The following is a 111,291-nucleotide window of genomic DNA, read 5'->3' on the forward strand; positions in this document are numbered from 1 at the left end:
CGATCTACCCCCGTGGGAGCGGGCGGTCTCCCGCCCCCGCGGCACCGGAACCGGACGGCGGTGAACACCCCACGGCAGGCGCCGCACCCGCCCCGGAGGACCGGACGGTGGCCCCCGAGGAATCCGCCGCGCCCCAGCCGTGGGCCCCTGCCTCCGGTAGCGGCCCGGCAGAGCAGGCCCCGGTGCCCGCCCCCGAGGACACCGAGGTGACGGCGCGACAACCGGTGCTGCGGGACGCGGAGGCGGCACCCGCAGCGCCCACGGAGCCCGCACCCGACGATCCGCCCACGGTCGCGGGGGAGGTCCTGCACCGCCCGGCGGCGGAGCCCACGGCGGTGCCGGACGAGGGCGATGTCACCGAACGTTTCCCTCCCGTGGCCGAAGGACCCGTCGCGGAACCCGCCGCCACTGCCGAGACCTCGGAGGACACCACCCTGCTGGAGTACCCGGTCGGGGTGCAGGCACCCGCCTCCGGGGAGGAGAGCGCCGAAGCGGGGGATCCCTACGATCTGGCCCACCGCGAGCCGACGGCGCCGGAGGACCCCTTCGCGGAGGCCGACGACTTCGACGACGGTGCCGAGGACCCGGTGGACCCCGACGCGGAGGGGGCCACCTCCGGCCGCCCCGGCGAGGACTCCGGGCGGGAGCTCCGCGAGCTTCCGGCCGGTCTCGACGAGGACTTGGAGGACGAGCCGGACGAGGAGGTCGGTGCGGGCCGCTCCCGGGCGCTGGAGTGGACCGTGCTGCTGGGCCAGGTCGCCGGCGGCGTCGTCGCCGGAGGACTGGTCTGGATCGGTTTCCGCTGGCTGTGGCAGGAGTTCCCGCTTCCTGCCCTGGCCGCCGCCCTGGCGTTCACCGGGGTGCTCGTGCTGGTGGCCCGCAAGCTCCTGCGCAGCGACGACCTGCAGACCGTCCTGCTGTCGGTGCTGGTCGGGCTGGCGTGCACCGTGTCTCCGGTCGCTTTGTTGCTGGTGGGATACTGAGCGCGTTCGACGGATGCCGTCGCCTCCACCGCGCGGAGGGGTTCCGTGACGTGTTCGGGGTCGTTGCCGGACACGTTCCGGCTCCGAGGTGTCGGCGGAGACGGCCGGACAGTCCTCCCCTCGTGTCAGTGGTCGAGTTTTGGCGGACATGACTCGCGAAACACCTGTGCCAGCCAGCCCCGAACCCCACCGCCCCACGGTGCCGGTGGGATTGTCCAGCGCGTCCGTGTGGCCCCAGCCCGTCAGCGCGGCTTTCGAACTGGCGGCGGACCTGGGCTACGACGGGGTGGAGGTGATGGTCTGGGCCGACGCGACCAGCCAGGACGTCTCGGCGTTGCGGCGACTCTCCGAACAGCACGGTGTTCCGGTGCTGGCCGTGCACGCCCCGTGCCTGCTCATCACCCAACGGGTGTGGTCGGCGGAGCCGGAGGAACGGCTGCGCAGGGCCGTGGTGGCCGCCAGTGAGCTGGGCGCCTCCACCGTGGTGGTGCACCCTCCCTTCCGGTGGCAGCGCAGGTACGCGGAGAACTTCGGGGAGCTGGTGGAGTCTCTGGAGGAGGCCAGCGGTATCCGCGTCGCCGTGGAGAACATGTTCCCCGTGCGCCCCCCGAACAGCTGGGACCGACTGCGGAGGAACCGGGCGACGGGACTGTCGGCCTTCCGGCCCTCCCCCGATCCCACCGAGGTGGGGTTCCGGCACTACACGCTGGACGTCTCCCACGCGGCGGCGGCCCAGACCGACCCGCTGGAACTGATGGCGCGCATGGGCCGGGGCCTGGCCCACGTGCACCTCACCGACGGCACCGGTGCCCCCCGCGACGAGCACCTGCTGCCGGGGCGCGGTACCCAGCCCTGTGCCGAGGTCTGTTCCGCCCTGGGGACCGGCGGCTACACGGGTGCGGTGGTGGTGGAGGTCAACACCAGGAAGGCGCGGACGGTGGACCAGCGGGCCGCCCTGTTGTCCGAGGCGTTGTTGTTCGCCCGGTTGCACCTGGAGCCGCTGCGGGCGTGAGCCGGGCCGCTTCCCACGGGTTTTCCCACGTGGTGGACGGGACCGTGGGTTCGGCCGCTGCCGCCGTCTGGCACCCTGAGCCCATGTCGACGATCGCCGTACTCGGGGCAGGAAAGATCGGGGAGTCGCTGCTGTCCGGCCTGCTCGACGCAGGGCACGCACCGGAGAAGCTGGTGTTCACCGAGCGGTACCAGCAGCGGGTGGACGAGCTGACCGAGCGCTACGGTGTCCACGGTGTGGACGTGCCCACCGCCGTCGAGCGGGCCGACGTGCTGGTGGTCTCGGTGAAACCGCAGGACATCGAACCGCTGCTCGACGAGATCGCTCCGCTGGTCACCCCCGAGAAGCTGGTGGTGACCCTGTGCGCGGGACTGCCGACGGGACTGTTCGAGCGGCGCTTCGCCGCGGGCACCCCCGTGGTGCGGGTGATGCCGAACACGCCGATGCTGGTCGGGGAGGCGATGAGCGCGATCTCCGGCGGCACGCACGCCACCGAGGCGCAGCTGGACACCGTGGAGCAGCTGCTCGGCAGCGTGGGCCGGGTGGTGCGTGTCCCGGAGAGCCAGCAGGACGCGGTGACCGCCCTGTCCGGTTCCGGTCCCGCCTACTTCTTCTACCTGGTCGAGGCGATGGTCGACGCGGGCATCCTGCTGGGGCTGCCCCGTTCCGTGGCCGCCGAGCTGGTCGTGCAGTCGGCCGTGGGCTCGGCCGCCATGCTCCGGGAGGGCGAAGGACACCCCGTGATCATGCGCGAGGGGGTCACCTCCCCGGCGGGGACGACGATCTCGGGCATCCGCGAACTGGAAAAGCACGGGGTGCGGGCCGCGATGATCGACGCGATCGAGGCGGCGCACTCCCGGTCGGTGGAGCTGGGTGCCACACACCGCCGGACCGACGAGTAGACGGCCGGTGCCCTCACCCGGTCCGGGGTGATCCACGGCGGAAACCTCCCCCGCGCCCGTTTCGGGGCGGGCTCCCGGCGTGTGCGGGGTAGGATCGTCCGTGATCCTTCGGTGGCGGGCCGTTGGCCGCGCGGCAGCGGTGCCGCCGCAGGCCGGGTCGTGGTGTCCGGGTGGTCGTAGGCGTCCGGGAGGCCGAGGATGCCCGAGGTCGTGCTCGTCACTGGGGTGAGCGATTTCGTCGGCGCGCACCTGGCCGGAAGGCTGGCCGCCGAGCCCGGGGTGCGGCGGGTCGTCGGTGTGGACACGGTGGCGCCTTCCCGGGAGCTGGCGCGCCGCATGGGCGGTGCCGAGTTCGTGCGGGCCGACATCCGCCATCCGCTGATCTCCCGGGTGCTGGCCGACAGCGGGGCGGACACCGTGGTCCACGCGGGAAGCGCCCCGGAGGGGACCACCCTCGCCCGGTCCTCGGCCACGGAGACGAGGGTGCTCGGCACGATGCGGCTGCTGGCCTCCTGCCAGAACTCCGCGCGGGTGCGCAAGCTGGTGCTGAGGTCCACCACCGCCGTGTACGGGTCGGATCCCCGCGACCCGGCGGTGTTCACCGAGGACACCGCCCCCAGGGACCCACCCTCCTCCGGTGCGGCCGGGAACGCGGTCGACGTGGAGGGCCACGTGCGCGGTTTCGCGCGGCGACGGCCCGATGTGGACGTCACGGTGCTGCGTTTCGCCGACCTGGTGGGACCCCGCATCGACTCCGCGTTGACGAGGTACTTCGCCGCCCCGGTGGTTCCCACCGTGCTGGGCTGGGACGCGTGTCTGCAACTGCTGCACCCGGAGGACGCGCTCGCCGTGTTGCGGCGGGCGGTGCTGGAGGACCACCCGGGGGTGTTCAACGTGGGGGCCTCCGGGGTGCTCACGCTCGGGCAGGCGGTCCGCCGGGCGGGACGTCTCGGGGTGCCGGTTCCCGGTGCCCTGGCGTCGTCCCTGGCGGGGATGCTGGCGGGCGGCGGGGAGCGGGTGCGACCACCGGATCTCGGTCGGGTGGCCGACACCACGAGGCTGCGGCGGTGTTTCGGCTTCACTCCCCGGTGGACGACACGGCAGGCTTTCGACGACTTCGTGCACGGCCGGGGACTGCGCCCGCTGGTGGCGCCGGAGTGGATCGAGGCGGCGGAACGGGAAGTGGACCGGGCGATGGCCCGGATCGGCTGAGGAGGCCCGGTGGCGGATGCGAGAGTGATTCCGTTGTATCCGGACGAGGACGGAACGTCCTCCGCGTGGGGGCGTTGCCCTCGGGACGAGGACACCGGGACTGGAGAGACCGGATCGGACGGAGCGGACGACGCGGAGGGGAACCCGGCGGGGTGGCAGCTCGCGCTGGCCGATGCGGTGGCCTTCGCGCGGCGCCGGTTGCTGGGCGAGTACACCGTGGACGAGTTCGGTTTCGACCGGGAACTCACCGACCGGGTTTTCCTGCCCGCGCTGCGGGCGGTCTACGACAACTGGTTCCGCGTGGAGGCCACGGGCCTGGACAACGTGCCCGGGGACTCGGCGGCGCTGGTGGTGGCCAACCATTCGGGGACGTTGCCCTGGGACGCCCTGATGACCACCGTGGCGCTGCACGAGCAGCACCCGGCGGGGCGGCACCTGCGGATGCTCGGGGCCGACGTGGTCTTCGCGACCCCGTTCGTGGGCACCCTGGCGCGGCGCAGCGGCCAGACGCTGGCCTGCAACGAGGACGCGCAGCGCCTGCTGCGCTCCGGCGAGCTGGTCGGCGTGTGGCCGGAGGGGTTCAAGGGCATCGGCAAACCGTTCCGGGACCGCTACAAACTACAGCGCTTCGGGCGGGGAGGCTTCGTCTCGGCGGCGATGCGCTGCGGAGTGCCGATCGTGCCCTGCTCCATCGTGGGGGCCGAGGAGATCTACCCGAAGATCGGGGACGTTCCGCCCCTGGCCAGATTGTTGGGGCTGCCGTACTTCCCGGTGACGCCGTTCTTCCCGCTGCTGGGGCCGTTGGGGGCGGTGCCGCTGCCGACCAAGTGGTACATCGAGTTCGGAGAGCCGATCGAGACCGCCGGCCACGGGGCCGAGGCCGCCGAGGACCCGATGGTGGTCTTCGACCTCAGCGACCGGGTGCGCGAGACCATCCAGGAGACGATCTACCGGCTGCTGGCCCAGCGGGGCAGCGTCTTCTTCGGCTGATCCGCCCGGGCGCGGTACTCAGATCCGGGCCTTCCCTCCGGGTGGTTCGGCCGTCCAGGGTTACGGACGGCCGAACCGGAGGAGGCGTCAGTCCGAGCCGTACTGGCTGATGCGGTCGGCACCGATGTGCCAGCGCATCGCGTCACGGTTCTGGGGTCCGTACACGCGGTCCCCGCGATCCCCGTTCTCCGCTGTACGTTCACACGGCGTCGCGGGTGGTGGGCCGTGGATGTCGTCCGCGGCGATGGAATGCCCCTCGCGGACACGCGGCGAGCGCCGTACCGCGGTCACGGGCGTGTGTAGCCGTAGATGTTGGCCGAATACGGATCCACGTTGTACTTGCGGCTGACGGCGTTGGAAACGTTGCCGCCGATGAGGTTCAGCGTGCCGTCCGCGTTGACCGATTCGACGAGGTCCACGTGGACACTGCTCGAAACGCTCGAGGGGCCGGAGCCCCAGAACACCGCGTCACCCGGTTTGATGTCGGAGAAGCCCCGCGAGGCGGGCACGGAGTGCCCGTTGCTTCGTCCCCACATGTACCAGTCACCGGTGAACCAGTAGCTGGGCACGTCGACCCCTGCCTGCTGCCACACCCAGGTGCCGAACTTCGCGCACCAGGGTTCGCACATGCCGCCGTACTTCTGGCAGTTCGAGCCGTTGATCTCCTGGTAGCCGTGCTCACCGGCAGCGATCGCGACGATCTTCTCCCGAGTGGAGCCGTCGGCCGGAGGGGCCGGGTCTCCCGAGGGGTAGTCACACATCGTCCGGGAGATGCCCATCTCGCTCATGGTGTTCGGACCGGCCATGCCGTCCACGGCCAGCCCGTGGTCGCGCTGGTAGTCCTCGACCGCCGCGCGAGTGTTCGGGCCGTAGGCACCGTCGGCGGGTGTGCCCGTGGCCCGCTGGATCTTCTTGACCTGCTGGCTCATGTGGTCACCGGTCACCGGCCCCGCGATCGCGTCGGTGGAGATACAGGCGTCCCGCTGGAAATCCATGGTGGCCGAACGTGTCTGCGGCCCGACGATGCCGTCGATCCCGCTCCACGGCAGGTAGCCCATTCCCGCCAGGTTCCACTGCACCTGTTTGGTGTATGTGGACGGATAAGGCAGGCCCTCGACGTCGTCGGAACAGCCCTTCCGCCGTTCGATGCCCATCGAGCCCATGGTCTGCGGTCCGGCTATGCCGTCGTAGGTGAGGTTGTGATCACGCTGGTAGAATTTCACGGCCTGAACTGTCCACAGCCCGTAGACGCCGTCGGCGACGGTGCCGGCAGCACGCTGGACCTCCTTGACCTTGTCCGTCAGGGCCGTGTTCGTGTTGGGGCCGGCGATGCCGTCCACCGTCAGGCACTGCGCTGACTGGAACTTGGTGATGGCTCCGGAGGTCTGGGGGCCGTCGATACCGTCGACGCCCTCCCACGGCAGGTACCCGAGCCCCGCGAGGTCCATCTGGATCTCGCGCACTGAGAGGTCCGGGGCCGCCGCCGACTGGCCGGGGGCCGCGACCGCACCTGTAGCGGCCAGCAGCAGTGCCAGCAACCCGAACAGCAGGTTACGCGCACCCGCTTTCGGTAAACGTGACTTGTGCATGGATTCCTTTCCCGGGAAATCGAATCGCCGGACGTGTTCGCGAGGACCGCCGTGCGCCTTCGGACTCCGGCGGCGGATCGATCCGCGACCCGGGCGTTCCGTACGCCCCCAGTGAGGACACGTGCCGGAACGTGGCCATGATCCGGCGAACCTGTCGAGCCGACATCATTCCGGTAGTCCATCCCCATCGCAAGAGTTGTTGGGACAAGAGGGGAAGTTCCGGACACGTTACGAGGAACGCCGCTATCTGGAGAGGACACACCGTTCGTGCTCGATCATGAGCGCGGCAACCGTCGAACGGCTCGTTACACCGCGTCGATCCGGCGGACGCGCCATTGCCACGAGAGAACCGAAACATGGCACGGCAGGACGCTGCTGCCGTACCAGGCGATCCCGCCCTTCTGGCCGGGGGTCGTCGAAGCCGACCAGGAGCGCGACGGGGAGTTTGGGGGTGACCTGTCAGGCCCGGTCGCGGCGCCGGTAGGCCAGCCCGGCCGCCAGCGCCCCGGCCAGAGCCCCCGCCCCGAGCACCGAGTGGGCGCCGATACGGGCCGCCTTGCGGCCGGTGCGGAAGTCGCGGACGTCCCAGCCGCGCACCCGGGCGATCTCGCGCAGCCGCTGGTCCGGGTTGACCGCGACGGCCCTGCCCACCACCGAGAGCATGGGCACGTCGTTGGAGGAGTCCGAGTAGGCGGTGCAGCGCCGCAGGTCCAGTCCCTCGCTGGCGGCCAGTGCCCGCACCGCGTGCGCCTTGGCGCGCCCGTGCAGCATCTCGCCCACCAGTCTGCCGGTGTAGACGCCCTCGGAGTGCTCGGCCACCGTGCCCAGCGCCCCGGTCAGCCCCAGCCGCTGCGCCATGATCTGGGCCAGCTCCACCGGTGTCGCGGTGACCAGCCACACCCGCTGTCCCGCATCCAGGTGCATCTGGGCCAGGGCGCGGGTGCCCGCCCAGATCCGGTCGGCCATGAGCTCGTCGTAGATCTCCTCGCTCAGCCCCACCAGGTCGGCCACGTCCCGCCCGGCCACGAACGACAGCGCCTGCTCCCGGCTGGAACGCAGGTCCTCCACGTTCTCGTTGCCCCCGATGCGGAACTTCACCTGCTGCCAGGCGAACCCCGCCAGGTCCGAGGGCCTGAAGAACTTCCGGGCCGCCAGTCCCCGGGCGAAGTGGAACAGCGAGGCCCCCATCATCATGGTGTTGTCCACGTCGAAGAACGCCGCCGCCGTCAGGTCGTGCGGGGCTGTGGCGCTCGCGTCGTCCGGGGTGGCGGTCACCGCGGCCTCCGCGGAGGCCCGACCGGCCAGTTTGGCGCTGTCCAGGGAGTCCTCCCGGCCGCGTCGACCGGTTTCGGACGCGTTGACGTGCTGGTCACCGTTGTCGGTTCGCTCCGCTGAGCCTGGCCATGTAGGCACCGCCGCGCCTCCCGGTGTCCTCCGGAGTCGTCCTGTGTCGCTGTGGCCCGCGGGCGGCTGTTGGGGGGTCTCGGTGCCCGCCGCCGGCCTTCCTAGCTTAGAGGCATTGTCCGCCTCCGGTATTGACCCAGTCGGGGGCGGCGTTATTCCAGGGCCGTCCCGGCGGTGTGCCGGGTGCTCCGGGCGGGTGTGCGGAACCACTCGGCGCGGTCCCGTGGGAGCCGGGTGGTGGAGTGTGGCGGGGTGCCCCGTCGCCGGGGTGGGTGATCGGCGGCCCGTTCCGTCGGCCCGGCGGAATCGCCGGTCTCAGCGGGGATCGTCGGGCAGCAGCTGGGCGAGCCTGCGGACCGCCCGGTGTTGCAGCGCCTTGACGGCGCCCTCGTTGCGGTGCATGCGTTCGGCGGTTTCCGTCACGGAAAGCCCCTGGAGGAAGCGCAGCCTGATGCACTCGCGCTGGTCCGGGTTGAGGCGGCGGACGCAGTCCAGCAGTTCCGCGTGGGCCGCCTCGGCCAGCACCTGCTGTTCGGGACCGTTGTGCTGGGGCCCGTCGCGGTGGGACTCCACCGGGTCGGCCAGCGGGATCTCCAGCCTGTTCCGGCTGGACTTGATGTGGTCGAGCAGCAGGTTCTTCGCGATGGTGATGAACCAGGCGGCCACGTCGCGCCCCTGGTAGCTCACCGAGGCGATGCGCCGCAGCGCCCTGGCGAAGGTCTCGCTGGTGATGTCCTCGGCCAGACAGTGGTCGCTGACCCGGAGCAGCACGTAGCGGTACACCAGGTGTGCGTACTGGTCGTAGAGCTTGCCGAACGCCTGGCTGTCCCCGTTCTGCGCCTGGTGGACGTGGTTCCAGTTCTCCGGGGTCTGCTCGGGGACGCCGCTTTCCTGCCCGGGTTCGGTCGGTTCCCTGGGGGCCGTGTTGAGTTGCCGGGAACCGGTTCCGGACGAGCTGGTGGGGGACTGCCGGTTCCCCTCGGGCAGGGCGGGCGGGCGTCGCAGGGTCGGTTGGTGAAGCACCGTGGCCTGAAGCATGTCCGCTCCCTGGATTCGGCGGTGTTTCGGCGGTGTGCTGTGCGAGCCCCGTCGGGGATCGGTTTTCAGGATCGGCAGCATACGTGGTGCTACTGTCCGGTAGGTAGTGGTTGCGGGACTCGAATTGATACGGATTTCCGACCTCCGCGCGCTTCGGAGGCCGCGGACTGCTCCGTACCGGTGATCCCCGTCACCGGACGGGTGTCCGCGAAACGGGGGCGACCTCGGTGCGTGCCCGCCGGGGTCGCGGGAGGACAATCACCGGTGGACCGTGGAGACGTCCGTCGAAACGAGGTGATCGGGTTTGTCCGGCGAGCACGAGGTGACACTGCTGGTCCGGCGGGACTGCCCCGCCTGCGACACCGCGGAGACCGAGATCTCCGAGGTGTGCGCGGAGCTGGGGGTGCCCTGGCGGACCTCCGACGTCGACGGTGACCCCGAGCTGCGCGCCGAGTTCGGGGACCGCGTGCCGGTGATCCTCGTCGACGGGGTCGAACACGGTTTCTGGAAGGTGGAACCGCAGCGCCTGCGTGCCGCGCTCCGCGCGTGACCACCCTGCGGGACGGGGCGGACACGTGTCGGTGTCGGCCGAGGGTGATCTGCCCGACTTTTTCGTGGCGCGGCGGTCCCCGTGTTTCGCGCCGCGCCTTCCGAGGAGGGGGTGCGCGGCCCGCATACCACTCGTTTTGGCACGTCGGGGGGCTTTCGGGGATGATGCTTCGCGTGACTGTGGGTCTCGTTACGGCGGGCCCGGTCAACTTTGTGCATGTGTTCACAAATAGCTACGGTGGGCGGTGTCGTGTTGCCGGACTCGTTCCGCGGATTTCCCGCACGCGATCTTTGGTGGCGTAGGCACACGTCCCCGGATGTCACGACTTCGTGGTCGGTGTTGTTCCGAACCGGCCGCCGCGTTCGGAAACGGGGCGGCAGCCGGATCGCGTCCCCACCGGTCACCGACGAACGCACCAGCAGGCAGGGCGAGGGAGAGCCAGCGTGACGGCGCACGGAGAGGGCGTGCGAGACGACGGTCCGCGTGACGCGGACGAGACCGCGGCACAACCGCGGCCGGCGGAGGGGATCACCGTGCCCGAACCCCAGGACCGGGCCAGGTCGATTCCGGAGGCGGCCGTGGCCAGGCTGGCGGTGTACCTGCGTGTGCTGTCCGGCCTGGCCGAACAGGAAGTGCACACCGTCTCCAGCGAGGAACTGGCCTCGGCCGCGGGGGTCAACTCGGCGAAACTGCGCAAGGACCTGTCCTACATCGGCTCCTACGGAACCCGGGGAGTCGGCTACGAGGTCGCGGTGCTCATCGGCCAGATCGAGCGGACCCTGGGGCTGACCCAGCAGCACCGGGTGGCCGTGATCGGCATCGGGAACCTCGGGCACGCGCTGGCCAACTACGGCGGGTTCCCGAACCGGGGTTTCCCCGTGGCGGCGTTGTTCGACCTCGACCCGGACCTCATGGGTGTGCCGGTCGGCGGTATCCCGGTCGACCACGTCGACGACATCCCCCGCGTGTGCGCCGAACGCGACATCACCATCGGCGCGATCGCCACACCGGCCAAGGGCGCCCAGGACGTCTGTGACCGACTGGTGCAGGCCGGTGTGCGCTGCGTTCTCAACTTCGCCCCCGTGGTTCTGCAGGTTCCCGAGGAGGTCGAGGTGCGCAAGGTCGACCTCGCGGTGGAGATGCAGATCCTGTCCTTCCACGTAGCCCGCCGAAGCCAGGAGCCCCAGGAGTCCGGCGACCCCGGGGACGGTGTCGACGGGACACCGCAATCGAAAACTCGTGACGTGAACGCCGGGGCCGACCCGGTGGACGGGATGGTGGTTCGGTCGTGAATCTGCTCACCGTCGGGCTGTCACACCAGAGCTCCCCGGTGCGGATGCTCGAACGTGTGGCGGTCGGTGCCGAGGACGTCGACAAGCTGCTGCACGAGCTGCTGGGCAAGGAACACGTCTGCGAGGTGTTGCTGCTGGCCACGTGCAACCGGGTCGAGGTCTACGCCGTCGCGGAAACCTTCCACGGCGGTCTCGACGACGTGACCTCGGTGTTGGCGCGGCACTCCGGTTCGGAGTTCGCCGAGCTGGCCGACCACCTCTACGTGCACTACGCCGGTGCCGCCGTGGAGCACCTGTTCTCGGTGGCCGCCGGGCTGGACTCCATGGTCGTCGGGGAGGCCCAGATCCTCGGGCAGCTCCGGCAGGCCTACCACGACGCCGACCGGGCGGGCACCGTGGGCAAGACCCTCCACGAGCTGGCCCAGCAGGCGCTGCGCGTGGGCAAGCGGGTGCACTCCGAGACGGAGATCGACGCCGCCGGGGCCTCGGTGGTCTCCGAGGCGCTGGCCGACGCGGAACGGGCCCACGGCACCCTGTCCGGGCGCTCCGCGCTGATCGTCGGCGCCGGATCCATGGGCGGTCTCGCCGCCGCCCAGCTCCGCAGGCTCGGGGTCCGCGAGGTGGTGATCGCCAACCGCACCCCCGAGAACGGGGCGCGGCTGGCCGAGTCGCTGCGCTCGGAGGGGCTGTCCGCCGACACGGTCGCCCTGGACGCGCTGGACAGGGCCGTGCGCGAGGCGGACGTGGTGGTCACCTGCACCGGGGCGGTCGGAACCGTGGTGGACACGGAGACCGTCTCGGCGGCGCTGTCCGAACGGGCACCCGGAAGACCGCTGGTGGTCTGCGATCTCGGCCTTCCCCGGGACACCGCCCCGGGGGTCGACGAGCTGGCCGGGGTCACGGTGGTGGATCTGCAGTCCCTGCAGCGTAGACTGGCCGAGGAGAACGGTGGCGGTGCCGAGCGGGACGCGACCGCGATCGTCGCGGAGGAGGTCCGCTCCTACCTGGCGGCCCAGCGTTCGGCCGAGGTGACCCCCACGGTCACCGCGCTGCGCAAACGAGCTGCCGAGGTCGTGGACTCCGAGCTGCTTCGCCTGGACTCCCGGCTGCCCGAACTCGACACGGACGTTCGCGAGGAGCTGTCCCGCACGGTTCGCCGTGTGGTGGACAAGTTGCTGCACACTCCGACCGTCCGGGTCAAGCAACTGGCTGCGGCGCCGGGCGGGGCCGGCTACGCCGACGCGCTGCGCGAGCTGTTCGAACTCGACCCGCAGACCGCCGCCGTGATCGGAACCCCGCAGGTCGTGGAGGACGGGGAACGTGGCAGCCGGGGTGTGAGCACCTCCGTCTCACACGCCCAGGGGACCCAGAGCCCGGCCGTCCCGCACGATCGCTCCGAACAGGACGGTGAGGACCGTTGACCGAGACCCTCCGCATCGGCACCCGGGGAAGTGCGCTCGCGATGGCGCAGAGCTCGACGGTGGCCGAACGACTGGAGCGCGCGGGACACACCACCGAGCTGGTGCGGGTCTCCACCCCGGGTGACCAGTCGCAGGCCCCGATCAGCGAGATCGGGGTCGGCGTGTTCACCTCCGCGCTGCGGGAGGCCTTGGCCGCCGGTGAGGTCGATGTCGCCGTGCACTCCTACAAGGACCTGCCCACCGCGTCCGACCCGAGGTTGGCGCTGGCCGCGGTCCCTCCCCGTGAGGACCCGCGGGACGCGCTGGTCGCCAGGGACGGTCTGACGTTGGGTGAACTGCCTCCGGGCTCCGTGGTGGGGACCGGTTCGCCGCGCCGCGCCAGCCAGCTCGAAGCTCTCGGACTGGGGCTGGAGGTGCGCGGTATTCGTGGCAACGTGGACACCCGAATGCGTAAGGTGACCGACGGTGAGCTGGACGCCGTCGTGCTCGCCCGCGCGGGCCTGGCCAGGGTGGGCCGGCTCGGGGTGATCACTGAATCGCTCGATCCACTGCAGATGCTGCCCGCACCCGCCCAGGGCGCGCTGGCAGTGGAGTGCCGCGTCGAGGACGTGGACACCGAGCATTTGCTGCAGTCCGTGTTGGACGATGAGGCCAGCCGCGTCGCGGTGGCCGCCGAGCGCGCCATGCTCGCAGCGCTCGAAGCCGGCTGTAGTGCGCCCGTCGGGGCACTGGCCGGAGTGGTGGAGGACCTCGACGAGGACGGCCGTGCCGTGAGCCGGCTGTCCATGCGCGGGGTGGCGGCAGCCGAGGACAACGCGTTGCTGCGTGCCTCCGCCACTGGTGAGACGACCGCCGCTGAGCAGCTGGGCAGGGACGTGGCCGCCCAGCTGCTCGAGGCCGGAGCCGCGATGCTCAGCGGCCCCGGCAGTAGTTGATGGGGAGTGCCCTGATGACCCGAGCACGTAATACCCCCGGACGAGTGGCTTTCGTGGGCTCCGGTCCCGGTGATTCGGGCCTGCTCACCGTCCGGGCCAGACATTTGCTGACGCACGCGTCCCTCGTGGTGACCGACCCGGACGTTCCCGCCGACGTGTCCGCGCTGGCGGACGAGGCCGCCGAGGTGCGGCCTGCGGTCGGGGAACCGGCCGACGTGGCCGGCAACCTGGCCGAGGAGGCGCGGACCGGACGTCCGGTGGTCCGGCTGGTCTCCGGGGACCCGCTCACCGCGGACGCGGTGGTGCGCGAGGTCCAGGAAGTGTCCAAGACCGACGTCTCCTTCGAGGTGGTTCCCGGCGTGCCCGCCGGCACGGCGGTGCCCGCCTACGCGGGGGTCGCCCTCGGCTCCGCGCACGCCGAGGTGGACGTTCGCAGCGAGGTCGACTGGCAGGCCCTGGCCACCACCAACGGTCCCCTGGTGCTGCACGCCTCGGGGAGCCACCTGGCCGAGGCGGCCTCCGCCCTGGTCGAGCACGGGATGAGCCCGCAGACCCCGGTGGCGGTGACCGCCTCGGGAACGACCGTCTCGGAACGCACGATCGACACCACGCTGGCCTCGGTGGCCGGTGACGCGGGCGAGCTCCAGGGCCCGCTGGTGGTCACGGTCGGTGACGTCGCGGGCAACCGCAGCCCGTTGTCCTGGTGGGAGACCAGGGCCCTGTACGGGTGGAAGGTGCTCGTGCCGCGCACCAAGGACCAGGCGGGAGCCATGAGCGACCGGCTGTGGTCGCACGGCGCCGTCTCGCACGAGGTGCCCACGATCTCGGTGGAGCCGCCGCGCAGCCCGGCCCAGATGGAACGCGCGGTCAAGGGGCTGGTCGACGGCCGCTACCAGTGGGTGGTGTTCACCTCGGCCAACGCGGTCCGCGCGGTGTGGGAGAAGTTCCACGAGTTCGGCCTGGACGCCCGGGCCTTCTCCGGCGTCAAGATCGCCTGCGTCGGCGAGGCCACCGCGGACAAGGTGCGGTCCTTCGGCATCAACCCCGAGCTGCTGCCCTCCGGGGACCAGTCCAGCGAGGGGCTGTTGCAGGACTTCCCGCCGCACGACGAGGTCCTCGACCCGGTGGCCCGGGTGCTGTTGCCGCGCGCCGACATCGCCACCGAGACGCTCTCGGCCGGGCTGACCGAGCGCGGCTGGGAGGTGGACGACGTCACCGCCTACCGCACGGTCCGGGCGGCCCCGCCGCCCGCCGAGACCCGCGAGATGATCAAGACCGGTGGCTTCGACGCTGTGTGCTTCACCTCCTCGTCCACCGTCCGGAACCTGGTCGGCATCGCGGGCAAGCCCCACGCCAGGACCCTGGTGGCCTGCATCGGCCCGAAAACGGCCGAGACGGCCAAGGAGTTCGGCCTGCGGGTGGACGTCCGGCCGGAGGTGGCCCAGGTTCCCGCGCTGGTGGACTCGCTCGCCGAACACGCGGCCCGGCTGCGGGCCGAGGGTGCGCTTCCCCCGCCGAAGAAGGCCAAACGGACCCGGCGCTCCTGAACGGGGTGCCCCGGCGGTGCCGCCCGTCCGTGTGACGGTGGCGGCACCGCCGTGACCGGCGGGGAGTACGGTGAGCCACCGGTGCCCTCCGATCGTCGTCCACGTCGTCCGTGCGAGGTGTTCCAGACTTGTATCCCGCGGATCGTCCCCGCAGGCTGCGCCGCAACGCGGCGCTGCGCCGGCTCGTGTCCGAGACCGAGGTCCGGCCCCGGCACCTGGTGCTGCCGATGTTCGTGCGTGAGGGCGCGAGCGAACCGGTGGACATCCCCTCCATGCCGGGAGTGCCGCACCACACCAGGGACTCGCTGCGCAGAGCCGCCGTCGAGGCGGTCTCGGCCGGTGTGGGCGGGCTGATGCTGTTCGGGGTGCCCGCCGAGCGCGACGCCACCGGCTCGGCGGCGGCCGATCCGGACGGGGTGCTCAACGTGGCCCTGCGCGACGTGGCCGCCGAGGTCGGCGACGACACCGTGATCATGGCCGACACCTGCCTGGACGAGTTCACCGACCACGGCCACTGCGGGGTGCTGGACGAGTCGGGCAACGTGGACAACGACCGCACGCTGCGCCTGTACGGGGAGATGGCGCTGGCCCAGGCCGAGTCCGGGGCGCACGTGCTAGGCCCCAGCGGGATGATGGACGGCCAGATCGGGGCCATCCGGGAGGCGCTGGACGCCGCCGGTTTCCACGAGACCTCGCTGCTGGCCTACTCGGCGAAGTACGCCTCCGCGTTCTACGGGCCCTTCCGGGACGCGGTGGACTCCCAGCTGTCCGGGGACCGCAAGACCTACCAGCAGGACCCGGGCAACGCGCGGGAGGCCGGACGGGAGGTGGCCCTGGACCTGGCCGAGGGCGCCGACATGGTGATGGTCAAACCGGCCCTGTCCTACCTGGACCTGGTGCGGCGGACCGCCGAGACCTCCTCGGTGCCGGTGGCCGCCTACCAGGTCTCCGGCGAGTACTCCATGATCGAGGCCGCCGTCGAGCGCGGCTGGCTGGACCGCCAACGCACCGTGCTGGAGACGTTGACCTCGGTGCGGCGCGCCGGAGCGGACATCGTGCTCACCTACTGGGCGACCCAGGCGGCCCGCTGGTTGCGTGACGAGCCGACGGGGGATGCCGAGTGACCGCACCGTGGACCCGGAACGACGCCCCGGCCTCCCCGAGCAACCCGCTCCCGCGCTCGGTGTGGCTGGCCCGCTGGCTGTGGCTGGCCGCCACGGCGGTCGGGTTCGTGCGCTCGGTGATCCAGCTGTCCGACCGCAGGACGTTGACCGAGCAGGTGCGACAGCTGGAACCCGAGCTGGCCCAGCACGAGGTGGACGCCGCCGTCAACGGCGGGATCATGTTCTCCCTGCTGGTGTCGATCGCCGTGGCCGTGCTGTACGTGTTCCTGGCCACGCGCACGGCCCAGGGGCGCAACTGGGCCCGGGTGATCATACTGGTGCTCTGCGGGCTGCTCGTGTTCAGCACCGCGATGACCCTGCTCACCACGGCGGTGGGGATGCCCGAGGACTACGTGCGGATGTTCCCGGGCCTGACACCCGACCCGTTGAGCGTGATCCTCGGTGTCGTGATCGCGGCGTTGGACGTGGCCGTGTTCGTGCTGTTGCTGCGCCCGGAGTCCGGCCGGTTCTTCGCCGCCGCGCGCAAGTCGCGGTGACCTTCGCCCGGAGCGTGTGCGGTCGACGGCCCGGCCGCCGGTGTACTGTGCGCGGAGACACATAACGGTTGGTGAATATCGGTGGACACCACCGGAGGGGGTTTCTACCGTTTGCCCGTGACTTCCCCACAGAATCCATGGCAACAGGAGCCGTCCCAACAACCCGACCCCTACCAGCAGGGGTACTCGCAGCAGGGTGGCCAACCCAACCCCTACGCGGCACCGCCGGTGGACACCGGTACGACGCTCGCCGCGCACCGCCCGCTCACGGTCAACATCGCCTTCTGGATCGCGGTGCTCGCCCCGATCGTGGTGACGCTGCTCATGGGCGCGTCCATGCTCTCCATATCGGAGTTCATCGGCCAGACCGTCGGCGCCACCATCACCGAACAGGACATCCCCGAGAACATGACCCGGGATGAGTTCCGCAGCGCCATGATGGCGGGCGTGATGCTCGTGTTCGGGTTCCTCCTCTTCCTCTTCGCGGTGCTGACCACGCTGTGGATCGTGTTCGGCTTCAAGATGCGGGCCGGGCGCAACTGGGCGCGGATCACCCTCACCGTGTTCGCCGCCGTGTGGCTGGTGTTCATGCTCCCGAACCTGTTCGGCAACGGCATGACCTCGGTGGACACCACCCAGACCGTGAACGGGCAGACCGTCCGCATGGACGAGGTTCCCACCGTGCTGACCGCGCTGAACATCAGCATCGGAGCGGTCAGTGTCGTCTCGACGATCGCCTTCCTGGTGCTGGTGTGGCTGCGGCCGTCCAACTGGTTCTTCTCGGCCGCCAAGCGCGCCTGACCCCGCCCGGCTCGCCCCGCGCCGGCCGGAACGGCGGGATACCTTCGGTCCATGGCCACACCGCGATCGCCGCTGTCCGGGACGCCGCCCGCGCTGCGTGCCGGGCTCGGACTCTGGGGAGCGGTCGGGGTCTTCCTGCTGGTCCGCGCGCTGCTCTCCTGGCTGGACTTCGGGACCCTGCGCGACCGCGTGACGCAGGTCCGCGACCTCCCGGCGGGGCGAGCCGCGGCGATGGTGCGCGATCTGCTGCTGGTCAACACGGCGTTGGCCGTGGTGCTGGCCGCCGGGTACCTGGTGCTGGCCTGGTTGGTGCTGCGGCGGCGGTCCTGGGCCCGGATCGCGCTCACCGTGCTCGCGGCCGTGCACGTGCTGTCCGTGCTGGCCTTCGGCGCGTGGACGGCCTCCAACCTGATCGTGTTCGTGCTGGTGGTGCTGGCCTGGGCCTGCTTCTGGAGACGTTCGACCTCGGAGTGGCTGTCCGGTGAGCGCGGCTGAACGGATCCGCTACTCCGAGGTCGGCTCCGGCTGGTGGCCGCTCACCTGGGGCCCGCTCTTCGCCGCGTGCGGGCTGGTGGTCGAACTCGTCACCGCCGGGCCGGCGCACCCGCTCCAGTGGCTCGTGCCGGCGGCGCTGTCGGTGCCGCCGACCCTGGTGTGGGTGCGGGCCCGCCGGCGCTACCGCTCGGTGCTGGTGACCTCGCGGCGGCTGGTGGTCGGCGGCGAGTGCCTGCCGGTGGCACGGATCGAGTCCGTGCCGGAGTCCGACGGCACCGACACCGGCCGGGTACTGGGCGGCCGGATCACCGTTCCCCGGGGCACCACGCCGGTGCCGCTGCTGCTGCGCCCGGACGAGGACGCCGAGGGCGGCGAGCGTCGGGTGTTGGCCTGGGCGGCGGACCCGGAGGCGCTGCGCGCGGCCCTGGCCCCCGACCGGGGCGGGCGAGCGCAACCGGAGAGCTCCCCGGAGGAGACGCGTGGCGACCTGGCGTGAACCCCGCCCACCACGAGCCCCCGGCAGCGGTGCAACCGGGAAAACCCCGTGAGCCCCGGTGGCCGGGACTGCCAGGATGAGAGCGTGAGCCATCCCGACGACGACACCGCCGGTTCCCCCGACAGCCCGGGCCCGGCGGACCTGCTCACCCGCCCGGTCACCGCGGATCTGCTGCGCGGGGCCGTGGAAGTGGAGCACACCGAACACGGGCTGCTGCCGCACCGGTTGCCCGCCCGGGGCCGCGCCCAGTGCCCCGACGAGCAGCTGCTGACGATCGAGTCCCAGCCCTCCGGGGTGCGGCTGGTGTTCCGCACCGCGGCCACGCTCGTCGAACTGGACGTGCTGGCCACCAAGAAGACCTACCGGGGAGTTCCGACCCCGCCGCCGGACGGGGTTCACGAACTGCTCGTGGACGGTCGGCTCGTCGGGCGGGCCGGGGTGAGCGAGGGCAACGTCCTGACCGTGGACATGAGCACCGGGGAGACCGAAACCCGCCCCGGCCCGGTCGGGACCGTGCGGTTCCCCGGTCTGCCGGAGGGGACGAAGGACGTGGAGATCTGGCTGCCGCACAACGAGACCACCGAACTCCGCGCCCTGCGCACCGACGCCCCTGTCGAGTCCGTCCCGCCCGGAGACCGGCCGGTGTGGCTGCACCACGGCAGTTCGATCAGCCACGGCTCCAACGCGACGAACCCCACCGCCACCTGGCCCGCCCTGGCCGCCTCGCTCGGCGGGGTGGAGCTGGTCAATCTGGGACTGGGCGGCAACGCGCTGCTCGACCCGTTCACCGCGCGCACCCTGCGGGACACCCCAGCCGGGATGATCAGCCTCAAGCTCGGCATCAACCTGGTCAACACCGACCTGATGCGGCTGCGCGCCCTCACCCCGGCTGTGCACGGTTTCCTCGATACGATCCGGGAGGGCCACCTCCGCACCCCGTTGCTGGTGATCTCCCCGCTGCACTGCCCCATCCACGAGGACACCCCCGGGCCCACCGCCCCGGACGCCGAGGCCGTCCGCGCCGGGACCATGCGGTTCCGCGCCACCGGGGACCCCGGCGAACGGGCACAGGGGAAGCTGACCCTGGAGGTCATCCGCCGGGAGCTGGAGCGGGTGGTGCGGCAGCGGGCCGGTGAGGACCCGAACCTGCACTATCTCGACGGGCGTGAGCTCTACGGCGCGCACGACGCCGTCGAACATCCCCTGCCCGACGGGCTGCACCCGGACACCGCCACGCACCGCCTCATCGGCCAACGCTTCGCCGAGCTGGCCTTCGCCGAGGGCGGCGTGTTCGCCGCCGGGCACGGCTGATCCCGCCGACGTGCGATCCTGAGCGGGTGCGGGATTCCGAGAACGAACCGGAGTCGGTCGGGACGGGTTCGGCCGAGCTGCACCAGCCCTGGCGGCTGGGGGTGTGCGGGGCCGAACTGGTGCTCGCCGCCCTGCTGGTGGTCGGGGCGCTGCTGGCCTGGGACCGCTCCGTGGTGACGATCGAGGTGCCGGGTGCCTCCGGCGGTACCGTGGTCTCCAGGATGCTGGGCAGCTGGGTCACCCTCGCGGTGGCCGCCGTCACGGCGGCGGGTCTGCTGGTGCTGGACGGCTCCCGGCAGCTGGTGCTCGGCACCCGGCCGAGACGGCGTCGTGCTCGCGCGGGCTCCCGGGGTTAGCTTCTTCACGGAAACCGCCCGCGTTCGCCGAAACCGGCGGCGGACCGCCCGGTTCCCGCCGGGGAGGCCCGGTTCCGGAGTTCCGCCGGGTGGCAGACTGGACCCGTGAGTGCCGATACTTCCGCGACCGCGACGTCGTCCGTGCCCGACCCCGCCCCGCGCTCCCGCGAGCTGTTCGACCGTGCGGAGGCAGTGACCCCCGGCGGGGTCAACTCGCCGGTCCGCGCCTTCCACTCGGTCGGCGGCACCCCGCGTTTCATGGTGCGCGGGCAGGGGGCCTACCTGTGGGACGCCGACGGCAACCGTTTCGTGGACCTGGTGTCCTCCTGGGGGCCGATGATCAACGGCCACGCCCACCCCGACGTGGTGGAGGCCGTGCGCGCCGCCGCCACGGAGGGGCTGTCCTTCGGCACCCCCGCGACCGGCGAGATCGACCTCGCCCAGGAGATCATCGACCGGGTGGAGCCCGTCGAGCACGTGCGCCTGGTCAACTCGGGCACCGAGGCCACGATGACCTCGATCAGGCTGGCCCGCGCCTTCACCGGGCGCAGCAAGGTGGTCAAGTTCTCCGGCTGCTACCACGGCCACGTCGACTCGCTGCTGGCCGGAGCGGGCTCGGGGGTGGCGACCCTCGGGCTGCCGAGCACACCCGGGGTGACCGAGTCCCAGGCCGGCGACACCATCGTGGTCGACTACAACGACCTGGAGGCCGTGCGGCGGGTGTTCGACGAGCACGGCTCGGACATCGCCTGCGTCATCACCGAGGCCGCCGCGGGCAACATGGGGGCCGTGGCCCCGGCGGAGGGTTTCAACGCCGCGCTGCGCGAGATCACCCGCTCCGCCGGAGCGCTGCTGATCATGGACGAGGTCATGACCGGGTTCCGGGTCTCCCGCTCCGGCTGGTACGGCATCGACGGGGTGGCCGGAGACCTCTACACCTTCGGCAAGGTCATGTCCGGCGGTCTTCCCGCCGCCGCCTTCGGCGGACGGGCCGACGTGATGGACCTGCTGGCCCCGCGTGGGCCCGTCTACCAGGCGGGAACCCTGGCCGGTAACCCGGTGGCCGTGGCGGCCGGGCTGGCCAACCTGCGGGCCGCCGACGACGGGGTCTACGCCGCGCTGGACCGGAACGCCACCAGGCTCGGCGAGCTGCTGGGCGAGGCACTGGACGCGCAGGGAGTGCCCCACCGGGTCTCCTTCGCCGGCAACATGCTCAGCGTCTTCTTCACCGAGGAACCGGTGTGGGACTTCGCGGGAGCCAGGTCCCAGCAGACCTGGCGGTTCCCCCCGTTCTTCCACGAGCTGCTGAGCCGGGGGGTCTACCCGCCGCCGAGCGCCTTCGAGTGCTTCTTCGTCAACGCCGCCATGGACGAGGAGGCCTTCGAGGCCATCGCCGAGGCCCTGCCGCACGCGGCGCGGGCCGCCGCGGCGGCGCGGCCGGAGGAGAGCAAGTGAGCGGCAGAACCACCGTCGTGCACTTCGTGCGGCACGGCGAGGTGCACAACCCGGAGGGCATCCTCTACGGGCGGTTGCCCGGCTACCGCCTGTCCGAGGAGGGGCGGCGCCAGGCGAAGCTGGTCGCGGGGTTCCTGGCCGACCACGACGTTCGGGTGGTGCACGCCTCACCGATGCAGCGCGCCGCGGAGACCGCCGCTCCGGTGGCCGAGCGGCACGGTCTCGACGTGACCACCGAGGAACGGCTCATCGAGGCGGAGAACCGTTTCGAGGGGTGCCGGGTCTCGGTGGGCGACGGCGCGTTGCGTTCGCCCCGGCACTGGCCCAAGTTGTGGAACCCGCTCCGTCCGTCCTGGGGAGAGCCCTACCTGCGCATCGCGCACCGTATGCTGGCCACGGCACACCGCGCCCGGCAGGCCGCCGGTTCGGGGGAGGCCGTGTGCGTCTCGCACCAGCTTCCCATCTGGACGCTGCGCCGGTTCGTCGAGGGCAAACCCCTCTGGCACGATCCGCGTAAACGCCAGTGCTCCCTGGCCTCGGTGACCAGTCTGGTGTTCCGGGACGAGGAGTTCGAACGGGTGCTCTACGCCGAACCCGCGGGGGAGACGGACGCGAAAGCGAGCGGAGCATGAGGGTGAACCGTTGGTGGGGCCGCTTCGGTGGGCGCGGGATGGCGGTGGCCGCCGTGGCCCTGCTCGGGCTGCTGTCCGGGTGTACGGGCGGCGACGGCGACACGGTCTCCGACGACGGGCAGTTCAGCTTCGTCTCCCCGGGAGGCCGCACCAGGCTGTTCTACTCCCCGGACGAGCGCGGCGCGGTCACGGGACTCGAAGGCGAGTCCCTGAGCGACCAGGACCGGAAGCTGCGGCTGTCCGACTACGAGGGCGAGGTCGTGGTCCTCAACGTGTGGGGCTCGTGGTGCCCCCCGTGCCGGGCCGAGGCCGACGACCTGCAGGCGGTGCAGGACACCCTCGGTGACCAGGGCGTGCAGGTGCTGGGCATCAACGTGCGGGACAACCGTGCCGCTGCCGGGGACTTCGTGCACAACTTCGGGATCACCTACCCGTCGATCTTCGACCCGTCCGGGCGGGCGATGCTGGCCCTGGACGGTTTCCCCCGCAGCACCGTCCCGGCCACCGTGGTGCTGGACCGCCAGCACCGGGTGGCGGCGATCTACCTGACCGAGGTCACCGAGAAGGGCCTGTTGCCCAAGGTGCGCGACATCGCCACCGAAGGGCGGCAGACCGGGTCCGGCGACTCCGGCAGCTCCGAGGGCACCGACGGCTCCGAGGGCTCCGAGGGCTCCGAGGGCTCCGACGGGCAGGGCTGAGCACCTCGCCCGACCGCTCGCCGCGTCCCCGGCCTCGGGCGGGGAAACCGCCGGTGTCCGCCCGGTGAACGTGGACTGTGGTGCCGCTCACCAGGGGTGCTGTCCCGGCCGGGGAACGGCTTGCCTACCCTCGGCGGCGTGGATCCGCACGCGCTAGCAGAGTCCGGGCCGTTACTTCTGGCGGCCGGGTTCGCCGCGCTGGCCGGTTTGATCAGTTTCGCCTCCCCCTGCGTGGTGCCGCTGGTGCCGGGTTACCTGGCCTACCTCGCCGGTGTGGTCGGGGCCGAGACCCCGGCGGTCGAGGTCGCCGAGACCGACAGGGCCAGGAGGGGGCGCTGGCGCGTGGCCGGGGCGGCGGCACTGTTCATCCTCGGGTTCACCGTCGTGTTCCTGCTGGCCAGTCTGCTCGTGCTCGGGCTGTCCCAGACGCTGGCGGTCAACGAGCCGCTGCTGCGCCGCGTCGGCGGGGTCGTCACGGTGATCCTGGGACTGGTCTTCATCGGTGCCGTCCCCGCCCTGCAACGAGACGTGCGGATCCGTCGTGTTCCACGTGCCGGGCTCTGGGGTGCTCCCCTGCTCGGGGCCGTGTTCGGTCTCGGGTGGACCCCCTGCATCAGCCCCACCCTCGGGGGCGTGATGTCGCTGGCCTACACCACCGAGGCGGTGAACGGCGACGTGCTGCGGGGGGCGTTGCTGGTGCTGGTCTACTGCCTCGGCCTCGGGGTCCCGTTCGTGGTCGTCGCCCTCGGCGCGCGATGGGCGGTCCGCAGCACCGGATGGTTGCGCAGACACGGTCGGCTCATCCAGGTGACCGGCGGGGCGCTGCTCATCCTGGTCGGACTGTTGCTGGTCACCGGGCTCTGGGGTGACGTGATCGCCGACCTGCGCGCCCCGATCAACGGATTCGAGTTGCCGATCTGATGAGCACTTCGTTCCTCCGGCGCACCCTGGGATTCCTGCGCAACACCTGGCGCGGGCTGACCTCCATGCGCACCGCCCTGGTCCTGCTCTTCCTGCTCGCGCTGGCCGCGCTGCCCGGGGCGCTGTTGCCGCAGTGGTCGTTGAACGAGAGCGACGTCCGCGACTTCGCCGACGAGTACCCGAGACTGGCCGGGTTCCTGGACGACATCGGCGCGTTCAACGTCTTCAGCTCGGTGTGGTTCTCGGCGATCTACGTCCTGCTGTTCGTCTCGCTGATCGGGTGCCTGCTGCCGCGCAGCACGCAGTACCTGCGCCAGCTGCGGGCCCGCCCGGTGCGCACCCCCCGCAACCTCTCCCGCCTGCCGCACCACGCCGAGGGGACCGTCCCGCTGCCCCCGGACGAGATGCTCGCGGTGACCAGGAGGAAACTGCGGCGCTGGCGGACCGAGGAACGCACCGAGGAGGACGGGGCGCGCACGGTCAGCGCCGAACGCGGCTACCTGCGCGAGGCCGGCAACCTGGTGTTCCACTTCGCGCTGGTGGGGCTGCTGGTCACGGTCGCCGGTGGGCAGCTCACCCGCTACGAGGGCCAGGTGGTGGTGCAGGCCGACGGGTCCGGTTTCTGCAACTCGGGGACCTACAACTACGACTCCTTCCGGGCCGGGCCCACCGTGGACGGGACCAACCTCGGCGAGTTCTGCCTGCGCGTGGACGACTTCGACGTGGACTACCTGCACAGCGGCCAGGCGGTGGACTACCACGCCGACGTGCGGTACCAGTCCGGCGAGGACCTGGACGACGACACCTGGCGGAAGCACTCCCTGAAGGTGAACAACCCGCTGCGCACCGCCGGGGACCGGGTCTACCTGACCGGCAACGGCTACACCCCCGTGTTCACCGTCACCTTCCCGGACGGGCAGCAGCGCACCAAACGGACCCAGTGGAAGCCGGTGGAGCCCACCACGATGCTGTCCCAGGGCGCCACCAAGTTCGACCGTCCCGACATGCCCGACGAACAGCGCAGGCACCGCAACCAGCTGGCGGTCACCGGGCTGTTCGCGCCCACCCCCAAGATGGACGGCAAGGTGCTGAGCTCGCGTTTCCCCGCGCTGAACGATCCGATGGTGGCGGTGGACGTGCTCAAGGGCAAGCTCGGCTACGCCACCGGGGAGAGCCAGTCGATCTTCTCGGTCAACCAGGAACTGATCGACTCCGGCGACCTGAACCGGGTGGCCCGGGAGAACCTGTCCGTGGGCGAGTCGATCAGCCTGGACGACGGGACCACGGTCAGGTTCGACGGTGTGCAGCGCTGGGTGAACCTACAGGTCTCACACAACCCGTTCCAGCCCTACGTGCTGGTGTTCGCCGTGGCCGTGATCATCGGTCTCGGCGCCTCGCTGAGCATCAAGCGACGCAGGATCTGGGTGCGGATCACCCCCGGCGGGAGCGCGGGCTCCGGGGAGGCCGCGAACATGAGCGCGGTCGAGATCGGCGGACTGGCCCGCACCGACCAGGCCGGATACGGCGAGGAGTTCACCAGGCTCTCCGGGGAGCTACTCGCGGGTGGAACCGGTTCCACCTCCTCGGCGGCGGGGGAGGAAAACTCCCGCGGAAGGAGTAGTTGATGCAGGTCAACCAGACACTGTCCACACTGAGCGACATGGCGTTCGCGACCTCGGTGGTCGTCTACGTCCTCGCCATGATGCTCTACTTCGCCGAGTTCGCCTCGGCGCGGGCGCGACACTCCGAACAGGAGCGCGTCGCCGAGCCCGCCGCGGCACCCGCCGCCTCCCCGCCGGTGTCCGGGACCGCCACGGACGGTTCCGTGGTGGGGCGGTTGGAGCCGGAGCCGCGCAAACCCTGGTCCGAACGCTTCGGCGGCATGGCCGTGGCCGTGACGGTCCTTGCCGTCCTGGTGCACGCCTTCTCCCTGGTGACGCGGGGCTTCGCCGTGGGGCGGGTCCCGTGGGGCAACATGTACGAGTTCGGCTCGGCCATCTGCCTGGCCGCGGTGGTGTCGTGGCTGGTGGTGCTCTACCGGCAGTCCCGACCGCAGCGCAGCACGGCCCCCGCGAGCAAGCTGCGCGGGCTGGGCGGTTTCGTGCTGCTGCCGACCACGCTGCTGCTGTTCCTGTCCGGAACCGCGCTGTACGCGCAGGCCTCCCCGCTGCAGCCCGCGTTGCAGTCCTACTGGCTCTGGATCCACGTCTCGGCGGCCATCGTCTCCACCGGCGTGTTCATGCTGGCCGGGGTGGCCAGCATCATGTTCCTGGTCCGCCTGCGGTACGAGAACAACCCGCTGAAGGCGGAGGGCATCGGCAGCAGGCTGCCCACGAGCCAGGCGCTGGACCGGATCGCCTACCGGGCGACCGTGCTGATCATGCCGGTGTGGACCTTCGCGATCACGGCCGGGGCAATCTGGGCCGAGGCGGCCTGGGGACGTTTCTGGGGCTGGGACCCGAAGGAGACCTGCTCCTTCATCGCCTGGATCGTCTACGCGGCCTACCTGCACGCGCGGGCCACCTCGGGGTGGCGCGGCACGCGCGCAGCCTGGATCAACGTCTTCGGACTGGCGGTGATGATCTTCAACCTGTTCTTCATCAACATCGTCATTTCCGGGCTGCACTCCTACGCGGGGCTGTGAGGCGTCGCCGCTGTCGGGGTTGTTCGCGTCGACGGCGGCACAGTCCGTAAGATCGCGGTTGCCGTACCCGGTCCGCCGCCTCGAATCGTTTCCGCCCGCAGCCGTGTGACCGGACCGTCGGCGGGAACGCCACCCGGGCGGCGGATGCGCCCCACCTCGCGTGGACCGGCCGGGGTGGCTCTCGATTCGTTCTTGGAGGAGGCCAACGGTGACCGGAGGACAGGACGAGCCGGGAGTCCGGCACGATCCGCAGCGGGACCCCATCGGCGCGACACCGGAACCGAACACCGAGTCGACCGAGGCCGCCGAGCACGCGGCACCGGACTACGGCACCGCGCAGGCCCAGGGATGGCCCGGTTCGGCGCGGCCGGTCCCGCCGGAGCAGTCCGCGCCCACCCCGACGGGGGAGGCGGCTCCGTGGGGAGGTCACCCCGGAACCTGGCCTCCGCAGGCGAACCCGCAGTCGGGCCCGTACCCGGTGGCCTCCCCGCCGCAGGGCAACCCGGTGGTCTCGGGTCCGCAGCAGGTTCCGCCCGGCGCCTCCGGTCCCTACGGGGTGGGGGGAAACCCGTCGGGACCGTACCCGGCCCCCGCCGGCCAGCAGCCCTACCCGGCCCCGGGGTACCCGCCTCCGCCGCAGCCCCACCCGGGTCAGCAGCCCGTCCCGCCGCAGCAGGACCCCACCGGACAGGACCTCTCCTCCGCCCAGCTGCTGCGCCAGTCCAAACGACCCCCGCAGTCCGGCTGGCGGCGCGTGCTGTACCTGGCCAGCGGCAAGACCATCAACCCGGGGGAGAGCCCGGCCGACGTGCACCGGCGTGAGCTGATCGGACGGATCAACCAGCCCCTGCAGGGCTGCTACAAGATCGCGATGCTGAGCCTGAAGGGCGGGGTGGGCAAGACCACCACCACGGCCACGCTCGGATCCACGTTCGCCTCGCTGCGCGGGGACCGGATCATCGCGGTGGACGCGAACCCGGACCGGGGGACGCTGGGGCAGAAGATCCCGGTGGAGACCACGGCCACCGTGCGCCACCTGCTGCGGGACGTCCAGCGCATCCGCAAGTACAGCGACGTGCGTTCCTACACCTCCCAGGGCCCGAGCAGGTTGGAGGTGCTGGCCAGCGAGCAGGACCCGGCTGTTTCGGAGGCGTTCAGCGAGTCCGACTACCGGACCACTGTGGACCTGCTGGAGCACTTCTACAACGTGGTGCTCACCGACTGCGGCACCGGCCTGATGCACTCGGCGATGAAGGGCGTGCTCGACGTGGCCGACTCGCTGGTGATCGTCTCACCGAGCTCCGTCGACGGCGCGCGCAGCGCTTCGGCCACACTGGACTGGTTGGACGCGCACGGCTACGGCGAGCTGGTGGCCCGCTCGGTCGCCGTGATCAACTCGGTGCGGCCCGGTTCGGGCAAGGTGGACGTGGACAAACTGGCGGCTCACTTCGGCGCCCGGTGCCGCTCGGTGTCGCGGATTCCGTTCGACTCCCACCTCGAAGAGGGCGCGGAGGTGGACCTGGACCAGCTCGCCGCGCCGACCAGGCTCGCCCTGCTGGAGCTGGCGGCCACCGTGGCCGATGACTTCCCCTACGCGGCGGGCAGGCAGCACCAGGGCTGAGCGGGTGCCGACCGTACCCGGCCCCTCGGTGTCAGGTGTTGTTCCTCGGCGTGCGGCACCGCTGTTCAGCGGTTGTCCTCGCCGGGTTTGCGCTGTTGTTCGGAGATCCTGCGGAGGAACTCGGGGTCGTCGTCGGGAGCCGGACGCTCGGGGCGTTCGGAGCTCCCGCCGAGGGTGTCCGGGCCGAAGCCCTTCCACAGAAGCACGAGCAGCGTCACCGCGCCGATCGCGGCCAGGAAGTAGAGCGTCATGGCCACCTCCGTTCTCTCCCGCTTTCAGGCTAGCCGATTCCGCCCGAAACAGGTATACGTCTGACCGTGTCACACCGGGCGTCGAGTGCGTGCTCGACGGCGTGGTGGTCGCGGCCCGACCCCGCCTTCGCGGGCGGTTCCACGGGACGCGGGGCGCCCGTGGGGCCCGTCCGTAAAGGCGGTTTGGTCCGTTTTGTGCCGGAACTCACGGTACCCGCCACGGTGGACCCGTTTCGAGCGTGGCGGTCGCGGTGGCCGCCGCGACGGTGCGGTCACGCCGAGCCGGATTCCCGGCCGCGCGTCACCGTCCGCGGGTGAGGTCGTCGGAGACGTTCACCTCGCTGGTGAGTTCGGCGAGCATGCTGCGGACCTCGGACTCGCGGAACCTCCGGTGACCACCGGGGGTGCGAATCGACCCGATCCGACCGGCGGTGGCCCACCGGGTCACGGTCTTCGGGTCGACCCGGAACATGGCGGCGACCTCTCCCGGGGTGAGCAGCTGCTCCTGACCGTTCTGCGGCATGTGCTGGGTCGACGCTGTCACTGAGGACCTCCACGGTCGAACTCTCGGTATCCGGGCATTCCGGTCGCATCCTGGCACTGATCGCCCCGGGTACTCGAACCGTTGGCTCCAGGTAAAGGGAAAGTAAGGGACGAAAGGTGCGGTTCGGACGTTGCGGAGGTCGCGGGGGGAACACGCCGTGTCGGAAGGGCCGACGAGGGCCCCTTCCGCGACGGTGCGTCCTCCGCCCGGGTGCGGGATGTCACTCCCGCGCGTGGCGGAGGTGTGGGCTGTGCCGAGCGGGCGTTCCCGCGTTCAACCGCGTCCTCTACCCTGGCTGAAGTGCAGCAACAGCAACAGGACGGCCCCGGCCCCGAGTCGGCCGGGTCGAGTTCCGGGGCGGAACGGCCCACCCCCGGCCTGGCCTGGGACATCGCCGCCTACACCGTGGCCCGCTTCGGCCTGCTCGCCGTGCTGGCGGGGGTGCTCGTGTTCTTCCGCGTCCCGCTGCTCGTGGCGCTGGCCGTGGCCGTGGTGGTGGCCATGCCGCTGTCCCTGGTGGTCTTCTCCGGGCTGCGCCGCCGGGTCGCCGAGGGGCTGGCCGAACGCGCGCGGATACGCCAGCAGCGCAAGCAGCGACTGCGGGCCCAGCTGCGCGGCACGGCCGACCCGTCCCCGGAGGATCCCGAGGACGGGGACCTCGATCCGGCGGAGCTGGACCAGCGGGAGCAGGACCACGGCCGGTGAGGCGGCGTGACCCCGCGTCCCGGGGAGGTCTCCTCGGCGGGGGCGCGTGGCGGCGGGCACGGGCTCAGGCATGCTGAGGGTCGTGTCTGGTGAGTCGAGTTCTCGGGTCCGGCGGGTTCGCACGAGGGCCGGGTGTGTGTCGCTGTGCGTCGGAACCCTGCTGCTGGCGGGGTGCGGCGGCGGTGGGGACACCCCCACGGAGGAAACCGGGACGTCGAGCGCGTCCTCCTCGGTGGAACCGAGTCCGTCCAGCACGCGGGAGGTTCCGGAGGAGGAGCGCAGGCGGCTGGGGAGGTTGTCCGCGGACGAGCTGTGCGAGCTGGTCGAGCGCGCCGAGCCGGAGGGGCTGGACTTCCCGGTGCGGGAGGGCAGTCCCGAGCGGCTGAGCTCGGACGCCCGGGTGCGTGGGTGTCGCTTCTCGGACGAGGAAGGGGAGCGTTCCCTGCTGGTCGCCTCCCAGCCGGAGGGGCTGCACGACGTCGGCCGCAGCGAGGTGACCGAGCTGCCGGTGGAGTCCTCCTCCAGCAGGCACGTCGACGACTGCGCCGTGTACTCGGCGGTGACCGGGGCGACCCTGCAGGTCACCGTGGTCGATCCCGAGGCGGGGTCCGGGCGGTGCGACACGGCGGTGGAGATCTCCCGCGAGGTGCTGCGCCCGCTGGCCTACTAGGCCGCCCTGCTGGACCGCTGGTGCCCGGGCGCGTGTGCCGATTTTGCCTAAAACTGGCCCGCCAGGGGCCGAGCCCGTCCGTGGACGTGGCCCGGTTTTACCTAAAACCGGGCCAGCGGGGTCCATCCCCGCGCCTGCGGGGCGTACACGTACTGACCTGCGGATTCGCGGTCGCGTTATTCACTTGTGATCACCCGTGGGAAGCAGAAGCATCCTAGTCGGCCCCCACCGACCGCCACAACAACCGCCCTGTGGGCACCGCCGGACCGGAAGGCACCACGGAAGAACCTCCGACACCGAGGTCTCGCTCGCTTCCGGACTTCGTCCACTGTCCTCCCAACCGCGTCGAAGTCGGCCGCCTCGGCGGCGCCGCCGCGCGTGACACCAAGAACCGCGAGCTCGTGGACAACGACAGTGTCCTCGGCCCGCCCGGAGCCTTTTCTGCCGTCTCCGGGGAACTGTCGATTTTAGGCAAAATTGCCCCGGGTTCGGGCGGTCCTGGTCCGGAGCCCCTCGGGGCGCCACACCGGCCGGAGATCACGAAACGGAAACGTTTCGCGCTGAACCGCCCTCAGGGCTTGAGACGCCTTGCTAGGGAAGTCCCGCGAACACCGTGGACTGCTACGAACGGGGGAACGATGTCCGGGTCCGTGCGCGTCACACCCACCGACCTACAGGGATACGGGGAACTGCTGGACCGCAACGCCGAGTACTTCGACAGGATCGAGAGCTTCTCCCACGAGACCGCCTCGGACACCAGCGGTTTCACCGGAGTCATGGCGGCTCTGATACCCGCCGTGGAAGGAGTGACCGCGCTGTACGCCGAAACCCTGAAGCTGGCCCGCTCCCGGCTCAAACAGGTGCGCGAGGAACTGGACAGGACCGCCGAGGAGTACACCGAACGGGAACGGCAGATCGAACGACTGCTCACCAGGATCGAGTCCGAACTCGACACCATGCGGGTGTGACGGATCGGCGAGGAGGGGGAGAACGAGATGGCTTTCGAGGACGCCGACGATCCGCTGGGCAAGCTCGACGTCGAGATCAAGGACGCCCCGGGTGGGCTCAAAGCGGCCATCGAGGGGGCGAGCTGGCAGGTCCAGGGGGTCAACTGGATCTACGAGCAGGTCACCGGTCAGAACCTGGTGGAGTCGCTGATATCGCCGATCACCGGCGACTTCGCCAAGATCAGCCAGAACGCCGAGGCCTGGAACGCGATCGGCGAGTCCCTGCGCTCGATCAGAAGAAACATCAACCACGGCTCCACCGATCTCCAGCAGAGCTGGGAGGGGGAGGCCGCCGCGGCCTTCGAGGCCATGATGGTCGGCACCTGGACCGTGGCCCTGGAGGCCGACGCGGCACTGGCCGACCTGGTGGCCATGGCCTTCACCAAGGCCGCCGACGCCTCGCAGAAACTCTGCTCCAAGATCCTCGAACTGCTGACCAAACTGGTCAACAGGCTCATCCAGGCGGCCTGCACCGCCTGGATCCCGGTCGGGGGCTGGGCGAACGCGGTGCGCATCGTCATCCAGTGCATCGACCTCGTGTTCATGATCCTGGACATGATCGAGTCGTTCCGGCAGATGTACGAGGGCGTGGTCCAGGTCGTCGAGGGAGTCAAGTCCACCGGGACCTCGCTGGCGAGCATCAAGGAGATCGTCAGCGGCGGCGGCCCGCGCGGCACCGGGGACGCGGTCAACGCGCTGCTGGACGAGACGAGCGAACTCCGCAGCTCCGTGTCCGGGGTGACCGACGGGGTCACCCAGGTGCGGGACGGGGCCACCCAGGTGCGCGAGGGAGGCAGCCAGGCCCGCCAGGACGCCGCGCAGGTGCGTTCCGAGGCGGCCCGGACCTACTCCGAGATACGCGGCAACGGCGGCGATCCCCCGGCGGAGGCGACGCAGGAGACCGGTTCCTCCCCGGAGAACGGCACCTCCGGGTACCGGACCGCGATGTCGGGCAACCTGTGACACTCACCCTGTCAGGGGAGATCCCCGGATCCGTGTGAGGCAGGGTCATCCGAGAGGAAGGCATGAACGAGGACTGGAAGAGCCAGCAGATCCGGGAGGCGGAGGCGGCCCTGGAACGGGCGTTGGCCAACGTCGAACAGGTGCTCGCCCGCGCGGACGAGATGAACCGGGAGCTTCCCGAGGCCCGGCTGTCGCAGGAGCAGATCGAGCGGATCGAGCAGCAGGTCCGCAGGGGAGAGGCCCCGGAGGCGGTCGTCGAGCTGCAACGACGGATCGACGAGGGGGAACTGAGCTGGCAGGACGTGCTGGAGGGGCGCGCGCTGCACGACGAGACGGTGCAGGCCGCCTTCGCCGCCGGGGTGCCCACCATGCGTCAGGCCAAGGACATGATCGACGAGGGCCACGAGATCGACGAGATCATCGCCCACGACCCGAACCGCCCCCCGACGGAGTGAGTCGCCCCGGACTCACCGCGGGGTCGGTGAGAGAGGACGGACGTGTTACGGAAACTGGTGATCGGCCTCGGGCTCGGCTGGATCGTGCTCGTGCTCGCGGTCTACTCCACGTTCTACCTGATCGGTGCGTTCGGCTACACCAAGCTGTACATGGAGGAGGTCACCCCGGAGAGGGTGACCGAGCAGTACCGGTGGGACGGTGACGAGCGGATCGCGATCGGCGAGGCCGGTCTGCGGAAGGGCATGGGCAGGAGAGCGCTGTGCTTCGCCGTGCCGGACCAGGGGGAGGAACGGCAGCTCCAAGCTCCCTCCAAGCGGGACCGTCTGCCGCGCTACTACGAGCCCTGGTTCACGGGGAAGGCAACCGTGACCTGCAATGACCAGGTGACCATCCGCAGCGGGACCCCGTTGTGGATGTACGACCTGACGCGCTCGCGGCTGGGGATGCTCGGTTTCGCCGTGGTGGCCGCGTTGCCGCTGGCGACCGTGATCGTCGTGACGGCCTTCAGGTCGGGCGCGGTGAAGCTGCACCGGCGCTGACCCCTGCGGGGCGCGGCGGAGATGCCGAACCGCTCCGCCGCGTCCCGGATCAGGCCACGGCGAAACCCACCGCCGTGGCCACGGCCCACACCAGCATGGCCAGCCCGGTGTCCCGCAGCACGGGCAGCAGTCTCAGGCCGGTGCCGCCGCCGAGCACCGTCCGCAGCGGCGCTATCAGCAGCGGCAGGGCCAGGAAACCCAGCAGCGCGGGTGTGATCCGCAGTGCGGTGAGCGTGCTGATCAGGAACGGCACGAGCACCAGCAGCACGTACAGCGTCCTGGTGTCGCGGTCGCCCAGCAGCACGGCCAGGGTCCGCTTGCCGCTGGCGGCGTCGGTGGGGATGTCGCGCAGGTTGTTGGCCACCAGCACCGCGCTGGAGAACGAGCCCATGGCCACGGCGGCCCCCACACCCGAGCCGTTGACGGTGTCGGCCTGCACGTACATCGTGCCCAGCACGGCGGCGGGGCCGAAGAAGCAGAAGACGGCCAGCTCCCCGAAGCCGGCGTAACCGTAGGGGTGCTTGCCTCCGGTGTAGAACCAGGCACCGGCGATGCTGGCCGCGCCGAGCAGCAGCAGCCACCAGTGCCCGCTCAGGTACAGCACGGCCAGTCCGGCTACGGCGGCGAGGGCGAAGCACCCCAGGGCGGCGGCCAGCACACTGCGCGGGCGGGCCGCCCCGGAGCCGACGAGCCGTTGGGGGCCGGTTCGTTCCTCGTCGGTGCCGCGGACGCCGTCGGAGTAGTCGTTGGCGAAGTTGACCCCCGTGATCAGCAGCAGCGCGACCAGCAGGGACAGCACCGCCAGCGGGAGGTCGAAGCCGGAGGTGCCGAGTGCGGCGCCGGTGCCCGCCGTCACGGGGGCGATCGCGTTCGGCCAGGTGCGGAGACGGGCACCTTCCACCCATTCAGCGACTGAGGCCATGGGGCTCATCCTCGCTCATGGGGGGCTCCGGTCCGGTGGGCAGCCCCCGCAGCTCGGCGGGGGAGCCGGTGAACAGCTCCAGCAGTCTCCTGCGGTCGGGCTTGCCCGGACCGCGCAGCGGCAGTTCGTCCACCACCCCGAAGCGCTTGGGCACGCAGGTACCGCCGAGTCGGGTGCGCACCAGCTCGCGGAGCCGGGACTCGGTGGGGGGTGGCGTCTCGGTGACCAGGGCCGCGGTCACCGCCTGCCCCCACTCCGCGTCCGGAACGCCCAGCACGCAGGCCTCCCGCACACCGGGGTGGGTGGTCAGCGCGCGCTCGACCGCCACCGGGGCCACGTTCACCCCGCCGGTGACGATCACGTCGTCGGTGCGGCCCAGCACGTCGAGCCTGCCGTCGCGCCACTGCCCCAGGTCGCCGGTGTGGAACCAGCCGTCGCGGAAGGCCTCCGTGTCGGGCTCCGCCCGGTAGCCCCGGGCCAGGGTGGGGCCGGAGAGGCTGATGCCTCCCGGTTCGGGCGGTTCGACGTGCACCCGCACCCCGGGCAGGGGAGCGCCGTCGTAGACGCAGCCTCCGGCGGTTTCGCTCATCCCGTAGGTGGTGACCACCGCCACCCCGTGGGCCCGGGCGCGTTCCAGCAGGTCCGGGGCGGTGGCAGCCCCGCCGACCAGCACCGCGTCGAAGGCCCGCAGTGCCCGCGTCCCGCGCGGGTCGGCCTCGGGGGCCAGCAGCCTGCCGAGCTGGGTGGGCACCAGCGCCGTGTAGTGCCTGCCCGGGGTGGCCAGCACCTCCTCGGCCGCCGCGGCGAACGCGGTGGCGTGGAACCCCTCGGAGGTGTCCACCGCCCGGACGGGCAGCTCGGCGAGCAGGGAGCGCACCAGCACCTGGACACCGGCTATGTGGTGGGCGGGCATGGCCAGCAGCCAGTTGCCGGGCCCGCCGAGGTGGTGGTGGGTGGACCGTGCCGAGGCCCGCAGCGCCGAGGCCGACAGCAGCACCCCCTTGGGGGTGCCGGTGGATCCCGAGGTGGGCATCACGAGGGCCGTGGGGTCCTCGGGGGAGTCCTCACCGGTTCCCAGCGGTTCTCCCGCGCCCAGCGCCCGCGCCGTCTCGGAGGAGGCCGTCCGCCCGGCCGGAAGCGGCAGCAGGGGAGGTCCGGTGCCGTCCAGGGCGCGCCGCAGGTCCGGCAGGATCTCCGGGGCGCGGGCACCCGAGGGAACCGGCAGGGGGCGGAGCCGTCGTGCACTGGTCATGGCCGCCATTGTCCGCCCGCCGTCCGCCCGGTCGGTCCGTGCCCGGGCGGCGTGTGGGCTCCGTCGCTGGCCGGGTGTCCGGCGCGGGGCGGAGACAGTTCCCCGGGTCACTCGGCGTGGCGGTGGGCGGTCCGGCCCTGCGCGGCTGGGCTAGGGTGCCCGGTGAGGTGCTCTTTCGCCGCGAAGCTGGAGTGGTCGTGTGAATCCCTCGACGGCGCAGGCCGAGGTGTTGGTCGACGAGCTGGTGCGCAACGGGGTGCACCACGTGGTGCTGTCCCCCGGTTCCCGGAACGCGGCGCTGGCCTTCGCGGTGCGGCGCGCGGCCGAGGCCGGGCGGGTCGAGCTGCACGTGCGGATCGACGAGCGCAGCGCCGGTTTCCTCGCCCTGGGCCTGGCCTCGGCGGGAGGCGCTCCGGTGGCGGTGGTGTGCACCTCGGGCACGGCGGCGGCGAACCTGCATCCGGCGGTGGCCGAGGCCCGCCACGCGGGGGTCGCGCTGGTGGTGTTGACCGCCGACCGCCCCCCGGAGCTGCGCGCGGCAGGGGCCAACCAGTCGATCGACCAGCACCGGCTCTACGGCTCGGCGGTGCGGTGGTTCGACGAGCTGGCTGTCGCCGACGACAGGCCGGGCAACAACGCCTACTGGCGCGGCCAGGTGTGCCGGGCGGTGCACGCCGCCGCCGGGCCGGGTCGTTGCGCCGCACCGGTGCAGCTCAACGTGCCGTTCCGGGAGCCGCTGGTTCCGCAGGACGACACCGGCTGGTGCGAGTCCCTGGACGGTCGCCCCGGGGGCGGACCGTGGACCTCCTTCGGTCGCGCCTCGGCCACGGGCACCGTCGTCGAGGCGCGTTCCCCGCGCGGGCTGGTGCTGCTGGCCGATCACGACATGGCGGGCTTCGCAGCCCGGTGGGCCGCCGAACTCGGTTGGCCGCTGCTGTCCGAGACCGGGGGCGTGGGGGTGGAGAACGCGCTGTCCACCGGGATGTGGCTGTTGGACGTGCCGTGGTTGCCGCGCGGGCACCGCCCGGAGCAGGTGGTGTGCGTGGGGCGTCCGACGGTGTTCCGGCAGGTGCAGCGCCTGTTGGCCGACCAGGGGGTGGAGGTGCTGCTGGTGCACCCCGACCCGGAGCACTGGCCCTCCCCCGCCCACGACGTCGCGGTGGTGGCCGAACGGGTGGACACCACCGGGGTCGCCGTCGATCCGGAGTGGCTGGAGTCCTGGAGGGCCGCCGACCACAAGGCGCGCACGGAACTGGCCGCCGCCCTGGAACGGGAGGAGGTCGCCAGTGGGCCGGTGGTGGCCGGGAGGTTGCTGGAGGAACTTCCGTCGGGGGCCTCGCTGGTGCTGGGCTCGTCGAACCCGGCGCGGGACGTGGCGCTGTCCGGGGTGGACCGCCCCGACCTGCGGGTGCACCGCAACCGGGGGGTGGCCGGTATCGACGGGCTGGTCTCCACCGCGCTCGGGGTGGCGTTGGAGCACGGCGGGCCGAGCTACGCGCTGCTGGGGGACCTGACCTTCCTGCACGACTCCAACGGGCTGCTGCTGGGCCCGCACGAGCGGCGTCCGGACCTGACGCTGGTGGTCCACAACGACGACGGCGGCGGGATCTTCTCGCTGCTGGAGCAGGGCAGACCCGAGTACGGGGACACGTTCGAGCGGGTTTTCGGCACCCCGCACGGCACGGACCTGGCGGCGTTGTGCGCCGCGCACGGCGTTCCGCACGAGCGGGTGAGCACCCGGGAGGAGCTGTCCGCGGCCGTGGCCCCCGCCCCCGGGCTGCGCGTGGTGGAGGTGCGCGCGCCGCGTGCGGGGCTGCGCGGGGTGCACGAGCGGCTGTTCCGGGCGGTGGCGGACGCCCTGGAGGGATGACTCCCCCGACGGTTTTTTCGTGCTTTTCGGACACTCGGGGTGTTTTCGGGCCGTTTTCCCTGTTTTCCGCCTCGGTGCGGCAAATTCCTCGACGGTGTCGTGGTGGCCCGACGGGGGTGTGTCCCCGTAGGGTGCTGCTGGTTCGGAGTTGATCGCGCTCGGTGCGCACGAGGACACCGAACGCGTCCGGACCGAGCCGTGTTCGAGGAGGTAACCACGTGTTGCGGAGACGAGGTCTGCGCACCGCCGTCGCCACCTGTGGGGTCATGGCGGTGCTGGCGACCCCGGCGCTGGCGGGAAGCGGTAGCCCCGGGGAACCCGGGGTCGGTGACCCGTACTTCCCGGAGGCGGGTAACGGCGGTTACGACGTCTCGCACTACGACGTCAGGCTGCGTTACCAGCCGAAGAACGACCTGCTGCGGGGAACCACCACCATCGTCGCCGAGCCGACCAAGGATCTCAGCGCGTTCAACCTGGACTTCGCGCTGGAGGTCGACTCGGTGCGGGTCAACGGGCTCCCCGCGAAGGTCAGCCGTTCCGGTGCCACCGAGCTGACGGTCGAGCCGAAGAGGACCCTGCGTCGGGGCAGCCTGGCCACGTTCGTGGTCAAGTACGCGGACAAGCCCTCCGAGGTGCAGGTGGACGGGAGCACTCCCTGGAAACGCACCTCCACCGGGGCCGTGGCCGTGGGGCAGCCGCAGATCGCCGAGTGGTGGTTCCCCAGCAACGACCATCCCAGCGACAAGGCCACCTTCGACATCTCCGTGGCGGTGCCCAACGGCACCGAGGTGCTGTCCAACGGGGAGATGACCGGCCGCTCCCAGCGGGGCGGCTGGACGCGGTGGAACTGGCGGATGCCCACGCCCAGTGCCACCTACCTGGCCTTCCTGGCCATCGGGCAGTACGGGATCTCCGGCAAGACCGGTGCCTTCGACCAGCCGATGATCACGGCCTACGCGGACGGGTTGGGCGAGCTGGCCGACCCGGCCAGGGCCAGCGTGGAGCGCACCCCCGAGGTGCTGGACTTCCTGTCCGGGCTGTTCGGCGAGTACCCGTTCGAGTCCCAGGGGGGTGTGGTGCCCGCCGAGGGGCTCGGGTTCGCGTTGGAGACCCAGACCCGGCCGGTCTACAGCCCTGGTTTCTTCCGGATCGGGTCGAACACCTCGGTGGTCACCCACGAGCTGGCGCACCAGTGGTTCGGGGACTCGGTGGCGGTGCGGGACTGGCCGCAGATCTGGCTCAACGAGGGCTTCGCCAGCTACGCCGAGTGGCTGTGGGCCGAGCACCAGGGCAACGGCACCGCCCAGCAGCTGTTCGACCACTACTACTCGCTCTACCCGGCCGACAGCGAGTTCTGGCAGGTGAAACCGGGTGATCCCGGCAGGGAGAACCTGTTCCACGGGGCCGTCTACGACCGGGGAGCGATGACGCTGCACGCCCTGCGCAACCGCATCGGCGACCGGGACATGCTGCGCACGGTGCGCGCCTGGTACGAGCAGAACCGCGACGGCAACGCCACGGTGGAGGAGTTCATCGCCCTGACCGAACGGATCTCCGGTCAGCAGTTGGACGGCTTCTTCGACGAGTGGCTGTTCAGCGCGGGCAAGCCGCAGGTGGGCGAACGGGCCGGGGTGCCGCGCACGGCGGCCGCTCCGGCCGCCGAACCGAAGGCGGTCGAGCAGCTCGACCACACCCACGAGCTGCTGGCCCGCCGGCACGGTCACGGCTGAGTCGCTCGCTTCGGCCCGCTGGCGGACGGTCGTCGCCGGCAGGTGTGGACGCCCGGCCGGGTGTTTTCCGGCCGGGCGTCCACCATGAGGGAGAGTTCGGTTCTTTCGGGGTTCGACACGGACGGGGTGATGTCGTGGAGGTCGCGGTACTCGACATGGCGGGGACCACGGTCGCCGAGAACGGCGTGGTCGAGAGGTCCTTCCGCGCGGCGCTGGAACGGGTCGGGGCACCGGTTCCCGCCGACCTCGAACAGCGGTTCCGGCGGCTGCGCGGCGGGTCCAAAAGGGACATGTTCGCCGCACTCCTCGACGGGGACCGTGAGACGGCGGCCCGGGCGCACGCGGAGTTCGAGAAGGCCCTGGCCGAACACGTGTCATCCGGGACGGTGACGGCACTGCCGCACGCGACGGAGACCATGCGGCGGCTGCGGGCGCTCGGTCTCGGAGTCGCGCTCGTCACCGGTTTCGGGGCCGACACGCGCGACCTGCTGCTCGAGTCGCTGGGCTGGACGGACGTGGTGGACCTCGTGCTCTGCTCCTCGGACGTGCGGCGTGCCCGTCCGTGCCCGGATCTGGTGCTGACGGCGGCGTTGGAACTGTCGGCGACGGCGATGAGCCGGGTCGCGGTGGTGGGGGACACGGTCAACGACCTGCTGGCGGGCACCAACGCCGGGGCGGGCATGGTCGTGGGCGTGCTGTCCGGCGCGCACGGTGTGGCCGAACTGGGCAGAGCCCCGCACACGCACCTGCTGCCCACGATCGGCGAGCTGCCCGAGGTGATCGACGGCGGCGCGTGAGACCTCGCACCTTCGCGTGAACTTCGGTGCGTGTGGCTGTGTGGCGGGAAGTTCGTGCCTAGGCTCGGCGGTGTCGAACCGTGCGTGCGCGAGGTGCCGGAGTTGTCACATGGGACTGCTGCTGCGTGACGATTCCCCCGCCCGTCTGACCACGGCCGGAGCGTGGGTGCTGCGGGACCTGGCCGGAGGGGAGGCTCCCGAGCGGGTGGTGAGCAGAGTGGTGACCGCCTACCGGGTCGCCCCGGAGGCCGCGCGGCGGGACGTGGCCGCGGTGGCCGAACGGCTGCGTTCGGCCAGACTCGGCGCGGAGAGCTGATCTTGCCAGGCCCACGACGCTCGGGAACGGCCACGGTGTGGTTCGGTTTGCCCCTCAGCTCACGGGTGGCGTGTTCGTCGTCGGTGTCGATCACTCGCCGGGCTGCCGGACTGACCGCTGTTCTACGGTCTCGAAACCCCGAACGACGTGGTCGTGTTCACCGAGGACGGACGAGAGCGATGTACGGCGCAGCGGACGGAGTAACCCGGGAGCTCGTGTGGCGCAGGTCCAGCCGGAGTCATCCCAACAACGACTGCGTCGAGGTGGGGGTGGGTGTCGACGTGGTGCTGGTGCGGGACTCCAAGAACCGTGCGGCTGGGGTGTTGACGTTCACCCCGCGGCAGTGGCGCCGTTTCCGGGCGGGCCTCGGTACGTCCGACTGAGGCCTCACCGGTTCCACCGGGGCCGTGCCCGGCCGGTGCGCTCACCGCATCCCTTCCAAGGCCTCGCGCACCGGAAGCAGTTTCGCCGCGGCCTCGGCCACCTCGGTGTCCGGGTCCGAGTCGGCCACCACCCCGCAGCCCGCGAACAGCCGGGCCCGTGAGCCCCCGCCGTCGTCCTCGCCGAGCCGCGCGCAGCGCAGGGCTATGCCGAACTCCCCGTTGCCGTCGGCGTCCTGCCAGCCCACGGGACCGCTGTAGCGCCCCCGGTCCATCTCCTCCAGCTCGTCGATCAGCTCGATGGCCCGCCCCGTGGGGGAACCGCCCACCGCCGCCGTGGGGTGCACCGCCCTGCTCAGCCGCAGCAGCCCGGCCTGCCCGTTCTCCGCCAGCGTCGGATCGAGCCTGCCCGCCACGTCCGAGGCTAGGTGCAGCACGTTGCGCAGCCGCAGCACCTCGGGTGTGGTGGGCACCTCCAGTTCCTTGCAGAACGGTTCCAGCTCCCGGGCCAGGGAGCGCACCGCGTGGGTGTGCTCGCCCCGGTTCTTGGCCGAGTCCACCAGTTCGGTGACCAGCTGCCGCTGGGTGCTTCCCGGCCTCGGCCAGGCGGTCCCGGCGAGCACCCGCGAGTTCACCTCGTCACCGGCGCGGCGCAGCAGCAGCTCCGGGGTGGCACCCACCAGCCCGTCCACGGCGAAGGTCCAGCAGTCCGGGTAGCGCAGGGACAGGTTGTCCAGCAGATACCTGGTGCGCAGCGGTTCCGGCGTGGTGGCGAGCAGGTCGTGCGCCAGCACCACCTTGTCCACCTCCGCGCCGTCCCGCATGCGCCGCACCGCCTCGGCCACGGCCCGCCGGTAGCGCGTGGCGGGGAAGTCGCCGTCCTCGTAGCGCACCTCACCCGGGGCGGTGGGGGAGGGAGCCGGGCGCAGGTCGGGCCGCCCGTCCCCGACGGTGGTGATCCAGCGCACGCCGCCGCGCCGGCCCACGATCACCTCGGGAACCACCAGGGTGGAGTCGCCCGGATGGTCGGAGAAGGCGATGCTGGTGAAGGCCACCGGTCCGGTCCCCGGAAGCCCCACCTCGTCGTCGACCTCCATGTTCGCGACCAACCGTCGCCACCGCTCGTCCGCCTCCAGGAACCGGTCCGCCCCGCCGGTCTCGATGCGGGCGGCCTCGCCCCAGCCGACGAGACCGGACCCGTTCCGGATCCAACAGACCGGGTCCGCCTCCGGATCGAACCCCTCGGGCACCGACGCCAGCAGACCCGGGCTTCCCTCCTCCGGAGGAATCCGTCGTGTGCGGACAGTAATAGTGCGCTGGAAATGCTCCACACAGCGAGGGTAGGTCTCCGTGCCGGGTGGCGGAGCACACCCGCCCGCTTCCGCCCGTTCGCCCGTGTCCGCCGCGTGACTGGCCTATAATCACCGGCCGTGGCTGCCGAAACGCGCACGCGGGAGAACACCGCAGCCGGGACCGCCCCCTCTCCGGGCCGGAGGGCGATCCCGGGGATGCGGCGATTCAGACAGCTCGCCCCTCGCCTGGTGCTCGCCCTGGGAGGACTGCTCACCGCGATCGCGCTGGGGATCCTGCTGGCCTGCCACATCGACGACCGCACCATCGAACAGTCCCGGGGCACCGCCGTCGCCGAGGTGACGGAGAAGACGTTCTTCCGCACCGTGGTGCGGTTCAACACCGACAGCGGACGGGTCTACGTCCCCTCCGGAGGGGTGCTCTACCCCGAGGACCTCAAGGAAGGACAGCTGGTCCGGGTCGAGTTCGACCGGGACAACCCCGAACTGGTGCGCGTCGCCGACCGGAACGTGCGGGTGGCGCTGCTGCCCGTCGGCAGCGCCACGGCCGTCGTCTGGGCGGTGCTGCTTCCCCTGTACTGGGGGCTGCGCAGGAACGCCCCGCAGCCGGCGAACACGAAACCCGAGAGGGAACACCGCTCCCCGGAGGAGTGAGCCACCTCTCCGGCCCGCCCCGGAGACGTCGAACGGGTGGCCGGGTTCGGCGGGACTGGGCGCCGAGCGGGCGCGGTGCGACACTGGGGAAAAGTCCTCTCCCCGTCCGGGAGGAACCCTGACACCCCGCCACCGGCGGGGACGGCGTGACTCCGGTGTGGCCTCCCGCTCGTTCGGGCGGATTCCGGCCACACCGCCCTCGTCCGGTCCCTTTCCGTCGACGAGCGCCCACAGCGGCGCGGAATCGAGGCGGTCATGCACTCTTCTCCGGGTTTCGACAGTGGGAGTGGCGAAGCGCTCGCCGGACACGCCGGTGGCACCGCACGCCCCGAGGTGGGGTGGTCGGTGCGTCCGGCGGGCGCCGACCCCCTGGCCGGGGTGGATCACCGCGTCCCCGGGGACGTCTCCCCCGCTGACCTCTCGACGTACTGCCTGATGCTCGGCGACGACGCCCTGGTGCTCTCCCGCAGGCTGGCCCAGTGGTCCTGCCACGGGCCCGACCTGGAGGAGGATCACACGCTGGTGGGCATCCTGCTGGAGCTGCTGGGCAGCGCCCGCCAGCTGCTCGGCCGGGCGGGAGCCGTGGAGGGGGAGGGACGCGACGAGAACGCCCTGGCCCGCACCCGGGGCGTGGAGCAGTTCCGCAACGTACGGCTCGTCGAACTCGACTGCGGCCCCGGCGCCGGGGGCGACTTCGCGGCCTCCGTGGCGCGGCTGATGCTGTGCGCGGCGTGGCGCACCGCCCTGCTGCGGAGACTGACCGAGAGCCGCGACCCAGTGCTCTCCGCGCTGGCCGCGATCGCCTGGCCCGAGGCCAGGGGACACCGCGACCACGCCGTGCAGTGGGTCATTCGGCTGGGCGATGGTACCTCCGTCAGTAGGGACAGGATGCGTGCCGGGCTGGCACGCGTGTGGCCCATGACGGGGGAACTGTTCGCGGTCCACCCGGTGGAACGACGGCTGGCCGAGGCGGGCTACGCCGTCGACCCAGCCGGACTGCGCGGCGAGGTGTCCGCGCTCGTCGACGAGGTGCTGTCCGTGGCCCGGCTGGACCCGCCCGACGCGGGCGTCTTCCACTCCGGCGAACCGTTGGGGCGTTCCGGCGCGCACACGGCCGCCCTGGAGTTCCTGCTGGCCGAGTTGCGTCACGGTGCCGAGGAGGCCGCCTTTCTGGAGCTGCGCTGACGGGCCCACCCGGTCCGGGCTCCGGGGCGGGACGCGTTCGTCGAGGCGGAGAAACCGCCGGGTTTTGAGTACTTTCCCCCAAGCGGAAGGCCCGCGCAGGGGGCATAGTCGTGAGATGGCGTAATGCGCGCCGCGCACACGGCCGGGGGGAGTCGAGTGAAGGGCACCGCGGAGAATGAGCGGATTCGTGACGCATCTGATCGTGGCGCTGTTGGCCGGAACGCTCGGGGCCCTGCTCGGGATGCTGCTGCGTCCCACCCCGGCACCCGTGGCCGTGCCGGGTGGTGGTGAGCCGCCGCGCACGGTCTCGCGGCAGCACGTGGAACCCGACGCGGGCTCCCGGGACGGTGCCGGTGAGCGGGACACCTGGCGGTGTGAACTCGCCCGGTGCGAGCAGGCCGTCTCCCGTTCCGCCCGTGCGGTGGACACGGTCTCCTCCTGCCCGCTGCGCCAGGGGCTGCGCCACGTGGTCCACCGGATGGAGGCCGAACTGCCCACGGTGCGGACCCTGGTGGAGTTGGGGCACGAGCTGGACGGGCAGCGCCGTCACGACGCCACGCTGCTGCGGGTGCGCCGCCAGGTGCACGCCGCCGCCGAGGAGTTCACCGGCTTCGCCGATCGGTTGACCGCGACGGTCTCCGAGATCGCGGCCGAACCGGACCCGGACCGGGCGCGGGAGCGGATCGAGGCGCTGCGCGCGTGCTTCCCCCTGCTCCCCCCGATGTCGACGATTCTGGACGGGCGCGAGGCTGCCTCCGAGGAGGCCACCGGCGAGGGGCAACTGCTGCCGGGAAGCCCCTGAGGGCGGAGCCGGGCGCAGCACGCCGTTCGGTGCCGTGTCCGTCACCGCACGGCGGCGGCCCTGCCCCACCAGGCGAACGCGGTGGCCTCCATCCCCGGGGCGGCCACCAGCAGACCGTCGTGCGGCAGCGCGGCCGGCAGACCGTGCCGGTCGAGGACCGTGGCCCCGGCCTCCACCGCCAATGCCAGGGCTCCCGCCACGTCCCACTCCCCGTAGGTGGGCAGCACGGCAGCGGCGGCCTGGCCGAGCGCCACCTGGGTGATGGCCAGCGCCGGTGAGCCCAGCACGCGTACCCCGAACCGGTCGGCCGCCGCGTTGGTGATGAAACGGTCCATTCCCTCCCAGGGGCCGTGCCTGGTGAACTCGGTGCAGACGAGGGCGGACTCCGGAGGACCCTCGCTCTCCAGCCGCACCGGTGTGCCGTTGACGCGCATCCCCCGGCCCCGGGCAGCCGCGTAGATGCGCTCCCGGTACGGATCGGCCACCACCCCGACCACGGGCCCGTGGTCGTCCAGCATGGCCAGGCTGTAGGCGCACCAGGGAACGCCCGCCGTGTAGTTGGCCGTCCCGTCCACCGGGTCGACGACCCAGCGCAGTCCGGTTCCGGCGTGGCCCGTGCCGGACAGGTCGAACTCCTCGCCGAACACCGGCACGCCCGGGAAGCGGTCGGCCAGCACGCGGCGCGTGTGCCGCTCCAGGGTTCGCCCGGTGTCGGTCACCCAGTCGAACGGCGGGTCGGCGGTCCTCCGGTCGGGGGCGCCCTTGCCGGCGGTGGCCGTGATGACATCGGCCGCCTCGTTGGCCAGCCGCCCCGCCGTCTCCAGCGCGTGCGAGACCAGTGCCGGTTCCGCGTGCCCGGACTCTCGGGAGAACGTGATGTCCATCCCGATCCATACTCGACTCACTGAGTGACGAGCGGACTACGTTCGGGTGGACGGCCGGATATTTTCCGGTCACGATCCCGGCTTCGCCCTCCTCCACCCGGGTGCGCGGGCGGGGCCGGGTGGGGGCAACGTAGGCTGCGGGTGTGTCTCGTGCCGATCTGGACAGGGATCCCCGCGCGGTCGCCGCGATGTTCGACGACGTGGCCCGTCGCTACGACCTGACCAACACGGTGCTCTCGCTGGGGCTGGACCGGCACTGGCGGGAGGCGACCAGACGGGCCCTGGCCCCCGTCGAGGGGGAGCGGATCCTGGACCTGGCCGCGGGCACGGGGGTTTCCACGGCCGAGTTCGCCCGTTCGGGGGCCACGTGCGTGGCGGCGGACTTCTCGCTCGGGATGCTGTCGGCGGGCCGGAGCAGGAGGCTTCCGATGGTCGCCGCCGACGCCCTGCGGCTGCCCTTCCCCGACGGGACGTTCGACGGGGTGGCCATGTTGTTCGGGCTGCGCAACCTGGCCGACACGCGGGCGGGCCTGCGGGAGATGGCCCGGGTGGTCCGTCCCGGCGGCCGACTGGTGATCTGCGAGTTCTCCACCCCGCCCCGGCAGCCGCTGCGCGCCCTCTACCGCAATCTCGCGTTGCGCGCGGTGCCGCCGGTGGCGCGGACGGTGGCCAGCAGTCCGGAGGCCTACGTCTATCTGGCCGAGTCGATCCTCGCCTGGCCGGAGCAGCGCCGCCTGGCCGGGATGATCGCCGAGTCCGGGTGGTCCCGGGTGGCCTGGCGCGACCTCACCGGCGGCATCGTGGCCCTGCACCGGGCGGTCAAGCCGCACTGAACCTCCCCGCCCGCCTCGGCGGGAGCTCCTTCCGGTGGAAACACGCACCGTGATCTCGTGGGACGACGCGGAACCGTCGAACGTGTCAGGCGTTTCGTCCTAGACTCGTTAGTGAACTCGTTCACAAGTACGCCGGTTCGGTGAAGGCCGTCCCACGACCGGTGATCGCCGTGGCGCGGGACCGGTCGCCGACCGGTGCGTTCCTTCGACCTCAGGGAGTTTCATGGACACCACCTCCAGCCACCAGCGCCCCGCCGAGGACGCGGAGGTGATCGTCGTCGGGGCGGGTCCCGCCGGGGCCACCGCGGCGACCTACCTCGCCCGCGCCGGAGTGGACGTGCTCGTTCTGGAGAAGAGCACCTTCCCCCGGGAGAAGGTCTGCGGGGACGGCATCACCCCCAGGGGGGTGAAGGAGCTCGTCGACCTGGGGGTCGACACCGGTCGGGACGCGGGATGGCTGCACAACCGCGGCCTGCGGGTGGTCGGCGGCGGGGTGAGCCTGGAACTGGACTGGCCCGACCTGGCCGACTACCCGCCCTACGGCCTGGTGCGCCCCCGCCACGACTTCGACGACCTGCTCGTCCGACACGCCCAGCGCGCCGGAGCCCGGCTGCGGGAGCACACCTCGGTGACCGAGGCGCTGACCGACGAACGCACCGGACGGATCACCGGGGTGCGCGCCAAGTCGGGCCCGGAACGGACCGAGGTGACCTACCGGGCGCCGCTGGTGGTCTCCTGCGACGGGGTCTCCGGGCGGTTGGCCCTGTCGATGGGATTGGAGCGCAGCGCCGACCGCCCCATGGGGGTGGCCGTACGCCGCTACTACGCGAGCCCGCGCAGCACCGACGACTACCTGGAGTCCCACCTGGAACTGTGGGACCACTCCGACCCGGCGGAACCGAAGCTGCTGCCGGGCTACGGCTGGATCTTCGGCATGGGGGACGGCACGGCCAACGTGGGACTCGGTGTGCTGTCCACCTCGAAGGCCTACGGCAGGACCGACTACCGCGCGTTACTGCGTACCTGGTTGGAGGGAACCCCCGACGAATGGGGGCTGCGCGAGGACAACGCCACGGGCAGGATCGGCGGGGCCGCGCTGCCCATGGGGTTCAACCGCAAGCCGCACTACGGTTCCGGCCTGTTGCTGGTGGGCGACTCCGGCGGAATGGTGAACCCCTTCAACGGGGAGGGCATCGCCTACGCGATGGAGTCGGCACGGCTGGCCGCCGAGTGCGTGGTCCGCGCCCGGGCCCGAACCGAGGGGCAGTCCCGGGAGCGGGCGCTGCGGCGCTACCCGGAGGCGGTCGCCGAGTCCCTCGGGGGCTACTTCCGCATGGGCACCGTGTTCAGCAGGATCATCGCCCACCCGACGGTGATGCGCACCGCCACCAGGTACGGCCTGCCCCGGGTGACGCTGATGCGCTTCGTGCTCAAGCTGCTGGCGAACCTCTACGACCGCAGGGGAGGCGACGCCATGGACCGTGTGATAAGTGCCACTACTCGGCTCACGCCTAGCGCCTGAGGGGGCGCGTCTGATCAGATTCCAGCGACCGTGTGCGGTAATTCATAAAGTTAGGTTCACCTCAATACAGGGTGGATTCGGGCGACCGCATACAGTCCCGGATGCGGCCGCCGAATCGGCTCGGGAGGCCGCGGGAACCGGAGTAAGGAGGCAGGCACAGTGCTGGATCCCTACATCCCGCTGGTGCTGATGTTCGCGCTGGCGTTCGGCTTCGCCGTGTTCTCCGTCGCGGTCGCGTCGCTGATCGGGCCGCGCCGGTACAACCGCGCCAAGCTCGACGCCTACGAGTGCGGCATCGAACCCTCGCCGCAGCCGGTCGGCGGTGGCGGTCGTATGCCGGTCGCCTACTACCTGACGGCGATGATGTTCATCCTGTTCGACATCGAGATGGTCTTCCTGTTCCCGTACGCGGTCTCCGCCGACGCGCTCGGGCTCTACGGCGTGGTCGCGGTGATCCTGTTCATCGTCACCTTCGGTTTCGCCGACCTCTACGTGTGGCGGCGTGGTGGCTTCGATTGGGACTGACCATGACGCCGCGCTGGGACAACGCCCGGATCACTGCCTCGCCGGTCGGGGCTGCTCGTGGAAGGGAGTGCCGAGATGGGGCTTGAGGAGAGCCTGCCGAACGGCATCCTGCTGGCCAATGTGGAGAAGCTGGTCAACTGGACCCGCAAGACCTCGATGTGGCCCGCGACGTTCGGTCTGGCCTGCTGCGCGATCGAGATGATGACGGTCGGCGGATCGCGGTACGACATCGCGCGGTTCGGGATGGAGCGGTTCTCGGCGACCCCGCGCCAGGCCGATCTGATGATCGTGGCCGGTCGGGTCACCAACAAGATGGCGCCGGTGCTGCGCCAGATCTACGACCAGATGCCCGAGCCGCGCTGGGTGCTGGCCATGGGCGTGTGCGCCTCCACCGGCGGGATGTTCAACAACTACGCGGTGGTGCAGGGCGTGGACCACGTGGTGCCGGTGGACATGTACCTGCCGGGCTGCCCGCCCCGCCCGGAGATGCTGCTCGACGCGATCCTCAAGCTGCACGCCAAGGTCATGGACGAGCCGATCAACGCCAAGCGCGCGGAGCTGCAGGCCGAGCGGGGCGAACGCACCGAGCTGACGGCCTCCTCCGAGAAGTACGCGCCGAAACGGGCGGGCAAACGCAGGATGGCCCAGCGCCAGCAGCAGGCCCAGCGCCGCGAGATGGGCGCGGAGGGCGAACTCGGGGCCGCCGGTGTGGAGAGCCTGCCCCCGGGAGGCTCCGGTGGTTCCGGGCGGCGCGACGAGATATCGACTGGCAGGTGATTGTCGATGAGCGGTGAAGAGGCCTCGGGCGGCCTTCCCGAGACGGCGGCCGAGCACACCGGTCCCGACACCGAGGAACGCGAGGTGGTCGCGGGCCGCCCCCGCAAGGGCATGTTCGGTGTCACCGGCACCGGGGACACCTCCGGCTACGGTGGCCTGCGGCTGCCCGCCTACGTGCCGCCCGCGGCCGAGCGACCCTTCGGAGGCTGGTTCGACGAGGTCGCCGACGGGCTGTTCGAGGGGATGCACAACAGGGGTGTTCCCCCGGAGGCGGTGCTGCGGATCACCGTGGACCGCGACGAGATCACCTTCTACGTGGACCCCGAACACCTGGTGGAGATCTGCCGCATCTTCCGCGACGAGCAGCGGCTGCGCTTCGAGTTCTGCAGCAGCGTCTCCGGTGTGGACTACGGGCCCGAGGTTCCGCGTCGCCTGCACTCGGTCTACCACCTCACCTCCATGACCTACCGCAGGAGGATCCGGGTGGAGGTGGCCGTCGACGCGGAGGACCCCCGGGTTCCGTCCGTGGTGGAGGTCTACCCCACGGCCGACTTCCAGGAACGCGAGGCCTGGGACATGTTCGGGATCGTCTACGAGGGACACCCCGGGCTCACCCGCATCCTCATGCCGGACGACTGGCACGGACATCCGCAGCGCAAGGACTACCCGCTCGGCGGCATCCCGGTGGAGTACCAGGGCGCCGAGGTGCCCCCGCCCGACCAGCGCAGGTCCTACACGTGAGCGGTTGTGAATCCGTCGGACGCGCCCGCCGCGGCGGTCGGGCAGCGCCCTTCGAGGAGGACTCATGAGCATCGACGCCGACCAGGCCGCCGGTTCCCGTTCCGGTGGTGACCCGTTCTCGGCGGAGGCACGGGAGACCACCGAGGGAAGGGTCTACACGGTCACCGGAGGGGACTGGGACGACTTCCTCGACGACGCCGACCGGGAGGAACGCGTCGTCATCAACCTGGGACCGCAGCACCCCTCGACCCACGGCGTGCTCCGACTGGTGCTGGAACTGGAGGGCGAGCGGGTCACCAAGGCCCGTTCGGTGATCGGCTACCTGCACACCGGGATCGAGAAGAACACCGAGTACCGCACCTGGACCCAGGGCGTCACCTTCGTCACGCGGATGGACTACCTGGCTCCGCTCTACAACGAGGCCGCCTACTGCATGGGGGTGGAGAAGCTGCTGGGGATCTCCGCGCCGAAGCGGGCGGAGACGATCCGGGTGCTGCTGATGGAGCTCAACCGCATCTCCTCGCACCTGGTGTTCCTGGCCACCGGGGCCATGGAGCTCGGTTCCACCACCGGGATGACCTACGGCTTCCGCGACCGCGAGGAGGTGCTGCACCTGCTGGAGTTCCTCACCGGGCTGCGGATGAACCACGCCTTCATCCGGCCCGGCGGGGTGGCCCAGGACCTGCCGGAGAACCACCGGGAGAAGATCCTGGAGTTCTGCAAGGTCATGGACAGCAGGCTGACCGACTACGACAAGCTGTTCTCCGGGCAGCCGATCTGGAAGCAGCGCCTGCAGGGGGTGGGCTACCTCCCGCTGGACGCCTGCCTGGCCCTGGGAACCAGCGGGCCGATCCTGCGTTCGGCCGGTCTGGGCTGGGACCTGCGCAAGATCCAGCCGTACTGCGGCTACGAGGAGTACGACTTCGAGGTCCCCACCAGCACCGACGCCGACTGCTTCGCCCGGTTCCTGCTGCGGGTCGAGGAGATCCGGCAGTCGCTGCGCATCGTCCGCCAGTGCGTGGACAAGTTGGAGTCCGGTCCGGTCATGGTGGAGGACCCCAAGATCGCCTGGCCCGCGCAGCTGACCGTCGGCCCGGACGGCATGGGCAACTCGCTGGAGCACGTGCGCAAGATCATGGGTCAGTCGATGGAGTCGCTGATCCACCACTTCAAGCTGGTCACCGAGGGCTTCGACGTGCCCCCGGGCCAGGTCTACGTGCCGGTGGAGGCGCCCCGGGGCGAACTGGGCTACCACATGGTCTCCGACGGAGGAACCCGACCCATGCGGGTCCACGTGCGGGACCCCAGCTTCGTGAACCTGCAGGCCTTTCCCGCGATGGCCGAAGGCGGTCTGGTCGCGGACGTGATCGCCGTTGTCGCCTCGATCGATCCGGTGATGGGTGGGGTGGATCGTTAAATGACCGAGCAGTTCGACTACACCAGAACCGAGCACGTGCTCGACCCGAGCGGACCGACCCCCGCCGAACAGGCCGGATCCGACGCGGACGTCTTCGACGAGCGGGTGCGGGCCGAGGCCGGGGCCATCGTCGAGCGCTACCCGGACTCGCGTTCGGCGCTGCTGCCGATGCTGCACCTGGTGCAGTCGGTGCAGGGGTGCGTCACCACGGAGGGGATGCGTTTCTGCGCCGAGCAGCTGGCGCTGTCCACCGCCGAGGTGAACGCGGTGGTCACCTTCTACACCATGTACAAACGCGAGCCCTGCGGGAAGTACCTGGTCAGCGTGTGCACGAACACGCTGTGCGCGGCCATGGGCGGGGACGAGACCTACCGGGCCCTGTCCGAGGAGCTCGGGGTCGGCCACGAGGAGACGGCGGGCACGCCGGGCAGCGAGGGCTCGGTGACCCTCGAACACGCGGAGTGCCTGGCCGCCTGCGACTTCGCCCCGGTGATGCAGGTCAACTACGAGTACTTCGACCACCAGACCGCCGAGCGGGCGCTGGAGACGGTGCGCGCGCTGCGCCGGGGGGAACCTCCCCACCCCACGCGGGGGGCGCCGCTGACCGACTTCAAGGACACCGAGCGTCAACTCGCCGGGTTCTTCGACGGACCCGGGGCGCGGGAGGCGGCCACCGCCTCCGCGTCCGCCCCGGAGACGGTGCGCGGTGCGGAACTGGCCCGGCAGGAGGGCTGGACCGCGCCGCCCATGCCCGACGAGGTCGACCTTCCGCCGGTCCCGGACACGAAGTGAGGCGGGCGATGAGTGAAGCGAACACCCACGGAACGACGGCCGGCGCGGGTTCCGCCCCGCTCACCCCGGTGCTGACCAGGCGCTGGCTGTCCCCCGAGTCCTGGTCGCTGCGCACCTACGAGCAGCTGGAGGGCTACACGGCCCTGCGCACCGCCCTGGCCGCCCATCCCGACCAGATCACCGAGCTGGTCAAGTCGGCGGGGCTGCGCGGACGCGGCGGGGCCGGCTTCCCCTCCGGCGTCAAGTGGGGCTTCATGCCCAAGGACCGCTCCCGGCCCCACTACCTGGTCATCAACGCCGACGAGGGAGAACCGGGCACCTGCAAGGACGTCCCGCTGATGATGGCCGACCCGCACTCGCTGATCGAGGGCTGCGTGATCGCCGCCTACGCGATGCGGGCCAACCACTGCATGATCTACGTGCGCGGCGAGGCGCTGCACTGCATCCGCAGGTTGCACCACGCGGTGCGGGAGGCCTACGAGGCGGGCTACCTCGGCCGCAACATCCTCGACTCCGGCTTCGACCTGGACGTGGTGGTGCACGCCGGGGCGGGAGCCTACATCTGCGGCGAGGAGACCGCGCTGCTGGACTCGCTGGAGGGCAAACGCGGCCAGCCCCGGCTCAAACCGCCCTTCCCCGCCCAGGCCGGGTTGTACTCCTGCCCCACCACGGTCAACAACGTCGAGACGATCGCCTCGGTGCCCTACATCGTCAACGGCGGCGCCGAGTGGTTCCGCTCCATGGGCCGTGAGAAGTCCCCGGGCCCCAAGATCTTCTCGCTGTCCGGGCACGTCGAACGCCCGGGGCAGTACGAGGCCCCGCTGGGGACGACGCTGCGGGAGCTGCTCGACCTCGCCGGGGGCATGAAGGACGGCATCCCGCTGAAGTTCTGGACTCCCGGGGGCTCCTCGACGCCGCTGTTCACCGCCGACCACCTCGACGTGCCGCTGGACTTCGAGGGGGCCACCGAGGCCGGGTCGATGTTGGGGACCACGGCCCTGATGATCTTCAACGAGACGGTCTCGGTGCCGTGGGCGGTGATGAAGTGGACCCAGTTCTACGAGCACGAGTCCTGCGGCAAGTGCACCCCGTGCCGGGAGGGCTGCTTCTGGATGGCCCAGGTGCTGGAACGGATGGTGGCCGGGCGCGGCACCGAGGAGGACATCGACACGCTGCTCGACGTCTGCGACAACGTGCTGGGTCGTTCGTTCTGCGCCCTCGGTGACGGCGCGGTCAGCCCCATCACCAGCGGCATCAAGTACTTCCGCGAGGAGTTCCTCGCCCTGTGCGAGAGCAACCGCGGTCAGGACAACACACAGGATCGTGAATCCGCACTGGCAGGAGTGGCCCGATGACGGTGGCATCCGCGTCCGGAAACGACACCGCAGAACCCCGGCCGGTGCCCGAGGGGCACGTCCGGCTGACCATCGACGGGATCGAGGTGGACGCCCCCGAGGGGGAGCTGGTGATCCGCACGGCGGAACGGCTGGGCATCGTGATCCCGCGTTTCTGCGACCATCCGCTGCTGGACCCCGCCGGGGCGTGCCGGCAGTGCCTGGTGGAGGTCGAGGTCAACGGCAAACCCATGCCCAAACCGGCGGCCTCCTGCACCCTGGCCGTCTCCGACGGGATGGTGGTCCGTACCCAGCGGACCTCGCGGGTGGCGGACAAGGCCCAGCAGGGCGTGATGGAGCTGCTGCTGATCAACCACCCGCTGGACTGCCCGATCTGCGACAAGGGCGGGGAGTGCCCGCTGCAGAACCAGGCCCTCAAGCACGGGCGCGCCGACTCGCGGTTCGTGGACCAGAAGCGCACCTTCGCCAAGCCCGTGTCCATCTCCTCGCAGATCCTGCTGGACCGGGAGCGCTGCGTGCTGTGCCAGCGCTGCACCCGGTTCTCCAAGCAGATAGCCGGTGACCCGTTCATCGAACTGCTCGAACGGGGGGCGCTGCAACAGATCGGTACCGGGGAGGAGCAGCCCTTCCAGTCCTACTTCTCCGGCAACACCATCCAGATCTGCCCGGTGGGGGCGTTGACCAGCGCCGCCTACCGTTTCCGCTCCCGCCCGTTCGACCTGGTCTCCACCCCCGGCGTGTGCGAGCACTGCTCCTCGGGGTGCTCCCAGCGCACCGACTGGCGGCGCGGGAAGGTCATGCGCCGGCTCGCCGGGGAGGACCCCGAGGTCAACGAGGAGTGGAACTGCGACAAGGGACGTTTCGCGTTCCGCTACGCCACCGCCGCCGACCGGTTCACCACGCCGATGGTGCGGGACTCCGAGTCGGGGCGGCTGCGCAGGAGCTCCTGGACCGAGGCGCTGCGGATGGCCGCCGAGGGGCTGCTCGACGCCCGCGACTCGGGCGGTGTGGGGGTGCTGCCCGGTGGCAGGCTCACCCGGGAGGACGCCTACGCCTACGGCAAGTTCGCCCGTATGGCGCTGCGCACCAACGACGTCGACCACCGCGCCCGCCCGCACTCCCCCGAGGAACTGGACTTCCTCGGCGCGGCCGTCGTCGGCACCGGTCCGGAGCGCGGGGCGGTCACCTACGCCGACCTGGAGGCCGCCCCCACGGTGCTGTGCGTGGCCTTCGAACCGGAGGAGGAGTCGCCCATCGTCTTCCTGCGGCTGCGCAAGGCGGCCCGCAACGGGGGGACGAGGGTGTTCCACCTCGGACAGTGGGACTCGCCCGGTGTGGAGAAGACCATCGACGTCATGGGGGCCGGGGGCCCCGTCCACAGCGGAGAGCTGCTGCGCTGCCTGCCCGGTGAGGAGGCCGTGGCGCTGTCCGAGCTTCCCGAGGAGGTGGAGCGCGGGCTGAGCGAACCGGGAGCGGTGCTGGTGGTCGGCGAGCGCGGCGCCCGCATCCCGGGGCTGTACTCGGCCGCGATGCGCGCCGCCGAACGCACCGGCGCGCGGCTGGCCTGGATTCCCCGGCGCGCCGGGGAGCGCGGGGCCGTGGAGGCGGGAACCCTGCCGACGCTGCTGCCCAACGGCCGCCCGGTCACGGACCCGGTGGTCCGCGCGGACCTGGAACGGCAGTGGGGAGCCGAGGAGGGCACCATCCCGGGGCGGCCGGGACGGGACCTCGACGGGATCCTCGCCGCCGCCGAGTCGGGGGAACTGTCCGGCCTGCTGGTCGGTGGGGTGGACCCGGAGGACCTGCCCGACCCGGCCCGGGCCGACCGTGCCCTGCGGGCGGTCGACTTCCTGGTGAGCCTCGAACTGCGCCCCAGCGGGGTGACCGAGCACGCCGACGTGGTGCTGCCCGTGGCGCCCACGGTCGAGAAGTCCGGCACCTTCCTCAACTGGGAGGGGAGGCCCAGACAGTTCGAGATCACCATCGAGGGAACCGGCGCGGTGCCGGACTGCCGGGTGTTGGACACGCTGGCCGTGGAGATGGACGTGGACCTGTTCACCCAGACCCCGGCCGCGGTGGCCGGTGAGATCGAACGGCTCGGCCCGAACCCGGGAGTACGTCCCCAGCCGCCGGATGTTCCAGCGCAGCCCCCGCAGCGCCCCGGTCCGGGGCGGGCGCTGCTGGCCACCTGGAGACACCTGCTGGACAACGGGAGTCTGCAGGACGAGGAGCCGCACCTGGCCGGAACGGCCCGTCCCCCCGTCGCCCGGCTCTCCGCCGAAACCGCGCGTCAGCTGGGGGTGAGCGCTCCCCAGCCGGTGGTGATCACCACCGACGGGGGAGGGGAGCTCACCCTCGACTCCGAGGTGGTGGACATGCCCGACGGGGTCGTCTGGGTGCCGGGCAACTCGGGGGAGTCCCGGATCAACCGGAAGCTCGGGGTCGGACACGGCGCGGTGGTGGACATCGCCGCCAGCTCCGCGCCCCCGCGCGGCGGCGTGACCGATCCGGAGGACGCCGCCGGAGCGGAGGTCCCGGCCGGTACGAGTGAGCGGGAGCTCCCGCTGGCGGCCGTGCACGAGCAGTACCGCACCAACGGGCACGCCGGCCACGGCGGCCCCAACGGCAACGGCCGGGCCGACAACAACGGCGGATCCCGCCAGGCCGACGGGGGAGGCGCGTAACCATGAACGAGACGGCACGCCTGATCGCCGACGACCCCATCTGGCTGATCCTGCTCAAAGTGGTGGGAACCTTCGCGTTCCTGGTGGTGATGACCCTGCTGACCATCTGGGCGGAACGCCGGGTCATCGGCAGGATGCAGCAGCGCCCCGGCCCGAACCGGGCGGGACCCTTCGGCATACTCCAGTCCCTGGCGGACGGGCTCAAGCTCGCCTTCAAGGAGGACATCCGCCCGGTGCTGGCCGACAAGTGGATCTACATCCTCGCCCCGGTGGTCTCGGCGACCCCCGCGCTGGTGGCCTTCTCTGTGATCCCGGTCGGCGGGGAGGTGACCATCCTCGGCGAGCGCACCGCCCTGCAGCTGGTCGAGCTGCCGGTGAGCCTGCTGGTGGTGCTGGCCAGCGCCTCGGTCGGGGTCTACGGCATCGTGCTGGCGGGCTGGTCCTCCGGCTCCCCCTACCCGCTGCTGGGAGGGCTGCGCTCGGCCGCGCAGGTGATCTCCTACGAGATCGCGATGGGGCTGTCGTTCATCGCGGTCATCCTCTACGCGGGCACGCTGTCCACATCGGGCATCGTGGCGGCCCAGGAGAACGGGTGGTTCTTCGCGCTGCTGCCGTTCAGCTTCGTGGTCTACGCGATCGCGATGGTCGGCGAGACCAACCGCGCCCCCTTCGACCTTCCCGAGGCGGAGTCCGAGCTGGTCGGAGGGTTCCACACCGAGTACTCCTCGTTGAAGTTCGCGCTGTTCTTCCTCGCCGAGTACATCAACATGGTCACGGTCTCGGCGCTGGCGACCACGTTGTTCCTCGGCGGCTGGCACGCGCCGTGGCCGCTCTACCTGGTCGGGGACGGGGTGCTCAACACCGGGTGGTGGCCGGTGCTGTGGTTCCTGCTCAAGACGATGGCGTTCCTGTTCGTCTTCGTCTGGCTGCGCGGCACCCTGCCGCGGCTGCGCTACGACCAGTTCATGAACCTCGGGTGGAAGGTGCTGGTCCCGCTGAGCCTGGTGTGGATCTGCGCCGTCACCGCCATCCGGGGGGTGCGCAACGCCGACCTGGTCGGTTCCCGGGAATTCCTGTTCATCGGCGGGGGAGTGGTGGTGGCCCTGCTGCTGCTCGCCTTCCTGGTACCGGACCGGAAACCGCAACCGGCCGAGCACGACGAGGACGAGGTGCCGCTGACCGGCGGCGGGTACCCGGTGCCGCCCGTGGACCTGCGGGTTCCCGAGAGCCCACGCGGGACCACCGTCTCGGCCACCTCGGGCGGGCGTGCGCGGCTGCCCGAGTCCGGCCAGGAGTCCACCGGATCGACGAAGGAGGATCCCGATGGGAGTGACTGATCCGCTGAAGGGCTTCGGGGTCACGCTGTCCAAGATGTTCAAGACGGTGCTCACCGAGGAGTACCCCGAGGTCAAGAAGATCCCCGCGCCGCGTTTCCACGGCAAGCACCAGCTCAACAGGCACCCGGACGGGCTGGAGAAGTGCGTGGGCTGCGAGCTCTGCGCGTGGGCCTGCCCCGCCGACGCCATCTTCGTCGAGGGCGGGACCAACACCGAGGAGGAGCGGTACTCCCCGGGGGAGCGCTACGGGTTCGACTACCAGATCAACTACCTCAGGTGCATCGGCTGCGGACTCTGCATCGAGGCCTGCCCGACGAGGGCGCTGACGATGACCAACGAGTACGAGACCGCCGACGACGACCGGCGGAACCTGATCTACACCAAGGAGGACCTGCTCGCCCCGCTGCTGCCGGGCATGGAGCAGCCGCCGCACGGGATGCGGCTCGGTGAGGACGAGCAGGACTACTACGTGAACGGTCCGGAGCTCGCCCGTCGTCAGGGGGTCCCCGAGAACACGACGGTGGAGACCGGCGACGAGGAGGCCGTGCGGTGATGATCCTGACGGCAGCCGGCACGGTGCTCGCGCAGACGCCGCTGGCCCAGCAGGGCGTCGTCGGCACCGGCGAGACCGTGGTCTTCTGGATTCTCGGGCCGCTGGCCCTGCTCGGCGCGCTCGGCATGGTGTTCGCGCGCAGCGCCGTGCACTCGGCGCTGTGGCTGGTGCTGACGATGCTGAGCCTCGGGGTGCTCTACATGGCCCAGAACGCGCAGTTCCTCGGGTTCACCCAGATCATCGTCTACACCGGCGCGATCATGATGCTGTTCCTGTTCGTGCTGATGCTGGTCGGCAGGGACGCCTCCGACTCGGTGGTGGAGGTGCTGCGCGGCCAGCGGCTGGTCGCGGGAGTGCTCGGGGTGGCGCTGGCGGTGCTGCTCACCGCCGGGCTGGCCCGGTCGCTGGAGGGGGTGGTTCCGGCCGCCCCGCTGGACCCGTGGGCCCCGGGTGGGGGAGCCGCGGGCGGACTCGGCCAGGTGATCTTCACCGACTACCTGTTCCCGTTCGAGCTCACCTCGGCGCTGCTGATCACCGCCTCGCTCGGGGCGATGGTGCTGGCCTACGGCGGCAAGGGGCGGAAACCCCGCATGAGTCAGCGGGAGACGGTGCGGGCGCGGTTCCGCGGCGAGTACGCCCGTCCCTCCCCGCTGCCGGGCCCCGGTGTGTACGCCACGGCGAACTCGGTGGCCACCCCCGCGTTGCTGCCGGACGGTTCGGTGGCCGAGGACTCGCTGTCGGAGATCCTGGACAACACTCCGGTGGAGCGGCTGCGGCCCGACCGCGAGGCGGTCTCCGGCGAGGTCGAGTCCCCCGATCCGCACGCGCTGACCGGGCACTCCCCCCAGCGGAGCGGCTCCGAGGAGTCCTCCGAGCAGCGGGAACGGGGCGGGGAGCACTCCTCCGGGGAGAATCCCGGTTCCGCGCGGGGCGGTGACGGTGACGACCACGGCGGCAACGGTTCCGTGCCCACCGTGGACGGTGACGTCCCCGAGAACCCCGGCGCCGACTCACCCGAGGAGGTCAGGCAGTGACCCCCACCCACTACCTGCTGCTTTCGGCACTGCTGTTCACCATCGGCACGGTCGGGGTGCTGATACGGCGCAACGCGATCGTGCTGTTCATGTGCGTGGAGCTGATGCTCAACGCGGTCAACCTCTCCCTGGTGACCTTCGCCCGCGTCGAGGGCACGATCGACGGACAGGTCATGGCCTTCTTCGTGATGGTCGTCGCCGCCGCGGAAGTGGTGGTCGGGCTGGCGATCATCATGTCCATCTTCCGCACACGCCGATCCGCGTCCGTCGACGACGCCAACCTGCTGAAGTACTAGCCCACACCGAACGGACGCACAGCGCATGAACCCACGGAACGGATGGGGAGACAGCGTGACGACTTCCATGCTGGCCGCTCCGGAGCCGGTGCAGACGGCCCAGGGGGCGATTCAGAACAACGCGTGGCTGATCATCGCGGTCCCGTTGCTCGGTGCGGCGGTGCTGCTGCTGGCGGGCAGACGCGCCAACGGGTGGGGGCACCTGCTGGGCTGCGCCACGGTGATCGCCTCCTTCGGGTACTCCCTGGCCCTGTTCGCCTCGGTGACCGAAGGGGGACCGCCGGCGCGGTCGCTGCACCTGTTCTCCTGGATCCCGGTCAACGCCCTGCAGGTCGACTTCGGACTGCGGATCGACCCGCTGTCGCTGGTGTTCGTGCTGCTGATCACCGGTGTCGGCGCGCTGATCCACATCTACTCGATCGGCTACATGGCCCACGACCAGCAGGGTCGCACCGGCAGCGCGAACACCGAACGCCGCCGGTTCTTCGGCTACCTGAACCTGTTCGTCGCGGCGATGCTGGTCCTGGTGCTCGGCAACAGCTTCGTGACCCTGTACCTCGGCTGGGAGGGCGTGGGTCTCGCCTCCTACCTGCTGATCGGTTTCTGGCAGCAGCGCCCCTCGGCGGCGGGAGCCGCCACCAAGGCCTTCGTCATGAACAGGGTCGGCGACGTGGGACTGGCGTTGGCGATCTTCCTGATGTTCGCCCACCTCGGCACCACGCAGTACGCCGAGGTCTTCGCCCGCGCCGGTGAACTGCCCTCGGGGGCGCTGCTGGCAGTGACCCTGTTGCTGCTGCTCGGAGCCTGCGGCAAGTCCGGTCAGGTGCCGTTGCAGGCCTGGCTGCCCGACGCCATGGAGGGCCCCACCCCGGTGTCGGCCCTGATCCACGCCGCGACGATGGTCACAGCCGGGGTGTACCTGATCGCCAGGGCCAATCCGCTCTACAGCCTCACCGGCACGGGGCAGCTGGTCGTCGCGCTGGTCGGGGCGGTCACCCTGCTGGTCGGCTGCGTGATCGGCTGTGCCTACGACGACATCAAGAAGGTGCTCGCCTACTCCACGGTCAGCCAGATCGGCTACATGATGCTGGCGGTGGGGCTCGGTCCCGCCGGGTACGCGCTGGGGATCATGCACCTGCTCACCCACGGCTTCTTCAAGGCCGGGCTGTTCCTCGGCGCCGGGTCGGTCATGCACGGCATGAACGACGAGGTGAACATGCGCCGGTTCGGCGGGCTGTACCGCTACATGCCGATCACCTTCGCCACCTTCGGCCTGGGCTACCTGGCGCTGATCGGTTTCCCCTTCCTGTCCGGGTACTACTCCAAGGAGGCCATCATCGTGGCCGCCTTCGGCGAACCCGGCTGGCGCGGCTGGGCGTTCGGCGGGGCCGCGGTGCTCGGTGCCGGGCTGACCGCCTTCTACATGACCCGACTGATGCTGATGACCTTCTTCGGCGAGCGCCGCTGGGAGAACCGCACCACGGCGGACGGTCGGAGTTTCCACCCGCACGAGTCGCCGCCGGTCATGACCGGCCCCATGATCGTGCTCGCCGTCGGTTCGGTGGCGGCCGGTTTCGTGTTCACCAGCGGGGACCGGCTGGTGCGGCTGCTGGAACCCACCCTCGGGGAACTGCACGAGGGGCACGCGGCGCTGCCGCACTCGGTGATACCGGTGCTGACCCTGGGACTCTCCGCGCTGGGCGTGCTGCTGGCCTGGCTGGTGGTGGGGCGTCGCCCCGTGCCGGAGGCCCGGCCCCAGCGGGTCTCGCCGCTGGTCCGCGCCGCCCGCGCCGACCTGTACGGCAACGCGCTGAACCGGGCGGTGGCGGTGCGTCCGACCGTGGGGCTGGCGAACGGACTGTCCCGTTTCGACCGGGCCGGTGTGGACGGTGCGGTCAACGGCCTGGCCCTGACGCTCGGCGCGACCTCGCGGGTGCTGCGCAGGTGGCAGACGGGCTTCGTCCGCTCCTACGCGATGTCCATGTTGCTCGGCGGTGTCCTGCTGGTCGCCGCACTGATGTCGGTGGGGACCCTGTGACGGTGGCCCGCCGGTCGAACTCTCGCGAAACTGCCGGAGAAGAGGGGACGCGATGAACCTGCTCCTCGCGCTGATCCTGCTGCCGCTGCTCGGCGCGGTCGTCGTCGCGCTGGCACGGGGCAACGAACCCGCGGCCAAGTGGACCGCGTTGGGGTTCGCGCTGCTCGAACTCGTGCTCGCCGCCGCGGCGTGGGGGGTCTACGAACCGGGTGCCGCGCGCCTGCAACTGTCCGGTTCGGTGGACTGGATCCCGCGTTACGGGGTGAGCCTCTCGTTCGGACTGGACGGGATCGCGCTCGTCATGGTCGCGGTGATCGCGCTGCTCATGCCCCTGGTGCTGGGCTTCAGCTGGAACGAGCGACTGCCCGCCGGACGCAGCCGCGGTGGCTTCTTCGCGCTGCTGCTGCTGCAACAGGCCCTGACGGTGGCGGTGTTCGCGGCCACCGACCTGTTCCTGTTCTACGTGCTGTTCGAGCTCATGCTGATCCCGATGTACTTCCTCATCGGGGGCTACGGGGGTGAACGGCGCCGCTACGCCGCGGTGAAGTTCTTCCTGTACTCCTTCCTCGGCGGGCTGATCATGCTGGCCTCCGCGATCGGTGCCTACACCTACGCGGCCAGCACGACCGGGGTCGGCACCTTCGACTGGGCGACGCTGCGCGGCGTGCTCTCCGAGGCCCCCCTGGAGGTCCAGGTGTGGGTGTTCGTCGGGTTCTTCGTCGCGTTCGCGGTCAAGGCCCCGCTGGTTCCGCTGCACACTTGGCTGCCCGACGCGGCGCAGCAGGCGCCGGTGGGGGTGCTGGTGCTGGTGGTCGGCGTGCTCGACAAGGTGGGGACCTTCGGTTTCCTGCGCTACAGCCTGCCGCTGACCCCCGAGGCCTCCCGGATGCTGGCCCCGCTGGTGCTGACCCTGGGCGTGGTCGGGGTGCTCTACGGCTCGTTGCAGGCGCTGGGCCAGACCGACCTGAAGCGGCTGCTGGCCTACGTCTCCATCGCGCACTTCGGCTTCATCGCCCTGGGGATCTTCGCGTTCACCTCGCAGGCGCAGGTGGGGGCGGCCTCGTACATGGTCAACCACAGCATCGCCACCGGAATGCTGGTGCTGGTGGTCGGAATGATCATCGCCCGGGGCGGTTCCACCAGTATCGCCGACTACGGCGGCATGGCACGGATCACCCCGCTGCTCGGCGGGATGCTGCTGGTGGCGGGTCTGAGCACGCTCTCGCTTCCGGGCACGAACTCGTTCGTCAGCGAGTTCCTCGTGCTGCTCGGCTCCTTCACCACCAGGCCGGTGTACACGGTGCTGGCCACGGTGGGGCTGGTGCTGGCGGCGGCCTACGTGCTGCGGCTCTACCAGCGGGTGATGCAGGGCCCGCCCTCCGGGACGGCCGTGCTGGACACACTCGGTGGGCCCGGTGCCGCCACCGATCCGGAGGCGGCCGTGGGCGGCGGGAGCCGGACGACACCGCGCGACCTCGACGGCAGGGAGATCGGGGTGCTGGCCCCGCTGGTGGTGCTGGTGCTGGTCCTCGGCCTCTACCCGGCGCCGATGCTGGACGTGATCACACCGTCGGTGGAGGCAACCATGAGCGAGGTCGGCGTTACCGATCCCGTGACCTCTCAGGGAGGTAACTGACAGTGGGAGTGCTGACGCAATCGCAGACCGCGCCGCTCGGCGGCGGCCGGGTACTGGCCCAGTCCGCCGAGATGCCCCAGATCGACTACGGGGCGGTGGCTCCCCTGCTGATCGTGTTCGGGGCCGCCTGCCTCGGCGTGCTCGTCGAGGCCTTCGCGCCCGCGCACCGGCGGTGGTCGGTCCAGGTGGGACTGACGTTGCTGGCCGTGCTGCTCGCGGGGGTGTTCCTGGGCATGCACGCCCAGGAGATCAACACCGGGGCGACCACGCTGGCGGGCACCCTGGCGATCGGGCCGGCGGCCCTGTTCCTGTGGGGAACCCTGCTGGCGCTGTCCTTCGGGGCGGTGCTGCTGCTGGCGGACCGTTCGGTGGAGCCGGGCGGGGCCTTCGTCGCCGAGTCGAACATCCTCGCCCGGCCCGGTGAGTCGACCGGCACGCCGGTGGACGCCCCCGGTGCTGCCTCGGCCGCCGTGATGCAGCGCTCCGCCCCCGGCGGGGTGGGGATGCGGACCGAGGTGTTCCCGCTGGCGCTGTTCTCGCTCGGCGGGATGATGGTGTTCTGCGCCGCCAACGACCTGCTCACGATGTTCGTGGCGCTGGAGGTGCTCAGTCTGCCGCTGTACCTGCTGTGCGGGTTGGCCAAGCGGCGCAGGCTGCTGTCCCAGGAGGCGGCGGTCAAGTACTTCCTGCTCGGGGCCTTCGCCTCGGCGTTCTTCCTGTACGGGCTGGCGCTGCTGTACGGCTACTCCGGTTCGGTGCGGCTGCCCGAGATCGCGGCGGCCACGGCAGGCAGTCTGCGTTCGGACACCCTGCTGTTCGCCGGTCTCGGTCTCGTGGTGATGGGGCTGTTGTTCAAGGGTTCGGTCGCCCCCTTCCACCTGTGGACCCCGGACGTCTACCACGGGGCGCCGACGGCGGTCACCGGATTCATGGCCGCCTGCACCAAGGTCGCCGCCTTCGGCGCGCTGCTGCGGCTGCTGCACGTGGCCTTCCAGGCCTCCAGCTGGGAGTGGCACTGGGTGCTCTGGACGGTGGCGGTGGTCTCCATGGTGGTCGGCGTGGTGCTGGGGCTGACCCAGCAGGACGTCAAACGCATGATCGCCTACTCGTCGATCGCCCATGCGGGATTTCTCATGGTCGGTTCCATCACGTTGACCGACCGTGGGCTGATGGCCACGTTGTTCTACCTGCTCGCCTACGGTTTCACCACCCTGGCCGTGTTCGGCCTGCTCGGGCTGGTGCGCACCTCGGAGGGTGAGGCCACCCGGATGTCCGACTGGGCCGGGCTGGCCAGGCGCTCGCCCCTGGTGGCCGGGGTGTTCACCTTCCTGCTGCTCGCCTTGGCGGGCATCCCGGCCACCAGCGGTTTCATGGGCAAGTTCGTCGTGTTCTCGGCGGCCTTCTCCGCCGGTATGGGCCCGCTGGTGGTGATCGCCCTGCTGGCCAGTGCGCTGGCCGCCTACCTCTACATCCGTCTCGTCGTGCTGATGTTCTTCCACGAACCGGCCCCCGAGGGGCCGACGGTCAGCGTGCCGGGGCCGTTCACCACGGCGGCCGTCACCCTGGGCGTGGTGGTGACCCTGCTGCTCGGGGTGGTTCCGATGCTGGCGCTGGACTGGGCGAGTGTCGGTGGCTTTGTGTCGTAGGGTGTCCCTCGCAGAGCATGTTCGGGGGAGACGAAGGCGACGGTGACGTGACCAGCCCAGTTGGTGATCCGACGAACGGTGCGCCGTGGGAAGCGGCCACCGTGGTCGGCGGTTTCGACATAGCCGATTCGACACTCGCGGAGTCGGTGCGCGGGGGGATGAGCCGGGTCGAGCGTCTGCTGCACGAGGCGGTGGAAAGCGACCTGGACTTCGCCACCCGCGCATCGCTGCATCTCGTCGACGCCGGCGGCAAGAGGTTCCGTCCGTTGTTCACGCTGCTCAGCGCGGAGTTCGGCGAGCCGGACCGGGAAGCCGTCATCACGTCGGCGGCCGTGCTCGAAATGGTGCACCTGGCCACGCTCTACCACGACGACGTGATGGACGAGGCCACGATGCGCCGGGGTGCGACCAGCGCCAACGCCAGGTGGAACAACTCGGTGGCCATCCTCACCGGCGACTTCCTCTTCGCCCAGGCCTCCCGGATGGCCGCGGACCTCGGCAGCGACGCGGTGCGCACCCTGGCCCGCACCTTCGAGGCGCTGGTGACCGGCCAGATGCGCGAGACCGTGGGTCCCGATGCGGGGGAGGACCGTGTCGAGCACTACCTCGAAGTGATCTACGAGAAGACGGGCTCGCTGATCGCGACCTGCGGGCGTTTCGGGGCGTCCTTCTCCGGGGCCGATCCCGAACAGGTCGCGGTGCTGGAGAACGTCGGCAAGATCGTCGGCACCGCCTTCCAGATCTCCGACGACATCATCGACATCGCCTCCCCACCCGACGAGTCCGGCAAAACCCCGGGCACCGATCTTCGGGAAGGGGTCCGTACGCTGCCGATGCTGTACGAGCTGACCGCTCCGGGCGGGGATCCCCGGCTGCGGGAGTTACTGGCGGGCACCCTCGACGAGGACGAGGACGTCCAGGAGGCGTTGCGGCGGTTACACGACTCGGTGGGGCTGAAACGGGCCCGCGCGGCGTTGGACGAGTACGCGGCCAGGGCCAACGAGGAGATCGCCGGGCTGCCCGACGTGCCGGCCCGCCGGGCGCTCTACGCGCTGGTCGACTACGTGGTGGCCCGCACCCGGTGATCCGCCGCACACCTCCGGCTACCGCGAACGGGGGCAGCGCGGTCATACTCGTGGCCCGGCAGCGTCGCGAGAGAAAGGACGACAGCGGTGACGTGGCTGTTTACCCAGGTCTGGCTGTGGAGCTTCGCCGGGTTCCTGTGCGGCGTGCTGCTGACCTGGATGCTGTTCGTCCGTCCCGCCCACCAGCAGCTGCGTGCGCTGCGGGAGCGGCTCTCCACGGTCGACCGGTCCCCGCAGGAGACCGCCGCCGAGCGGACCTCGGAACTTCCCGAGCAGGACACGGACACCGCCGTGTGGGACCTGCTGGACACCGACGAGGAGGGCACCGTTCCCGCCGCGGACCGGCCCTTCCGGACCTCGGAGCCCGCCGCGCAGCCGGAGGAGTGGCCCACCGAACGGGTCCTCCCCGAGGAGGAGGCCCCTCCGGAGCCGCGGGTGTGGGGGAGCTGGATACGTCGGGCGCAGCGGGACTTCGGCGCCGAGGTCTTCGCCGCCGAGGGCGAGGACAGTCACCCCGGGGTCACCGCCGTGGACGGCACCGACACCGTCGACGGGGCCTTCGCCCCGGGGCAGGGGGACGAACTGACCCCGGAGCACCACCGGGAGACCTCGTTGCGGCACCGTCGTGACGAGCTCCCCGAGGAGTCCTCGGCCGAGGTGCCCTCGGCGCCCGCCGAGCTGGCCCCGGGGGCCGAGTTCTCCGCGCCCGGTGAGAACACGTGGTTCACCGCCACCGACTTCGACATGTACGACACCGACAGTCCGGACCGGCGGCAGTACGAGTCCGCCGAGACCGACACCTCCCCCCGGTGGAGCGAGCGCCCGTCCGGGGAGGAGAGCCCTGCGGGGCAACCGTCCTCCGCCGCACGCCCCGCCGAGGAGGAGCCGCAGACGGAGGGGGAGCTCACCGGCAGGCTGCGGTCGCTGTTCGAGCCGCTGTCCACCCCCGGGATCTCCCCGGACCAGCAGGGGGCGGAGCTGCCGCCCACCACCTCCGAACAGCGGGAGCACCCGGTGGACGAGCCGGAGAAGGACGGACCTCCCGGGGACGGGACCGCGAACGCCTCGGGGGAGGGCACCGCGGGCGCGGAGCTGCCCCGCCGTGTGCCGGGCAGCTCCACCCGCCCGGGCACCCCTCCCCGCGCGCGCCCGGTCATGGCCGGACGCGTCCCGCACTCGGAGGAGACCTCCGCGCGGACTTCCCGGGAGTCCACGGACGCAGGGGGGACCCCGCCGCAGGAGTGGTACCCCGACGAGGAGCACCCCGAGCGGCAACGGCCGGACGAGAGCTACACGGTCAAGGGGCAGTTCGCCTCGCGGCAGTACCACACTCCCGACTCGCCGTACTTCGAGCACGTGGTCGCCGAAGTCTGGTTCCGCACCGCCGCCGACGCGGAACAGGCCGGGTTCGAGGCCTGGGACGGGCAGCGGCGGGGCTGAGAGCGGAGCCGCCCGCGGGGCTCAGGCCTGGGGCGGGCGGTCCAGCAGCCGGGACAGCACCACGGTGGAGACCGTCCTGTTGATGAACTCCACCCCGCGCAGCCGCTCCAGCGCGGTCTCCAGGTGGTGGATGTCGGCGGCGCGCAGGTGCACGATCGCGTCGGCCTCGCCGGAGACCGTGTAGGCCCGCACCACCTCGGGCAGCGGTTCCAGCCCGGCCAGCAGCCTGTCCGTGGGGACGTTTCCGTGGCAGTGCACCTCGACGAAGGCCTCGGTCCCCCAGCCGAGGGCCTCCGGGTCCACCACGGCGGTGAATCCCTGGAGGATGCCGGTGTCCAGCAGTTTGTCCACCCGCCGTTTGACGGCCGGGGCCGACAGCCCCACCTCCTGGCCGATCTCGGCGTAGCTGGCCCGGGCGTCGGTGACCAGCTGCGAAACGATTCGTTGGTCCAACGGGTCCATGTGCAACATTCTGCCGTATTCACCGCAACAAAGACGCATTGAATACTGTCTGAGCAGCGATTAGATTGCGAATCATGTCGGTGTCTGCTGTCGCTGCTCCTCAGGTCGTCCCGCAGCACGACGAGGGCGAGAAAGTCGCCACCCGTCGGCACTACGTGATGTGCCCGCCCGAGTACTTCACCGTGGAGTACTCCATCAACCCGTGGATGGACCCGGACACCCCGGTGGACACCGAGCTGGCCATGTCCCAGTGGCAGCAGCTCCGGGACATCTACCTCCGGCTGGGGCACACCGTCGACGTCGTGCCCGCCCAGCCCGGCCTGCCGGACATGGTGTTCGCGGCCAACTCCGGCACCGTCATCGCCGGAAAGGTCCTCGGCGCCCGCTTCCGCACCGACGAGCGCGCCCCCGAGGCGGAGCACTTCCGCCGCTGGTTCTCCACCAACGGCTACCGCGACCTGGTGATGCCCTCCAGCGTCAACGAGGCCGAGGGCGACTTCGCTTGGACCGGCAGTCTGCTGCTGGCGGGCAGCGGGTTCCGCACGGACCCGGGCGCGCACCCCGAGGCGCAGGAGGTGCTGGGGGTGCCCGTGGTCTCGCTCAAACTGGTCGACCCGCGCTACTACCACCTGGACACCGCGCTGTTCGTGCTGAACAAGGGCGAGCACCCCCGGGTGGCCTACTACCCGGAGGCCTTCTCCGCCGGCTCGCAGCAGGTGCTGCGCAGGCTCTTCCCCGACGCGGTGATCGCCGACGCGGCCGACGCCGAGTGCCTCGGGCTGAACGGGGTCTCCGACGGCAGGAACGTGGTGCTGCCGCGCGAGGCCACCGGCCTGGCCCGCAGCCTGGAGAAGCGGGGTTACGAGCCGGTGCTGACCGACGTCTCGGAGCTGCGCAAGTCCGGCGGCGGGCCGAAGTGCTGCACAATGGAATTGCACGCCGAGTGAGCCGCCGCGCGGCGGAAACGGCGTTCACCCGGCCGGTGTGTGCCCGCGGCGGGGCCGTGCACGGCTGGATCCCGGGGCGTTCGCGCGCCCCGGCGCCGCGCGTTCACTCCTCCAGCACGGCCTGGATGTCCAGCTCCACCCGCACGGTGGGCCCGACCACCCCGATGCCCTTGCTCAGCAGCTGCTGCCAGTTGACCGAGAAGTCCTCCCGGCGCAGCTCGGTGGTGCAGTGGCAGGCCGCGCGGGTGCCGTTCCAGCTTCTGGTGCCGAGATAGGTGGTGTCCAGCACGACGGGGCTGGTGGTGCCCCGCAGGCTGAGGTTTCCCGTGACCTGCCAACGGTCGCCGCGCACCTGGGTGAGCCGGTCGCTGCGGAAGTACAGCTTCGGGTGGTTGGCCACGTCCAGGAAGTCCGCCGAGCGCAGGTGCTCGTCCCGCATCCGCACGCCGGTGTCGATGCTGGCGGCGTCGATGGCGACCTCCACGCGGGAGTCCTCGAAGGGATCGCGCACCAGCACACGGCCCTCCACCTCCCGGAAGGCCCCGTGGATCTTCGACATGCCGATGTGCTGGGCGACGAACCGGATCTCGGTGTGGTCCGGGTCGAAGGTCCACACCCCCGGTTCTGGCAACGTGCTCTCGGGGTCGCGCCGCAGCTGCACCGCCCCGATGGGGGTGTGTCTGTTGGTGCGGACCTCCACCCGGGTTCCCAGCCGCTGGTAGCCGCCCGCGGTCACCGAGACCTTGTGCTGGCCGGGAGGGACGGTGGCCAGGAAGAAGCCGTACCCGTCGGTGCTTCCCACCGCGACCTGCTGGTTCAGCCGGTTCACCACGGTGACGGTGGCCTCGGGAAGCGGGCGTTCCGCCTCGTCGTGCACCTGGCAGCTCAGCGTCCCCCCGTCGAGGGGGGTGGGCGGCAGCGCCCCCGTGGCCGCCCCGCCCGGTTTCCGGGTGCGGTTGTGACCGAGTTGACGCAGTTTGGACAAGATCATTCGGGAAGAGTCCTCTCCGCCGTTCGCCGTACGGCGCTCGGCAGCAGTACGCAGGAGTCCGTTCGTCAGCTCGTGGACACGATCCCGTGGCCGTGCGTTCACGACGGACGAACCCGTGATTGATCAGCCAGTTTAGTTCGCGCGCAAGAGGATGCACTCACGGTGGTTCCGACAGCGGTGATCGACGGAGGGCACGTGTGACGTATTCGTCGTGCCGCCCTGCGGAACTGGACGAGCCGTGGCTACGTTGACCGGGTGAGTTCTCCGCGAGATCTCCGGGCCGGGAGACGCCTCCCGGACCCCGGGCGGGGCACCGCGAAGGCCGTGTCGGGGCCCGCGACCGCACCGGTTCCCGGAGGCCACGGAGCGCTTCGGAACAGGGTCCTCGCCGAACGGTTCGACATCCGGACGAAGGCGGTAGCACAGTGCACAGGCAGTGGAACGGAGTCAAGACGGCGCTCCTGCTGGGAGGCATGAGCGCGCTCATCGTGATGGTCGGGGCGCTGTTCGGGCGGTTCGGCATGGTCGTGGCCCTGCTGATCGCGCTGGGCATGAACGGCTACGCCTACTTCAACTCGGCCAAGCTCGCACTGCGTTCGATGCGGGCCCGCCCGGTCTCGGAGGCGGAGCAGCCGGCGATGTACCGGATCGTCCGCGAACTGGCCACCGCGGCCAAGCAGCCGATGCCCGCGCTGTACGTCAGCCCCACCAGGGCCCCCAACGCCTTCGCCACCGGCCGCAACCCGCGCAACGCGGCGGTGTGCGCCACGGCGGGAATCCTGGAGCTGCTGGACGAACGCGAGCTGCGGGCGGTGCTGGGCCACGAGCTCTCCCACGTGTACAACCGCGACATCCTGATCTCCAGCGTCGCCGGAGCGCTGGCCAGCGCGGTGACCTTCCTGGCCAACTTCGGGATCTTCTTCGCCGGCGCCGGCGGGGACGACGAGGACGGTCCCGGTCTCGGGACGATGCTGCTGGTCTCCCTGCTGGGGCCGATAGCGGCGGCGGTGATCCAGATGGCGGTGAGCCGTTCCCGCGAGTACCAGGCCGACGCCTCGGGGGCAGAGCTCACCGGGGACCCGCTCGGGCTGGCCTCGGCACTGCGCAAACTGGAGCGCGGCACCCAACAGGCCCCGCTCGCCGCGGAGCCGGGGCTGGTCAGCGAGTCCCACCTGATGATCGCGAACCCGTTCCGCCCCGGTGAGCGCATGGCGCGGATGTTCTCCACCCACCCGCCGATCTCCGACCGGGTGCAGCGGCTGGAGGGGATGGCCGGGCGCAGGCTGCCCCACTGACGGCTCCCGGGGTTCAGTCCTCCGGGGTGGTCTCGGCGAAGCCGCGGGCCACCTCCATGACGTAGTGCCCGTAGCCGGACTTGGCCAGTCCCCGGCCGAGCTCGTAGCACTGCTCGGCGGAGATGTAGCCCATCCGCAGCGCGATCTCCTCCAGGCAGGCGATGCGCACCCCTTGGCGGTTCTCCAGGACCTGGACGAACTGGCCCGCCTCCAGCAGGGACTCGTGGGTGCCGGTGTCCAGCCAGGCGTAGCCGCGTCCGAGTTCGGTCATCCGGGCCCGGCCCGCTCGCAGGTACTCCGCGTTGACGTCGGTGATCTCCAGCTCTCCCCGGGCCGAGGGGCGCAGGGAGCGGGCTATCTCCACGACCTCGTTGTCGTAGAGGTACAGGCCGGTGACGGCCTTGTTCGAGCGGGGACGGGTGGGTTTCTCCTCGATGGAGACCAGCCGCCCCTCGGAGTCGGTCTCCCCGACGCCGTAGCGCTGCGGGTCGCGCACCGCGTAGCCGAACAGGGTGCATCCTTCCAGCTCGGCGACGCTGCGCTGCAACAGTGTCGAGAACCCCTGGCCGTAGAAGATGTTGTCGCCCAGCACCAGGGCCACCGAGTCCTCGCCCACGAAGTCGGCGCCGAGCACGAACGCCTCGGCCAGCCCGTTGGGCTCGGGCTGCACGGTGTACTCCATGCGCAGTCCCAGGTGGCTGCCGTCGCCGAACAGCCTGCGGAACAGCGGGAGGTCGGCGGGGGTGGATATCAGCAGGACGTCCCGGATTCCGGCCAGCATGAGCACCGACAGCGGGTAGTACACCATCGGCTTGTCGTAGACGGGCAGCAGCTGCTTGGAAACGACCTGCGTGATCGGGTGCAGCCTGGTTCCGCTGCCTCCGGCGAGCACGATCCCCTTCACACCGTTCCTTCCCGTGGACAGCAGGTTCGGGCCCGTCCGCCCGGAGGCGGAGGCGGGCGCTCACGGTGTCAACGATAGTTCTCGAACTGCAGGGCCACCCCGAAGTCGCTGTTGTTCAGCAGGGAGATCACCTCCTGGAGGTGGTCCTTCTTCTTGCCGGAGACCCGCAGCTGGTCGCCCTGGATCTGGGCCTGCACGCCCTTGGGGCCCTCGTCCCGGATCTTCTTGGAGATCTTCTTGGCGGTCTCCTGGTCGATGCCCTGCTTGAGGGTGCCGCTTGCCCGGTGGACCTGTCCGGAGCGGGTTGGCTCGCCCATGTCCAGTGCCTTCAGCGAGACGCCGCGTTTGACGAGCTTCTCCTTGAAGACGTCGATGGCCGCCCTGCAGCGTTCCTCGGTCTCGGACTCCAGGGTCACGGCGTCCTGCCCGGACCAGCTGATCGTGGTGCCGGTGCCCCGGAAGTCGAAGCGGGTCGCCAGTTCCTTGGCCGCCTGGTTCAGCGCGTTGTCCACCTCCTGGCGGTCGACCTTGCTCACGACGTCGAACGACGGGTCCGCCATGCTCGGTTCCTCCTCACCGGGGGTAGGGGATGGTGCCCGGACACGCTACCTCCCCCCGTTGCGAGGGCGCGCGCGCCGATGTGTATGATTTCGGTGCAAGCCAACGAAGGGTGGCTTGCGGACACAAGCCGGGTTGCCCGAGCGGCCAAAGGGAGCTGACTGTAAATCAGCCGCGTTATGCTTCAGAGGTTCGAATCCTCTACCCGGCACACTGGGACAGCCGCCCCCTGACCTGCGAAGCCAGGACAGGGGGCGGTTTCTTGTGCGTCCGGTTATGTCCGGGACTGTCCGGCGGTATCCGATCATTCACGCCAAATACGCGCCGAAATCTCAGCGGCCCTCCAGCGCCCGCTGGACCCGCGCCCGTGCTGCTTCCTCGCCGCCATCGAGGCACTTGGCGTAGACGCGGAGCAGGACCCCGACGCTGTGCCCGGCCCGTTCGGCGAGCCCGGTTGGTTCTGACGTTGCGCCCCCTCCCGCCAGATACGTACAATTTTTTGTACGTAAGGAGGTGGGGCATGAGGACCATGTCGTACTCGGAATCGCGGGCGCGCTATGCCGAGACGCTCGACAGCGTCACCGATGACCGGGAGGAGGTGGTCATCACTCGGGCCGGCCACGAACCGGTGGTCATGGTCGCTCTCGACGACTACGAATCGCTGCGTGAGACCGCCTACCTGCTCAAGAGTCCCGAGAACGCCCGTCGGCTGCTGGGCTCCATCGATCGACTGGAAAGCGGTAACGGCATCGTGAGGGACCTGGACGAGTGAAGCTTGTCTGGGATGAGGTTGCCTGGGACGACTATGTCTGGTGGCAGACTCAGGACCGCAAGGTCCTCAAACGCATCAACACACTGATCAAGGACATCCAGCGCAACGGGAACGAGGGCATCGGCAAGCCCGAACCCCTCAAGTACGGATTCCAGGGGTACTGGTCCCGTCGGATTACCGACGAACATCGGCTCGTGTACAAGATCGTCGATGACGAGCTTCGTATCGCCGCCTGCCGATACCACTACGGCAGTTGAGACCGTCCACCCACCGAACCTTCCTCGGGTTGCGAACGGATCACTGCGGGCCGAGAACGAGAGGGCGTGCGCCAAATACACGCCCGGACGGTCTTCCGTCCCCGCCTGGCCCCGTCCGAACCCGGCCCCAGCGGCTGGCCGCTGACGATATGTCGACAAAGCCGGGTTGGTTCGGTGGCTTCTTCCCGTCGGTTTCGTCACCGGTTCACGACGTTATGGCGTTACCGCCCAGCGGTGTTCACCGTGCGGGGTGTGCAGCCGCACGGTGTGGGTGCCGTCGGGGGAGACGGTCAGCCGGTACTGCCGTGGCGGGGGTTTTCCGACTTCGCTCCACCAGTGGTGGGCGGCTTCGACCTCGTCCCACAGTCGACGGGGGCCGAGTTGGTGGACGGTCCACGGGTGTTCGCCTCGGACGAGGCTGGCCCGGGCCCACGATGTCGAGCGCGGGTCGTGCAGTTCCACGGCGCGATGATCCTGGTCGAGGTCGTCGACGGTGAGGTAGCAGTTCGGTACGCGCAGCCCGATCGTGAAGGACGCCTGGCAGAAGGTGACCATCTCGTACAGCTCCCGACCGCCACGACGGGTGGTGGAGGTTTCGGCCTCGTTGATCTGCTGCTCCGTGGGGACGAGGAAGTTCCGGCGTTGGTTCCTGAGACGCATGAACGCCAGACTCGTTCCGCAGTGCCCGGAGGCCGAGCCGTCCTCGTGCACCTCCCACCGGGTCAGCGCGTCGTCGCCGTAGTCGGTGCCCCAGGGGGTCACGATCACTCCGCCCGAGCGGGTCTGTTCGATCCAGGTTCGGGGGATCTCCCGGATGGATGCGGTGCAGATCACCCGGTCGTACGGGGCGTGGGGTGGGTGTCCCTCGGTGCCGTCGGCGGTCACGACCAGCGGGGTGTGTCCGGCGCGGGTGAGGCGGCGGCGGGCCTGCTCGGCGAGGTCGGCGTCGACCTCGACCGAGACGACGTGTCCGTGTTCGCCCACCAGCTCGCTGAGCAGCGCCGCGTTCCAGCCGGTGCCGGTGCCGATCTCCAGTACGTGGTCTCCGGGGCGTACGTCGAGAGCGTCGAGCATGGCGGCGACGAGGTAGGGTTGGCTGCACGAACTGGACGGGTGCAGACCCACCTCGCCCGGTGGTGTCCTCCCGTCGTCGACCTGGGTGACGACCGGCCCGTCGGTCTCCACCAAGGCGCGCCATCGCGGTTCGTCCTCGGTGCGGGAGACGGAGACGAATCCGTCGGTGGCGGGATCGTCCACCCACACCACGGGGGGAACGAACAGCTCCCGTGGCACCGTGAGCAGTTCGTTCGGGTCACTCACGTGCGGTGCCTCTACTCGTCCTGTTCGTCGTGCTTGTTGCCGTCGTCCTTGGTGTCCCAGTTCTCCCACTTGTCCGGTTGTGGAGTGCCCTGTCCGTCCCGATCCGAGTCACGTTTGCCCGCTCTGAACCTCCACGACAGGAGAGTGATACTCAGAGAAAGTAGGCTAGTGGTTCAGTGTGTTTCACCGCATCGACCGACCGGGGGAGAGAAAAGAGGCGGGAGAAGAGAATTCCCTCCTGCTGCCCCAGGGGCAGCTACCGTGCGCTCGGCCCTGGCCACGAGGTTCCGCACGAGGTCCCATCGGGTGGTGAGACGGACACGCCCCGCCCGGTGGCACCGAGCGGGACGTCACGACGAGGGGCATTCATCGAGGAGGCCGCGATCGTGTCGAGGAAAGTGGACCATGCGGTCCCGCTGAACGGCAGGATCGCACTGTTCTCGCCGAGTTCGCTGATTCCTCGATTCTCCCGGCCCGAGAACCGAAATATTCGAAGCTCGGTTCGTTCACCGGTCTCCGTCGGCAGTATGACCCACGGTGTCCCAGCACCGGAAAAGTGATCACAGTCGTTCCGTCTCCGGGACGGAAAACGGACGCGGCTTCTACGTGGGGGTCACGATCCCGAAGTTCGGGTCGGGCTGGTCGAACAGACCACGCAGTTTCTTCAGGGCACCCGCATCACCGTCGATGGTGATGTCGCCGTCGTTCACCGCCTGCCCGATGTCGCCGTCACCCAGTACGTGGTGGATCAGTGTTTGGCGGGAGAGTGTGACCGTGGCTTCCGCCGACGGTAACTCGGTGCCGGTGTGGTGGTCGTAGTGTACGAGTACACCGTTGCTCAGTTCGCTGCGGTGGGTCCGGTTCTCCTCCGGAAAACGCCAGTCGATGACGGCTGTGGTGTCCCAGGCCTTGGGGCCGTTGACGAGCAGGGCCATCGCGTCGAAGACCTGTTCGACGGTGAGCGCGGAGAGCACGTTTTTCTGGTCCACCTCGGTCGGGGTTCCGAAGGGTCCGTTGCGCAGTTCGTGGGCACCCGACAGGTAGAAATTGCGCCATGTGGCGTTTTCCACCCCGTAGGCGAGTTGTTCGAACGTGCTGGCCTGGAGATGCTTGGCGATCGTATTGTCGGGGTCGGCGAATATCACGTAATTGCCCAGTTGCGCGGCCCAGCGGTAGTCCCCTTCGTCATAGGCTTTCTGGGCCTTGCCCAGCACTTCGTCCGCGCCTCCCATGGCTTCGACATGTCGTTTGGCTCCCTCCACCGGAGGGTGTTCCCACAAATGGGCGGGGTTGCCGTCGAACCATCCCAGGTAGCGCTGGTATATGGCCTTGACGTTGTGGCTGACCGAACCGTAGTAGCCGTGGGTGAACCATTTCTTGGTCAGCGCCGGGGGAAGTTGTATCCTCTCGGCGATTTCGGCGCCGACATACCCCTGGTTGAGCATCCGCAGTGTCTGATCGTGGAGATAACCGTACAGATCGCGTTGCAGGGTCAGGTACTCCACGATGCGCTCGGTCCCCCACACGGGCCAGTGGTGCGAGGAGAACACCAGGTCGGAGTGGCGGGCGTAGCGGTTGATCGATTCGGTGAGGTGCTTGGCCCACGCATGTGCGTCGCGGACCTGCGCTCCGCGCAGTGTGATCAGGTTGTGCAGCGTGTGGGTGGCGTTCTCCGCCATGCACAGGATCCGCCGTTCGGGGAAGTAGAAGTTCATCTCCGCCGGCGCCTCGGTGTCCGGGGTCAGCTGGAACACTATCCGAACCCCGTCCAGGGTTTCTTCCTGGCCGGTGTGGGTGATCTCGTGGGTGGGGGGGATCAGGGTGGCCGTTCCCGTCGAAGTGGTCTGTCCGAGCCCGGAACCGACCTGGCCCTTCGGGCCCCGTGGCAGGGCCGTGCCGCACATGTAGGCCGCCCGGCGTGCCATGGCCGTACCGGCATAGATGTTTTCCGAGACGGCGTGTTCGAGAAAACCCCGTGGCGCGAACACCGGACAGTCCCCGTTGTCCACCGTCTCGGGGTCCACCACTCCCTGGACGCCCCCGAAGTGGTCGATGTGGGAGTGGGTGTAGATCACCCCCGTCACCGGCCGGTCACCGCGGTGTTCGCGATACAGCCGCAGCCCCGCCGCCGCGGTCTCCTTCGAGATCAGCGGATCGATCACGATGATCCCGGAATCACCCTCGATCAACGTCATGTGGGAGAGGTCGAGCCCCCGGACCTGGTAGAAGCCGGAAGCGATCTCGTACAGGCCCTGTTTGGACGTCAGCTGTGACTGCCTCCACAGGCTCGGATGTACCGACGACGGACGTGATTCGCTCAGGAAGCCGTAGGAGTCGTTGTCCCACACGACGTTGCCGTCCTCGTCCCGGACGACACCCGGTTCCAGCGAAGCGATCCATCCCCGGTCGGCGTCCTCGAAGTCGGCCCGGTCGGTGAACGGCAGTTCGGCAGCGGCTCGTTTGTTCGCCTCGGTGATGTGCTCGGAAGGCTCGGTTCGTGTCTTCGACGGATGTGCTCCACCGCTCGACTCGGAGGCGCCCAGACCGTAACCGGCGAGGCCGCCGACGCCGAAGGCCGCCGTCGTCAGCCCCGCGGCGCCCAGCACCGAGCGTCGCGGCATCTTCCCGGAAGCGCGGTCGTTGTCCCGGTCCTTGTCGTTCATCGCTCCTCCTCGGAGACCCACGATGTTGGGAATAGCCACCACGAGACTAACCACAATTGCAGTCTGACTGCAAAAGTGACCGACTTGTTCTCGGTCACGATCGCGGGGGAAGGAGCCACCGACGGTGACCGGGGCGGCGCCGCCCCGGCTTCGAGGAGACGGCCGGTGCGACCATCCACAGCGACGACCACTTCCGTGGACCGACCGCGTGAACGTCGCCCACCCACACGGAACGAGTGAAACCGGAGGAGCCCATGCCCACTGGCGCAGCGAGTGCGCGGCGTAGACGTGCCCCACAGCAGACACGCAAGGCGATCATCGACGCGTTGCTGGCGGCCGTGCGGGAGGGGGACATCACCCCCACCACCAAAACCCTCGCGAGGCGGTCGGGTGTTTCCGAGCGCACCATCTTCGTGCACTTCCCCAACAGGGAAGATCTGCTGATCGCCGTGACCGAGCAGCAATCCGAATACGTCGAAGCCCTGCTCACACCCGTCGATCCGACTCTTCCGCTCGACCGGCGCATCGACATCGCGGTGAGCTGGGGAGAGGGCATATTCGGACTGCAACACAACGTCCGCAAACTGGGGCTGCTCGAAGCCTACGCCGTACCCGCCGTCGATCAGCGTATGCGCGCCGCCGACGAGCGGATCCGGCAGAGCCTGGCGGCACTGTTCGCCCCCGAGCTCAGGCGAGCGACGGAGGAGGACGAGCAGCTGCTCGATCTCGTCGACGCGACGACCGGCTGGGCCTATCGGCACCACCTTGTCGAGCGGTGCGAGCTGTCCCCGGCGGCGGCATCACAGGCGGTGCGTCGCGCTCTCGAGGCTCTGCTCGCTTCGTCGGTGCCCCGGTAGGAACAGGTGTTGAACTGGGGCCGCACCCGCCGGGCAAGCGGCTCACTCACCCGCTGAGCCGCTCTCCGGCTCCCGTGGGGACGATACCCCGCTTCCGCAACCGGGGCTGGTGCGGTGATCTTCCCGAAAGGAGTCCTCGTTTCCCGTTAACACTCGACGGGCCGGTACTGTAGCGTCCGCCCATGCGTGTGTTGACCACCCCGGAAGAGGCCTTCGCCGACGTCGTCGACTTCGACTACCCGGTGCACCGCGCCGAGGTGCCCGACCAGGACGGCGGCACGTTGACCATGGCCTATGTGACCGCCGGACCCGCCGACGGTCCGGTGGCGCTGCTGCTGCACGGAGAACCGAGCTGGTCCTTCCTGTACCGGAAGGCGCTGCCCGTGCTGGCCGAGGCCGGGATCCGCGCCGTGGCCCCGGACCTGGTGGGATTCGGCCGTTCGGACAAACCCGTGAACCGGTCCGACCACAGTTACGCGCGGCACGTGGAGTGGGTGCGTTCCCTGGTGTTCGACGTGCTGGGGCTGCGTGAGGTGACGATGGTCGGACAGGACTGGGGCGGGCTGATCGGGCTGCGGCTGCTGGCCGAGAACCAGGACGGCTTCCTCGGGGCGGTGGCGGCCAACACCGGTATGCCCACCGGTGACCGTGACATGCCCGAGGTGTGGTGGCGGTTCCGCCGCACGGTCGAACAGGCGGAGAACCTGGACGTGGGGCGACTGGTCGAAAGCGGCTGTGTGCGTCCGGTGCCGCCCGAGGTCCGTGCCGCCTACGACGCTCCGTTCCCCGACGAGTCCTACAAGGCCGGCCCGCGTGTGATGCCGACGCTCGTGCCGACCACCCCGGACGACCCGGCCACCGAGGCCAACCGGGCGGCCTGGGAGGTGCTCTCCCGCAGCGAGATCCCCCTGCTGACCGCGTTCTCCGACAGCGACCCCATCACGGGTCCCATCGGGCCGGTGCTGCGGAGGAAGGTTGCCGGGGCGTCCGGACAGCCCCACACCACCCTGGAGAACGCGGGGCACTTCCTGCAGGAGGACGCGGGAACCGAACTCGGCAGAGTGGTCGCCGAGTTCGTGAGCAGACTCTGCGGATGAGCCCTCGGTGGGTGCGGGCGGTGGCCCCGCACCCACGGGGACTTCAGAGCACGACGTCGCGTGAGCCGATCCCGGTGAGCGAGCGCACCTCGATCTCGGCGAAGTCCTTCCGGTCGGCGCTGTCCCGGTGCAGGAAGGTGCCGATGATCCCGCACAGGAACGAGATCGGGATGGACACCAGCCCGGGATTGCTCAGCGGGAAGAAGCTGAAGTCGACCGAGGGGGCGATGGAGTCCGGCTCGCCCGAGACCACCGGCGAGAACAGCATGAGCAGCAGGCAGGAACCGAGCCCGCCGTACATGCCCCACAGCGTTCCCGTGGTGTTGAACCGCTTCCAGAACAGGGTGAACAACAGGGTGGACAGGTTCGCCGAGGCCGCGATGGCGAAGGCCAACCCCACCAGGAAGGCGATGTTCTGTCCGTTGACCAGGATCCCTCCGATGATGGCGACCCCGCCGATCACCAGGGCCGTGATGCGGGCGACCCGGACCTCGGACTCGGGGTCGGCGCGTCCTCCGCGCACCACGTTGGCGTAGAAGTCGTGGGCGAAGGAGGCGGAGGCGGTCAGGGTCAGCCCGGCCACGACCGCGAGGATCGTCGCGAAGGCCACCGCCGAGATCACCCCGAGCAGCACCGTCCCCCCGATCTCGTGGGCCAGCAGGGCCGCCGCGGAGTTCTCCTCGCCGGGGGCGTTCCGGATGGTCTCCACACCGACCAGTGCCGCCGCGCCGAAGCCGATGACCAGCGTGCACAGGTAGAACCCCGACATCAGCCAGGTGGCCCACACCACCGAGCGGCGGGCCTCCCGCGAGTTCGGGACGGTGTAGAAGCGCATCAGCACGTGGGGCAGCCCGGCCACGCCGAAGACGAGGGCCATCGACAGCGAGATGAAGTCCAGTTTGGTCACCGCGTTCTCCCCGTACTGGGCACCGGGGGCGAGCACCCGCTCACCGAGCGGGTTGTTGTCGGCGGCCCGCTCCATCAGCGTGCTGAGGTTGAAACCGAACTTGCCGAGCAGGAACAGCGTGATCAGCGACACGGAGAGCAGCAGCATGGCCGCCTTGATGATCTGCACCCAGGTGGTTCCCTTCATGCCGCCGATGAGCACGTAGAGCACCATCACCACGCCGACGACGGTGATGACCAGGGCCTGCCCGGAGGAGCTGCGCACGTTCAGCAGCAGGGCCACGATGTCCCCGGCACCGGCCATCTGGGCGATCATGTAGACGATCGTGATGAACAGGGTGGAGATGGCCGCCGCGGCCCGCACCGGACGCTGTCGCATCCGGAAGCTCAGCACGTCGCCCATGGTGAAACGCCCGGTGTTCCGCAGGCGTTCGGCGACGAGCAGGAGATTGACCAACCAGGCCACGAGGAAGCCGATGGAGTAGAGGAAACCGTCGTAGCCGTGCACCGCGATGGCACCCGCGATGCCGAGGAACGAGGCGGCGGAGAGGAAGTCGCCGGAGAGGGCGATTCCGTTCTGCGCACCGGAGAAGGTCCCGCCGGCCGCGAAGTAGTCGCTGGTGTCGCTTCGGCTGCTGGCGCGGTAGGTGACGAACAGGGTGAGCACGATCAGCGCCGCGAACACCGTGATGTTCACGGCGGGACTGCTGTCGCCCAGTGGCGAGCCCTCCTGAGCCAGTGTGATCATTGCTGACCTCCTGCGGCGGTATCCCGGATCCGGTCGACCTCGGGATCGATTCTCCGCGCGGCGAAGCGGACGTATAACGTGGTGATCAGAAGTGTGGAGACGAATTGACCGATTCCGAGCAGCAGGCCCACATTGACGTGTCCGAACACGGGTTCGCCCATGAAATCGGGTGCGTAGGCGGCGAGCAGCACGTACCCGGCGTACAGGGCGAGGAACAATGCCGTCATCGACAGGGCGAACCACTTCGTACGTGAACGCAGTTCACTGAATTCGGCGGAGCGTGCGATTCCGACGAAATCCGGGCCGGTGCTGCCGACATTGCGCGCGGCGCTTTTGTCGATCCCTCCGAAGGAGGCGTGTGTTTTGTCGCTGCGCTGTCCGTGACGGGTCCGGAGCGGTGGCGGGGTCGTGTTGCTCATGCGCCCTTCTTCCGAAGTCGGTGAACCGTGTCGACGAGTATTGTTCCGATTCGGTGTCGCGTCGGCGTAACCGCGTCGGCGAGCAGGTCCGACCGAGTCCTCCGTGGGGAGTCGCCGTGCTCCACCGGATCCGACCGACTCGGCGGAACATACTACGGACCACTCCTGCTAACGGAGGAATGCCCGGTCCTGCCGGTGTTGGCCCCACCCGGGTTCCCGAGGGGGTGTCCGGATGCGGGGCCGCGACTGCTCACTGTGCGATGTACGCAGCTCATGGGTCATTACCGATGAGTACCACGAAGCCACGACGGCCCGGTGACTGTACCTGTTTTCATCTCGCGCGCCACGGGTTAGAGTCAGTGGGTTTCCTGCTGTCCCACACCCCTCGACGGGGGAGGGCGGACGCGTCGGGCCACGAAGGATGATCTTGATGACAATCGGTTTCACCCTCCGAGCGCCGGAGTTTGGAAAACGCGCCCCACGCTCGGTACCTTGATCGGCATCCTTACAATCCAGGGTGGCCACAGGCTGCGTGTCACCTGTTTGAAAAGGCCGGTGGGGTCGCTCCTTGCGGTACGCGACTATTGATGACGGAGAGTACTGCCGGGGGGTCCTTCGCCGAGAATATTGCGAACCGGAACGATCTGCGATGAGCTCAGATCCGCTCGGCGCACAGGTAGATAAGCCTTCACTCGGCCGAGTGGCAGACGCTGTTCTCCTACGATTTGTTCGTTCGGAAGGGGCCCGCACCGTGACAGAGCAGGACGAACGACGTGACCTCCGGGGGCTTTTGTGAGCGCGGCGGCAGGACGGGCGAACCGGGAACAGGACTCGGATGCCTCGACCGCGCGGAACAGGTCGAGGGGAACCCGACGGGCGGCGTTGACCGACTGGCGCAACTGGCGCATCCCGGTCAAGCTCGGCGCGGTGGTTCTGGTGCCGATCGTTTTCGTGCTCACGCTCGGCGCCTTCCAGATCCATGCCGAGGTCTCGAAGGCCAACCGCTACGAGGAAATCAGCCGTCTGGCGACGGCACGTGACCGGATCCAGCCGCTGCTGACCGGACTCCAGGCCGAGCGGACCAAGGCGGCCGAACTGCTGGGCGGAGCCCCCGGGGCCGGACGGGAGTACCGGCAGCAGTACGAGAAGGTCACCGGCTACGTCGAACAGGCACCCGAGGTGCTGGACGACGTCCAGAAGTTCAGCCCCGTCACCTCGGCCCAGTTCGACGAGCTGCGCGAGAACCTCGCCGCGCTGAAGGAGCTGCGCAAGGGCGTGTTGACCGGTTCACTGCCGCCGGTGGAGGCGATCGGGCGCTACAACGACATCATCAGCTCGTTGTTGTCGATGGAACGGGCCGTCATCAACACCATCGACGATTCGCAGCTGTACACCATGATCAACGCGTTGCACGAGCTGTCCCGCGCCGAGGACGAGATCCGCATCCAGCGCGCGCTGGTGGACGCCGCGCTGCCGCGCAGCGACTTCAACCCCGCGCTGAGCGACGCGCTGAACGACGCCCGGGCCCGACTGGACTCCCGCGTGCGCAGCTTCGAGACCGTGGCCAACGCCGAGCCGCGCCAGGCCAGGGAGGTCGTCAACAGCGAGGAGATGGAGCGCTGGATGGCCGCCGAGGACGAGCTCATGCGCGCCATCCGCGTGGAGGGGGTCCACACCTCGCTGACCCTGGACCAGTGGAACGGTCTCTCCGACGACCTGATCTCACGGACGGTGCGGGTCCGTTCCCAGCTGTCCGAGCAGTTCAACGAACGGGCCTACGACCTCTACGACGAGGCCAGCGACCGCGCCGGAACCACGACGGTGCTGATGGTCACCGCGCTGATCCTCGCCGCAGGCGTGATCTTCGTGATCGGCAGGAACCTGCTCGGCTCGCTCGGGCAGCTGCGCCGGGGCGCCCTGGAGGCGGCCAACGAACAGCTTCCCCGCGCGGTGGCGCGCATCCGTCAGGGCAGCGACGTCGAGACCGAGGTGGACGCCGTGCCGGTGGAGACCACCGAGGAGGTCGGCCAGGTGGCCCGCGCCTTCGACGAGGTCAACCGGCAGGCGTTGCGACTGGCCTCCGAACAGGCCGCCCTGCGCCGGGGCTACAGCGAGTCGTTCGTCAACGTCTCCCGGCGCAGCCAGAGTCTGCTGGAACGGCAGCTGCGCCTGTTCGAGGAACTCGAACAGGACGAGGACGACCCCGACCAGCTGGCCACCCTGTTCCGACTGGACCACCTGGCCACCCGGATGCGCCGCAACAACGAGAACCTGATGGTGCTGTCCGGAAGCGACATCGCCCGCCGGTTCACCCAGCCGGTCCAGCTGGCCGACGTGCTGCGCGCCGCCGTGTCGGAGATCGAGCACTACCCGCGCGTGGTGGTGCAGTCCCCACCGGAGGCCCGACTGGTGGGCTACGCGGGCAGCGACCTGGTCCGGTTGATGGCCGAGTTGCTGGACAACGCGGCCAACTTCTCCTCCCCGGAGACCTCGGTGACGGTGTCCAGCCGCCAGTCCGAGGACTCCTCGCTGACCATCGACGTGCTCGACCACGGCATCGGGATGGGCGAGCGGGAGCTGGCCGAGGCCAACGAGCGACTCGCCTCCTTCGACGAGGAGGACCTGTCCATGTCGCGCCGGATGGGTCTGCTGGTCGTGGCGCGGCTGTCCGGCAGGCACGGCATCACCGTGCGGCTGCACGGTGGGGACGACGTGGACGGTGTGCGGGCCACGGTCCACGTTCCGCCGGACCTGGTGATCCCGGAGCGGGGCGGATCCGGCACCTCCCGGATCCCGCAGCACTCGGTGCCGGCGGCACCCCCTCCGGCGACCGGGCCGTCGGGTTCCGCCTCCGTCACGCCCTCGGGCCCCTCCACGGCGCCCGCCGGACCCTCCCAGCACCGGAGTTCGACCGTCGGACAGGAGTCCGCCCCGCATCCGCACAACAACGGCAGTGAGCAGCGCGCCGACTCCTCCCGGGTGAACGGTGAGCACCGCCGTCAGGTGCTCCAGGGCGGTTTAGCCGGCTTCGACCTGGGGGCGCCGCCCGGAGACTCCGACACCCGGCAGACGGTCCACTCGCCCGGGGACGGCGAACAGCGGCGGGAGCAACCAACGGGACCCGAGCACTCCCCGGAGATCCCGGTCCAGCAGGGCACCGGAAGCCGGAGCGAGCCCGCCCCCGAGCAGTGGCCCACCGAACAGCCCGACGAGCAGGTGCCCGCCTTCCCTAACCTGGAACCGGAAGGTCGGGTGCGGGGACTGTTCGAGCCTCCCGAGGGGCAGGAGTACCACGAGACCCCCGAGGACGCCCCCGACGAGGGGAGCCTGTACTTCGACGGGCTCGCCCCGGAGGGCAGGCCGGAGCAGCGCTACTCGGACAGCGCTCCCACGGTGGTTCAGCCGATCCCTCCGGCACCGAGCGGGAACTCCGGGGCGCAGTGGTTCGCGCCCGCTCCCGAGAACGCCTCCTACCAGGCGGAGGGGTACCGCCCCGACAGCGAACAGTGGCAGTGGCCGAGCGACGAGGAGGCCGCCGCGCAGGTCGGCGACCTGCCCTCGGGGACTCCCGCCGCCGGGGCGGACGCCCGCGGCGGGCAGGCCCCGGCCGGACCCGCCCCGCACGGCGGTGCCGGCGGGTACACGGACTCGGGGCTGCCGCGCCGCACTCCGCGAGCCGGGCTGAACGGCAAGAGCGGCGCCCCGTCCGGAACGGACGGGGGCGCGGGTGCCTCCGGCGGGCGTGGCCTCAGCTGGATGGAGGAAGCCACCCAGCAGTCCTCGAACGGTGCCCCCTCGGATGGTGCTCCGGCATCGCCCGAGCGGGGTCCGGCGGGAACCGCCGGCGCGGCCTTCGGCGGGGGGCGGACCGGATCCGGACTGCCCCGTCGGGACGCCGGGCGTTCCCAACACCCGGGGCGGGCCGACAACGGGCTGTTCGGTGCTGCCCCCGGCAACGAAGGACGGCAGACCCCGTCGTCCGGGAAGGAGGACGGGACAGCTCGATCGGAGTCGCCGATGGACGAGTCCGCCGCGTGGAACTTCTCGACCGGCCGAGCCCACCAGGATTCGGCGGTTTCGGACCCGCAGCCCGCGGAGTACACCTCCGCGGGTCTGCCCCGACGTGTTCCCAAGCAGCACCTTGCTCCGGGAAGCGCCCCTCCCTCCGGGAGGTCGGAGTCGACCACCACGCAGAACACACCGGCACCGGACGAGACACGGGGTCGGCTGTCCAGCTTCCAGCAGGGTGTGCGCAGGGGTAGGCACAGCGCTGGGGAGTAGTAGGTGGGGCCGAGTTACGCCCGCTCTGCCGCCGCCGGATCGATCTAAGGAGGCGCGATGTCATCCCAGCAGGCGAAGATCGACCAGTTCAACTGGTTGATCACCGACTTCACCGAGCGTGTCAGCGGAGTCGCACACGCGATCGTCGTGTCGGCGGACGGACTGCTGCTGACGGCTTCGAACAAGTTGCCGCAGGACCGGGCCGAACAGCTCGCCGCGGTGGCCTCGGGGTTGTTAAGCCTCACCCAGGGCGCTGCTCGTTGCTTCGAGGCCGGGGCCGTCAAGGAGACCATCGTGGAGATGGACCGCGGCATGATGCTGCAGATGTCCATCAGCGACGGTTCCTGCTTGACGGTTCTGGCCGCTCCGCAGTGTGATATGGGTCTGATCGCTTACGAGATGGCGATGTTGGTCGAACGCGTCGGTCGCATCCTCACGCCCGAACTGCGTTCACATTTGCAGGGTGCGGGGAACTCCGTGTCAGAACAGCTGGTGTGAGGCCACCATGAGCAGGAACTCCGACTACGACGGACGTCGCGAGGACGAGGTCGGGCGACGGTACGGGTGGGATGACGACAACGAGGTCGACGAAGCCACCTTCGCCGACGTGTACAACGGGCTGAACTTCGGCAGCAGACGCGGTCGTCGGAGGCAGCGGAAACCGGCCGAGCACGAGACGGACTCGACGCGCGAGCAGTCCGTGCGGGAACAGTCCGTGACCCCGCCACCGGTCGGCCGGACCGGGGACGACGGGTTCCCCGCCCCACCGGAGGGCGGTGGGCCGGAGCCCGCCGCCGACGCGGACGCACCCGCGGCCAGCATTCGTTCCTACGCCTGGACGGGTGGCCGCACCAGGACCAACGTGGAACTCGAACTGGAGACCCTGGTCTCCACCGGCGCCGGTTACCGCCCGGACATGCCGTTGCGGCAGGAGTATCAGTCAGTGGTGCAACTGTGCGGTCAGCCCCGTTCGGTGGCCGAGGTCGGGGCGTTGCTCGGTGTGCCCTTCGGTGTGGCCAAGGTCCTGTTGGCGGACATGGCCGAACAGGGTCTGGTCGAGGTTCACCAGACCGTGACCGACAGCGGCAGTGAACCGCACATGATGTTGATGGAAAGGGTGTTGAGTGGACTCCGCCGGCTTTAAGGCGCCCCAGCAGACCGGAAAGTCGTCCACCAGTTCGGCCAAGATCGTGGTCGCGGGTGGATTCGGGGTGGGCAAGACGACCTTCGTCGGCTCGGTTTCCGAGATCGTTCCGCTCACCACGGAAGCGGTCATGACGGAGGCCAGCCAAGGCATCGACGACCTGGCCGCCACCCCGGGGAAGAACTCCACCACGGTGGCGATGGACTTCGGTCGTCTGTCGCTGGACGAGGACCTGATCCTCTACCTGTTCGGCACACCGGGGCAGCAGCGTTTCTGGTTCATGTGGGACGACCTGGTACGTGGTGCCATCGGCGCGGTCGTGCTGGTGGACACCCGCAGGTTGGCGGACTGTTTCTCCGCGATCGACTTCTTCGAGGACCGGGGAACGCCGTACGTGATCGGGGTGAACTGCTTCGACGGCAAACTCCAGCACGACCTGGAGGAGGTGCGGGAGGCGCTGGCCGTCGGCCCCGAGGTCCCGCTGCTCAGCTGCGACGCCAGGGACCAGTCCTCCACCAAGGAGGCGCTGATCGCGCTGGTCGAGTACGCGATGAGCAAGTGGATGGCCGGTCGCGGAACCTGAGGGAGTACGTGCCCGCTCCGCCGAGGGTGCCGTGCGCCTCGGCGTCGGGCACGTTCCGCACGGCCTTGTCCACCTCCCCTTCCCGCGGCGCGACACGTCCGTCCGGGCTCACGGACTCCCCCGGTCCGGGGTGTCGCCGTACACGAGGTCGTCGGCCTGACGCAGCCCGGCGTCCAACTCCTCCCGTTCCCGCCGGGACAGGCTCTCCCGGAAGCCCTCCCCGGCACCGCGACGGACGAGCACCATGAGTTTCTTGCCCATGCCACGGGCCTGGGTCAGCCGCACGTCGGTCTGGGCCAGCAGCCTTCTGGAGTCGTGGATGAGCGCGCGGTAGCGGTCGTTGATCTCGGCGTGCCGGTCGACCACGTCCAGTGCCCGGGCCAGCGGGGACAGTTGTTCGGTCGGCACCCGCACGAAGTAGGGATCCTGCTGCTGCACACCGAGAACCCTATGCATCTCCGCGCGGCGCCCGTGCGGAGAGTCCCCGGCTTCGCCGAGAGCGCCCGCCCGGACGGCTCGACAGTCCTTCGGTTCGGTGCGTAGGCTCGGTGGGGCGCCCCGCGCTCCCGGTGACCCCCAGGCCGGTTGAGCGCGGGGCGCTTCTCGTCGCCTTCCCGGAACTCCGCGTGGTCCCGGGGTCGGGGGACGGAGTGCCGTGTCGGAACGGTCGCGGAGCCCCGTGCCGCGTTCGAACACGAACACCCCGAGTGGGATACCGCACTGCGCGGCCGCTGTGGGGCTTCCCCACGCTCCGGCTCACCGGCCGGCCGACCAACCGGTCACGTTGGTGACCTCGATCACGATCAGGGTTCCCTCCGGAGGGTGCAGACGGTACTGCTCGTACTTCGCGCCCAGCGCCCGCACCAGCTCCGGGGCCTGGGCCGCGTCCAGGGTTGCGGCCCGCCCGTCCGCGCGCACCCACCACAGCCGCTGCCAGTCCTCCTCGTAGTGGTCGGCCAGCAGACAGACCCTCGGGTTCCGTTCGATGTTGCGGATCCTGCGCAGCGCTGTGGTGGTTTTGGGTTTGTGGTCCACGGCGGTGACGATCCGTGCCACGCCTTCCCCCACCACGGCGAAGGTCACCGGAACCAGATGGGGTTGCTCGTCCCGGCCCACAGTGGCCAGTCGGGCGACGCGCGCCCGTTCGAGCCGGTGGGCTGCCTGCTGTCGGTCGATGCGCATGCCCGATTCGCTTCCGTATGTTCGTGATGTGGGGTTCGGTTCGCGATCAACGTCGTTCGCGCGGGGCACCGGGGCCGCCGCCGGATACTCGGAACACACGCAGTGGACGCGTTACCAGGAGTTCTTCCCCGGAGGGCTGCGCGTCGGGCAGCGGGAGGCCCCGGAGGAGCGGTGGTGGTCCTGGCGTGGTGTGCCGATACACCTGGACATCGTGCGTCGTCCCCACGCCGCCGGCAAACTCCTGGTGCTGCACGGCATCGGCGGCTACGGGAGGATGCTCGCGCCCTACTCCCGACTTCCCGCCCTCACCGACCTGGAGTACCTGGCTCCGGACCTTCCGGGCCACGGGCTGAGCTCGGCCGGTTTCCGGATCACCTACCTGGGGTGGGTGCACTGCGTGCTCGACCTGATCGAGGCCGAACGGGCCCGGGACGGCAGGCCGGTCGTGCTGTTCGGCATCGGCACGGGTGGTTGGCTCGCCTACCAGGTGGCTGCCCGGATCCCCCACCACGTCGCCGCCCTGCTGACCACCGGGCTGGCCGATCCGCGCACCGAGGAGGTCCGGCAGGGGATGGTGGCCAACCCCGGAGCCGGGGTGCTTTCCGGGATCTTCGCCGGTGTCCCGCTCATACCCCCGGTGCACGACGTCCCGCTGCGGTGGCTGCTCGACGTCACGGCCGTCTCCAACCACGCGCGTTTCGCCGCGGCGTTCACCGCCGACGGGCTGGGCGGGGCGCGCCGGATCCAACTGGAACTCTTCCGCTCCTACCTGCGGCTGCCCCCGGCCGTTCCGCCGGAGCGTTTCACCTCCCCACCGGTGCTGTTGGCCGTTCCCGAGGAGGACCGGTGGATCCCGGGCGAGCACTCGCGACGCTTCTTCGCCCGCCTCGGCGCTCCGAAACGCTCGGTGCCGCTCACCCGCTCCGGACACCTGCCGAGCGAGGAGAGCGGACTGAGCCAACTGGACCGTTCCGTACGGGACTTCTTCGAGGAATTCGGCATTCCGCACTGACCGCGAGATCACGCTCGGTGTTGGCTCGTGGCGTACCGTGCTGGGCCCGTGGGGTTGCTGCGGCGATGTTCACAGTGGCTGGTGGTTGCCCAGTGTGAACCGATCCTGTTTCCGTTTCCTGGTGCGGTTGAGCGAAAAGCCTGCCGACTGATCGGGTTCGTACCACGAGATCCGGCCACGACGAGTGGCCACCTCTAGTAATCTGTTTGGCGTGTCACCCACGATGGCACCAATCCGAGACTGGCCAAGCAGGGCTGTCGTGCGTCACGATCGACGCTGAGTAACGCGACTCCGACGGGTCGCTTGGCGGGAGGAGCGTGGATGATCGAGCATCACCGCTCTTCGGGAGCGACCGTGGACTCGGAGGTACCGCGCCCGCCGGTGCGTTCCGAGGTCTCCCCGCGGCGGCGCCGCATCTTCGCGGTCTTCTCCGCCGCCGTGCTGGGCACCGGCGCGCTGGTCTCGGTGGTCACCTCGTGGCTGTTCCCCTTCCGGTACGAACCCGACCTGCTGGTCATCGGTCCACTGCTGGCCGCGGGTTTCCTGCTCGTCGAGCAGCTGACCATCGACGTGGACGCCAAGCGAGTGGGCTGGACGATCTCCTTCACCGAGATCCCGCTGATCGTGGGGCTGCTCACGGCACCGTTCGAAGTGGTGCTGGCCGCCAACCTGGTCGCCGGGCTCGTGGCCCAGGTCGGCAAACGCGCGGCCACCCACGTCTCCTACAACGCGGGAGTGCTGTGCTGGGAGATCGCCGTTCCCTTCCTGGTCGCGGGTGCCTGCGGGAACCTGTTCGGGGACACGGTTCCAGGCTGGCTCTGCGCCGGCATCGGCGCGGTCAGCTCCTCGCTGATCAGCTGCGGCTGTGCGGTGGCCGCGCTGTCCGCGCTGGGCAACGGGATGCGGCCCTCGGCGGGATTGCTGCTCGGCGGACGTACTTTCGTGGTCGGACTGCTCAACACCTCGATCGGGCTGGCCGGCTACGAACTGGCCGTCAACACCCGGTGGGGATGGGCACTGGTCACAGTGGTCGGCGTGGGGGTGCTCGCACTGTACCGGGCCTACTCCGGGCTGCTGCGGGAGCAACGTGACCTGGAGGCGCTCAGCGACGTCAGCCTGCGCGTGGCCCGATCCGGACAGCACACCACCCGCAACCTGCCCGCCTCGGACACCTCCGCGGTCAGCGCGATCGGGGAGCGGGTCTCGGTCGAGGAGTGGGAACCGGTCGCCGAGCGCATCCGGGAACAGTTGAACGCCACCCGCGTGGTGCTGCGCCTGTCACTGGACCCGCGCGGTGGGGTGAGCACCCTGGTCGCGGGCGCCGGCCAGGAGGAGGAGACCGCCACGGACGGCGCCACCCTGCTGCGCGAGTGCCCCCTGCTCCAGCTTCCGGGCACGCACGTGCGCTCGTTCCGACGTGGTGACGCCCCGGAGGAGATCAGCCGGGCCCTGCGTCTCCGAGGAGCCCACGAGGCGCTGGTGGTGCCGCTGCGCGGGACGAACCAGCTGCTCGGTGCGATCGAGGTGCACGACAGGGTCAGCCGGTGGCGTGGTTTCGGGCGGGCCGACATCAGACTGCTGCACACCCTGGCCAGTCACCTCGCCACGGCGATGGACAACCGCAGGCTGCTCGCCCGGCTCCGCCACGACGCCTACCACGACCCGCTGACGGGCCTGCTCAACAGGACGGGGTTCCGGCAGATGGCGGCCGAGGCCCTGGACACCGGCACCGCCGTGGTGCTGCGGATCGACCTCGAACTGCTCACCACCGTGAGCGAGGCGCTGGGCTACGCCTGGGGCGACCGGATGATCGTCGCCGCGGGCAGACGGATGCGCGAGTACCTCGGCGGGCACGTGCCCGTCGCGCGGCTGGAGGCCAACTCCTTCGCGGTGCTGCTGGGCGGGCACACCGAGGAACAGGCCGCCGAGATCGCCACGGGGCTGCGGGAGTTCGTCGCCGAACCCTATCCGCTGGACCGGCTGGTGGTGGAGGCCACCGCCTTCGTCGGCTACGTCTCCTCGGTTCCGGCCGAGGACGAGTCCGAGGGCGATGTGGACGTGCTGTTGCAGCGCGCCGACGTGGCCGTGCGCGCGGCCCGCAACGGCGAGGACGGGGTGCGGGGCTACGTCCCGAGCATGGGGCAGATATTCCTGCGCCGTTTCCAGCTGGTGACCCAGTTCCGCCACGCCCTGGAGAGCGGGCAGGTCGAGGTGCACTACCAGCCCAAGGTGGCCCTGCCGAGCAGACGCGTGGTGGGAGCCGAGGCGCTGGTGCGCTGGTCCCACCCGGAGTACGGGCGGCTGTCCCCCGACGAGTTCGTCCCCGTGGTGGAGGCCACCGGCCTGGTGGACGCACTCACCTCCTTCGTGCTGGAACGTGCCCTCGGACGTATCCGGGGGTGGCTGGACCGGGGACTGCGGCTGTCGGTGGCCGTGAACCTCTCGGTGCGCAACCTGGCCGACGAGACCTTCCCCGAACGGGTGCGGGAGGCCTTCGAGCGGCACGGGGTGCCTCCCGAACTGGTGACCTTCGAGCTCACCGAGTCGAGCGTGATGGCCGACCCGGACCGGTCGCTTCCCGTGCTGCGCCGCCTGCGGGCCCTCGGAGTCGTGCTGGCCGTGGACGACTTCGGCACGGGCTACTCCTCGCTGGCCTACCTGCGGCAGCTGCCGGTGGACGAGGTCAAGATCGACAAGAGCTTCGTGCTCGGCATGGGCACCGACCTCAGCGACATGGCCGTGGTGCGCTCCATCGTGGAACTGGGCCACTCGCTGGAGCTGAGTGTGGTGGCCGAGGGGGTGGAGGACGACGCGGCGCGCGACCAGCTGGTGCGGATGTGCTGTGACACGGCGCAGGGCTACCTGATCTCGCGGCCGTTGTCCGAGGACCGCTTCGAGGCGTGGCTGTGGGCACGCACCAGCGGCACGTCCCACGATCGGCGCAACGACGACTCGGGGGAGACCGCCCTGCACGTGATCTAGGAGTCCTCTCCCGCGGTGGGAACAGGCCGCCGGCACCGTGCGTTGCACGCGCGGGGAGGGCGGCCTCCCTCCGTCGGCGAGCACCCCTCGCTGTACGGTGCTGGGTCTCGTGACCTGCGAAGAGGTCGAGACCCACCCCCCGGTGAAACCGGCTCGTGGATGTTGTGTAAAGTAGTAGTCGCTCCGCGAGGGCACGCCCCAATAGCTCAGTCGGCAGAGCGTCGCCATGGTAAGGCGAAGGTCTACGGTTCGAGTCCGTATTGGGGCTCCACAAGGGCGGCCGCGGTACTCGGTAAACTGAGTGCTGCGGCTGTCTTGTGAGGGTACGATGTACCCCTGCGGAATTGTCCGCGAGGCGGTGTAGCTCAGGGGCAGAGCAAACGGCTCATAATCGTTGTGTCGCCGGTTCGAATCCGGCCACCGCTACTCTTGCGGCAGAGATGCCGCCCGGCCCGGGGCGGTATCCACGTGGAGCGAACCGGGCGACCGGGCTCGCCCGGTTCCAGACACGAGAGAGAGGTCCCCCGTGGCTAAGACGCCCACAGATGTTCGCCCCAAGATCACTCTCGCCTGCGAGGAGTGCAAGGAGCGCAACTACATCACCAAGAAGAACCGGCGCAACGACCCGGACCGGATGTCGCTGAAGAAGCACTGCCCCCGGTGCAACGCGCACCGCGTGCACAAGGAGACCCGCTGAGCGGTTCGCGGGTTCCCGGCGGGCGGCTTCGCCGCCGACCGAGGTCGAACCAGGGTTCGTCGAGACGTGCAGGCCCGCCCCGGCAACGGCCGGGGCGGGCCTGATTTCGTCCTGCGATAGTCTGCCCGGCGTGCCGCTCGACGAAGGATTCATCGGACGTGAGTACCCGCCAAGCAGTCCGTACGAGGTCAGCCGGGAGAAGATCCGCGAGTTCGCGGACGCGGTCAAGGACGACTCCCCGCTGTACCGCGACGCCGACTCCGCCAGGGCCGCGGGCTATCCGGACGTGATCGCACCTCCGACGTTCGCGATGAGACTGGCGATGACCGCCCAGGACGCCGTGGTGGGCGACGACCAGCTCGGACTGGACTACGACCGGGTGGTGCACGGGCACCAGGCCTTCCGCCACCACCGCCCGATCCGCGCCGGCGACGTGCTCACCGCCGTGGTGCACGTGGACGACATCAAGGCCCGTGCCGGCAACGACTTCCTCACGGTGCGCGCCGAGATCGGCACCGTGGACGGCGAGCCGGTGTGCACGGCCACCTCCACCCTGGTGGCCCGGGGAACCGCCGAGGAGGGAGAGCAGGCGTGACAGCGACGTTGGCGCAGGTGAACAAGGGGGACGAGCTGCCCGCGACGAGCGTCCGTGTCACCAGGGGCGATCTGGTGCGCTACGCGGGGGCCTCCGGTGACTTCAACCCGATCCACTACAGCGAGTCGTTCGCGCGGCAGGTCGGGCTGCCCGACGTGATCGCCCACGGGATGCTGACGATGGCGCTGGCCACCCGCCTGGTCAGCGACTGGGTCGGGGACCCGGGTCGGATCGTGGAGCACGGCGTGCGTTTCACCCGTCCGGTGGTGGTGCCGGACGACGAGGAGGGGGCCCTCGTGGAACTGTCCGGCAAGGTCGCCGCCGTGAACGAGGACGGCACCGTCAAACTCACCCTCACCGCCAAGTGCGCGGGTCAGGGGGTGCTCGGAGGGGCCTACGCCCTCGTCCGCCTTCCCTGAGAGGGTCGGGCGCTTCCTCCGACGTGGTCGAGTAGCCGGCACGTGAGGCGGCGCCTTGCGGCGTTGGGCCGTTCTTGAGTAGGGACTACGCGGCGAACGGTCCGGCCTGGCAAGGCATCCGCCTCACGCACCGGGGAGACTCCTCGCGGTGCGGGTGAGGCGGCTCCGCCGCGTGTGCCGTCACACGGCGGTGTCGCCTCCGCTACTTCGCCTCGGAGAGGAGCTCGGCCATCCGGCGCACCCCTTCGGCGAGGTCCTCGTCACCGAGGGCGTAGGACATCCTGAAATAGCCCGGCGTGCCGAAGGCCTCCCCGGGAACCACGGCCACCTCGGCCTGTTCGAGGATCACCTCGGCCAGTTCGGCGCTGCTCTGCGGCCTGCGGCCCCGGATCTCCCTGCCGAGCAGCTCCCTGACCGAGGGGTAGGCGTAGAAGGCGCCCCTGGGCTCGGGACAGGTGACACCGGGGATCTCCGAGAGCCGCTCGACGATCGTGCGCCTGCGCCGGTCGAAGGCCTCCCGCATCTCGGCCACCGCGTCGAGGGAGCCGCTGACCGCCTCCAACGCGGCCCGCTGGGACACGTTGGACACGTTGGACGTCAGATGGGACTGTAGGTTGGTGGCTGCCTTGATCACGTCGTCGGGGCCGATCATCCAGCCCACGCGCCACCCCGTCATGGCGTAGGTCTTGGCGACCCCGTTGAGCACCACACAGCGCTGGGCCAGCTCCGGCACCGCCACCGGCATGGAGACGTGCTCGGCACCGCCGTAGACCAGGTGCTCGTAGATCTCGTCGGTGACGACCCAGAGCCCCCGCTCGGCCGCCCAACGGCCGATCTCGGCCACCCTCTCGGGGGGATACACCGCCCCGGTGGGGTTGGAGGGGGAGTTGAACAGCAGCATCTTGGTGCGCGGAGTCCGCGCCGCCTCCAGCTGCTCCAGGGTCACCAGGTACCCGCTCGACTCGTCGGTGGGAACCTCCACCGGTTTCCCCCCGGCCAGGGCGATGGCCTCCGGATAGGTGGTCCAGTAGGGGGCGGGCAGCAGCACCTCGTCGCCGGGGTCGAGCAGCGTGGCGAAGGTCTGGTAGACGGCCTGTTTACCGCCGTTGGTGACCAGCACCTGGTTGGGGCGGATCTCGTAGCCCGAGTCGCGGGCGGTCTTGGTGACGATCGCCTCGCGCAGCTCGGGCAGCCCGCCGGCCGGGCTGTAGCGGTGGTTGCGGGGGTCGGCGCAGGCCTGCTGGGCGGCGCGCACGATCGGTTCGGGCGTGGCGAAGTCGGGTTCCCCGGCTCCGAAGCCGATCACCGGCCGGCCCTCGGCCCTGAGCGCCTTGGCCTTGGCGTCCACGGCCAGGGTGGCCGACTCGGCGATCGAGCCGACGCGGGCGGAGACACGTGCTCCGTCGGGAGTCGTTGGTGTTTCGGGTGCGGCCATGTGGTCATCGTCGCAGACGAGCCCCCGGCCGTGACGAGCCGTGCCCACCGACAACGGCCTCAGGGGGAGTCGGTTGAAAATCGACTTCCGCCGTGCCGTATACTTCCTGAACCGGAACACCCGCACGGGCCTTCCGCCACCCCGCTCTTTCGGCGGAGGCGGGCGGCGAGTAGGGTGTGCCGGCGTGGTCGGGAAACCGATCATGAAGGGGTGTAGCTCAATTGGCAGAGCAGCGGTCTCCAAAACCGCAGGTTGCGGGTTCGAGTCCTGTCACCCCTGCGTCGACGTAGACGGTGAGCTAGCAGGATGTGGAGGACATCGCCGGGCTCACACTCGGCGAGTCCCACCACGGGCGGGCTCACGCGTCCGACGAGCGCCAGCTAGGAGGGGGCGTGAGCGAGGACCGCGAGCAGGAGTCGGGTGAGGACCGCGACGAGCAGGCCCGTCCGACCAGTGCCGCCGCGCGCCGTGGGCGTCGGGCTTCGGGACGTTCCAGCTCTCGCAAGGAGAGCGGTGGTACCGGCTCGAAAGACGCTTCCGCTCCCAAAGGGAGGCCGACTCCCCAACGGGACGGTCGAAGCGAGCGTGTTTCGCTGTTCCGCAGGATCGGTCGCTTCCTTCGTGAGGTGGTCGCTGAGCTCCGTAAGGTCATCTGGCCGACGCGCAAGCAGCTATTGACTTATACTGCGGTGGTGCTGGTGTTCGTCAGCATCATGGTCGCGTTCATCGCCGGTCTGGATCTGCTCTTCGCGCAGGGCGTGCTCCAGCTCTTCGGCGAGTGAGACCCGGCCATGGGCGGTTAGAGGCCCGCACGAACGTGCGGTGGCGGATGCCAACCACCAGGCACGCAACGCACGAGAGGAAGCGAGACCCACTGTGACCTCCCACGACGGCCAGGATCTGACCGGCCTGTCCGAAGAACAGGACACCGCGGCCGAGGAGCACGCGGACGGTTCGGACGCCCCCGAGCCCACCTCGGAGGAGCGGGACAGCGCCGCGGTCACCGAAGACGCAGAGGACAGTGCGTCGGCTTCCGAGGACAGCGACGAGGAAGCCGAGAGCGACCCGGTGGAAGAGCTGCGTGCCATGCTCAAGCGCGCGCCGGGCGAATGGTACGTCGTGCACTCCTACGCGGGCTACGAGAACAAGGTCAAGAGCAACCTCGAACACCGGGCCCAGACGCTGGACGTCGAGGACTACATCTTCCAGGTCGAGGTGCCCACCGAGGAAGTCACCGAGATCAAGAACAACCAGCGCAAGTTCGTGCAGCGCAAGGTGTTGCCCAGCTACGTCCTCGTGCGGATGGAGCTCAACGACGCCTCGTGGTCGGCGGTGCGGAACACGCCTGGTGTCACGGGCTTCGTCGGTGCCACCTCGAAGCCCTCCCCGCTCAGCACCGAGGAGGTGCTGAAGTTCCTGGCGCCGCAGGCCGAGCGCGAGGCCAAGCAGGCGGAGAAGAAGTCCGCCGCGGCGGCCTCCAAGCAGGAGGCCGGGGGCCAGCCCGTGGAGGTGGACTTCTCCGTCGGCGAGTCGGTTACCGTGATGGACGGCCCGTTCGCGACGCTGCCCGCCACGATCAGCGAGGTCAACGGCGAGGCGCAGAAGCTCAAGGTGCTCGTCTCGATCTTCGGGCGTGAGACCCCGGTCGAGCTCTCCTTCGACCAGGTCTCCAAGATCTGACCCGCCTCCGTATCCTGGGGCGTGGTTGCCGCGACGGCCGGCAGGGGTCCGTCGTGGTTCTTCGGTGGGCGGTCCGGCGCGCGGGCCGCCCGTGACCGCTGTCGGGCCGGGTGTGCCCGACACGGAGAACAAGGAACGAAGACAGGAAGAACGAAATGCCGCCCAAGAAGAAGCGACTCGCAGCGATCGTCAAGCTGCAGATCTCGGCCGGTCAGGCCAACCCCGCGCCGCCGGTCGGTCCGGCGCTGGGTCAGCACGGCGTCAACATCATGGAGTTCTGCAAGGCCTACAACGCCGCCACGGAGAACCAGCGCGGCGACGTGGTGCCGGTCGAGATCTCCGTGTACGAGGACCGGTCCTTCGACTTCAAGCTCAAGACGCCGCCGGCCGCCAAGCTGCTGATGAAGGCAGCGGGTGTGCAGAAGGGCAGCGGTGAGCCGCACAAGTCCAAGGTCGGTTCGGTCACCACCGAGCAGATCCGGGAGATCGCCCAGACCAAGTGGCCCGACCTGAACTCCAACTCGATGGACGAGGCGGAGAAGATCATCGCCGGGACGGCCCGTTCCATGGGGCTGCGGGTCCAGGACTGAGAGCTCGCTCGCGTGAGCCCGGCGCTTCCGGGACACGCCCGATAATTCACTCGACCGGATGTGGGAGGGCTGGCGCGGCCCAGCACCACAACTGATCCGTGGAACAGGAACAGCAATGGCAAAGCGCAGCAAGGCGTACAAGCAGGCAGCGGCACTGGTGGACCGCAACCGGGTCTACAGTCCGAAGGAAGCCATCGAACTGGCCAAGAAGACCGCCACGACCAGGATGGACGCCACCGTCGAGGTGGCCCTGCGGTTGGGCGTGGATCCGCGCAAGGCGGATCAGATGGTCCGCGGCACCGTGAACCTGCCGCACGGTACCGGCAAGACCGCCCGCGTCGTCGTGTTCACCTCCGGCGAGAAGGCGGCCGAGGCCGAGGCCGCCGGGGCCGACGCGGTCGGCTCCGACGACTTGATCGAGCGTATCCAGGGCGGCTGGCTCGATTTCGACGCGGCCGTGGCCACCCCGGACCAGATGGCCAAGGTCGGTAAGATCGCCCGGGTGTTGGGTCCGCGTGGCCTGATGCCGAACCCGAAGACCGGCACGGTGACTCCGAACATCACCAAGGCCGTGCAGGACATCAAGGGCGGTAAGATCAGCTTCCGCGTGGACAAGCAGGCCAACCTGCACTTCGTCATCGGCAAGGTCTCGTTCTCCGACGAGGCGCTGCTGGAGAACTACGAGGCCGCCGTGGACGAGGTGCTGCGCGCCAAGCCCGCCGCCTCGAAGGGGCGCTACCTCAAGAGGGTCAGCTTCACCACCACCATGGGACCGGGCATCCAGGTGGACCCGAACCAGACCCGGAACCTGGCCGAGGCCGCCTGAGGTTTCCCGTCCCCCTACGGACGACGCACCGGGCCGTTCCCTCCTGGGAGCGGCCCGGTGTTCTTCCCGTCCCGTTCTCGGCCCGCTCGGCGGGGCGGGCTCAGTCGCAGTCGGCGCTCGTGTAGCCGTCGATCTTCCAGCCTCCCGAGGGCTGGCGGCTCATGACGAACTCCCCGAGCCGTGGGCCCCCGCTCACCCGCAGTGCGCAGGAGGACACGCTCGCCCGGTCTCCGACGATCCGTGCCGCGTCGCGGGTGAGGTCCGGGTTCTTGTAGGCGTAGCGGTCGGTGATCCGCTCGTGCAGCCCGCGCGCCGCCCCGGCGCAGTCCCGCGCCTCGTGCACCCGGGCGAACTGCTCCGCGGCGGAGGCGGTGAACAGCAGGCACACGTCGGTGGGGGAGTCCCCGGCCAACAGGTCGTGCACGGCCACCACCGCTCCCCGGGGGGAGGTCTGCAGCACGGCCGATCCGCGCTGCCCGCCCCCACCGCCGGAGGCACCCGGGGGAGCCTCCCTGCCGCCTCCGCCGAACATGCCGTTGTACAGGTACGTCAGCACCAGCACGAGCACCAGCAGGTACAGCAGCCTGCGCACGAACCGGAACCGCAGCACGCGCAGCGCTCTGCGGTACCAGGGGCGCTGTCGGGTGCCTCCGCCCGTGGTGCTGTCACCGCCGGGGGAGACCTCGCCGTGGCGGCGCTGCCACTCCTGGAAACGGCGGAACTCCAGGAACTGCTGGTACTCCCGGAATGCCTCCTCGTCGGAACCGCTCGGGGGGCCGTCCCGGCCTCCGGGGGGTCGTGCCGTCGGGGACGGGGTTCCGTGCTCGGCGGGATCGGGCACCACCTCGGCGTCGACGACCTCGGGCTGGTTCGTCGCGGGGGAAGGGTTCCGCCGGGGATCTTCGGAGGACTCCGAGGGATCACGGTGATCGGCCACGACAACATCATGCCGCCCGGGGCAAGGCCCCGCCCGAGCCGGGCGCTCCGACGGGGGCGGGAACCGGTCCGCGCTTGACCACGGGGGGTGGTTTCGCCGCCCCGGGAAGGGTGCCGTACCCTGGAGCGGGTTCCACCAGAGACCGCTGGTCTTCTCCTCTCCGCACGTGTGAGGAGAACGAAGGTCCCGTAGAGACGGGCGACCCGCGCAGGAGGGACGAGGCTGACGCACGCGCGAGTCGCGCGTAGGATCTTCACGCCCCGTGCCGAATGCGCCGGGGCGTTTTGTCGTCTCAGGGCTCTTCGCGACCGGCCACACAGTCGCGAGGCACTAGAGAGGAGGCGACATGGCGAGGCCCGAAAAGGTTGACGCGGTCAACGAGCTCTCGGAGAACTTCAGCAACGCGACCGCGACGGTCGTGACCGAGTACCGCGGACTGACCACGGCCCAGCTCAAGGAGCTGCGTCGTAACCTCGGTGAGGACGCGACCTACCGCGTGGCGAAGAACACGCTGGTTCGACGCGCGACCGAGCAGGCGGGTGTCGAGGGCATCGACGACCTGATCCAGGGGCCCACCGCGCTCACCTTCATCAAGGGTGAACCGGTGGACGCGGCGAAGACGCTGCGCGACTTCGCCAAGGACCACAAGGCCCTGGAGATCAAGGGCGGCTACATGGACGGCCGTCCGATCAGTGCCGGTGAGGTCGAGCGGATCGCCGACCTGGACTCGCGCGAGGTCACGCTGGGCAAGCTGGCCGGCGCGATGAAGGCGAAGCTCAACCAGGCCGCCGGCATGTTCGCCGCCCCGGCTTCCCAGGTCGCGCGGATGACCGAGGCTTTGAAGGCCAAGAAGGAGGAGTGACTTCGGTCCGCCCGTGCGGTCCGAGGCCCCCGCGAGCAACCCGTGCGCCGCGCGGCGGCGCCGTGCCGAGAAAGGAACACCACCATGGCCAAGATGAGCAACGAAGAGCTGCTGGACGTCTTCAAGGAGATGACGCTGCTGGAGCTCTCCGAGTTCGTCAAGCAGTTCGAGGAGACCTTCGACGTCACCGCGGCCGCCCCGGTCGCCGCTGCCGCCCCGGCCGCCGCCGGCGGTGCCGCCGGCGCTGAGGAGGAGGAAGAGCAGGACGAGTTCGACGTCATGCTCGACGACGCCGGTGACGAGAAGATCAAGGTCATCAAGGCTGTCCGCGAGATCGTCTCCGGCCTGGGCCTGAAGGAGGCCAAGGAGATGGTCGAGAACGCGCCGAAGCCGGTTGTCGAGAAGGTCGACAAGGAGCGTGCCAACGAGGTCAAGGGCAAGCTCGAGGAGGCCGGCGCCAAGATCAGCCTCAAGTGATCCAGCGCTTCCGCGGGAAGGGGTGGTCGCCCGAACGGGCGGCCACCCCTTTTTTCGTGTCCCGGAACCCGACTCTGCGGTGCGTGTTCGCCCACGACGCTTTATCCCCCTTTGGGGTGATTTTGTCGTGAACGGTATGTAAAAAAATGCTTCCGCTTTTCTGAGTCGAATCTGAGTGAATTCTGAGAAAACAGCACCGGGAAACACGGTACGTGGTCGCTCCGGAGGAAGATCGAATCGTGCCCCGCCTGGTTTCGATCATTCTTGTCGATCGACTGTCACCCTCTGTGCGCAGGGGCTTTGAACGTTTTCAGCTGTGAGCTGTTTCTCTTGGCGAGCGTTGTGGCCCCTGGCTACAGTCGGCGGTGACGTCGGGTCGTACGAAAAAGACTCCGAAAGGTCGCATTCGCGAGTGCGATGCGTCGTGGCGCGATCATCGAATCAAGAGCGGGACGTCGGCTCTGCGCCACCTTGGTGAAACCAAAAGGTGGATCATATGACTGAAACATCGTTTCGGGGAAGCGAATCCGTCGCCGAATACGTGCGTGCCGTGGAGGAGAGCAGCGGGAACGTGCCGTTCCGCCTGAGTACGGAGCGACCGCGGAGCGGCGTGATCGTGGTCAGCGTCTTCGGCGACCTGGACATGGTGACCGTTCCCCGCTTCACGGAGGTCGTCCAGCAGCGGGTGGACTCGTCCGCCCCGGTGATAGTGCTGGACCTGACCGGAGTGACCTTCCTCGGTGTCGAGGCGATCAAAATGCTCGCGCAGCTCGACCTGCGCGCCCATCTCTCCGGGAAGCGACTCTCGTTGGTCACCGGTGTGCGGACGGTGGACCGCCCCCTGGAGGCGCTGGGCATGGCCGCGCGGTTCACCTACGGGAGCAGACCGGTGTTCGAACCCTACACCGGCAGCACCGAGGTAGTGCCGCCGCGCCGGCCCGGCACGACACCGCCCAGACAGCGGACCGGCGGGGAACGAACCGCGATGATTCGTTGAGTGCGGTGCGCGAACGGCAGGGGCGGGTTCCCGTGACGGAGGAACCCGCCCCTGCCTCACGTCGGAAGCCAGGGACGGCGATCATGACCTCGCCCACCTCCGGGAGCACGAACAGCGGGGCCACCCACGGGAGCGTGTTCGTGCGGCCCGCGCGCGAACTGCTCGCCTTCCTCGCTCCCCGCAGACGACGGGAACTGGTCCGGGTTCCCTACGACGGGACGGCCTCGCTGGGGCATCTGGTCCAGTCGCTGGGTGTGCCCCTCACCGAGGTGGGAGAACTGCTGGTGGACGGCGTGCCCGCCCGGGCGGTGGACCGGCCCGCCGAGGGCGGGATCGTGGACGTGTCACCGCTGCGGTGGCCGGAGGAACCCGGCAACCGTTTCGTGCTGGACGTGCACCTCGGCACCCTGGCGCGCCGGATGCGGCTGCTGGGGATCGACACCGCCTACCGCAACGACGCCACCGACGACGAGCTGCTGGCCGAGGCCGCGCGGCAGCGGCGTGTGCTGCTGACCAGGGACCGCGGCCTGCTGTGCCGTCGGGCGCTGTGGCGGGGGGCCTATGTCTACGGTTCCGAGCCCGCCGAGCAGCAGGCCGAGGTGCTCGCGCGGTTCCGGCCGGAGTTGCGGCCGTGGAGTCGCTGTGTCTCCTGTAACGGGAGGCTGTCGGGGGTTTCGAAGGACGAGGTCTCCGCCCGCCTGGAGTCCGGTACTCGCCGCTGCTACGACACCTTCGCCCGGTGTGTGGAGTGCGGGCGGGTGTTCTGGCGCGGTGCGCACAGTCCCGGTCTGCGTCGGATCGTCGAGTCGGCGCGGCACCGCCCCAGATGGGAGCAGTGGCGGGGGGATCCGGAATGGTGACTCCTTGACGGGGGCGCGAGGCGCTTCGCGCCTTTCTGATTCCGTTGTTCTTGACGTGCGTCGCCAGTCCGCGAGCCGAATTCGTAGATTGCACTGGGAATGGATCTCGGCCACGAGTTCCGGTCCGCCGAAGTCCGCGATGCGGCACTCCCAGCACGGATGATTGGTCTGCTCCTTCACGGGTGATGATTCCCCGGGCCGCGGGCGAAGTCGTACTCATCAGCGATGTCATCGTAGTGCTCCTCGTCCTTTTCGACGAAATCGCCGCATTTTGTCGATTCCGCGCTGGTGTTTCCTGCTCTCCGGTTTTACTCCTCGAGTCGTACCGTGCGAAATCCTTCCTCGAAGGAGATTTCCGCTGTCATCGTTCTTGTTTTTGGTTTGGCGTATTCGGTTTCGGGAGATGTGGAAAAGCGGTTTCTTCCAACGGAAAGAGATGTCGAGTATTGACCCTTTCGGGGGTATGGATTGATCTTTTCGGGTGATTGATTCGAGTTTTTTCCCGGAAGATGGGGTGTCAAATTATTGTGATAAGATACACATCTCCTTGTGTTCGACTGTCCACTTCTTTGTCGAATTGTGACAAAAATAAATTCTCTTCCGAGGTGTTGCCCGTGTGATCAAGATGTGCGAACGTGCCCTGTCGCGTGTTTCGCGATGATCAGGAGAGAAACCACGTGTTAGGACACGACAGGAAAAGACGTGTCGCCAAGCGCGGCACCGGATACCGTGTGGGACTGGCCGCCGGTATCGCCGTCACGACGGTTACCGCGATGATGGGCAGCGCGCCGGCCGCGTCGGCCGAGGCGAGTACCGTCTCGCCGAGTGAGCGAGCTCAGGTGGTGCAGCTGTGGCGCGAGGGTGGCCTGGCTACCCGTGAGGCCGCCGCCGAGGCACTCGCGGGCGGCGACGACGCGATACTGGATTTCCTCAACGGTGGCCAGGAAACCGCCGCACACCAGGATCTGCGCATTCGTACTTTGCGGATGATGGACAAGGGCGGCCCCGCCACGAAGCAGGCCGCCAACCAGGCGTTGGAGACCGACACCGACGCGGCGCTGCGGGAGTTCCTGGATACCGGTTGGAAGCAGCCCTACCACACCGATCTGCGGTTGTGGGTGGTGCAAACCAAAGCAGCCGGTGGTCCCAGTGTGAGCAGTGCCGCCGAAACGGCGTTGGACACCGATACGACCACCGCGTTGGAGGAGTTCCTAGAAACCGGTTGGAAGCAGCCCTACCACACCGATCTGCGACTGCGGGTGGTACGGGCCAAAGACGGGGGCGGACCGCATGTGAAGGAAGCCGCCGAGCGCGCGTTGGACGCCGACACCGATGCCGCGCTGCAGCGGTTCCTCAATTACGAGTGGGAAGTCGCGCGGGCGCGTGACGCGGAGAAAGCCACCGTCACCGAACTGGTCGAGCGTGCGGAGAAGGCGGGCGAGAAGGCGCGGAAACGGACCGCTGCCGCCGAACAAGCCAGCGAAAAGGCGGTAGAAGCGGCCGAGAAGGCCAAACTGGCCGCGCAACGGGCCAAGGCCGAAACCGAGGCGGCCAAGGGAGACACCGTACGGGCAAGCGCCGCTGCCAGGGAAGCGGCCAGTCTCGCCAACGAGGCAGCTGATGCGGCCAGTACCGCGATATCGGCCGCCGCGGCGGCAGACCGTGCCGCTCGGGTGGCGGCCAACGCGGCTTCGCGGGCCGCGTCGGCGGCGAGTCTGGCCGGACAGGCGGCTTCGCGGGCTTACTCGGCGGCCTCCGCCGCCGCGCGGGATGCCAGCCAGGCACAAGCCGCCCGTGATGCCGCCGCGACGGCACGGGACGCCGCGGCAGGAGCGCAGCGTGCTGCTGATGCCGCTCGAAACGCCGACAACGCGGCCGATCAGGCAGCCAGCGCGGCACAGTCGGCGGCCAGTGCTTCCGACAACGCGGCAGCGGCCGGCGCGGCTGCCAGCGAAGCGGCCCAGCAGGTCGGTGTAGCCGAGGACGCCGCAGCGGCCGCCGAACAGGCGGGGGCCGAGGCCCGGGCCCAGGCCCAGCGTGCGAGGCAGGCGGCCAATGCGGCCACTTCCCTGGCCAACCGTTCGGGGGACGCCGCCGCGGAGGCCGCTGCCGCTGCGGACTCGGCGGCGCGGCACGCCAACAACGCCGCCAAGGCGGCCGAGGACGCTGCCGAACACGCGGGAGAGGCCGAGGACGCGGCCGCCGAGGCCACCCGGCACGCCAACGCCGCGATCGAGGCAGCGAACGCCTCCACCACCGCGGCCGAACAGGCCCGCGAGGTCGTGAAGCTGGCACGAGAAGCCGATGCGGAACGGCTCGCCCAGGAAAAACAGCGCACGATCGATGCGGCAGAGCAGGCGAAGCAGGCCGCCAAGGAGTCCAGATACGAGAAGACCTGGGACGTCCGTGAAAAGGCCCTCATCGAATCCGAGACCCAGCGGCTCCTCGACGCGGCGAGCGCGCCCGATGCCTCACCCGAGACGGTGCTGAGCAAGGGCAGGCAGGCCGCGGTCAACATCATGCGCACCGGAGGACCCTGGAGCAGACAGGCGGCGCAGCACGCGTTGTCCGGCACCGAGGCGGATGTACGCCAGTGGGTCGAGTCGGGACGCGAGAGCGCGATGAACTCGGACAACCGTTCCCGGGTGGCTCGTATCGCGGAACTGGGCGAGCCCGCCAAGTTGCGTCAGGCAGCCGAGCAGGCGTTGCGGGGAACGGCCGCCGACGTCAACGAGTTCCTGGCGAACCAGGACTATCCGGGGCGTGTCACCGATGAGCGGGTCCGCGTGGTCCAGATCCTGGACGGTGCCACCGGACCTGCCGTCAAGGATGCGGCCGAAGCGGCGTTGAACGGTACCGAGGCGGATGTCCACCAGTTCCTTACTGAGGGACAGTACAGCGCTCGTGCCACCGATGATCGCGTCAACACGACCCGCATCAAGGACGGTGGTGGTCCCCACGTACGTGCCGCGGCCGAAGCGGCACTACGGGGCAGTCCGGCCTGGACCCGCTCCTTCGTGAAGTACGGGCAGTACATCGCCAAACAGCTCGACCACAGGATGGCTGTCCACAACGCCGAGATGAACAGGTTGGTCGAGCGGGGGCTGCAGGCGGCCGCGGACGCACAGCGGCAGGCCTACAAGGCGGCCCAGGCCGCGGCCGAAGCACGTGGCGCGGCAGCGGAAGCGAACGGTTACGCGCAGCAGGCAGCGGACTCCGCGAACAAGGCGGCCGATTACGCCAGCCAGGCACAGGCATCAGCCGATGAGGCGCGGGCAGCGGCACAACGGGCCGCGGATTCGGCGAGTGCGGCCCAGAGCGCGGCGGATTCGGCGGAGCAGTCCGCGCATGAGACCGCGGTTTACGCGGCCAGGGCGAGAAGGTCCGTTTCCGATGCGCGTAGCTACGCGCAGGAAGCTTACGCCGCTGCTGACGAGGCACGCGACGCTGCTTTGCAAGCGGGCGAAGACGCCGTGGCGGCCGCGGCAGCGGCTGTGCAAGCTCGTCAAAACTCAATCGACAAAAACCGAGAAAAATACATTCAGAAAAGAAAAGACCGGCCAGAGCTCGCCGAGGAAAAAATCATCCTGGTGAAGCAGAAAATCGAAAGATGTACTGTCATTGATCCAAACGGAAAGACAAAGAAAGCTTTTTGTCTGGCCAAGGATGAGGGGTACGGCTGGGACGATTTTGGGACAGATTTGAGTATAGTCGGTAGCGCGGTCGGTTCCGGTACGGGAGCTGGTGCGTTAGTCGGTTGCGCGGCCGGTGCTATTATGGGGCCTCCAGGGTGCGCGGGCGGAGCAGGCGTTGGTGGTGCTATCGGCACGGTCGGTGGATTTATAGTAGGGGTAGGAACGGTTTTCGCTCGTCACTTATCCCAGTAGGATTCGGATGGTTGTGAATTTCATGTCGAACACTCGGAAGTCGATGTATTTAATTTTTGTTGCGGCTTTCTTTGCGTATTTTCTGGCGGGTTTTTTTTCTGTAAAAATTTGGCCCGACAATATTGTCATGCAGCGCATAGTGGGCTTCTCGGGTATCGTGGTTATTACGTTCATTACGGTGTTGGCCTACTTCGGCTACAAGAAGAGTTAGTCCTGTTCTCGCTTCGGGTGTTCGGGACGCGCTCGAGTGCGTCCCGAACACCCGAAGCTTGTACTGTGGAGGGAACGAGAGGGGCGCGCCACACGACGGGTGGTGTTGGTGCCCGTCCGTGGTGGTGCACGATCTCCACACCCTTGGCGTGTTCTTCCGCGAGGGCGAGGCCGGTGGTCCGGTGCTTCGACAGGTCACCGAGATCGTGGGGCTGGTCGGGCTCAACAGTGCCTCCGGGCAGCACGGCTGCTTCCGGAGAGGAGGCCACCAGGCGCGGTGTCACCCTCGCCCGCACCGATCCATGTCGTCGTCGACTTTTTTGAAGCAGTGAGCCGTGTGCGCTCCCAGCCCACTCAGGATCAGCATGGGATGAAGAACTCCTCGACGGCAGCCCGCGACGAGCGCGGGAACGAACCGCTCTCTAACAGCCGCGACGTCGCCTTCCGGAGCACCGAGGACAACTTTCTCCAGAGCTTCGAAGACCTTCGCCCGGCTCGCTCGGTCGATCTCGTGGAAGTCGCGGACGAACTCGGAGGCCATGTTCTCGACCCGGTGCTCCAGATCGTAGTCAGGTTCCGCGCTCCTCGCTTCCGTTGCTGTGTTCAGCAGTCTATCATCGGCGCTCGCCAGGAGATCGCAGGAATCTCGCAGCAGCGCCACGGCGGCACCTGGGGGTTGCGGTTCGGGAGGCTCCCGAAAAGTCATCCAATAAGGGACCGCTGCTCCTGTCCGCGTGTTCCAAAGTTTGATGTAGTGCCGAGACTCCTCGCCAAGCTCGTGCCAGATGGTCGCCAGGTCGAAGTCACCGCGATCGTAGGCACTGACAAGGGCTTCGAGAAAACCGGTGGCCACAGCGTTCTGCTCATGTTCGGGACCGGAAACGAGCACCTCGTTCAGGCGTCCGAGCAACTGCTCCCGCTGCCAGGCGCTCATCCGGTTCACCCGAGCGGCGAACGAGGAACCCAACGCAGCAAGCCGCAACAGCACCGGGTAGTCGTCCTCCTCTTCGGGATCTTCCGAAGCACTGTCTGCTCCATCCGCGTGCCAGTCGTCCACGGCCGCACTGTCAGCGGCAGCCAGCTCGGGACTGATACCGGACAGCTCAGCCCACAGCCGCGAAGTCGATATCATCTTCTTTCCAAGACGTTCCTCAAAACGTTGATGACCTGCTTCGCTGCATCCCGATCACTGCCCGCCGCTTCTCGAGCCGGTTGGGAGTTGAGAGCAGCATCGTGGGCCCTTCGACCGATCCCTGGGCCCGTTGCGCGTCCCTGGCCGCTTCGCCGGCGGCGTTGCGGGTTCCGGCAGCAGGTTATCCCGTCGGGGTTGGCCGGGACTGACCACCGAGTTCCGCTCTCCCCGTGCCCGTGAGTCGTCGCGGGGAGTTCGCCTCGCCCGGCTGTCGGCGTCGGTGCCGCCCCGGTCTCGGAGGGGAGTGGTTGCCGGGTTCAGCGGGCCGTGGTGGCCTGGCACCACAGTTCGATGCGCGTGGTGCCCGTGGCGGTGGGGTCGGCGCCGTACCAGGTGGCGGTGACCCTGGTCTCCCCGTCGTCGTCCAGGTGGACCGGCCGGGTCCAGGTGCCGCCGTGGAGGAGCTCCATCAGTTCGAAGGCCGCCGCCTCGGGGGTGTGCTGGATCCGCCACAGCTCCACGTCGACGCGCACCCGCCCGTTGTCCAGCACGGCGGGCTTGTCCAGGCGCACGGTGACGATCTCGCCCCACCAGAACCTGCTCAGCAGCCCGGCGAGCCTGTTGGCCTGCTCGTGGGCCTCGTGGCCGTCGCAGCCGGTGGTCTCCACGCGCAGCAGGAGGCGGCAGTCGTTCCGGTTCCTCCGCGTGGCGGACACAGGGGTCGCCACGACCTCCTCGAACTCCTCGGCGGGGTCGTCGAAATCGTCGAGGATCTCCTCGATGTCGATGTCCTCCGGCGTTCCCGGCCAACCAGGGTCGTGCACCGCCAACTCGTGGTCCACCGTGGACGACGGGAGCAGGTCGGCCCGCTCGCGCAGTGGTTCGCACAGCCGGGCCACCCCGTCCGCTCCGGTGCTCGCGGGATGGTCGTGCGCGGCGACCCCGAGAGCTCCCAGGCGTTCGGAGGCGATGCGCAGGCAGGCCTGGCGTCCGTCCTCGGATCTGGGCTCGTAGCCGTCGTGGCGGACCAGCCGCACCCGGTGTCCACCGTCGGGATCGGCGGTGACCTCGAAGTCGGTGGGGGCGAAGGCGTCGAGCAGGGCGTGGCAGTCCCGCATCACCGCCCCGAAGTCGGTCTCGGACAGCGTGAGCACCAGCACCGTCACCACGAACGGGGGGCTGTCCTCCGGGGAGAAGCGACCGTGGGACTCGGGTTCTTCGTGATGGGCGGTCATGCGTTATCGGTGTCCCACGGGTCGCTTCCGATGGTGGCGCGCAGCTGGTAGTGCACACACGAGGGATGGATCAGTGCGGCTTCCTCCGGGCTCTTCGAGCAGTCCTCCACGGCCCAGCCCTGGTCGGGATCGAAGAGGATGTTGTAGTCCGAGGCCAGGCCGAGGGCGTGCAACACGCGGTCGCTCCACACCTCCACGTCCCGCAGGGTGCGGGCGGAGGCGGTGTTGGTGGTGCCGACCAGCACGTCGAACTCGTGGTGGCCGTGCTCGGGGGAGTGGTGCAGCACACAGTGCTTGGGTTCGAGCTTCGCCAGCAGTGGGCCGAACTCCCGGGCGGCCTCGGCCGTCGACTCGCTGGTGACGAGCAGGTGCAGCCCCACGGTCACGTCGTCGTGTCGGACCTCGTTCAACGCGGCCCCCACTCCACGTCGCGGAGGGTCACCGATCCGGGACCGCGAGTGGCTGTCGCCGGTGAGCATCGTCCGCCGGGGCCGTGTGTCGGGGCGTGCGTGGGCAGCGTGCCCTCCTCCTCGTCGTCGTGCCGATGCCTCACGCGCCATGCTAGCTGCTCTTTCGGGCTGGTGGCGAGGGGTTTTGCGGCTACGTCAACCGTCCGAGGGCCCGGTGTGGTGCGCGGCACGTGCGAGGGGAAACGGGAGTCCTCAGTGGAGAGATCCTCGCACGGGACGCGTCGGGAGGGACACCGGGGGTGGTTGCCGTGTCCACCCGTGAATCCCCGAGAGGTCGAAGCGGGCCCGTCCGACCGAACACCGCGACTCCGTACGGATCGGCACGGTTGGTCCGAACGGGTGTATCCCGATATGTGGTCACACCGAAATCGACCCGAACCCCGAGAGTAACCCCCGTCACATCCGCCTCGTTGGGGGTGTGACACGTTCTACGTACGTTAGTCGTGTCACACGAAAGGGCCGGTTGCCCGAGCCCACACCGGAGGGGCCGGTGCGGGTGCCGACAAGCGACGCGGAGGTGCGGATGGGTGTCGAAGTGACCGTCGAGGGGCTGTCCAAGTCCTTCGGGTCGCAGAACATCTGGTCCGACGTCACACTGACCCTGCCCACCGGCGAGATCAGCGTGCTGCTCGGTCCTTCCGGGACCGGCAAGTCGGTGTTCCTGAAAGCGCTGGTCGGGCTGCTCACCCCGGAGCGGGGCAAGGTCGTCATCGACGGGGTGGACGTCTGCGACTGTTCGGAGAGCCAGCTCTACGAGGTGCGCAAGCTCTTCGGCGTGCTGTTCCAGGACGGTGCGCTGTTCGGTTCGATGAACCTCTACGACAACATCGCCTTCCCGCTGCGCGAGCACACCAACAAGGGTGAGACCGAGGTCCGCCGCATCGTGCAGGAGAAGATGGAGATGGTCGGCCTCGTCGGGTCGGAGACCAAGCTGCCCGGCGAGATCTCCGGTGGGATGAAGAAACGCGCCGGACTGGCCCGCGCCCTGGTGCTCGACCCCGAGATCGTGCTGTTCGACGAGCCCGACTCGGGACTCGACCCGGTGCGCACCGCCTATCTCAACCAGCTCATCGTCGACCTCAACGCGCAGACCGACGCCACCTTCCTGATCGTCACCCACGACATCAACACCGCCCGCACCGTGCCCGACAACATCGGGATGCTCTACCGACGGCACCTGGCCATGTTCGGCCCGCGCGAGATGCTGCTGACCTCCACCGAGCCCGCCGTGGAACAGTTCCTCAACGGCCGCAGGGCGGGACCCATCGGCATGAGCGAGGAGAAGGACGCGGGCCAGACCGCGGCCGAACTCGCCGCGCTCGGCGCGGACAGCGGTGTTCCCGAGATCATTCCCCAGCTCGGGGTGTCGGCGGGTGTTCCCGACAGGGCCGCCGTCCACCGCAGGCAGGAACGGGTGATCGCCGAGCTGGACACGCTCGCCCCCGGCGCCAGGCAGGCCGTGATCAACAGCCTTCCGCCGGCGGAGCGCGCCCGGCACGGACTGGGCACTCCGGACTCCCCGGTCACGCAGGACCTCTCCGGGGCCCCGCCCACGGAGAACCTGCCCACCGACCGCATCGCCGCCCTCCCGGAACAGTCCACACCGGACACAGCTCCGGACGAGACGTCCGGTGCGCGGCCGGAGAACGCGGCCCGGCGGGTTCCCCGCCCCACCCCGCACCCCCGGTC

General features: G+C 69.9%; 105 protein-coding genes, 4 tRNA genes and 1 pseudogene. 85 read left to right on the forward strand and 25 right to left on the reverse strand.

Annotated elements, in window-relative coordinates; all coding sequences use genetic code 11:
* From CEP50_RS07675 to CEP50_RS07695, 5 genes and pseudogenes are all read left to right on the forward strand, one after another.
* Positions 1 to 983, forward strand: a pseudogene (locus tag CEP50_RS07675) (hypothetical protein); the annotation flags it as partial.
* Positions 984 to 1,131: 148 nt separating this feature from the next.
* Positions 1,132 to 1,995 carry a sugar phosphate isomerase/epimerase family protein gene (locus tag CEP50_RS07680; protein WP_051099002.1) on the forward strand — a complete coding sequence of 288 codons (864 nt, stop codon included), beginning with the start codon at positions 1,132 to 1,134 and terminating at the stop codon, positions 1,993 to 1,995.
* An 83-nt stretch (positions 1,996 to 2,078) separates the two neighbouring features.
* Complete coding sequence (proC, locus tag CEP50_RS07685) at positions 2,079 to 2,897, forward strand: pyrroline-5-carboxylate reductase (RefSeq protein ID WP_106113332.1); 819 nt, start codon at positions 2,079 to 2,081, stop codon at positions 2,895 to 2,897.
* Positions 2,898 to 3,095: 198 nt separating this feature from the next.
* The gene (locus tag CEP50_RS07690) at positions 3,096 to 4,109 is read left to right on the forward strand and encodes an NAD-dependent epimerase/dehydratase family protein (RefSeq protein WP_106113248.1); all 1,014 of its coding nucleotides are present in this window, start codon (positions 3,096 to 3,098) and stop codon (positions 4,107 to 4,109) included.
* A gap of 9 nt (positions 4,110 to 4,118) precedes the next feature.
* On the forward strand, positions 4,119 to 5,099 hold the full coding sequence (locus tag CEP50_RS07695) for a lysophospholipid acyltransferase family protein (RefSeq protein WP_106113249.1): 981 nt from the start codon (positions 4,119 to 4,121) through the stop codon (positions 5,097 to 5,099).
* Between the two features lie 87 nt (positions 5,100 to 5,186).
* Here the strand turns inward: CEP50_RS07695 and CEP50_RS20315 are convergent, their stop codons facing one another.
* From CEP50_RS20315 to CEP50_RS07710, 4 genes are all read right to left on the reverse strand, one after another.
* Entirely contained in the window at positions 5,187 to 5,390 is a 204-nt protein-coding gene (locus CEP50_RS20315) for a hypothetical protein (RefSeq protein ID WP_146134761.1), read from the reverse strand.
* Positions 5,387 to 6,688: a peptidoglycan-binding domain-containing protein gene (locus CEP50_RS07700; RefSeq protein ID WP_106113250.1), complete on the reverse strand. Its 1,302-nt coding sequence runs from the start codon at positions 6,686 to 6,688 to the stop codon at positions 5,387 to 5,389. Before CEP50_RS07700 ends, CEP50_RS20315 begins: the two co-directional genes overlap by 4 nt.
* Before the next feature lie 459 nt (positions 6,689 to 7,147).
* Positions 7,148 to 8,101, reverse strand: coding sequence for an HAD family hydrolase (locus tag CEP50_RS07705; protein WP_106113251.1), 954 nt, complete (start codon positions 8,099 to 8,101; stop codon positions 7,148 to 7,150).
* Between the two features lie 306 nt (positions 8,102 to 8,407).
* Entirely contained in the window at positions 8,408 to 9,130 is a 723-nt protein-coding gene (locus tag CEP50_RS07710) for an RNA polymerase sigma factor (RefSeq protein WP_258175007.1), read from the reverse strand.
* Between the two features lie 304 nt (positions 9,131 to 9,434).
* Between CEP50_RS07710 and CEP50_RS07715 the strand changes: the two genes are divergently transcribed.
* The 19 genes from CEP50_RS07715 (at position 9,435) to CEP50_RS07805 (ending at position 27,965) form a co-directional block, all read left to right on the forward strand.
* Positions 9,435 to 9,680 (forward strand): glutaredoxin family protein, encoded by a 246-nt coding sequence (locus tag CEP50_RS07715; RefSeq protein ID WP_106113253.1) that lies wholly within the window; start codon positions 9,435 to 9,437, stop codon positions 9,678 to 9,680.
* A gap of 443 nt (positions 9,681 to 10,123) precedes the next feature.
* Complete coding sequence (locus CEP50_RS07720) at positions 10,124 to 10,972, forward strand: redox-sensing transcriptional repressor Rex (RefSeq protein WP_019852677.1); 849 nt, start codon at positions 10,124 to 10,126, stop codon at positions 10,970 to 10,972.
* On the forward strand, positions 10,969 to 12,393 hold the full coding sequence (locus tag CEP50_RS07725; RefSeq protein WP_106113254.1) for a glutamyl-tRNA reductase: 1,425 nt from the start codon (positions 10,969 to 10,971) through the stop codon (positions 12,391 to 12,393). Before CEP50_RS07720 ends, CEP50_RS07725 begins: the two co-directional genes overlap by 4 nt.
* The gene (gene hemC / locus CEP50_RS07730) at positions 12,390 to 13,328 is read left to right on the forward strand and encodes a hydroxymethylbilane synthase (protein ID WP_106113255.1); all 939 of its coding nucleotides are present in this window, start codon (positions 12,390 to 12,392) and stop codon (positions 13,326 to 13,328) included. The genes CEP50_RS07725 and hemC overlap by 4 nt, the downstream gene beginning before the upstream one ends.
* A gap of 14 nt (positions 13,329 to 13,342) precedes the next feature.
* The gene (locus CEP50_RS07735; RefSeq protein ID WP_106113256.1) at positions 13,343 to 14,875 is read left to right on the forward strand and encodes a bifunctional uroporphyrinogen-III C-methyltransferase/uroporphyrinogen-III synthase; all 1,533 of its coding nucleotides are present in this window, start codon (positions 13,343 to 13,345) and stop codon (positions 14,873 to 14,875) included.
* A gap of 128 nt (positions 14,876 to 15,003) precedes the next feature.
* Positions 15,004 to 15,999, forward strand: coding sequence for a porphobilinogen synthase (hemB, locus tag CEP50_RS07740; RefSeq protein ID WP_106113257.1), 996 nt, complete (start codon positions 15,004 to 15,006; stop codon positions 15,997 to 15,999).
* On the forward strand, positions 15,996 to 16,535 hold the full coding sequence (locus CEP50_RS07745; RefSeq protein WP_106113258.1) for a hypothetical protein: 540 nt from the start codon (positions 15,996 to 15,998) through the stop codon (positions 16,533 to 16,535). The genes hemB and CEP50_RS07745 overlap by 4 nt, the downstream gene beginning before the upstream one ends.
* Before the next feature lie 117 nt (positions 16,536 to 16,652).
* Positions 16,653 to 17,336 (forward strand): hypothetical protein, encoded by a 684-nt coding sequence (locus tag CEP50_RS07750; protein WP_146134762.1) that lies wholly within the window; start codon positions 16,653 to 16,655, stop codon positions 17,334 to 17,336.
* A 51-nt stretch (positions 17,337 to 17,387) separates the two neighbouring features.
* Positions 17,388 to 17,831: a hypothetical protein gene (locus CEP50_RS07755; protein WP_106113260.1), complete on the forward strand. Its 444-nt coding sequence runs from the start codon at positions 17,388 to 17,390 to the stop codon at positions 17,829 to 17,831.
* Positions 17,818 to 18,327 carry a hypothetical protein gene (locus tag CEP50_RS07760; protein ID WP_181188268.1) on the forward strand — a complete coding sequence of 170 codons (510 nt, stop codon included), beginning with the start codon at positions 17,818 to 17,820 and terminating at the stop codon, positions 18,325 to 18,327. The genes CEP50_RS07755 and CEP50_RS07760 overlap by 14 nt, the downstream gene beginning before the upstream one ends.
* A 141-nt stretch (positions 18,328 to 18,468) precedes the next feature.
* The gene (locus CEP50_RS07765) at positions 18,469 to 19,638 is read left to right on the forward strand and encodes a GDSL-type esterase/lipase family protein (RefSeq protein WP_106113333.1); all 1,170 of its coding nucleotides are present in this window, start codon (positions 18,469 to 18,471) and stop codon (positions 19,636 to 19,638) included.
* 26 nt (positions 19,639 to 19,664) lie between these two features.
* Positions 19,665 to 19,994 (forward strand): hypothetical protein, encoded by a 330-nt coding sequence (locus CEP50_RS07770; protein WP_106113261.1) that lies wholly within the window; start codon positions 19,665 to 19,667, stop codon positions 19,992 to 19,994.
* A gap of 105 nt (positions 19,995 to 20,099) precedes the next feature.
* Positions 20,100 to 21,449 (forward strand): glutamate-1-semialdehyde 2,1-aminomutase, encoded by a 1,350-nt coding sequence (gene hemL, locus CEP50_RS07775; RefSeq protein ID WP_258175009.1) that lies wholly within the window; start codon positions 20,100 to 20,102, stop codon positions 21,447 to 21,449.
* On the forward strand, positions 21,446 to 22,081 hold the full coding sequence (locus CEP50_RS07780; protein WP_106113263.1) for a histidine phosphatase family protein: 636 nt from the start codon (positions 21,446 to 21,448) through the stop codon (positions 22,079 to 22,081). The genes hemL and CEP50_RS07780 overlap by 4 nt, the downstream gene beginning before the upstream one ends.
* On the forward strand, positions 22,078 to 22,779 hold the full coding sequence (locus tag CEP50_RS07785) for a TlpA disulfide reductase family protein (protein ID WP_258175012.1): 702 nt from the start codon (positions 22,078 to 22,080) through the stop codon (positions 22,777 to 22,779). Before CEP50_RS07780 ends, CEP50_RS07785 begins: the two co-directional genes overlap by 4 nt.
* Before the next feature lie 138 nt (positions 22,780 to 22,917).
* Positions 22,918 to 23,700 (forward strand): cytochrome c biogenesis CcdA family protein, encoded by a 783-nt coding sequence (locus tag CEP50_RS07790; protein ID WP_106113264.1) that lies wholly within the window; start codon positions 22,918 to 22,920, stop codon positions 23,698 to 23,700.
* Positions 23,700 to 25,325 carry a cytochrome c biogenesis protein ResB gene (resB, locus tag CEP50_RS07795; protein ID WP_106113265.1) on the forward strand — a complete coding sequence of 542 codons (1,626 nt, stop codon included), beginning with the start codon at positions 23,700 to 23,702 and terminating at the stop codon, positions 25,323 to 25,325. Before CEP50_RS07790 ends, resB begins: the two co-directional genes overlap by 1 nt.
* On the forward strand, positions 25,325 to 26,344 hold the full coding sequence (ccsB, locus tag CEP50_RS07800) for a c-type cytochrome biogenesis protein CcsB (protein ID WP_106113266.1): 1,020 nt from the start codon (positions 25,325 to 25,327) through the stop codon (positions 26,342 to 26,344). Before resB ends, ccsB begins: the two co-directional genes overlap by 1 nt.
* Before the next feature lie 208 nt (positions 26,345 to 26,552).
* Complete coding sequence (locus CEP50_RS07805; RefSeq protein WP_106113267.1) at positions 26,553 to 27,965, forward strand: MinD/ParA family ATP-binding protein; 1,413 nt, start codon at positions 26,553 to 26,555, stop codon at positions 27,963 to 27,965.
* A 65-nt stretch (positions 27,966 to 28,030) separates the two neighbouring features.
* Here CEP50_RS07805 and CEP50_RS07810 read toward each other — a convergent pair whose 3' ends face one another.
* Together CEP50_RS07810 and CEP50_RS07815 are read right to left on the reverse strand one after the other, a co-directional pair.
* A complete protein-coding gene (locus tag CEP50_RS07810; RefSeq protein ID WP_106113268.1) occupies positions 28,031 to 28,216 on the reverse strand; it encodes a hypothetical protein in 186 nt (61 codons plus the stop codon).
* 301 nt (positions 28,217 to 28,517) lie between these two features.
* A complete protein-coding gene (locus CEP50_RS07815) occupies positions 28,518 to 28,739 on the reverse strand; it encodes a BldC family transcriptional regulator (protein WP_019852696.1) in 222 nt (73 codons plus the stop codon).
* A 321-nt stretch (positions 28,740 to 29,060) separates the two neighbouring features.
* Between CEP50_RS07815 and CEP50_RS07820 the strand changes: the two genes are divergently transcribed.
* The 6 genes from CEP50_RS07820 (at position 29,061) to CEP50_RS07845 (ending at position 33,100) form a co-directional block, all read left to right on the forward strand.
* On the forward strand, positions 29,061 to 29,465 hold the full coding sequence (locus tag CEP50_RS07820) for a DUF4229 domain-containing protein (RefSeq protein WP_219905380.1): 405 nt from the start codon (positions 29,061 to 29,063) through the stop codon (positions 29,463 to 29,465).
* Between the two features lie 136 nt (positions 29,466 to 29,601).
* The gene (locus CEP50_RS07825; RefSeq protein WP_106113269.1) at positions 29,602 to 30,135 is read left to right on the forward strand and encodes a DUF3558 family protein; all 534 of its coding nucleotides are present in this window, start codon (positions 29,602 to 29,604) and stop codon (positions 30,133 to 30,135) included.
* Positions 30,136 to 30,785: 650 nt separating this feature from the next.
* Entirely contained in the window at positions 30,786 to 31,103 is a 318-nt protein-coding gene (locus CEP50_RS07830; protein ID WP_258175017.1) for a hypothetical protein, read from the forward strand.
* 27 nt (positions 31,104 to 31,130) lie between these two features.
* Positions 31,131 to 32,105 carry a hypothetical protein gene (locus tag CEP50_RS07835; protein WP_106113271.1) on the forward strand — a complete coding sequence of 325 codons (975 nt, stop codon included), beginning with the start codon at positions 31,131 to 31,133 and terminating at the stop codon, positions 32,103 to 32,105.
* A 62-nt stretch (positions 32,106 to 32,167) separates the two neighbouring features.
* Positions 32,168 to 32,560, forward strand: coding sequence for a hypothetical protein (locus tag CEP50_RS07840; protein WP_106113272.1), 393 nt, complete (start codon positions 32,168 to 32,170; stop codon positions 32,558 to 32,560).
* Between the two features lie 42 nt (positions 32,561 to 32,602).
* The gene (locus CEP50_RS07845) at positions 32,603 to 33,100 is read left to right on the forward strand and encodes a hypothetical protein (protein WP_106113273.1); all 498 of its coding nucleotides are present in this window, start codon (positions 32,603 to 32,605) and stop codon (positions 33,098 to 33,100) included.
* A 49-nt stretch (positions 33,101 to 33,149) separates the two neighbouring features.
* On the opposite strand, the gene CEP50_RS07850 is transcribed toward CEP50_RS07845, so the two are convergent.
* Positions 33,150 to 34,022 carry a 1,4-dihydroxy-2-naphthoate polyprenyltransferase gene (locus CEP50_RS07850; protein ID WP_106113274.1) on the reverse strand — a complete coding sequence of 291 codons (873 nt, stop codon included), beginning with the start codon at positions 34,020 to 34,022 and terminating at the stop codon, positions 33,150 to 33,152.
* Entirely contained in the window at positions 34,006 to 35,274 is a 1,269-nt protein-coding gene (menE, locus tag CEP50_RS07855; protein WP_106113275.1) for an o-succinylbenzoate--CoA ligase, read from the reverse strand. Before menE ends, CEP50_RS07850 begins: the two co-directional genes overlap by 17 nt.
* Positions 35,275 to 35,473: 199 nt before the next feature.
* Between menE and menD the strand changes: the two genes are divergently transcribed.
* The 5 genes from menD to CEP50_RS07880 all read left to right on the forward strand — a co-directional run bounded on the left by menD (position 35,474) and on the right by CEP50_RS07880 (position 40,370).
* Positions 35,474 to 37,144: a 2-succinyl-5-enolpyruvyl-6-hydroxy-3-cyclohexene-1-carboxylic-acid synthase gene (menD, locus tag CEP50_RS07860; protein WP_106113276.1), complete on the forward strand. Its 1,671-nt coding sequence runs from the start codon at positions 35,474 to 35,476 to the stop codon at positions 37,142 to 37,144.
* A 266-nt stretch (positions 37,145 to 37,410) separates the two neighbouring features.
* Complete coding sequence (locus CEP50_RS07865; RefSeq protein ID WP_106113336.1) at positions 37,411 to 38,874, forward strand: M1 family metallopeptidase; 1,464 nt, start codon at positions 37,411 to 37,413, stop codon at positions 38,872 to 38,874.
* 134 nt (positions 38,875 to 39,008) lie between these two features.
* Positions 39,009 to 39,671 carry an HAD-IA family hydrolase gene (locus CEP50_RS07870; RefSeq protein WP_258175021.1) on the forward strand — a complete coding sequence of 221 codons (663 nt, stop codon included), beginning with the start codon at positions 39,009 to 39,011 and terminating at the stop codon, positions 39,669 to 39,671.
* A 109-nt stretch (positions 39,672 to 39,780) separates the two neighbouring features.
* Positions 39,781 to 39,987, forward strand: coding sequence for a PqqD family peptide modification chaperone (locus CEP50_RS07875; protein ID WP_106113277.1), 207 nt, complete (start codon positions 39,781 to 39,783; stop codon positions 39,985 to 39,987).
* 179 nt (positions 39,988 to 40,166) lie between these two features.
* Complete coding sequence (locus CEP50_RS07880; RefSeq protein ID WP_106113278.1) at positions 40,167 to 40,370, forward strand: DUF397 domain-containing protein; 204 nt, start codon at positions 40,167 to 40,169, stop codon at positions 40,368 to 40,370.
* A 41-nt stretch (positions 40,371 to 40,411) separates the two neighbouring features.
* Here CEP50_RS07880 and CEP50_RS07885 read toward each other — a convergent pair whose 3' ends face one another.
* Positions 40,412 to 41,698 (reverse strand): isochorismate synthase, encoded by a 1,287-nt coding sequence (locus tag CEP50_RS07885; RefSeq protein ID WP_258175023.1) that lies wholly within the window; start codon positions 41,696 to 41,698, stop codon positions 40,412 to 40,414.
* A 99-nt stretch (positions 41,699 to 41,797) separates the two neighbouring features.
* Between CEP50_RS07885 and CEP50_RS07890 the strand changes: the two genes are divergently transcribed.
* The 3 genes from CEP50_RS07890 to CEP50_RS07900 all read left to right on the forward strand — a co-directional run bounded on the left by CEP50_RS07890 (position 41,798) and on the right by CEP50_RS07900 (position 44,318).
* A complete protein-coding gene (locus CEP50_RS07890; protein ID WP_258175025.1) occupies positions 41,798 to 42,331 on the forward strand; it encodes a DUF3592 domain-containing protein in 534 nt (177 codons plus the stop codon).
* A gap of 255 nt (positions 42,332 to 42,586) precedes the next feature.
* Positions 42,587 to 43,516: a 1,2-phenylacetyl-CoA epoxidase subunit PaaC gene (gene paaC, locus CEP50_RS07895; RefSeq protein WP_106113281.1), complete on the forward strand. Its 930-nt coding sequence runs from the start codon at positions 42,587 to 42,589 to the stop codon at positions 43,514 to 43,516.
* A 187-nt stretch (positions 43,517 to 43,703) separates the two neighbouring features.
* Positions 43,704 to 44,318: a hypothetical protein gene (locus CEP50_RS07900; protein ID WP_106113282.1), complete on the forward strand. Its 615-nt coding sequence runs from the start codon at positions 43,704 to 43,706 to the stop codon at positions 44,316 to 44,318.
* Between the two features lie 41 nt (positions 44,319 to 44,359).
* Here CEP50_RS07900 and CEP50_RS07905 read toward each other — a convergent pair whose 3' ends face one another.
* The gene (locus CEP50_RS07905; RefSeq protein WP_106113283.1) at positions 44,360 to 45,202 is read right to left on the reverse strand and encodes an inositol monophosphatase family protein; all 843 of its coding nucleotides are present in this window, start codon (positions 45,200 to 45,202) and stop codon (positions 44,360 to 44,362) included.
* A 143-nt stretch (positions 45,203 to 45,345) separates the two neighbouring features.
* Between CEP50_RS07905 and CEP50_RS07910 the strand changes: the two genes are divergently transcribed.
* The 18 genes from CEP50_RS07910 to CEP50_RS07995 all read left to right on the forward strand — a co-directional run bounded on the left by CEP50_RS07910 (position 45,346) and on the right by CEP50_RS07995 (position 66,913).
* Positions 45,346 to 46,035, forward strand: a complete 690-nt coding sequence (locus CEP50_RS07910; RefSeq protein ID WP_106113284.1) for a demethylmenaquinone methyltransferase — start codon at positions 45,346 to 45,348, stop codon at positions 46,033 to 46,035.
* Positions 46,036 to 46,258: 223 nt separating this feature from the next.
* Positions 46,259 to 47,557: a geranylgeranyl reductase family protein gene (locus CEP50_RS07915; RefSeq protein ID WP_106113285.1), complete on the forward strand. Its 1,299-nt coding sequence runs from the start codon at positions 46,259 to 46,261 to the stop codon at positions 47,555 to 47,557.
* Positions 47,558 to 47,716: 159 nt separating this feature from the next.
* Positions 47,717 to 48,082 (forward strand): NADH-quinone oxidoreductase subunit A, encoded by a 366-nt coding sequence (locus CEP50_RS07920; protein WP_106113286.1) that lies wholly within the window; start codon positions 47,717 to 47,719, stop codon positions 48,080 to 48,082.
* A 75-nt stretch (positions 48,083 to 48,157) separates the two neighbouring features.
* Positions 48,158 to 48,859 carry a NuoB/complex I 20 kDa subunit family protein gene (locus CEP50_RS07925; protein WP_106113287.1) on the forward strand — a complete coding sequence of 234 codons (702 nt, stop codon included), beginning with the start codon at positions 48,158 to 48,160 and terminating at the stop codon, positions 48,857 to 48,859.
* A 6-nt stretch (positions 48,860 to 48,865) separates the two neighbouring features.
* Positions 48,866 to 49,600, forward strand: a complete 735-nt coding sequence (locus CEP50_RS07930) for an NADH-quinone oxidoreductase subunit C (RefSeq protein ID WP_106113288.1) — start codon at positions 48,866 to 48,868, stop codon at positions 49,598 to 49,600.
* A 64-nt stretch (positions 49,601 to 49,664) separates the two neighbouring features.
* A complete protein-coding gene (locus CEP50_RS07935) occupies positions 49,665 to 51,017 on the forward strand; it encodes an NADH-quinone oxidoreductase subunit D (RefSeq protein ID WP_106113289.1) in 1,353 nt (450 codons plus the stop codon).
* Entirely contained in the window at positions 51,018 to 51,809 is a 792-nt protein-coding gene (gene nuoE, locus CEP50_RS07940) for an NADH-quinone oxidoreductase subunit NuoE (RefSeq protein WP_106113290.1), read from the forward strand.
* A gap of 8 nt (positions 51,810 to 51,817) precedes the next feature.
* A complete protein-coding gene (gene nuoF, locus CEP50_RS07945) occupies positions 51,818 to 53,164 on the forward strand; it encodes an NADH-quinone oxidoreductase subunit NuoF (RefSeq protein ID WP_106113291.1) in 1,347 nt (448 codons plus the stop codon).
* Positions 53,161 to 55,848, forward strand: coding sequence for an NADH-quinone oxidoreductase subunit G (locus CEP50_RS07950; protein ID WP_106113292.1), 2,688 nt, complete (start codon positions 53,161 to 53,163; stop codon positions 55,846 to 55,848). Before nuoF ends, CEP50_RS07950 begins: the two co-directional genes overlap by 4 nt.
* A gap of 2 nt (positions 55,849 to 55,850) precedes the next feature.
* Positions 55,851 to 57,185, forward strand: a complete 1,335-nt coding sequence (nuoH, locus tag CEP50_RS07955; RefSeq protein ID WP_106113293.1) for an NADH-quinone oxidoreductase subunit NuoH — start codon at positions 55,851 to 55,853, stop codon at positions 57,183 to 57,185.
* The gene (gene nuoI / locus CEP50_RS07960; RefSeq protein ID WP_106113338.1) at positions 57,172 to 57,738 is read left to right on the forward strand and encodes an NADH-quinone oxidoreductase subunit NuoI; all 567 of its coding nucleotides are present in this window, start codon (positions 57,172 to 57,174) and stop codon (positions 57,736 to 57,738) included. The genes nuoH and nuoI overlap by 14 nt, the downstream gene beginning before the upstream one ends.
* Positions 57,738 to 58,772 (forward strand): NADH-quinone oxidoreductase subunit J, encoded by a 1,035-nt coding sequence (locus CEP50_RS07965; protein WP_106113339.1) that lies wholly within the window; start codon positions 57,738 to 57,740, stop codon positions 58,770 to 58,772. The genes nuoI and CEP50_RS07965 overlap by 1 nt, the downstream gene beginning before the upstream one ends.
* Positions 58,769 to 59,068, forward strand: a complete 300-nt coding sequence (gene nuoK, locus CEP50_RS07970; protein WP_106113294.1) for an NADH-quinone oxidoreductase subunit NuoK — start codon at positions 58,769 to 58,771, stop codon at positions 59,066 to 59,068. Before CEP50_RS07965 ends, nuoK begins: the two co-directional genes overlap by 4 nt.
* A gap of 67 nt (positions 59,069 to 59,135) precedes the next feature.
* Complete coding sequence (gene nuoL, locus CEP50_RS07975) at positions 59,136 to 61,106, forward strand: NADH-quinone oxidoreductase subunit L (protein WP_181188273.1); 1,971 nt, start codon at positions 59,136 to 59,138, stop codon at positions 61,104 to 61,106.
* Between the two features lie 52 nt (positions 61,107 to 61,158).
* Positions 61,159 to 62,742: a complex I subunit 4 family protein gene (locus CEP50_RS07980; protein WP_106113295.1), complete on the forward strand. Its 1,584-nt coding sequence runs from the start codon at positions 61,159 to 61,161 to the stop codon at positions 62,740 to 62,742.
* A 71-nt stretch (positions 62,743 to 62,813) separates the two neighbouring features.
* The gene (gene nuoN / locus CEP50_RS07985; RefSeq protein ID WP_106113341.1) at positions 62,814 to 64,388 is read left to right on the forward strand and encodes an NADH-quinone oxidoreductase subunit NuoN; all 1,575 of its coding nucleotides are present in this window, start codon (positions 62,814 to 62,816) and stop codon (positions 64,386 to 64,388) included.
* 47 nt (positions 64,389 to 64,435) lie between these two features.
* The gene (locus CEP50_RS07990; RefSeq protein ID WP_308729369.1) at positions 64,436 to 65,473 is read left to right on the forward strand and encodes a polyprenyl synthetase family protein; all 1,038 of its coding nucleotides are present in this window, start codon (positions 64,436 to 64,438) and stop codon (positions 65,471 to 65,473) included.
* 87 nt (positions 65,474 to 65,560) lie between these two features.
* Positions 65,561 to 66,913, forward strand: a complete 1,353-nt coding sequence (locus CEP50_RS07995; RefSeq protein WP_106113297.1) for a sunset domain-containing protein — start codon at positions 65,561 to 65,563, stop codon at positions 66,911 to 66,913.
* Positions 66,914 to 66,934: 21 nt separating this feature from the next.
* Here CEP50_RS07995 and CEP50_RS08000 read toward each other — a convergent pair whose 3' ends face one another.
* Positions 66,935 to 67,375, reverse strand: a complete 441-nt coding sequence (locus tag CEP50_RS08000) for an Lrp/AsnC family transcriptional regulator (protein ID WP_181188269.1) — start codon at positions 67,373 to 67,375, stop codon at positions 66,935 to 66,937.
* A gap of 74 nt (positions 67,376 to 67,449) precedes the next feature.
* Here CEP50_RS08000 and ddaH point away from each other — a divergent pair, with 74 nt between their 5' ends.
* On the forward strand, positions 67,450 to 68,322 hold the full coding sequence (ddaH, locus tag CEP50_RS08005; protein WP_258175033.1) for a dimethylargininase: 873 nt from the start codon (positions 67,450 to 67,452) through the stop codon (positions 68,320 to 68,322).
* A 103-nt stretch (positions 68,323 to 68,425) separates the two neighbouring features.
* Here ddaH and CEP50_RS08010 read toward each other — a convergent pair whose 3' ends face one another.
* On the reverse strand, positions 68,426 to 69,313 hold the full coding sequence (locus tag CEP50_RS08010; protein WP_106113300.1) for a YceI family protein: 888 nt from the start codon (positions 69,311 to 69,313) through the stop codon (positions 68,426 to 68,428).
* A gap of 425 nt (positions 69,314 to 69,738) precedes the next feature.
* Here CEP50_RS08010 and htpX point away from each other — a divergent pair, with 425 nt between their 5' ends.
* A complete protein-coding gene (gene htpX / locus CEP50_RS08015) occupies positions 69,739 to 70,608 on the forward strand; it encodes a zinc metalloprotease HtpX (protein WP_106113301.1) in 870 nt (289 codons plus the stop codon).
* Positions 70,609 to 70,621: 13 nt separating this feature from the next.
* Here the strand turns inward: htpX and rfbA are convergent, their stop codons facing one another.
* The gene (rfbA, locus tag CEP50_RS08020; protein ID WP_106113302.1) at positions 70,622 to 71,512 is read right to left on the reverse strand and encodes a glucose-1-phosphate thymidylyltransferase RfbA; all 891 of its coding nucleotides are present in this window, start codon (positions 71,510 to 71,512) and stop codon (positions 70,622 to 70,624) included.
* A gap of 68 nt (positions 71,513 to 71,580) precedes the next feature.
* On the reverse strand, positions 71,581 to 72,072 hold the full coding sequence (locus CEP50_RS08025) for a YajQ family cyclic di-GMP-binding protein (protein ID WP_106113303.1): 492 nt from the start codon (positions 72,070 to 72,072) through the stop codon (positions 71,581 to 71,583).
* A 127-nt stretch (positions 72,073 to 72,199) separates the two neighbouring features.
* Between CEP50_RS08025 and CEP50_RS08030 the strand changes: the two genes are divergently transcribed.
* From CEP50_RS08030 to CEP50_RS08040, 3 genes are all read left to right on the forward strand, one after another.
* Positions 72,200 to 72,281, forward strand: a tRNA-Tyr gene (locus CEP50_RS08030).
* Positions 72,282 to 72,590: 309 nt separating this feature from the next.
* Entirely contained in the window at positions 72,591 to 72,842 is a 252-nt protein-coding gene (locus CEP50_RS08035) for a type II toxin-antitoxin system Phd/YefM family antitoxin (protein WP_043570278.1), read from the forward strand.
* Complete coding sequence (locus CEP50_RS08040) at positions 72,839 to 73,099, forward strand: Txe/YoeB family addiction module toxin (protein WP_106113304.1); 261 nt, start codon at positions 72,839 to 72,841, stop codon at positions 73,097 to 73,099. Before CEP50_RS08035 ends, CEP50_RS08040 begins: the two co-directional genes overlap by 4 nt.
* Before the next feature lie 213 nt (positions 73,100 to 73,312).
* On the opposite strand, the gene CEP50_RS08045 is transcribed toward CEP50_RS08040, so the two are convergent.
* Both CEP50_RS08045 and CEP50_RS08050 read right to left on the reverse strand, forming a co-directional pair.
* Complete coding sequence (locus tag CEP50_RS08045) at positions 73,313 to 74,419, reverse strand: methyltransferase domain-containing protein (protein ID WP_106113305.1); 1,107 nt, start codon at positions 74,417 to 74,419, stop codon at positions 73,313 to 73,315.
* 602 nt (positions 74,420 to 75,021) lie between these two features.
* The gene (locus CEP50_RS08050) at positions 75,022 to 77,082 is read right to left on the reverse strand and encodes an alkyl/aryl-sulfatase (protein ID WP_219905383.1); all 2,061 of its coding nucleotides are present in this window, start codon (positions 77,080 to 77,082) and stop codon (positions 75,022 to 75,024) included.
* A 254-nt stretch (positions 77,083 to 77,336) separates the two neighbouring features.
* Between CEP50_RS08050 and CEP50_RS08055 the strand changes: the two genes are divergently transcribed.
* A complete protein-coding gene (locus CEP50_RS08055; RefSeq protein WP_106113306.1) occupies positions 77,337 to 77,939 on the forward strand; it encodes a TetR/AcrR family transcriptional regulator in 603 nt (200 codons plus the stop codon).
* Positions 77,940 to 78,121: 182 nt separating this feature from the next.
* The gene (locus tag CEP50_RS08060; RefSeq protein ID WP_106113307.1) at positions 78,122 to 79,036 is read left to right on the forward strand and encodes a haloalkane dehalogenase; all 915 of its coding nucleotides are present in this window, start codon (positions 78,122 to 78,124) and stop codon (positions 79,034 to 79,036) included.
* 43 nt (positions 79,037 to 79,079) lie between these two features.
* Here CEP50_RS08060 and CEP50_RS08065 read toward each other — a convergent pair whose 3' ends face one another.
* Positions 79,080 to 80,690, reverse strand: a complete 1,611-nt coding sequence (locus tag CEP50_RS08065) for a solute symporter family protein (protein WP_106113308.1) — start codon at positions 80,688 to 80,690, stop codon at positions 79,080 to 79,082.
* On the reverse strand, positions 80,687 to 81,109 hold the full coding sequence (locus tag CEP50_RS08070) for a DUF485 domain-containing protein (protein ID WP_106113309.1): 423 nt from the start codon (positions 81,107 to 81,109) through the stop codon (positions 80,687 to 80,689). The genes CEP50_RS08065 and CEP50_RS08070 overlap by 4 nt, the downstream gene beginning before the upstream one ends.
* A 792-nt stretch (positions 81,110 to 81,901) precedes the next feature.
* On the opposite strand from CEP50_RS08070, the gene CEP50_RS08075 reads away from it, so the two are divergent.
* The 4 genes from CEP50_RS08075 to CEP50_RS08090 are packed head-to-tail and all read left to right on the forward strand — an operon-like array spanning position 81,902 to position 87,117.
* Positions 81,902 to 85,390 carry a nitrate- and nitrite sensing domain-containing protein gene (locus CEP50_RS08075; RefSeq protein WP_258175037.1) on the forward strand — a complete coding sequence of 1,163 codons (3,489 nt, stop codon included), beginning with the start codon at positions 81,902 to 81,904 and terminating at the stop codon, positions 85,388 to 85,390.
* A 57-nt stretch (positions 85,391 to 85,447) separates the two neighbouring features.
* Positions 85,448 to 85,888, forward strand: coding sequence for a roadblock/LC7 domain-containing protein (locus CEP50_RS08080; protein WP_019852759.1), 441 nt, complete (start codon positions 85,448 to 85,450; stop codon positions 85,886 to 85,888).
* A gap of 7 nt (positions 85,889 to 85,895) precedes the next feature.
* On the forward strand, positions 85,896 to 86,534 hold the full coding sequence (locus CEP50_RS08085; RefSeq protein WP_106113311.1) for a DUF742 domain-containing protein: 639 nt from the start codon (positions 85,896 to 85,898) through the stop codon (positions 86,532 to 86,534).
* Positions 86,515 to 87,117 carry a GTP-binding protein gene (locus CEP50_RS08090; RefSeq protein ID WP_106113312.1) on the forward strand — a complete coding sequence of 201 codons (603 nt, stop codon included), beginning with the start codon at positions 86,515 to 86,517 and terminating at the stop codon, positions 87,115 to 87,117. The genes CEP50_RS08085 and CEP50_RS08090 overlap by 20 nt, the downstream gene beginning before the upstream one ends.
* A gap of 108 nt (positions 87,118 to 87,225) precedes the next feature.
* On the opposite strand, the gene CEP50_RS08095 is transcribed toward CEP50_RS08090, so the two are convergent.
* Positions 87,226 to 87,555 carry a hypothetical protein gene (locus tag CEP50_RS08095; protein ID WP_106113313.1) on the reverse strand — a complete coding sequence of 110 codons (330 nt, stop codon included), beginning with the start codon at positions 87,553 to 87,555 and terminating at the stop codon, positions 87,226 to 87,228.
* 318 nt (positions 87,556 to 87,873) lie between these two features.
* Positions 87,874 to 88,299, reverse strand: a complete 426-nt coding sequence (locus tag CEP50_RS08100) for a TIGR03668 family PPOX class F420-dependent oxidoreductase (protein ID WP_106113314.1) — start codon at positions 88,297 to 88,299, stop codon at positions 87,874 to 87,876.
* 28 nt (positions 88,300 to 88,327) lie between these two features.
* Between CEP50_RS08100 and CEP50_RS08105 the strand changes: the two genes are divergently transcribed.
* The 7 genes from CEP50_RS08105 (at position 88,328) to CEP50_RS08135 (ending at position 94,004) form a co-directional block, all read left to right on the forward strand.
* Entirely contained in the window at positions 88,328 to 89,311 is a 984-nt protein-coding gene (locus CEP50_RS08105; RefSeq protein ID WP_106113315.1) for an alpha/beta hydrolase, read from the forward strand.
* Between the two features lie 321 nt (positions 89,312 to 89,632).
* Positions 89,633 to 92,293: a putative bifunctional diguanylate cyclase/phosphodiesterase gene (locus CEP50_RS08110; protein WP_106113316.1), complete on the forward strand. Its 2,661-nt coding sequence runs from the start codon at positions 89,633 to 89,635 to the stop codon at positions 92,291 to 92,293.
* 195 nt (positions 92,294 to 92,488) lie between these two features.
* Positions 92,489 to 92,564: transfer RNA gene (locus CEP50_RS08115), tRNA-Thr, on the forward strand.
* Between the two features lie 83 nt (positions 92,565 to 92,647).
* Positions 92,648 to 92,719 (forward strand) — tRNA-Met (locus CEP50_RS08120).
* Positions 92,720 to 92,819: 100 nt separating this feature from the next.
* Positions 92,820 to 92,990, forward strand: a complete 171-nt coding sequence (gene rpmG / locus CEP50_RS08125; protein WP_019852766.1) for a 50S ribosomal protein L33 — start codon at positions 92,820 to 92,822, stop codon at positions 92,988 to 92,990.
* Between the two features lie 130 nt (positions 92,991 to 93,120).
* Positions 93,121 to 93,585, forward strand: coding sequence for a MaoC family dehydratase N-terminal domain-containing protein (locus CEP50_RS08130; protein ID WP_106113317.1), 465 nt, complete (start codon positions 93,121 to 93,123; stop codon positions 93,583 to 93,585).
* On the forward strand, positions 93,582 to 94,004 hold the full coding sequence (locus CEP50_RS08135) for a MaoC family dehydratase (RefSeq protein WP_106113318.1): 423 nt from the start codon (positions 93,582 to 93,584) through the stop codon (positions 94,002 to 94,004). Before CEP50_RS08130 ends, CEP50_RS08135 begins: the two co-directional genes overlap by 4 nt.
* A 202-nt stretch (positions 94,005 to 94,206) precedes the next feature.
* Here the strand turns inward: CEP50_RS08135 and CEP50_RS08140 are convergent, their stop codons facing one another.
* Positions 94,207 to 95,439 (reverse strand): pyridoxal phosphate-dependent aminotransferase, encoded by a 1,233-nt coding sequence (locus CEP50_RS08140; protein WP_106113319.1) that lies wholly within the window; start codon positions 95,437 to 95,439, stop codon positions 94,207 to 94,209.
* Positions 95,440 to 95,645: 206 nt separating this feature from the next.
* Here CEP50_RS08140 and CEP50_RS08145 point away from each other — a divergent pair.
* The 5 genes from CEP50_RS08145 (at position 95,646) to rplA (ending at position 98,535) form a co-directional block, all read left to right on the forward strand.
* Positions 95,646 to 95,718 (forward strand) — tRNA-Trp (locus tag CEP50_RS08145).
* A 113-nt stretch (positions 95,719 to 95,831) separates the two neighbouring features.
* The gene (gene secE / locus CEP50_RS08150; protein WP_106113343.1) at positions 95,832 to 96,221 is read left to right on the forward strand and encodes a preprotein translocase subunit SecE; all 390 of its coding nucleotides are present in this window, start codon (positions 95,832 to 95,834) and stop codon (positions 96,219 to 96,221) included.
* Positions 96,222 to 96,315: 94 nt separating this feature from the next.
* Positions 96,316 to 97,119 carry a transcription termination/antitermination protein NusG gene (nusG, locus tag CEP50_RS08155; RefSeq protein ID WP_106113320.1) on the forward strand — a complete coding sequence of 268 codons (804 nt, stop codon included), beginning with the start codon at positions 96,316 to 96,318 and terminating at the stop codon, positions 97,117 to 97,119.
* 155 nt (positions 97,120 to 97,274) lie between these two features.
* Entirely contained in the window at positions 97,275 to 97,709 is a 435-nt protein-coding gene (gene rplK, locus CEP50_RS08160; protein WP_019852772.1) for a 50S ribosomal protein L11, read from the forward strand.
* Positions 97,710 to 97,824: 115 nt separating this feature from the next.
* Complete coding sequence (gene rplA, locus CEP50_RS08165) at positions 97,825 to 98,535, forward strand: 50S ribosomal protein L1 (protein ID WP_106113321.1); 711 nt, start codon at positions 97,825 to 97,827, stop codon at positions 98,533 to 98,535.
* A gap of 100 nt (positions 98,536 to 98,635) precedes the next feature.
* Here the strand turns inward: rplA and CEP50_RS08170 are convergent, their stop codons facing one another.
* On the reverse strand, positions 98,636 to 99,472 hold the full coding sequence (locus tag CEP50_RS08170; protein ID WP_106113322.1) for a hypothetical protein: 837 nt from the start codon (positions 99,470 to 99,472) through the stop codon (positions 98,636 to 98,638).
* A 346-nt stretch (positions 99,473 to 99,818) separates the two neighbouring features.
* On the opposite strand from CEP50_RS08170, the gene rplJ reads away from it, so the two are divergent.
* The 5 genes from rplJ (at position 99,819) to CEP50_RS08195 (ending at position 106,555) form a co-directional block, all read left to right on the forward strand.
* A complete protein-coding gene (rplJ, locus tag CEP50_RS08175) occupies positions 99,819 to 100,334 on the forward strand; it encodes a 50S ribosomal protein L10 (protein ID WP_106113323.1) in 516 nt (171 codons plus the stop codon).
* A gap of 84 nt (positions 100,335 to 100,418) precedes the next feature.
* Positions 100,419 to 100,811, forward strand: a complete 393-nt coding sequence (gene rplL / locus CEP50_RS08180) for a 50S ribosomal protein L7/L12 (RefSeq protein ID WP_106113324.1) — start codon at positions 100,419 to 100,421, stop codon at positions 100,809 to 100,811.
* Positions 100,812 to 101,307: 496 nt separating this feature from the next.
* Positions 101,308 to 101,808 carry an STAS domain-containing protein gene (locus CEP50_RS08185; protein WP_181188271.1) on the forward strand — a complete coding sequence of 167 codons (501 nt, stop codon included), beginning with the start codon at positions 101,308 to 101,310 and terminating at the stop codon, positions 101,806 to 101,808.
* 83 nt (positions 101,809 to 101,891) lie between these two features.
* Positions 101,892 to 102,668: a Mut7-C RNAse domain-containing protein gene (locus CEP50_RS08190; RefSeq protein ID WP_106113326.1), complete on the forward strand. Its 777-nt coding sequence runs from the start codon at positions 101,892 to 101,894 to the stop codon at positions 102,666 to 102,668.
* 731 nt (positions 102,669 to 103,399) lie between these two features.
* A complete protein-coding gene (locus tag CEP50_RS08195; RefSeq protein ID WP_106113327.1) occupies positions 103,400 to 106,555 on the forward strand; it encodes an ALF repeat-containing protein in 3,156 nt (1,051 codons plus the stop codon).
* Between the two features lie 490 nt (positions 106,556 to 107,045).
* Here CEP50_RS08195 and CEP50_RS08205 read toward each other — a convergent pair whose 3' ends face one another.
* The 3 genes from CEP50_RS08205 to CEP50_RS08215 all read right to left on the reverse strand — a co-directional run bounded on the left by CEP50_RS08205 (position 107,046) and on the right by CEP50_RS08215 (position 109,542).
* Complete coding sequence (locus CEP50_RS08205) at positions 107,046 to 107,897, reverse strand: hypothetical protein (protein ID WP_106113329.1); 852 nt, start codon at positions 107,895 to 107,897, stop codon at positions 107,046 to 107,048.
* Between the two features lie 317 nt (positions 107,898 to 108,214).
* Complete coding sequence (locus CEP50_RS08210; protein WP_106113330.1) at positions 108,215 to 109,132, reverse strand: hypothetical protein; 918 nt, start codon at positions 109,130 to 109,132, stop codon at positions 108,215 to 108,217.
* Positions 109,129 to 109,542, reverse strand: coding sequence for a hypothetical protein (locus tag CEP50_RS08215; RefSeq protein ID WP_258175041.1), 414 nt, complete (start codon positions 109,540 to 109,542; stop codon positions 109,129 to 109,131). Before CEP50_RS08215 ends, CEP50_RS08210 begins: the two co-directional genes overlap by 4 nt.
* 583 nt (positions 109,543 to 110,125) lie before the next feature.
* Here CEP50_RS08215 and CEP50_RS08220 point away from each other — a divergent pair.
* The coding region (locus tag CEP50_RS08220) for an ATP-binding cassette domain-containing protein (RefSeq protein ID WP_181188272.1) at positions 110,126 to 111,291 on the forward strand (1,166 nt) is incomplete at its 3' end.

Source organism: Actinopolyspora mortivallis, from assembly GCF_003001495.1.
GTDB classification, from domain to species: Bacteria; Actinomycetota; Actinomycetes; order Mycobacteriales; family Pseudonocardiaceae; genus Actinopolyspora; species Actinopolyspora mortivallis_A.

Bases quoted from the DNA above. Each gene is read 5' to 3' on its own strand.
- CEP50_RS07735 (WP_106113256.1), top strand. From the start codon at position 13,343: ATGACCCGAGCACGTAATACCCCCGGACGAGTGGCTTTCGTGGGCTCC.
- CEP50_RS07755 (WP_106113260.1), top strand. From the start codon at position 17,388: ATGGCCACACCGCGATCGCCGCTGTCCGGGACGCCGCCCGCGCTGCGT.
- CEP50_RS08190 (WP_106113326.1), top strand. From the start codon at position 101,892: ATGACCTCGCCCACCTCCGGGAGCACGAACAGCGGGGCCACCCACGGG.
- rplA (WP_106113321.1), top strand. From the start codon at position 97,825: ATGGCAAAGCGCAGCAAGGCGTACAAGCAGGCAGCGGCACTGGTGGAC.
- CEP50_RS08085 (WP_106113311.1), top strand. From the start codon at position 85,896: ATGAGCAGGAACTCCGACTACGACGGACGTCGCGAGGACGAGGTCGGG.
- CEP50_RS07915 (WP_106113285.1), top strand. From the start codon at position 46,259: ATGGACACCACCTCCAGCCACCAGCGCCCCGCCGAGGACGCGGAGGTG.
- ddaH (WP_258175033.1), top strand. From the start codon at position 67,450: ATGTCGGTGTCTGCTGTCGCTGCTCCTCAGGTCGTCCCGCAGCACGAC.
- CEP50_RS07930 (WP_106113288.1), top strand. From the start codon at position 48,866: ATGAGCGGTGAAGAGGCCTCGGGCGGCCTTCCCGAGACGGCGGCCGAG.
- CEP50_RS08210 (WP_106113330.1), bottom strand. From the start codon at position 109,132: ATGACCGCCCATCACGAAGAACCCGAGTCCCACGGTCGCTTCTCCCCG.
- CEP50_RS08025 (WP_106113303.1), bottom strand. From the start codon at position 72,072: ATGGCGGACCCGTCGTTCGACGTCGTGAGCAAGGTCGACCGCCAGGAG.
- CEP50_RS08140 (WP_106113319.1), bottom strand. From the start codon at position 95,439: ATGGCCGCACCCGAAACACCAACGACTCCCGACGGAGCACGTGTCTCC.
- CEP50_RS07880 (WP_106113278.1), top strand. From the start codon at position 40,167: ATGTACGGCGCAGCGGACGGAGTAACCCGGGAGCTCGTGTGGCGCAGG.
- CEP50_RS07835 (WP_106113271.1), top strand. From the start codon at position 31,131: ATGGCTTTCGAGGACGCCGACGATCCGCTGGGCAAGCTCGACGTCGAG.
- nuoN (WP_106113341.1), top strand. From the start codon at position 62,814: ATGCCCCAGATCGACTACGGGGCGGTGGCTCCCCTGCTGATCGTGTTC.
- resB (WP_106113265.1), top strand. From the start codon at position 23,700: ATGAGCACTTCGTTCCTCCGGCGCACCCTGGGATTCCTGCGCAACACC.
- CEP50_RS08060 (WP_106113307.1), top strand. From the start codon at position 78,122: ATGCGTGTGTTGACCACCCCGGAAGAGGCCTTCGCCGACGTCGTCGAC.
- CEP50_RS08100 (WP_106113314.1), bottom strand. From the start codon at position 88,299: ATGCGCATCGACCGACAGCAGGCAGCCCACCGGCTCGAACGGGCGCGC.
- CEP50_RS08050 (WP_219905383.1), bottom strand. From the start codon at position 77,082: ATGAACGACAAGGACCGGGACAACGACCGCGCTTCCGGGAAGATGCCG.
- nuoE (WP_106113290.1), top strand. From the start codon at position 51,018: ATGACCGAGCAGTTCGACTACACCAGAACCGAGCACGTGCTCGACCCG.
- CEP50_RS07840 (WP_106113272.1), top strand. From the start codon at position 32,168: ATGAACGAGGACTGGAAGAGCCAGCAGATCCGGGAGGCGGAGGCGGCC.
- CEP50_RS08110 (WP_106113316.1), top strand. From the start codon at position 89,633: ATGATCGAGCATCACCGCTCTTCGGGAGCGACCGTGGACTCGGAGGTA.
- CEP50_RS08065 (WP_106113308.1), bottom strand. From the start codon at position 80,690: ATGATCACACTGGCTCAGGAGGGCTCGCCACTGGGCGACAGCAGTCCC.
- CEP50_RS07810 (WP_106113268.1), bottom strand. From the start codon at position 28,216: ATGACGCTCTACTTCCTGGCCGCGATCGGCGCGGTGACGCTGCTCGTG.
- CEP50_RS07815 (WP_019852696.1), bottom strand. From the start codon at position 28,739: ATGCCGCAGAACGGTCAGGAGCAGCTGCTCACCCCGGGAGAGGTCGCC.
- rplK (WP_019852772.1), top strand. From the start codon at position 97,275: ATGCCGCCCAAGAAGAAGCGACTCGCAGCGATCGTCAAGCTGCAGATC.
- CEP50_RS07980 (WP_106113295.1), top strand. From the start codon at position 61,159: ATGAACCTGCTCCTCGCGCTGATCCTGCTGCCGCTGCTCGGCGCGGTC.
- rplL (WP_106113324.1), top strand. From the start codon at position 100,419: ATGGCCAAGATGAGCAACGAAGAGCTGCTGGACGTCTTCAAGGAGATG.
- CEP50_RS07935 (WP_106113289.1), top strand. From the start codon at position 49,665: ATGAGCATCGACGCCGACCAGGCCGCCGGTTCCCGTTCCGGTGGTGAC.
- nuoL (WP_181188273.1), top strand. From the start codon at position 59,136: ATGCTGGCCGCTCCGGAGCCGGTGCAGACGGCCCAGGGGGCGATTCAG.
- CEP50_RS07785 (WP_258175012.1), top strand. From the start codon at position 22,078: ATGAGGGTGAACCGTTGGTGGGGCCGCTTCGGTGGGCGCGGGATGGCG.
- CEP50_RS07965 (WP_106113339.1), top strand. From the start codon at position 57,738: ATGATCCTGACGGCAGCCGGCACGGTGCTCGCGCAGACGCCGCTGGCC.
- rplJ (WP_106113323.1), top strand. From the start codon at position 99,819: ATGGCGAGGCCCGAAAAGGTTGACGCGGTCAACGAGCTCTCGGAGAAC.
- nuoH (WP_106113293.1), top strand. From the start codon at position 55,851: ATGAACGAGACGGCACGCCTGATCGCCGACGACCCCATCTGGCTGATC.
- CEP50_RS07905 (WP_106113283.1), bottom strand. From the start codon at position 45,202: ATGGACATCACGTTCTCCCGAGAGTCCGGGCACGCGGAACCGGCACTG.
- CEP50_RS08080 (WP_019852759.1), top strand. From the start codon at position 85,448: ATGTCATCCCAGCAGGCGAAGATCGACCAGTTCAACTGGTTGATCACC.
- CEP50_RS08070 (WP_106113309.1), bottom strand. From the start codon at position 81,109: ATGAGCAACACGACCCCGCCACCGCTCCGGACCCGTCACGGACAGCGC.
- CEP50_RS07850 (WP_106113274.1), bottom strand. From the start codon at position 34,022: ATGGCCTCAGTCGCTGAATGGGTGGAAGGTGCCCGTCTCCGCACCTGG.
- CEP50_RS07700 (WP_106113250.1), bottom strand. From the start codon at position 6,688: ATGCACAAGTCACGTTTACCGAAAGCGGGTGCGCGTAACCTGCTGTTC.
- menE (WP_106113275.1), bottom strand. From the start codon at position 35,274: ATGACCAGTGCACGACGGCTCCGCCCCCTGCCGGTTCCCTCGGGTGCC.
- CEP50_RS07680 (WP_051099002.1), top strand. From the start codon at position 1,132: ATGACTCGCGAAACACCTGTGCCAGCCAGCCCCGAACCCCACCGCCCC.
- CEP50_RS08205 (WP_106113329.1), bottom strand. From the start codon at position 107,897: ATGATATCGACTTCGCGGCTGTGGGCTGAGCTGTCCGGTATCAGTCCC.
- CEP50_RS08010 (WP_106113300.1), bottom strand. From the start codon at position 69,313: ATGATCTTGTCCAAACTGCGTCAACTCGGTCACAACCGCACCCGGAAA.
- CEP50_RS07710 (WP_258175007.1), bottom strand. From the start codon at position 9,130: ATGCTTCAGGCCACGGTGCTTCACCAACCGACCCTGCGACGCCCGCCC.
- CEP50_RS08000 (WP_181188269.1), bottom strand. From the start codon at position 67,375: ATGGACCCGTTGGACCAACGAATCGTTTCGCAGCTGGTCACCGACGCC.
- nuoI (WP_106113338.1), top strand. From the start codon at position 57,172: ATGGGAGTGACTGATCCGCTGAAGGGCTTCGGGGTCACGCTGTCCAAG.
- CEP50_RS08055 (WP_106113306.1), top strand. From the start codon at position 77,337: ATGCCCACTGGCGCAGCGAGTGCGCGGCGTAGACGTGCCCCACAGCAG.
- CEP50_RS07690 (WP_106113248.1), top strand. From the start codon at position 3,096: ATGCCCGAGGTCGTGCTCGTCACTGGGGTGAGCGATTTCGTCGGCGCG.
- CEP50_RS07875 (WP_106113277.1), top strand. From the start codon at position 39,781: ATGGGACTGCTGCTGCGTGACGATTCCCCCGCCCGTCTGACCACGGCC.
- CEP50_RS08035 (WP_043570278.1), top strand. From the start codon at position 72,591: ATGAGGACCATGTCGTACTCGGAATCGCGGGCGCGCTATGCCGAGACG.
- CEP50_RS08185 (WP_181188271.1), top strand. From the start codon at position 101,308: ATGACTGAAACATCGTTTCGGGGAAGCGAATCCGTCGCCGAATACGTG.
- CEP50_RS07950 (WP_106113292.1), top strand. From the start codon at position 53,161: ATGACGGTGGCATCCGCGTCCGGAAACGACACCGCAGAACCCCGGCCG.
- nuoF (WP_106113291.1), top strand. From the start codon at position 51,818: ATGAGTGAAGCGAACACCCACGGAACGACGGCCGGCGCGGGTTCCGCC.
- CEP50_RS07925 (WP_106113287.1), top strand. From the start codon at position 48,158: ATGGGGCTTGAGGAGAGCCTGCCGAACGGCATCCTGCTGGCCAATGTG.
- proC (WP_106113332.1), top strand. From the start codon at position 2,079: ATGTCGACGATCGCCGTACTCGGGGCAGGAAAGATCGGGGAGTCGCTG.
- ccsB (WP_106113266.1), top strand. From the start codon at position 25,325: ATGCAGGTCAACCAGACACTGTCCACACTGAGCGACATGGCGTTCGCG.
- CEP50_RS07865 (WP_106113336.1), top strand. From the start codon at position 37,411: ATGGCGGTGCTGGCGACCCCGGCGCTGGCGGGAAGCGGTAGCCCCGGG.
- paaC (WP_106113281.1), top strand. From the start codon at position 42,587: ATGCACTCTTCTCCGGGTTTCGACAGTGGGAGTGGCGAAGCGCTCGCC.